105 protein-coding genes, 6 pseudogenes and 1 other annotated feature are annotated in these 115,343 nt (G+C 46.8%); of the genes and pseudogenes, 16 read left to right on the forward strand and 95 right to left on the reverse strand.

Annotated features, from left to right (window positions below; genetic code table 11):
* Positions 1 to 500: 500 nt before the first annotated feature.
* The 4 genes from NSB28_RS09445 to NSB28_RS09460 all read right to left on the reverse strand — a co-directional run bounded on the left by NSB28_RS09445 (position 501) and on the right by NSB28_RS09460 (position 3,266).
* Positions 501 to 1,370: a tyrosine-type recombinase/integrase gene (locus NSB28_RS09445; RefSeq protein WP_257497484.1), complete on the reverse strand. Its 870-nt coding sequence runs from the start codon at positions 1,368 to 1,370 to the stop codon at positions 501 to 503.
* Between the two features lie 180 nt (positions 1,371 to 1,550).
* Entirely contained in the window at positions 1,551 to 2,213 is a 663-nt protein-coding gene (locus tag NSB28_RS09450) for an HAD family hydrolase (RefSeq protein ID WP_109624990.1), read from the reverse strand.
* An 8-nt stretch (positions 2,214 to 2,221) separates the two neighbouring features.
* Positions 2,222 to 2,986 carry an EFR1 family ferrodoxin gene (locus NSB28_RS09455; RefSeq protein WP_109624991.1) on the reverse strand — a complete coding sequence of 255 codons (765 nt, stop codon included), beginning with the start codon at positions 2,984 to 2,986 and terminating at the stop codon, positions 2,222 to 2,224.
* A 109-nt stretch (positions 2,987 to 3,095) separates the two neighbouring features.
* Entirely contained in the window at positions 3,096 to 3,266 is a 171-nt protein-coding gene (locus NSB28_RS09460) for a hypothetical protein (protein WP_243134661.1), read from the reverse strand.
* A 359-nt stretch (positions 3,267 to 3,625) separates the two neighbouring features.
* On the opposite strand from NSB28_RS09460, the gene NSB28_RS09465 reads away from it, so the two are divergent.
* Positions 3,626 to 4,759, forward strand: coding sequence for a C45 family autoproteolytic acyltransferase/hydolase (locus NSB28_RS09465; RefSeq protein WP_109624992.1), 1,134 nt, complete (start codon positions 3,626 to 3,628; stop codon positions 4,757 to 4,759).
* Positions 4,756 to 5,634 (forward strand): AraC family transcriptional regulator, encoded by an 879-nt coding sequence (locus tag NSB28_RS09470; protein ID WP_109624993.1) that lies wholly within the window; start codon positions 4,756 to 4,758, stop codon positions 5,632 to 5,634. Before NSB28_RS09465 ends, NSB28_RS09470 begins: the two co-directional genes overlap by 4 nt.
* Before the next feature lie 11 nt (positions 5,635 to 5,645).
* Here the strand turns inward: NSB28_RS09470 and NSB28_RS09475 are convergent, their stop codons facing one another.
* The 30 genes and pseudogenes from NSB28_RS09475 to NSB28_RS09620 form a co-directional block, all read right to left on the reverse strand.
* Positions 5,646 to 6,311: a YoaK family protein gene (locus tag NSB28_RS09475; protein WP_109625273.1), complete on the reverse strand. Its 666-nt coding sequence runs from the start codon at positions 6,309 to 6,311 to the stop codon at positions 5,646 to 5,648.
* Positions 6,312 to 6,331: 20 nt separating this feature from the next.
* Positions 6,332 to 7,207 (reverse strand): GNAT family N-acetyltransferase, encoded by an 876-nt coding sequence (locus NSB28_RS09480; protein ID WP_109624994.1) that lies wholly within the window; start codon positions 7,205 to 7,207, stop codon positions 6,332 to 6,334.
* A gap of 9 nt (positions 7,208 to 7,216) precedes the next feature.
* Entirely contained in the window at positions 7,217 to 9,931 is a 2,715-nt protein-coding gene (locus tag NSB28_RS09485) for a translation factor GTPase family protein (RefSeq protein WP_109625274.1), read from the reverse strand.
* 134 nt (positions 9,932 to 10,065) lie between these two features.
* Complete coding sequence (locus tag NSB28_RS09490) at positions 10,066 to 12,441, reverse strand: valine--tRNA ligase (protein ID WP_109624995.1); 2,376 nt, start codon at positions 12,439 to 12,441, stop codon at positions 10,066 to 10,068.
* Positions 12,442 to 12,595: 154 nt separating this feature from the next.
* Positions 12,596 to 12,865 (reverse strand) — a binding site (T-box leader).
* A gap of 71 nt (positions 12,866 to 12,936) precedes the next feature.
* Positions 12,937 to 13,407 carry a peptide deformylase gene (def, locus tag NSB28_RS09495; protein ID WP_109624997.1) on the reverse strand — a complete coding sequence of 157 codons (471 nt, stop codon included), beginning with the start codon at positions 13,405 to 13,407 and terminating at the stop codon, positions 12,937 to 12,939.
* Positions 13,379 to 13,642 carry a helix-turn-helix transcriptional regulator gene (locus NSB28_RS09500; protein ID WP_109624998.1) on the reverse strand — a complete coding sequence of 88 codons (264 nt, stop codon included), beginning with the start codon at positions 13,640 to 13,642 and terminating at the stop codon, positions 13,379 to 13,381. The genes def and NSB28_RS09500 overlap by 29 nt, the downstream gene beginning before the upstream one ends.
* 196 nt (positions 13,643 to 13,838) lie before the next feature.
* Positions 13,839 to 14,141: pseudogene (locus NSB28_RS09505) on the reverse strand (NUDIX domain-containing protein); the annotation flags it as partial.
* Between the two features lie 15 nt (positions 14,142 to 14,156).
* Entirely contained in the window at positions 14,157 to 14,585 is a 429-nt protein-coding gene (locus NSB28_RS09510; RefSeq protein WP_257497486.1) for an NUDIX hydrolase, read from the reverse strand.
* Between the two features lie 225 nt (positions 14,586 to 14,810).
* Positions 14,811 to 15,677 carry a GNAT family N-acetyltransferase gene (locus tag NSB28_RS09515; protein WP_109624999.1) on the reverse strand — a complete coding sequence of 289 codons (867 nt, stop codon included), beginning with the start codon at positions 15,675 to 15,677 and terminating at the stop codon, positions 14,811 to 14,813.
* A gap of 68 nt (positions 15,678 to 15,745) precedes the next feature.
* Positions 15,746 to 16,186: a hypothetical protein gene (locus tag NSB28_RS09520; protein ID WP_109625000.1), complete on the reverse strand. Its 441-nt coding sequence runs from the start codon at positions 16,184 to 16,186 to the stop codon at positions 15,746 to 15,748.
* A gap of 511 nt (positions 16,187 to 16,697) precedes the next feature.
* A complete protein-coding gene (locus NSB28_RS09525; protein ID WP_109625001.1) occupies positions 16,698 to 16,925 on the reverse strand; it encodes a type II toxin-antitoxin system MqsA family antitoxin in 228 nt (75 codons plus the stop codon).
* 843 nt (positions 16,926 to 17,768) lie between these two features.
* A complete protein-coding gene (locus NSB28_RS09530; protein ID WP_109625003.1) occupies positions 17,769 to 18,980 on the reverse strand; it encodes a tyrosine-type recombinase/integrase in 1,212 nt (403 codons plus the stop codon).
* Between the two features lie 148 nt (positions 18,981 to 19,128).
* Positions 19,129 to 20,346 carry a tyrosine-type recombinase/integrase gene (locus NSB28_RS09535; RefSeq protein ID WP_109625004.1) on the reverse strand — a complete coding sequence of 406 codons (1,218 nt, stop codon included), beginning with the start codon at positions 20,344 to 20,346 and terminating at the stop codon, positions 19,129 to 19,131.
* Between the two features lie 84 nt (positions 20,347 to 20,430).
* Entirely contained in the window at positions 20,431 to 20,661 is a 231-nt protein-coding gene (locus NSB28_RS09540) for a helix-turn-helix domain-containing protein (protein WP_002571063.1), read from the reverse strand.
* Positions 20,662 to 21,213: 552 nt separating this feature from the next.
* Positions 21,214 to 21,627: a sigma factor-like helix-turn-helix DNA-binding protein gene (locus tag NSB28_RS09545; protein ID WP_109625005.1), complete on the reverse strand. Its 414-nt coding sequence runs from the start codon at positions 21,625 to 21,627 to the stop codon at positions 21,214 to 21,216.
* A 572-nt stretch (positions 21,628 to 22,199) separates the two neighbouring features.
* Complete coding sequence (locus NSB28_RS09550) at positions 22,200 to 24,167, reverse strand: ABC transporter permease (protein WP_109625006.1); 1,968 nt, start codon at positions 24,165 to 24,167, stop codon at positions 22,200 to 22,202.
* On the reverse strand, positions 24,154 to 24,921 hold the full coding sequence (locus NSB28_RS09555; protein ID WP_109625007.1) for an ABC transporter ATP-binding protein: 768 nt from the start codon (positions 24,919 to 24,921) through the stop codon (positions 24,154 to 24,156). Before NSB28_RS09555 ends, NSB28_RS09550 begins: the two co-directional genes overlap by 14 nt.
* A gap of 101 nt (positions 24,922 to 25,022) precedes the next feature.
* Positions 25,023 to 26,036 (reverse strand): sensor histidine kinase, encoded by a 1,014-nt coding sequence (locus NSB28_RS09560; RefSeq protein WP_109625008.1) that lies wholly within the window; start codon positions 26,034 to 26,036, stop codon positions 25,023 to 25,025.
* Positions 26,033 to 26,701, reverse strand: a complete 669-nt coding sequence (locus NSB28_RS09565) for a response regulator transcription factor (RefSeq protein ID WP_109625009.1) — start codon at positions 26,699 to 26,701, stop codon at positions 26,033 to 26,035. Before NSB28_RS09565 ends, NSB28_RS09560 begins: the two co-directional genes overlap by 4 nt.
* Before the next feature lie 131 nt (positions 26,702 to 26,832).
* Positions 26,833 to 27,249 (reverse strand): 2-thiouracil desulfurase family protein, encoded by a 417-nt coding sequence (locus NSB28_RS09570; protein WP_109625010.1) that lies wholly within the window; start codon positions 27,247 to 27,249, stop codon positions 26,833 to 26,835.
* 25 nt (positions 27,250 to 27,274) lie between these two features.
* Entirely contained in the window at positions 27,275 to 27,694 is a 420-nt protein-coding gene (locus NSB28_RS09575; RefSeq protein ID WP_109625011.1) for a nuclear transport factor 2 family protein, read from the reverse strand.
* 12 nt (positions 27,695 to 27,706) lie between these two features.
* Positions 27,707 to 28,294 carry a DUF2812 domain-containing protein gene (locus NSB28_RS09580; protein ID WP_109625012.1) on the reverse strand — a complete coding sequence of 196 codons (588 nt, stop codon included), beginning with the start codon at positions 28,292 to 28,294 and terminating at the stop codon, positions 27,707 to 27,709.
* A complete protein-coding gene (locus NSB28_RS09585; RefSeq protein ID WP_004841007.1) occupies positions 28,291 to 28,614 on the reverse strand; it encodes a PadR family transcriptional regulator in 324 nt (107 codons plus the stop codon). The genes NSB28_RS09580 and NSB28_RS09585 overlap by 4 nt, the downstream gene beginning before the upstream one ends.
* A gap of 133 nt (positions 28,615 to 28,747) precedes the next feature.
* Complete coding sequence (locus NSB28_RS09590; RefSeq protein WP_109625013.1) at positions 28,748 to 31,129, reverse strand: ABC transporter permease; 2,382 nt, start codon at positions 31,127 to 31,129, stop codon at positions 28,748 to 28,750.
* A gap of 79 nt (positions 31,130 to 31,208) precedes the next feature.
* Positions 31,209 to 33,593 carry an ABC transporter permease gene (locus NSB28_RS09595; protein WP_109625014.1) on the reverse strand — a complete coding sequence of 795 codons (2,385 nt, stop codon included), beginning with the start codon at positions 33,591 to 33,593 and terminating at the stop codon, positions 31,209 to 31,211.
* Between the two features lie 14 nt (positions 33,594 to 33,607).
* A complete protein-coding gene (locus NSB28_RS09600) occupies positions 33,608 to 34,273 on the reverse strand; it encodes an ABC transporter ATP-binding protein (RefSeq protein ID WP_109625015.1) in 666 nt (221 codons plus the stop codon).
* A gap of 129 nt (positions 34,274 to 34,402) precedes the next feature.
* Complete coding sequence (locus NSB28_RS09605; protein WP_109625016.1) at positions 34,403 to 37,060, reverse strand: ABC transporter permease; 2,658 nt, start codon at positions 37,058 to 37,060, stop codon at positions 34,403 to 34,405.
* A 101-nt stretch (positions 37,061 to 37,161) separates the two neighbouring features.
* Positions 37,162 to 37,422, reverse strand: coding sequence for a hypothetical protein (locus tag NSB28_RS09610; RefSeq protein ID WP_109625017.1), 261 nt, complete (start codon positions 37,420 to 37,422; stop codon positions 37,162 to 37,164).
* A gap of 128 nt (positions 37,423 to 37,550) precedes the next feature.
* Positions 37,551 to 38,582: a sensor histidine kinase gene (locus NSB28_RS09615; protein WP_109625018.1), complete on the reverse strand. Its 1,032-nt coding sequence runs from the start codon at positions 38,580 to 38,582 to the stop codon at positions 37,551 to 37,553.
* Positions 38,579 to 39,268 (reverse strand): response regulator transcription factor, encoded by a 690-nt coding sequence (locus NSB28_RS09620; protein WP_109625275.1) that lies wholly within the window; start codon positions 39,266 to 39,268, stop codon positions 38,579 to 38,581. The genes NSB28_RS09615 and NSB28_RS09620 overlap by 4 nt, the downstream gene beginning before the upstream one ends.
* Before the next feature lie 259 nt (positions 39,269 to 39,527).
* On the opposite strand from NSB28_RS09620, the gene NSB28_RS09625 reads away from it, so the two are divergent.
* The gene (locus tag NSB28_RS09625; RefSeq protein ID WP_109625019.1) at positions 39,528 to 39,884 is read left to right on the forward strand and encodes a helix-turn-helix domain-containing protein; all 357 of its coding nucleotides are present in this window, start codon (positions 39,528 to 39,530) and stop codon (positions 39,882 to 39,884) included.
* 223 nt (positions 39,885 to 40,107) lie between these two features.
* Here the strand turns inward: NSB28_RS09625 and NSB28_RS09630 are convergent, their stop codons facing one another.
* From NSB28_RS09630 to NSB28_RS09645, 4 genes are all read right to left on the reverse strand, one after another.
* Positions 40,108 to 41,520 carry a relaxase/mobilization nuclease domain-containing protein gene (locus tag NSB28_RS09630; protein ID WP_109625020.1) on the reverse strand — a complete coding sequence of 471 codons (1,413 nt, stop codon included), beginning with the start codon at positions 41,518 to 41,520 and terminating at the stop codon, positions 40,108 to 40,110.
* A 55-nt stretch (positions 41,521 to 41,575) separates the two neighbouring features.
* Positions 41,576 to 41,785, reverse strand: a complete 210-nt coding sequence (locus tag NSB28_RS09635; RefSeq protein ID WP_109625021.1) for a hypothetical protein — start codon at positions 41,783 to 41,785, stop codon at positions 41,576 to 41,578.
* Position 41,786: 1 nt separating this feature from the next.
* Positions 41,787 to 42,806, reverse strand: coding sequence for a PDDEXK nuclease domain-containing protein (locus NSB28_RS09640; protein WP_081678928.1), 1,020 nt, complete (start codon positions 42,804 to 42,806; stop codon positions 41,787 to 41,789).
* Between the two features lie 175 nt (positions 42,807 to 42,981).
* Positions 42,982 to 43,575: a type IV toxin-antitoxin system AbiEi family antitoxin domain-containing protein gene (locus NSB28_RS09645; protein ID WP_426759753.1), complete on the reverse strand. Its 594-nt coding sequence runs from the start codon at positions 43,573 to 43,575 to the stop codon at positions 42,982 to 42,984.
* Between the two features lie 467 nt (positions 43,576 to 44,042).
* Here NSB28_RS09645 and NSB28_RS24825 point away from each other — a divergent pair.
* A pseudogene (locus NSB28_RS24825) lies at positions 44,043 to 44,147 on the forward strand (Fic family protein); the annotation flags it as partial.
* A 70-nt stretch (positions 44,148 to 44,217) separates the two neighbouring features.
* Here NSB28_RS24825 and NSB28_RS09650 read toward each other — a convergent pair.
* From NSB28_RS09650 to NSB28_RS09675, 6 genes are all read right to left on the reverse strand, one after another.
* A complete protein-coding gene (locus tag NSB28_RS09650; protein WP_109625023.1) occupies positions 44,218 to 44,520 on the reverse strand; it encodes a CD1845 family protein in 303 nt (100 codons plus the stop codon).
* Positions 44,517 to 44,819 carry a hypothetical protein gene (locus tag NSB28_RS09655; RefSeq protein ID WP_008982510.1) on the reverse strand — a complete coding sequence of 101 codons (303 nt, stop codon included), beginning with the start codon at positions 44,817 to 44,819 and terminating at the stop codon, positions 44,517 to 44,519. The genes NSB28_RS09650 and NSB28_RS09655 overlap by 4 nt, the downstream gene beginning before the upstream one ends.
* Before the next feature lie 152 nt (positions 44,820 to 44,971).
* Positions 44,972 to 45,310: a plasmid mobilization protein gene (locus tag NSB28_RS09660; protein WP_008982512.1), complete on the reverse strand. Its 339-nt coding sequence runs from the start codon at positions 45,308 to 45,310 to the stop codon at positions 44,972 to 44,974.
* A gap of 2 nt (positions 45,311 to 45,312) precedes the next feature.
* On the reverse strand, positions 45,313 to 46,119 hold the full coding sequence (locus NSB28_RS09665) for a DUF3848 domain-containing protein (RefSeq protein WP_109625025.1): 807 nt from the start codon (positions 46,117 to 46,119) through the stop codon (positions 45,313 to 45,315).
* A 1-nt stretch (position 46,120) separates the two neighbouring features.
* The gene (locus NSB28_RS09670) at positions 46,121 to 52,999 is read right to left on the reverse strand and encodes an SNF2-related protein (protein ID WP_330665367.1); all 6,879 of its coding nucleotides are present in this window, start codon (positions 52,997 to 52,999) and stop codon (positions 46,121 to 46,123) included.
* Between the two features lie 776 nt (positions 53,000 to 53,775).
* The gene (locus tag NSB28_RS09675; RefSeq protein ID WP_430472407.1) at positions 53,776 to 54,120 is read right to left on the reverse strand and encodes a TnpV protein; all 345 of its coding nucleotides are present in this window, start codon (positions 54,118 to 54,120) and stop codon (positions 53,776 to 53,778) included.
* On the opposite strand from NSB28_RS09675, the gene NSB28_RS09680 reads away from it, so the two are divergent.
* Positions 54,119 to 54,886 (forward strand): hypothetical protein, encoded by a 768-nt coding sequence (locus NSB28_RS09680; protein WP_257359977.1) that lies wholly within the window; start codon positions 54,119 to 54,121, stop codon positions 54,884 to 54,886. The two genes, NSB28_RS09675 and NSB28_RS09680, sit on opposite strands and share 2 nt — an antisense overlap.
* A 95-nt stretch (positions 54,887 to 54,981) precedes the next feature.
* On the opposite strand, the gene NSB28_RS09685 is transcribed toward NSB28_RS09680, so the two are convergent.
* The 47 genes and pseudogenes from NSB28_RS09685 to NSB28_RS09920 form a co-directional block, all read right to left on the reverse strand.
* Entirely contained in the window at positions 54,982 to 55,197 is a 216-nt protein-coding gene (locus NSB28_RS09685) for a transposon-transfer assisting family protein (RefSeq protein WP_002570996.1), read from the reverse strand.
* A 1-nt stretch (position 55,198) separates the two neighbouring features.
* On the reverse strand, positions 55,199 to 58,252 hold the full coding sequence (locus NSB28_RS09690; protein WP_109625027.1) for an LPD28 domain-containing protein: 3,054 nt from the start codon (positions 58,250 to 58,252) through the stop codon (positions 55,199 to 55,201).
* A gap of 6 nt (positions 58,253 to 58,258) precedes the next feature.
* A complete protein-coding gene (locus tag NSB28_RS09695; RefSeq protein WP_006059586.1) occupies positions 58,259 to 58,537 on the reverse strand; it encodes a hypothetical protein in 279 nt (92 codons plus the stop codon).
* Entirely contained in the window at positions 58,534 to 60,642 is a 2,109-nt protein-coding gene (locus NSB28_RS09700; RefSeq protein ID WP_109625028.1) for a type IA DNA topoisomerase, read from the reverse strand. The genes NSB28_RS09695 and NSB28_RS09700 overlap by 4 nt, the downstream gene beginning before the upstream one ends.
* The gene (locus NSB28_RS09705) at positions 60,629 to 60,832 is read right to left on the reverse strand and encodes a hypothetical protein (RefSeq protein ID WP_081031155.1); all 204 of its coding nucleotides are present in this window, start codon (positions 60,830 to 60,832) and stop codon (positions 60,629 to 60,631) included. Before NSB28_RS09705 ends, NSB28_RS09700 begins: the two co-directional genes overlap by 14 nt.
* Positions 60,829 to 61,581: a DUF4366 domain-containing protein gene (locus NSB28_RS09710; protein WP_109625029.1), complete on the reverse strand. Its 753-nt coding sequence runs from the start codon at positions 61,579 to 61,581 to the stop codon at positions 60,829 to 60,831. The genes NSB28_RS09705 and NSB28_RS09710 overlap by 4 nt, the downstream gene beginning before the upstream one ends.
* Positions 61,571 to 61,822 carry a DUF4315 family protein gene (locus NSB28_RS09715; protein ID WP_109625030.1) on the reverse strand — a complete coding sequence of 84 codons (252 nt, stop codon included), beginning with the start codon at positions 61,820 to 61,822 and terminating at the stop codon, positions 61,571 to 61,573. The genes NSB28_RS09710 and NSB28_RS09715 overlap by 11 nt, the downstream gene beginning before the upstream one ends.
* A 29-nt stretch (positions 61,823 to 61,851) precedes the next feature.
* Positions 61,852 to 63,588, reverse strand: coding sequence for a C40 family peptidase (locus NSB28_RS09720; protein WP_109625031.1), 1,737 nt, complete (start codon positions 63,586 to 63,588; stop codon positions 61,852 to 61,854).
* Positions 63,581 to 63,961, reverse strand: a complete 381-nt coding sequence (locus NSB28_RS09725) for a DUF3851 domain-containing protein (protein WP_118720366.1) — start codon at positions 63,959 to 63,961, stop codon at positions 63,581 to 63,583. Before NSB28_RS09725 ends, NSB28_RS09720 begins: the two co-directional genes overlap by 8 nt.
* A pseudogene (locus NSB28_RS09730) lies at positions 63,961 to 64,251 on the reverse strand (hypothetical protein); the annotation flags it as partial. The pseudogene NSB28_RS09730 and the gene NSB28_RS09725, both read right to left, overlap by 1 nt.
* Before the next feature lie 339 nt (positions 64,252 to 64,590).
* Positions 64,591 to 66,699 (reverse strand): annotated as a pseudogene (locus NSB28_RS09735) (VirB4-like conjugal transfer ATPase, CD1110 family); the annotation flags it as partial.
* A complete protein-coding gene (locus NSB28_RS09740) occupies positions 66,656 to 67,111 on the reverse strand; it encodes a PrgI family protein (RefSeq protein WP_109625035.1) in 456 nt (151 codons plus the stop codon). The gene NSB28_RS09740 and the pseudogene NSB28_RS09735, both read right to left, overlap by 44 nt.
* Before the next feature lie 20 nt (positions 67,112 to 67,131).
* Positions 67,132 to 68,001: a VirB6/TrbL-like conjugal transfer protein, CD1112 family gene (locus NSB28_RS09745; protein ID WP_109625036.1), complete on the reverse strand. Its 870-nt coding sequence runs from the start codon at positions 67,999 to 68,001 to the stop codon at positions 67,132 to 67,134.
* 67 nt (positions 68,002 to 68,068) lie between these two features.
* A complete protein-coding gene (locus NSB28_RS09750) occupies positions 68,069 to 68,287 on the reverse strand; it encodes a Maff2 family mobile element protein (protein ID WP_003525154.1) in 219 nt (72 codons plus the stop codon).
* 219 nt (positions 68,288 to 68,506) lie between these two features.
* Positions 68,507 to 69,541, reverse strand: a pseudogene (locus NSB28_RS09755) (VirD4-like conjugal transfer protein, CD1115 family); the annotation flags it as partial.
* Between the two features lie 181 nt (positions 69,542 to 69,722).
* Entirely contained in the window at positions 69,723 to 71,630 is a 1,908-nt protein-coding gene (gene ltrA, locus NSB28_RS09760) for a group II intron reverse transcriptase/maturase (RefSeq protein ID WP_109625038.1), read from the reverse strand.
* 762 nt (positions 71,631 to 72,392) lie between these two features.
* Positions 72,393 to 73,190, reverse strand: a pseudogene (locus tag NSB28_RS09765) (type IV secretory system conjugative DNA transfer family protein); the annotation flags it as partial.
* A complete protein-coding gene (locus NSB28_RS09770) occupies positions 73,187 to 73,687 on the reverse strand; it encodes a PcfB family protein (protein WP_109625040.1) in 501 nt (166 codons plus the stop codon). The pseudogene NSB28_RS09765 and the gene NSB28_RS09770, both read right to left, overlap by 4 nt.
* 86 nt (positions 73,688 to 73,773) lie before the next feature.
* On the reverse strand, positions 73,774 to 74,193 hold the full coding sequence (locus tag NSB28_RS09775; RefSeq protein ID WP_109625041.1) for a DUF4313 domain-containing protein: 420 nt from the start codon (positions 74,191 to 74,193) through the stop codon (positions 73,774 to 73,776).
* A gap of 12 nt (positions 74,194 to 74,205) precedes the next feature.
* Positions 74,206 to 74,517 (reverse strand): DUF5720 family protein, encoded by a 312-nt coding sequence (locus NSB28_RS09780; protein ID WP_109625042.1) that lies wholly within the window; start codon positions 74,515 to 74,517, stop codon positions 74,206 to 74,208.
* A gap of 22 nt (positions 74,518 to 74,539) precedes the next feature.
* Positions 74,540 to 75,286 (reverse strand): BRO family protein, encoded by a 747-nt coding sequence (locus NSB28_RS09785; protein ID WP_109625043.1) that lies wholly within the window; start codon positions 75,284 to 75,286, stop codon positions 74,540 to 74,542.
* Positions 75,287 to 75,319: 33 nt separating this feature from the next.
* On the reverse strand, positions 75,320 to 76,198 hold the full coding sequence (locus NSB28_RS09790; RefSeq protein ID WP_109625044.1) for a DUF6017 domain-containing protein: 879 nt from the start codon (positions 76,196 to 76,198) through the stop codon (positions 75,320 to 75,322).
* 60 nt (positions 76,199 to 76,258) lie between these two features.
* Positions 76,259 to 76,762, reverse strand: a complete 504-nt coding sequence (locus tag NSB28_RS09795; protein WP_109625045.1) for a hypothetical protein — start codon at positions 76,760 to 76,762, stop codon at positions 76,259 to 76,261.
* 1 nt (position 76,763) lies between these two features.
* Positions 76,764 to 77,033, reverse strand: coding sequence for a DUF5720 family protein (locus NSB28_RS09800; RefSeq protein ID WP_109625046.1), 270 nt, complete (start codon positions 77,031 to 77,033; stop codon positions 76,764 to 76,766).
* A 12-nt stretch (positions 77,034 to 77,045) separates the two neighbouring features.
* Positions 77,046 to 77,981 (reverse strand): ParB/RepB/Spo0J family partition protein, encoded by a 936-nt coding sequence (locus NSB28_RS09805; RefSeq protein WP_109625047.1) that lies wholly within the window; start codon positions 77,979 to 77,981, stop codon positions 77,046 to 77,048.
* Positions 77,938 to 78,759 (reverse strand): ParA family protein, encoded by an 822-nt coding sequence (locus NSB28_RS09810; RefSeq protein WP_087168780.1) that lies wholly within the window; start codon positions 78,757 to 78,759, stop codon positions 77,938 to 77,940. The genes NSB28_RS09805 and NSB28_RS09810 overlap by 44 nt, the downstream gene beginning before the upstream one ends.
* Positions 78,760 to 79,237: 478 nt before the next feature.
* Positions 79,238 to 79,630: a 30S ribosomal protein S9 gene (gene rpsI / locus NSB28_RS09815; protein ID WP_109625048.1), complete on the reverse strand. Its 393-nt coding sequence runs from the start codon at positions 79,628 to 79,630 to the stop codon at positions 79,238 to 79,240.
* 16 nt (positions 79,631 to 79,646) lie between these two features.
* Complete coding sequence (rplM, locus tag NSB28_RS09820; RefSeq protein ID WP_109625049.1) at positions 79,647 to 80,075, reverse strand: 50S ribosomal protein L13; 429 nt, start codon at positions 80,073 to 80,075, stop codon at positions 79,647 to 79,649.
* Positions 80,076 to 80,265: 190 nt separating this feature from the next.
* On the reverse strand, positions 80,266 to 80,991 hold the full coding sequence (locus NSB28_RS24700; protein ID WP_109625050.1) for a DUF3887 domain-containing protein: 726 nt from the start codon (positions 80,989 to 80,991) through the stop codon (positions 80,266 to 80,268).
* A gap of 1 nt (position 80,992) precedes the next feature.
* On the reverse strand, positions 80,993 to 82,327 hold the full coding sequence (locus NSB28_RS09835; RefSeq protein WP_109625051.1) for a sensor histidine kinase: 1,335 nt from the start codon (positions 82,325 to 82,327) through the stop codon (positions 80,993 to 80,995).
* Between the two features lie 10 nt (positions 82,328 to 82,337).
* Positions 82,338 to 83,036 (reverse strand): LytR/AlgR family response regulator transcription factor, encoded by a 699-nt coding sequence (locus tag NSB28_RS09840; RefSeq protein WP_109625052.1) that lies wholly within the window; start codon positions 83,034 to 83,036, stop codon positions 82,338 to 82,340.
* 207 nt (positions 83,037 to 83,243) lie between these two features.
* On the reverse strand, positions 83,244 to 83,981 hold the full coding sequence (gene truA, locus NSB28_RS09845; protein WP_109625053.1) for a tRNA pseudouridine(38-40) synthase TruA: 738 nt from the start codon (positions 83,979 to 83,981) through the stop codon (positions 83,244 to 83,246).
* Between the two features lie 32 nt (positions 83,982 to 84,013).
* Complete coding sequence (locus NSB28_RS09850) at positions 84,014 to 84,820, reverse strand: energy-coupling factor transporter transmembrane component T family protein (protein WP_109625054.1); 807 nt, start codon at positions 84,818 to 84,820, stop codon at positions 84,014 to 84,016.
* A 6-nt stretch (positions 84,821 to 84,826) separates the two neighbouring features.
* Positions 84,827 to 85,675, reverse strand: a complete 849-nt coding sequence (locus NSB28_RS09855) for an energy-coupling factor transporter ATPase (RefSeq protein ID WP_109625055.1) — start codon at positions 85,673 to 85,675, stop codon at positions 84,827 to 84,829.
* Complete coding sequence (locus tag NSB28_RS09860; RefSeq protein WP_109625056.1) at positions 85,660 to 86,511, reverse strand: energy-coupling factor transporter ATPase; 852 nt, start codon at positions 86,509 to 86,511, stop codon at positions 85,660 to 85,662. The genes NSB28_RS09855 and NSB28_RS09860 overlap by 16 nt, the downstream gene beginning before the upstream one ends.
* Before the next feature lie 271 nt (positions 86,512 to 86,782).
* On the reverse strand, positions 86,783 to 87,814 hold the full coding sequence (locus tag NSB28_RS09865) for a LacI family DNA-binding transcriptional regulator (RefSeq protein WP_109625057.1): 1,032 nt from the start codon (positions 87,812 to 87,814) through the stop codon (positions 86,783 to 86,785).
* A 128-nt stretch (positions 87,815 to 87,942) separates the two neighbouring features.
* Positions 87,943 to 89,424 (reverse strand): 4-alpha-glucanotransferase, encoded by a 1,482-nt coding sequence (malQ, locus tag NSB28_RS09870; RefSeq protein WP_109625058.1) that lies wholly within the window; start codon positions 89,422 to 89,424, stop codon positions 87,943 to 87,945.
* Positions 89,425 to 89,446: 22 nt separating this feature from the next.
* The gene (locus NSB28_RS09875; protein WP_109625059.1) at positions 89,447 to 90,286 is read right to left on the reverse strand and encodes a carbohydrate ABC transporter permease; all 840 of its coding nucleotides are present in this window, start codon (positions 90,284 to 90,286) and stop codon (positions 89,447 to 89,449) included.
* Positions 90,286 to 91,125, reverse strand: a complete 840-nt coding sequence (locus NSB28_RS09880; RefSeq protein ID WP_109625060.1) for a carbohydrate ABC transporter permease — start codon at positions 91,123 to 91,125, stop codon at positions 90,286 to 90,288. Before NSB28_RS09880 ends, NSB28_RS09875 begins: the two co-directional genes overlap by 1 nt.
* A gap of 86 nt (positions 91,126 to 91,211) precedes the next feature.
* The gene (locus tag NSB28_RS09885) at positions 91,212 to 92,549 is read right to left on the reverse strand and encodes an extracellular solute-binding protein (RefSeq protein ID WP_109625061.1); all 1,338 of its coding nucleotides are present in this window, start codon (positions 92,547 to 92,549) and stop codon (positions 91,212 to 91,214) included.
* 210 nt (positions 92,550 to 92,759) lie between these two features.
* Positions 92,760 to 93,770, reverse strand: a complete 1,011-nt coding sequence (locus NSB28_RS09890) for a DMT family transporter (protein WP_257497489.1) — start codon at positions 93,768 to 93,770, stop codon at positions 92,760 to 92,762.
* A 153-nt stretch (positions 93,771 to 93,923) separates the two neighbouring features.
* Positions 93,924 to 95,078: a 1-propanol dehydrogenase PduQ gene (locus NSB28_RS09895; protein ID WP_109625062.1), complete on the reverse strand. Its 1,155-nt coding sequence runs from the start codon at positions 95,076 to 95,078 to the stop codon at positions 93,924 to 93,926.
* A gap of 112 nt (positions 95,079 to 95,190) precedes the next feature.
* The gene (locus NSB28_RS09900; RefSeq protein ID WP_109625063.1) at positions 95,191 to 95,799 is read right to left on the reverse strand and encodes a hypothetical protein; all 609 of its coding nucleotides are present in this window, start codon (positions 95,797 to 95,799) and stop codon (positions 95,191 to 95,193) included.
* On the reverse strand, positions 95,786 to 96,577 hold the full coding sequence (locus NSB28_RS09905) for a ParA family protein (RefSeq protein ID WP_109625064.1): 792 nt from the start codon (positions 96,575 to 96,577) through the stop codon (positions 95,786 to 95,788). The genes NSB28_RS09900 and NSB28_RS09905 overlap by 14 nt, the downstream gene beginning before the upstream one ends.
* A gap of 89 nt (positions 96,578 to 96,666) precedes the next feature.
* A complete protein-coding gene (locus NSB28_RS09910) occupies positions 96,667 to 97,881 on the reverse strand; it encodes an MFS transporter (RefSeq protein ID WP_109625065.1) in 1,215 nt (404 codons plus the stop codon).
* Positions 97,882 to 97,988: 107 nt separating this feature from the next.
* Positions 97,989 to 98,645: a TetR/AcrR family transcriptional regulator gene (locus tag NSB28_RS09915; RefSeq protein WP_109625066.1), complete on the reverse strand. Its 657-nt coding sequence runs from the start codon at positions 98,643 to 98,645 to the stop codon at positions 97,989 to 97,991.
* Between the two features lie 144 nt (positions 98,646 to 98,789).
* Positions 98,790 to 99,611, reverse strand: a complete 822-nt coding sequence (locus NSB28_RS09920) for a GNAT family N-acetyltransferase (RefSeq protein WP_109625067.1) — start codon at positions 99,609 to 99,611, stop codon at positions 98,790 to 98,792.
* A gap of 156 nt (positions 99,612 to 99,767) precedes the next feature.
* On the opposite strand from NSB28_RS09920, the gene NSB28_RS09925 reads away from it, so the two are divergent.
* The 6 genes from NSB28_RS09925 (at position 99,768) to NSB28_RS09950 (ending at position 106,997) form a co-directional block, all read left to right on the forward strand.
* Complete coding sequence (locus tag NSB28_RS09925; protein ID WP_109625068.1) at positions 99,768 to 100,289, forward strand: peptidylprolyl isomerase; 522 nt, start codon at positions 99,768 to 99,770, stop codon at positions 100,287 to 100,289.
* Between the two features lie 259 nt (positions 100,290 to 100,548).
* The gene (adhE, locus tag NSB28_RS09930) at positions 100,549 to 103,167 is read left to right on the forward strand and encodes a bifunctional acetaldehyde-CoA/alcohol dehydrogenase (protein WP_109625069.1); all 2,619 of its coding nucleotides are present in this window, start codon (positions 100,549 to 100,551) and stop codon (positions 103,165 to 103,167) included.
* Positions 103,157 to 103,936: a phosphotransferase family protein gene (locus tag NSB28_RS09935; RefSeq protein ID WP_109625070.1), complete on the forward strand. Its 780-nt coding sequence runs from the start codon at positions 103,157 to 103,159 to the stop codon at positions 103,934 to 103,936. The genes adhE and NSB28_RS09935 overlap by 11 nt, the downstream gene beginning before the upstream one ends.
* Before the next feature lie 164 nt (positions 103,937 to 104,100).
* A complete protein-coding gene (locus NSB28_RS09940) occupies positions 104,101 to 104,598 on the forward strand; it encodes a P-loop NTPase family protein (protein ID WP_109625071.1) in 498 nt (165 codons plus the stop codon).
* Positions 104,599 to 104,934: 336 nt separating this feature from the next.
* Complete coding sequence (locus NSB28_RS09945; protein WP_109625072.1) at positions 104,935 to 105,819, forward strand: helix-turn-helix transcriptional regulator; 885 nt, start codon at positions 104,935 to 104,937, stop codon at positions 105,817 to 105,819.
* Positions 105,820 to 105,935: 116 nt separating this feature from the next.
* Positions 105,936 to 106,997, forward strand: a complete 1,062-nt coding sequence (locus tag NSB28_RS09950; protein WP_257497490.1) for a Gfo/Idh/MocA family protein — start codon at positions 105,936 to 105,938, stop codon at positions 106,995 to 106,997.
* A 150-nt stretch (positions 106,998 to 107,147) separates the two neighbouring features.
* Here NSB28_RS09950 and NSB28_RS09955 read toward each other — a convergent pair whose 3' ends face one another.
* The 4 genes from NSB28_RS09955 to NSB28_RS09970 all read right to left on the reverse strand — a co-directional run bounded on the left by NSB28_RS09955 (position 107,148) and on the right by NSB28_RS09970 (position 110,051).
* Positions 107,148 to 107,909, reverse strand: coding sequence for a zf-HC2 domain-containing protein (locus NSB28_RS09955; RefSeq protein WP_109625074.1), 762 nt, complete (start codon positions 107,907 to 107,909; stop codon positions 107,148 to 107,150).
* Positions 107,894 to 108,397, reverse strand: coding sequence for an RNA polymerase sigma factor (locus tag NSB28_RS09960; RefSeq protein WP_109625075.1), 504 nt, complete (start codon positions 108,395 to 108,397; stop codon positions 107,894 to 107,896). Before NSB28_RS09960 ends, NSB28_RS09955 begins: the two co-directional genes overlap by 16 nt.
* A 558-nt stretch (positions 108,398 to 108,955) precedes the next feature.
* Positions 108,956 to 109,282 carry a nucleotidyltransferase family protein gene (locus NSB28_RS09965; protein ID WP_109625076.1) on the reverse strand — a complete coding sequence of 109 codons (327 nt, stop codon included), beginning with the start codon at positions 109,280 to 109,282 and terminating at the stop codon, positions 108,956 to 108,958.
* 589 nt (positions 109,283 to 109,871) lie between these two features.
* Positions 109,872 to 110,051 (reverse strand): hypothetical protein, encoded by a 180-nt coding sequence (locus NSB28_RS09970; RefSeq protein WP_109625077.1) that lies wholly within the window; start codon positions 110,049 to 110,051, stop codon positions 109,872 to 109,874.
* A gap of 290 nt (positions 110,052 to 110,341) precedes the next feature.
* Between NSB28_RS09970 and NSB28_RS09975 the strand changes: the two genes are divergently transcribed.
* The 5 genes from NSB28_RS09975 (at position 110,342) to NSB28_RS09995 (ending at position 115,137) form a co-directional block, all read left to right on the forward strand.
* Positions 110,342 to 111,646: a sensor histidine kinase gene (locus tag NSB28_RS09975; RefSeq protein ID WP_109625078.1), complete on the forward strand. Its 1,305-nt coding sequence runs from the start codon at positions 110,342 to 110,344 to the stop codon at positions 111,644 to 111,646.
* 42 nt (positions 111,647 to 111,688) lie between these two features.
* Positions 111,689 to 112,447, forward strand: a complete 759-nt coding sequence (locus NSB28_RS09980) for a LytR/AlgR family response regulator transcription factor (protein WP_109625079.1) — start codon at positions 111,689 to 111,691, stop codon at positions 112,445 to 112,447.
* Positions 112,448 to 112,770: 323 nt separating this feature from the next.
* The gene (locus NSB28_RS09985; RefSeq protein ID WP_109625080.1) at positions 112,771 to 113,532 is read left to right on the forward strand and encodes a hypothetical protein; all 762 of its coding nucleotides are present in this window, start codon (positions 112,771 to 112,773) and stop codon (positions 113,530 to 113,532) included.
* The gene (locus NSB28_RS09990) at positions 113,529 to 114,356 is read left to right on the forward strand and encodes a hypothetical protein (protein ID WP_109625081.1); all 828 of its coding nucleotides are present in this window, start codon (positions 113,529 to 113,531) and stop codon (positions 114,354 to 114,356) included. Before NSB28_RS09985 ends, NSB28_RS09990 begins: the two co-directional genes overlap by 4 nt.
* Before the next feature lie 112 nt (positions 114,357 to 114,468).
* Positions 114,469 to 115,137: a hypothetical protein gene (locus tag NSB28_RS09995; RefSeq protein ID WP_257497491.1), complete on the forward strand. Its 669-nt coding sequence runs from the start codon at positions 114,469 to 114,471 to the stop codon at positions 115,135 to 115,137.
* Positions 115,138 to 115,343: the final 206 nt, after the last annotated feature.

A 115,343-nucleotide genomic window follows, 5' to 3' on the forward strand; every position in this document is an offset into this window, starting at 1 on the left:
ATTACATAATAACAATTATGTTGTGGCTGATATTCTATATGCCAAAGTGAGGGTAATATCTATTAAAAAGATTAGATAGAAAATAGAATTTTGCAAAAATTCAAAAAGAATTGTCTGTACTTTCAATTTATATTTAAAAATTTATATCTGCACATTTTTTAAATTTGGTGCAACTAATGTTAAAAAACAAAAAAATTGACCTAAAACTACATGAGGGGGGAAATTTAGCCTTTTTCTATTGACATTTTTTTCCAGCAATAGTATTATACATTTAATGCAGATATGTTTTTGCAATGTAATACTACATAATTGTTATTATGTAATACAAGGCGAAAACACATAATTGTTATTATGTAATGCAAGGCGAAAACACATAATTGTTATTATGTAATGCAAGGCGAAAACACATAATTGTTATTATGTTGTACAGGTAGAGATACCTGTTTTTTTGTCCCTTTCTGCACTTCTCAATTCCTCCTTTCTGCATCAACATCCTTTACTCAGCAGGGCACCTGCCCCAAATCAGATATTAATCCCAGCCCGTTTATAATTGCCTGGAACTGTGCCATAGTGTCTGCCGTGTATATCCTGGTGACTTCCAGACTGCTGTGCCCCAGAATATCTGCCAGTGCTGTCAGATTTTTTGTGGCATGATAAAAGGTACGTGCAAATAGATGACGTAAATTATGAGGGAAAACTTTTTTAGCATCCACACCTGTATCTTCAGACAATGATTTCATTTCCGCCCATATATTGCTGCGGTTTTTAGGATTTCCCTGTTTTGTTACAAATACCGGGCCTGAGTCAATCCGTTCTTTACCTGCAAAATAAAGCAGTTTTTTTACAAGCACGTCCGGAAGCAGGATGATCCTTGCCTTTCCTTTATTATTCACTTCAATTCTGCGCTTTTTCAGGCTTTCTATTGTTATATAACGAAGCTCTGATATCCTGATCCCTGTGGCACAAATCGATTCCATTATCAGGGCCAGCTGATGTTTTCCCTTCTTTTGCGCTGAATCTACCAGATTCCTGTATTCCTTATTCGTCATCTCTTTCTCAAGAAACATTTTTTTCTGTATCTTAAAGCTTTTAATTTTCATAACCGAGAGGCCCTGGAATTCTAAAAAACTGTTGAGCGCCGCTATCATTGAATTTGCACTGCTGACTGCATATCTTTCTTTCAGCCATTCTTTGTAATCCAGAAGTTTCCTTCTGTCTGCATCTGAATCTTCTCCAATAAATTTTAGAAATGTATTCATGTCCGTGAGATACTTTGATATAGTAGCTTCTGCCCGTTCCTGTTCGCGCAGGTAAGAAACGAATGCTTTCAGTTCATTATGTCCTACCCTGCATATCATTTTTTCATACATGTATTATCCTCCTTTTCCTCTGTCAAATATTATATTAAGCATATTTATTAATTGCAATGAGCAAACCTGTCCTGGAATATATTTCCAGAAGCAAAGGCTGTTATAAACAGATTTCTGCAGAATAAAAATGGATGCTGTTAAACACAGCATCCACAGACATAAAACATTTACTTTATGATATTAACCTATTCTCAATTCCTTCACCACTTCCCGGAGACTGCCAAACCTTCTCACACCCTCTATTTCTTTCCTGCCGTCCCTGTCCACCAGCCATGGCGTGATGCCTGCTGACATGGCACCTTTTACATCACTTTCCAGGGAGTCTCCTATATGAACCACCTCTTCAGGCGCACAACCGCTTATCTTCAGGGCTTCCTGGAATATCCTCCTGTCAGGCTTATAGTACCCGGCCTTTTCACTTGTTATGATCCCGGCCGGATGGATCTTTAGCCGTTTTACAGCTTCCTCCAGATACTTGTCATCATTGTTGGATACAAGATAGATTGGAAGAGGACACTCCTCAAAGAATTCCTTTGTATCGTCAAATACAGGCGAATACTTCCAGTGCATCTCCAGGCCATGACAAAGTTCGTCCGCACTGTCTGTAAAGCCGTATTCCTCCATGATCCTTTCGAATGTCTCAACAGCAATGTCATGCTCCGGCTTGAAATCCCGGCCGCAATACTTTCCCAGAAGGCTGTCATGCAGCCTGAACCAGGCGGCCGCCACCTCTGACGGCGATTCAGTATGTGCCTGTTTATGGCATCTGTAGATCACTTCGTTTACGTACCTGCTCTCTTCTGAAACAATAGTTCCCATATAATCGATAAATACTGTTTTCATTCTCTCTCCTAAAAAAATTCATTCTTTTTATGTCCTGAACATGCCTTCTTCAGCGACTGGGATGCAGCCGCAAGCATGATCTTATTCAGGGACCTGGCATGCTGCGGGCAGATACTGATACATCTCATACACGAGATACACTTCTTTGTATCTGTTTCACTGGGGTTCCCGGCGGGAATGGCCTGTGCCGGGCACCTTGACGCACAGAGGCCGCACTCAGTACACTTTTTTCTGTCAGCGGAGGGCTTCAGAGGCACACCTTTATACTCCCGGTACTCTGTATTTCCGGGAACCTCCACACTGACTGGCACTTCCATCTGTTCCAGACGCCTTCTGATCTCAGAACCAAACTTCTTCAGTTCCTCCTGATCTGCCATATCCGGTCTGCCTGTCCCATACTGGTGCATGATAGAATGCTCAGTCACTGCCGCTGCTGCTGCCACGGCTATAAATCCCGCATCTTCCACTGTCTGCCTTAATTCCAGCAAAGTATCATCATATGCCCTGTTTCCATATGACACTATAAGAACAGCTGGTGTATGGCTGCCCCGCAGTTCTTTTATCCTCTGGACTGCCAGTTCCGGTACTCTTCCGCCATAGGAAGGCACTGCGAACATCACCAGTTCATCAGGCCCGAATTCTCTGCTGTGTGCCTCCACTGAAATATCTATCTCCTCTTTTTCCCATTCCAGGCCTTCCCCCAGTGCGTCAGCTGCCTTCTGTGTGCCTCCTGTCGGACTGAAAACTACCTTATTTAATTTTGTTATTTTCATATTTTCCTTCCTTTCTCATCTGCGGACCCCTCCGGGTTCTGCCTGCTCTGAAGCATCCTGCAGTTTTCCATGACTGTCTCCATCTTTTTAAACAGGGCTATCAATTCCTTCATTCTGACACTCCCTCCATCCAGATAGTAATAATTTTTCGTCCCGTCTTTTCTATCAATGTCAGGATAATGGACTGCCGTGTCTCGTCTCCTATGGCAGATAGCATATCACCGCAGCTCTTAAACTGCCCTGCAAATTTCTCCTTCTTTTCACAGTGCAAGCAATCCATTTCTGTTCCTCCGTCTTCTCCGGCCAGAGCCTTTCATCTGCCAGGGCGTGCTTGAAAAATGCTTTCCGTGTGATGAGCGTCACAGTTTGTGGGAATGATTTTTCAAACAGGCTCCAGTACAATTATCATGGAGCGCCGGCTTTTATGGTTTATATTTTTCGACCATTACTTTACCATTATATTACAGTTGTTCTGCTCCGTCTATATTGGGAAAGAAAATCGAGACATAAGATGTTACGGCTCACTCAGTAATCAGCAGCTGTGGGAATTCACTTTCAGCAGGAATTATCATGAATCTGTCTCCTGATCCTGCTAAACTGTAGTCAAAGACGCCGCACCGGCAGACAGGAGAGATGAAAATGCAGACAAATAAAACGATCCAGGCACACACTATTGAATTAAAAGGAAAAAGCTATGATATCGGATATGCCCAGGGAATGGCTATCTCAGCCATACCTGCCATGAAGGAAATCCATACCGCAGGCTTTAAAGGATTTGATTCTGAAGAAGTAAAGAGGGCACAGTCACTATTTGGACGCTTCTGCCCCGGACTCAATGAAGAGCTGGCCGGATTTGCAGATGCTCTGAAAGCTGCGCCGGAGCAGATTGTATATTTTGCCATGACCTTCCTGCGGCCAAACTGCAGCCACATGGTGATCCATCCACAGATGACAGAAAATGGGCATATCCTGCTGGCCAGGAACTATGAGTTCAGCAATGAAGCAGAAGACTTCATTCTTGCCAGGACAAGTGTTGACGGAAAATATACCCATATAGGGACAAGCGTGCTGAATTTCGGCAGGGAGGACGGCTTTAATGAAGCAGGCCTGGCCATCACTATGAGTTCCTGCGGTTTTCCCGTCGGCGCTCCTGAATATATGCGCCGGCCTGCAATAGAGGGGCTGCAGTACTGGGCTGTCATCCGCACCCTTCTTGAAAACTGCCGGAATATAGATGAAGCTCTTGATATGGTCCGGGACATGCCTGTTGCCTACAACCTGAACCTGATCGCCGCTGACAAATCAGGCAGTGCCATCCTTATAGAAACTCTGGACGGACGCCTGGCATTTCACAGGCTGGATCCGGAGACAGAGAGATATCTCCATGCCACAAACCACGCCGTGATCCCTGAGCTGGCTGCTCTGGAACCTGCTGTCATGGAACATTCCGCCGTCAGATATGACTATATTAAAAGGACGCTGGACGCTTCCGGAAAAATTTCTAAAGCTGCACTAAAGTCCATGCTTCTCTCAAATTATCCTGATGGTCTGTGCTGCCGCTATTATCAGGAATTTTTTGGAACTACAAAAAGCATGGTAATTGACCCTGTTGATGGTATAATAGACTTATGCTGGGGCGGCAGCGCCGGAAATGGCTGGAATTCATATTCCATGTCAGATCCTTTTGAGGAAGGCGTACACCCCGTAACTATCACGAATGAAAAGGCAGCTCCGTCTGTCTTTCAGTACATTACACACAGGAGTACATTGTGAATTATTTAAAAGCTCTGGAACATGCCATCATTTATATAGAAGACCACTTATCAGAACCCTTCAGTGTTGAGGAAGCCGCCCGCTATGCCGGCTACTCCTACTACCATCTCACCCGGCAGTTTTCGGCTGTCCTGGGTGAGAGCATAGGGAGCTATGTCCGGAAAAGGCGTCTTGCCAATGCTGCCAAAGATCTGATCTACTCAGATGAACGCATCCTGGACATCGCCCTGAAATGGGGGTTTGAATCAAGCGAAGCTTTCAGCAGGGCATTCAAATCCCTGTACATGATGAATCCTGCTGCTTACAGGCGAAACCGCCTTGACCTGTTTATCGGCAAAAAGCCCATGCTGGATGAGGAACGACTCAGCCATCTGGCCGAAAACCTGACTGTACAGCCTGTGCTTACCACTCTGCCTGATATAAAAGTAGCCGGCCTGAGGGGCCAGACTACGCTCAGGGATAATGTACTGCCCGGGCTATGGGCAGAATTCAACTCCATATCTCATAAAATACCTGATGCCATCCCGGGAGGCAGAGGTTTTGGTATCTGCGAGGCCTGCTCTGAAGGCAATACCCTACTAAATATGAATGAAGACGTGAATTTTTCCGAGATTGCAGGTATTGAAGTATCCAGCCTGGAACATATAAAACCCCCCTTTACAGGAAAAATCCTGAAAGGAGGGCGTTATGCCGTTTTTACCCATAAGGGCAGCCTCTCCAGACTTTCTGAGACATTTGAATATATCTGGGGAACCTGGTTTTTATCTGCTCAGGAGGAGCTTGACTTCAGGGAGGATTTTGAACTCTACGATGAACGCTTCCTGGGCTACGACCATCCTGAATCCAGGATAGATCTTTATATTCCTGTTAAATGATGGCATATGGCCTATTGGAGCTGTTCTCCACCTGAAACCTCTTCTTTTATAAACATCAGGGCAAATCCGCCCATCAGCGCGGCCGCTGCTATCCATATAGCACGCTCTCCCATGCCTGGTGTAACAAGCGCTCCTATCGCGGCGCCTGCTGCAAAAACAAGGATCACAAAATAGTAATGAAGGCTTTTCCGTTTCAGCTCCCTGTCTTTTGTAATATGGTATCTGCACAACAATTCTGTGGCATTCCTCATATTCCCTATACACATAGTCGTTGCACACGGAAGGCCCCTGAATTTCCTGAAGCTCTCCACCTGCATGGCACACGCAAATGACATCAGCACATTAGCAGCCATATTAAGGGACTGGGGCATAAAACCCACTGTGATAAGCAGAATAATCTCCGCCGCCAGCACGATCTGCCTCCAGTGTATCCTCTCGTATTCCCTGCAGCGGTGCCTGACCCAGCCTGTGACATAGACTCCCAGGAGGAACGCCAGAAGAGGCAACAGATAGTGGGCGGCATTCAGCAAGTTTCCCTGGGCCAGATTCTGTCCCAGCAGCACGATATTCCCTGTCTGCGCATTTGCAAACACATGCCCCCGGCAATTATAAGAATAAGCGTCCTGAAAACCTCCGGCCAGCGTGAGGAATACTGCTAGCAGCAGTGACTCAGACATCTGGCCATTCCATTTTTTCTTCAGCACTCCTGCCTTCCCTCCTCTGATCCCCGCTGTAATCTCTGTCTGAAATACCTCACCTCAAAAACAGGAGCAAATCCATACTTTCTGTACAAATTCAGCGCCGGCGGATTTTTACTGTCCACATCCAGCACAACCTTCTTTTTCTGCTCCTCTGCCATATTCAGAGCTGCCCGCACCGCCTGGCTGCCGTACCCCAGCCCCCGCATGGCCTTCTTTACTACAACGCCGCACAGATAGATATTCTCGCCATACTCCAGATTAAATATTGCCGCCGGCTCACTGCCGTCATAGAGAATATATCCCTCACGTGTCTCTGAAGCCAATATGGCTGCTGCTCCCCCTCCGTCACTGCCATATTCCTCCTCTGCTACAGACATAAAATCCGCAGTATTTTCTTCTGACAGCTGCTTCAGTATGATCCCCTCGCCAAGAGGGGCGTAAGAAGGCCCGCACTCCATGGTATATTCTGTATGGCTGTGTTCTGCCGTCCCCAGCCCCTGCAAGTACTTCATTCCTGCCGGGCTGGCCGGCTCAACCGCGAACAGAAAGTCCGGCACTCCGGCTGACCGCAGCACTTCCCCGGCCCGGTCCAGCAATGCCGTAAAATACCCTCTGCCGCGGCTGCCGGTCCTGGTAAAGCCTGTCACCTCTCCCTCCCGTTTATCCGGCATGAACAAATTCAGGAAAGATACAAGCAAGCCATCCTCATATCCCATAAAAAAACAGTCCAGTTTCCTGTCAAAATTCAGTTCTGATGACAGCCATATTCTGTTCTGAAGCACTTCCTCCCCATAGATCTGGTCTTCGAGAGCCTCTATCTCTGCTTTCTGCCTGTCATCCAGAACTGATAAAGTTCTAATCTCATACCCCATATATCTCTCTCACTCCTTGTCAAAATCTGTGTACCCCAGCCTCACATCTTCCATATGCCTGGCCATGTCTTCCGGCAGATTCTCAAATAAATAATTCTTGCTGCTCTTCTGCTTTTCCAGATATTCGCTGCGGATCTCTTTTCTGACCAGCTCTACCTCATCCTTCAGACCCTGGGCCGACATCCTGTCAGCGCCCTGTCCCAGTATGATGACCTGCTCTAAAGCATCAGAAGTAGCCACTGTAACATGATGCTTCCTTCCAATCTCGTGCACAGCCTTTTCGATGTACTGGTCAGCAGTCTCCGCCTCTTTCGTGTAGACAACAAATATATTGTGGTACTTCTGGACATCTCCCTTATTTCCCGGCACTTTGTAAGCATCAAACACCAGGATAAGGGTCATCTTCTTAAATCCCTGATAATTACAAAGGACATCCATAAGCTTATTTCTGGCGCCCTCAATATTCACTTCTGCCAGCTCCCGCAGATCTTCCCAGGCAAAAATAATATTATATCCGTCCACCAGAAGATATTCCTCTGATCTTTCTCTGGTTTTGGGTCTGTGGACAGCGCTGCTCTGGATATTCTCAGCCGCTCTTCTCCCCGCTGTCCCTCCCCGGTTAAACCGGTTGCGCTCCCTCTTTACAGGCCCGTATGTTCTCTCGAATATCTCTTCCAGCTCCTTTGGGTCTGCCCATCTGTCCTGATTCTCTGTATCCCTTCTTTCCCTGATCTGCTGCACCTCTTCTTCACGCTGTCTCATGATATCATTCTTTAAAACACTCTCAAGGTGCATATAATCACGCACCTTGTCCCAGCTGACTACAAACCCTGCCCCGCGGGCGCAGAATACAGACCCTGTAGGATTCTCCAGATCTTTCTCAGAATCGTAACCTGCCGCCTCTATTACCTCTTCTGCATTATGGCAGGGCTCATACCCCGCCAGAGAACAGGATAATCTTCCTCTGCCGCTCGTATATGCAGTGACCTCCCTCTGGTAGCCCTGCATTCTTTCTGCTGGCGCCCTGCCGGTGATGACAGTCATCTCCCCATCTATCTGAGGATTCTTAAAACTTCCGTACATCTTCTGGATGTCTGAAATTGCCCTCCCCATTTTGTCTGAAGGCACTTCCAGCCTGAATTCATACACTGGCTCCAGCAGGATGCACTTCCCCATCTTCAGTCCCTGACGCACCGCTCTGTAGGTAGCCTGACGGAAATCCCCGCCTTCAGTATGCTTCAGATGGGATCTGCCTGTCAGCAGAGTGATCCGCATATCTGTGATCTCCGCCCCTGTCAGCACCCCCGGATGGCGTTTCTCTTCCAGATGGGTGAGTACCAGCCTCTGCCAGTTCCCGTCCAGGATATCTTCACTGCAGGCAGTGGCAAACTGCAGGCCGCTGCCTGCCTCCAGAGGTTCCAGCAGCAGATGCACCTCCGCATAATGGCGCAGCGGTTCAAAATGTCCCACACCCTCCACCGGTTCCAGTATGGTCTCTTTATACACAATACTTCCTGAGCCAAATTCAACCTTTACCCCAAACCGCTCCTGTATCATGCTCTTGAGGATCTCTATCTGCACCTCCCCCATCACCTGGGCATGTATCTCCTGAAGCTGCTCATTCCACACAATATGGAGCTGCGGCTCTTCTTCCTCCAGCTGGCACAGCTTCAAAAACATACCATGTACATCACAGTCTTCAGGAAGCTGGATCTGATATGTCAGGACAGGCTCCAGGACGGGAAGCTCAGATGCCTCCTCAATTCCAATCCCCTCCCCTGAAAACGTACTATCCAGCCCCGTAACCGCACAGATCGTCCCCGCAGGAGCCTCTTTCACAGACCGGAATGAGGCGCCTGAATAAATACGTATCTGATCAGCCTTCTCCTCCCTGCTGCCTGAAAGCTGCATCTTTACCTTCAGGGCTCCCCCTGTTATCTTCATATGGGTAAGCCTGTTTCCCTGGGCATCCCTGGATATTTTATATATTTTTGCGCCAAATTCCTCCTGATACACACTGCTGCCTGTATACTTATCAAGCCCCTGAAGAAATTCTTCTACCCCCTCCACCTTCAGGGCAGAGCCAAAATAACACGGAAATACTTTCCTTGCGCGGATCAATTCCACTGTCTCTTCCCTGCTGATGCTGCCCTTTTCCAGATATGCCTCCAGCGCTTTCTCATCGCACATGGCCAGGTTTTCCATAAAGCTTTCATCTGAATCATCTGCTCCGAACTCCACGCATCTCTCGTCCAGCCGCACTTTCAATTCATCCAGCAGCTTTTCCCGGACACAGCCGGGCTGATCCATTTTATTAATAAATAAAAATACAGGGATGCTGTAACGCCGGAGCAGCCTCCACAGCGTTTCCACATGTCCCTGCACTCCATCTGCCCCGCTGATGACAAGCACTGCATAATCAAGGACCTGCAGTGTCCTTTCCATTTCGGCAGAAAAATCCACATGTCCCGGAGTATCCAGCAGGGTCACTGACTTCTCCCCCAGAACTGCCTCAGCCTGCTTTGAAAAAATAGTGATCCCTCTGGATCTCTCCAGCTCATATGTGTCCAGAAAGGCATTTCCATGATCTACCCTGCCCGGCTTCCTTATCTCTCCCCGCAGATAGAGGATACTCTCGGCCAGAGTAGTCTTCCCTGCGTCCACATGGGCCAGAATGCCTATTACTAATTTATTTGTATGGATTAATCTCTTTATCTGTGTCATTTTATCTGTAGTCCAATCATTCTTTTTATGCAACTGTGCACTGCCGCCGCAATTGCCGCTTCGCAATATAGTGTCTATCACATTATATCATTTCAGCAAATGCTTGACTATAGTGAAATTTTACATATGCCTTGTCACTGTACGGTATATATGATCTCCGTGGCTCCTGTACATGCTGACAGGTCCTGCTCTGTCTCCCTGTAATACCCTGTCATCCACTCCGGACATCTGATCTGCAGTCTGCCTATCTTGTCCTTCATTGACATCCCATGCTCTGTCTTATATCTCCTGACACTGCTGATCAGATCTTTCATATGCATACCAAACGCCAGGATATCTTCTTCCCTTCCCTCTGCTCTTTTCCACAGTTTCTGATGGATAGACAGTTCAGGTTCAAATTTTCTAAAAAACTCCTGATAAAGATATTCTGTAATATGGGGCACAAAGACTGAATACATCTTCATTATTTCCAACAGGCTGCTATATAGGGCATATTGTCCTGACCTGCGCCTGTCTGCCCCGTGTTTTCCTGGCTGATAAAGCCTTTCTTTTACAATTTCAATATAATAGTCACAGAAATCTTTCCAGAATAATTCATCCAGCTCATGCCTCGCCTGTCCAGCCTCGTATTCTTCCAGCAGCTTTCCCGTCTTTATAGACGTTTCATTCACTCTCTGCAGTATCCACCTGTCAACCGGAAGCAGGCAGGCCGCCGGATCTCCGGTCAATTCAAAATCCCCCAGCTGTGCCATTGAAAATTTAGCGGCATTGTATAGCTTGTTTATAAATCTTTTCGATGCTTTCAGCTCATCCTCACTGAAAAATGTATCTGTTCCCAGCCTGGCATTCGCCGCCCAGTACCTTATGGCGTCCGCTGAATGCATTTCTATCAGCTCCATCGGGGAACTCGAGGCATTATTCTTTGATTTGCTTATTTTCTCCCCAGGCTTTGCAAGCACAAATCCGCTGACCATAATGTCCTTCCATGGTATCTCCCCCGTATGGTAGAGACTCCTTACAATCGTATAGAAAGCCCAGGTGCGGATAATTTCGTGTGCCTGATGACGCATTCCCATAGGAAGTATCTGCCGGCTCCTGTCTCCCTCCTCCCCGTATCTGGCATTTATCAGCGGCGAGATGGAGGATGTGGCCCATGTATCAAAAACCGCTCTTTCCGGTATAACTTCCGTACAGCCGCAGCTGCATGAAGACAGAGGCCTGTCTTTCTCTGGATCCACAGGCAGCTGGCAGGGATCTGCTAAGATGGGCTTTTTACATTCTGCACAATACCATACAGGAAATGGAACTCCAAAATAGCGCTGTCTGGAAATACACCAGTCCCACTTTAAGTTCTGTACCCAGTCCAGATATCTGCTTTTCATCCGGGCCGGATGCCATCTGATCTCATCCGCAGCTTTTATAAAGCGTTCTTTCTCTGTCAGGATATCAATATACCACTGCCTGGACGGAATAATTTCTACATCTGTCCCGCACCGCTCATGCACTGCCACAGCATGTATCAGTTCTTCCTTTTTTATAATGAGCCCCCTGCTCTCCAGTTCCAGGGCAACGGCCCTTCTGGCCTGTGCAGTTTTCATCCCTCCTGTAAAGGGAATGTGCTCTGCTATTCTGCCATCCTTCGTGATTACCTCCTTATAAGGGAGGCTAAACTTTTCATACCACTCTGCATCTGTGGAATCCCCGAATGTGGCACACATAACAGCCCCTGTCCCCTTTTCCATACTAACTCCATCATCTTCAAGTACAGGTATCTCAAATCCATAAAGGGGTACCTTTACCTTCCTTCCCACATATTTTTTATATCTCTTATCTGCCGGGTGTACCAGTACACAGGCACAGCCGGGCAGCAATTCCGGCCTTGTAGTAGCCACAGGCAGTATTTTCTCCCCCGCATCAAATACCAGATAGTAAAAGCACGATTCACTCTCCTTAGTCTCCAGCTCCGCCTGTGCTATGGACGTCTGGCACTGCGTGCACCATAACACTGGGGACTCTTTCATATAGGCTTTTCCCTTCTTAACAAGCTCCAGAAACAATTTCTGTGAGATCTTCCGTGACTCTTCTGAAACCGTATGATATTCCAGATCCCAGTCAACAGAAAAGCCCAGACTCTTCCACATTTCCCTGAAATCCGCTTCATACCCTTCCACAGTCTCCATACACTGCCGCCTAAATTCTTTCCCCGGAATATCCCTGGCATGGATCTTTCTTTCCTTTTCAACCAGCCGCTCTGTAGGCAGACCGTTATCGTCAAAACCAAACGGATAAAAGACATCATACCCCTGCATTCGTTTAAAACGCGCTATCATTTCCGCCTGAGTATAGGAAAATACATGGCCTATATGCAGAGAACCGCTTACAGTGGGCGGCGGTGTATCTATTGAAAATATTTTCTTCTCCCTTCCATTCTGGAACTTATATATTTCATTTTCTTCCCAGAACTTTTGCATCTCCCTTTCTGTTCTTTTAAAATCATACTTCTGATTCATGTTCATACCTCCAATTGTATTATATTGAAATACAAAACAGACATAGCGAAAGTATATTTTTTGTTCCGCGTGCAGCCCTGCCTCCTCCCGGAGGGTTTTATTCTGTAGGAAACTTCGTTGCCTGTAGAATATAAAACGCCCTGAGCTAAATTTAGCTCAGGGCGGGCTGATTTGTCCGTGGTACCACCTGAATTCAGAATATTATTCTGCACTCATAACGATACGGGTACTATCATGTAAGAATAGTCCGATACCGCTTTCCTTGATAACGGTGGAAATCTCCGTTGGAGTCTACTTGAAGTCATTCTTCTTTCAATCCAAAGCTCAAAGGCTACTTCCATGTTCCCTTCACGAAGATTTTCACCAGTCATCTTCTCTCTGTGCATCCGGAATAACATGTACTCCTCCTCGTCTACGCTGTTGTCTGTGTTTGTTGAAGATCATTATACCAGACCCCTGGAGTATGTCAAGGCTTTTTTCCTCTTTATCCAGGACCTACTTTTCCTCCTTCAGAGGCAATTCAATCTCAACAGCATGATCCAGAAATACCACCCCATCCAGATGTTCCAGCTCATGGCAGAAGCACTTTGCCATAATCCCCTCCCTCGTTATGAGGACTTCTTCCCCCCTTTCGTTCAGCGCACTGACTGTGACCGTCTGGGGTCTGACTGTCTTTCCCATCTTTCCCGGAAAGCTTAAGCATGCCTCTATACACTCCTGCTCCCCGCTGCTTTCTACTATCCTGGGATTCACCAGTTTCAGGCAGTATTCCCCATAATCTACCACAACCAGCCGCTTTAATATCCCCACCTGATTAGCAGCCAATGCCGCCCCATTTTCAGTATCATGGAGAGTATCCATCATGTCATCCAGAAGTTCCAGGACATGGTCATCTATGGTTTCTACTTCCTTACATCTTTTCCTCAACATCTTATCGTCAAACAGACGAATCTTTCTTACTGCCATCTTTTTCCCTCCTGCTGCTGTCAGCCCTTGATTTTCTTTCACTTTCCTCAAATAAAAAAACTTCTTCAATGGTACATTCAAATATACGTGAAATATCATAGGCCAGCCAGATGGAAGGCTCACACTTCTCTGTCTCAATAGCATTTATGGCCTGCCTGGATGCTCCAACCAGCTCTCCAAGATTTTCCTGGGTCATCCCCCGTTTCTCTCTCAGTTCTCTGACTCTGTTCCTCATATTTCCCCCTTTGTAATGTTAACCTTACATATATTATATACTGTGGTGTGTGTAATGTCAACCTTACATTAAAATCAGTCCTTTACAAACTGCCCTGCAAAATGGTTATATGATATAAAAACCCTTGAAAACGTTGCATTTTCAAGGGTTTGGGTAATTCTCTTATAAAGTTTCTTATATTATGTATTATGAAATTTCAAAACATATGCTCTTCGATTGAGCCGTCTTCTTTTACATCCATGAAGCACTCTGAAAATTCATCACTATCCATAATCATTAAAACGCGATGCATTCCGACAGCTAGTTCCTTCTGTTCATATTCTTCTCGTGGAATCCAGTAAACTCTGCCCTCTTCCGAGCTTTTCAATTCTCCTTCAAATTGATCTGCCCGGTAAAGATATCCAACGTTATGGAATCCGTCCCGATACCAGTGATAGATTCCTTTCAACACAGGATTCTTGATGCGCAGGCCGGTCTCTTCCAATATTTCACGCACAACGGCATCATGAAATGTTTACCTAGTCTCTACATGTCCGCCTGGAAACGTTGTTCCGGTATAAGTGTTATTTACCTTATCCAGTGCAAGCACTTCGTTTCCACGGCAGACCATGCACATGTTCATGAAAATCACAGTATCTGGCGGATGCTTACGAAGAGTATCCTCCTTCTGAATTCGTTCGCAGATCTTCGCACGTTTGCCCTGGTATCTTGACGCAATCTCCCCATATGGTATCCAAATATCAGCGGCTTCAATATGATCATAAACTGCTGCAATCACAGCATCATCTGTCTTAGCAGTTGGAAATTCACCTGTCTGTTCGTGAAACTTTCTAGTCTCCTCATACATCCATTGTGCAATCTTATCTTTCTGCTTCTGTTTAAGCTGGTTATAACTCTTGGTAGTCTGGAGAAGCTTGCCTCCCACTTTTATATGATTTTTCATCTTTATATTATTCGCCGCTCCTTTTTTGCCATTCACATACAATCGGATTCCAATCACCTGAACGTTCCTTATTACCTACCCAAACATTCCAAAATAGGTAATCCTAAAACGATAGCCTTTTTAGTTGGTAATGCAGGTAGTAAGACCAAAGCCCATCTGAATTATGCCAAGCCTTTCCGTTCTACTGTGTGATTGTCAAAGGCGGTGCAGCCATTCAACCGAATGTTATTTAAATTCTAACATCAGCGAATCACAAACGGGCCTATATCCTATTTTTTTATAAATACTATTCGATATTGGATTTAATAAATCTGTGTATAATACGCACTTCGTAAATCCCTTATCTAAGGCAATTTGACTGATTTGAGCCACACATGAGGAGGCGTAACCCTTTCCACGATAATAAGGAGGAGTATATACAAATGCCACACCGATAGCTGTTTGCATTTCTCTTGTATATCCTGCCATAGAGACAGGTATCCCATTATCTTCGAGAACGTAGAGCTTTTGTCCCGATAATTGGTAGCGATAAGATTTTCCATCTTGCGGAATGGACATTTCTGTTTTTCCATAAATATTCGCTGCATTAAATGCTTCAACCCAATATGGGAAAAAGTACATATCTTTTTCATCCAGCAAACGTACAACACCAAATTGTTTAATATCCGGATTTACTGCTTTAAGCTCATATATTCGCTGACTCATGATTGTTTTAAAGGTCAATCCCTTTTGAGCAGTATATTTTTCTGCAAAATACTCCGCTAAGACTTTTTCGGTTGTCACGCCGGGAATTTCATGGTCTTTCAACCCATCTATCATACAGTCTATAGCGTCTGAATTAATAATATTATCTGTTGCATAAAGAGTAATATTATGTGGTGGTGTCATTACCGCGGTAAGCTGTATCCCGTTTACATCCGAAATAGTTGCCATGAGCCAATTAACAGGATCGCGCCAGCCTGTTTTGTCTTTCCCTTCATGTCCAATTATAATATTGCCGAGAGAAATCATATTCTGTGCCTCGTGACGCATTAATATACCATAAGTATCCCTGTAAAACTCATGCACATCTGTATACAACTTGAATCGCACTGTAACATCCTCCTTTTTTCACACCATAGAACTATCTTCGCGCCCTACTTTAAGTGTAGCCACACTTCCTATGCTTGCTCTTCTCTTGGAGCATATCTTAGTCTGTCAGGTTCATCACAAATCTCTTTCAATATATTTTCAATATTAAAAACCTCATATTCTTCTTGTTTAACTGTTGTTTTCCCTGTTTTCATTTCTGTATTTATTCTTATGCCATGCCGTGAAATAAAGGGAGCTTCTTTTATTGAAAATACCCCTTTTGAAACGTCATCTTGCATTATCGTAACTCTGCTTGAATACTTCCCGCCTTCACTTTTCACCTTCAAAGATTCTTCCAATAATTTTCTACTATATTCCATCTTCACTAATTCAGTAAATAATGGTTCATATACCTTTGCAAGAACTTCTGAATAAAATTCTCTATTCTTTTCTTTAAAATATTTGTATAACGCCCATGCGCCACCAATTACCACAGTGGCACATGTAATAATTGGTATGGCATATGACACTATATTCTACACCACTGGTAATAAATTATCCATTAAAATTACTCCTTTACAAACCGCCCCTTGAGTGGTATATTTTAAGTAGAAAGAGGAACAACCGCCCACAAGGGGTTGACCTGTGAAAGAAGTAGAAAATACCACCCTGACACCTGCCAAAGTTTCAAGGGTGGTTTTTCTATGCAAAACTAATGACTAATCAAATAAATGAATGTCAGTAGTGCAATCAAAAATAATCCGAACTGCATCAAGTCATTAAAATTGAATTTGTTCTTCATATGCACCACCCCCATTCTATGTAGAATGAAGGTCAAGCCACCCTGCAACACGATTGTTCCATAATCGCATTCTATCATATTATCTTTCTTCCTACAATTATTTATTTTCTTTTTCAAACAAACATTTTAAAACTATCAGATGCTGTCTTACATAAGACATAATGCAAAATTTTCTATTTGTCAGTTACGTGTTAGTTACCGATATTCTTTTATATATGCGCATACTGCAACATTATATATCATGCAACTTTGCTATAATCAATAATAGAAATTTCCTGCATTACTTTCTTTGCCTGTTCTACGATATTTTCCAACCGTTTCACTACATCTGCCGTGTAAATCACTTCATTGCATTCTGTGCATTTATAACAGGGGACATTTCTGACAATCACAAGGCAGCTTCCCAAGTCTGTCACATCTGTCGTGAATCCCTTCTCAGCTTTAGCGCCACACTCCATACATAACATATTATCGCTCCTTTCTAGTCTTTAAATCTGCTTCCCATTGTGTAATATCGGGATAGTACGCCGTTATCAAATAAAATCTTCATTTCTGCTAAGCGCTATATGCATGTATCTATTATCAGTACAACAACCAATATTGCTTCATTTCTCAATTTTCTGTTGAATTAAATAAATCATTATGATATATTATAGATAGAAAAGGAACAACCGCCCACAAGGTGGTTGACCGGTTAATGAGATAGCAAAGCCACCCGAACCGACCAAGTATTAGGGTGGTTTTTGCTATGTATAGTTACTTACAAAACGTAAAAACGAATGTAAGCAATGCCAAAATGAAAAGACCAAAGGTCATTAAATCCTTAAAATCAAAACGATTTCTCATAGGCATCACCCCCATTCTATTTGAATGAGGTCAACACACCCTGTAACACGATTGTTCCATAAATGAATTTTATCATATTATCCATATTCATACAATTCTTAATTTTCTTCATTGGATATCTTTTACCTCATACACTCTGTCATATATAAGACATAATATAAAATTTTCTATTTGTCAGTTACGTGTTTGTTACCTGTCAGTTACCCATATATTTCCACATTCTTTCAAGCTATTTTATAACTATTCAAAACATAAAGAAACCCTTGAAAACGTTGCATTTTCAAGGGTTTTGATAATTCTCTTATAAAGTTTCTTATTATCTCTTTGAGAACTGCGGAGCACGACGTGCAGCTTTGAGTCCGTATTGCGCGAGTTTTTGAGCTGTTTTCCCTTGATATTCCGGGCTTTTCCGGCTTTCTGCTTCTCAGTTATCCGGTGTGCGGACCATAAAAAACGGCCTTTTTTCATTCAGCGACAGGCTGATGAAACGCACCATTTACTACCCCAAACAGCTCCTCTGGTTTATTGTACTTCACTTTTGCATAGATGTCCATAGTTGTTTTGCTGTTTTCGTGTCCGGCAAGGTATTGTACTGTCTTTGGATCAACGCCCGCATAGAGAAGATTGGTGATATAAGTGTGCCGCAGCTGATGGGGTGTCACATCGAAGTCCAGCGTATATTTGATTTGGGGTTGATTCTTCTGGGTCATACCCAGCGTTGGAGTAACCGTATATTTGATACTCTCCCCATTTACATACTTATAATAGTTCCGGGGCTTGGTGGAACGAACAACTACATACTGCCATACTCTTTGAAACTGCGAAGCAGCCAGCGGCTCCCCTTTGCTGTCAGCAATCACATAATCTGATATGGAGTTTTCTTTCGCTTCTCTCAGACACTCTACCAGACACTTTGGTATCGGAATATCCCTTTTTGCCGCCGGAGTTTTTAGCACCGTAGAAATCACGGGTCTGTTATGCTCTGTACGCCATGCCCGCCTCACCGATAGATAAGGTGTATCCTCGTCCAGAAATACACAATCCCATTGCAGTGCAAGAATTTCTTCCCGGCGCAGACCGGAATACAAACCGAGCATAATAAACAAATATGGAGGAAGTCCCTTGACGGTATCCAGAAGCACGGCTACCTGCTGATCTGTCAATGCCTCCTTCTTTTTTGTCGGTTTTCCGCCTTTACCGGATATTCCTGCACAGGGGTTGTGTTCAAGGAGTTGGTTTCGCTCTGCCGCATAAAAAATGCACTTGAGCAGCATATTGACCTTATTGTATAAGCCTTCCGATTTCTTTGACAATGGAACAAGAGCCAGCCGAATATCGTCAGCGGTCACTTCTTCCATATACATCTCTCCCAGGGGTTTGATGATATAGTTTGTCATATCCCTCGTATAACCTCTGAGTGTAGACGCAGACACCTTTGCCGACTGCATCAGCAACCACTTCTCGCCATACTCGGCTACTGTCGGGTGCTGCCGGTGAAAGATAATTTCTTCCACCTGCTTCCGGGCCTCTAACTGCTTCTCATACAATTCTTCACAAGTAGTGGCATACAAACTCAACTCTTTGCCATCCGCATCCGTAATCCTGGTTCTGTAATACTGGATTCCTTTCAATGTAATGGTCCCATACTTCGGGATCTGTGCTTTCTTTTTTGCCATCTTTGATCGTCCTTTCTTGATAATGTGTAGTCTCCGTATCTACACTCTCTTTTTATCAGAAAGCCTCGATTTAATCAAAGATACGGCTGATGCAAAATAAAGAGCGAGACATCCTTGCCTCGCTCCTGCTTTACTTCCTATTTTATTATTACTGTGCTGTGTCCCAGCTTGCAAACGCACAGCTCATTGATCTGACCAGCTCATCCGGCCTGTTATACTTAACCTTTGCATAGATGTCCATGGTAATCTTGCTACTTTCATGGCCTGCCAGGTATTGAACCGTTTTGGGATCTACCGACGCATGAATAAGATTGGTGATGTAAGTATGCCGCAGCTGATGGGGTGTTACCTCAAAATCCAGACTGTAAACCACTTTTCCGTTATGAGCGGCCTTTTCTCCCAAGACAGGTGTGACAGTATGTTTTACTCTTTTTCCATCTTCATACCGATAATAGCTCCGCTCCTTGACCGTCCTCGTAACAATATACTGCCAAAGCCGCTTAAACTGCGTGTAGGACAGCGGTTCGCCATCCCGGTTTGAAACTACATATTCCGAAGTCGAAGTTTCCTTTGCTGCTTTCAAGCACTCGGCCAAACAAACAGGGAGGGGGATATTTCTCTCCGCAGCCTTGGTTTTCAATTCATCCGAAATCACCGGTCTGTTATGTTCGGTGTGCCATGCCCGTCTTACCGTCAGATATGGAGTATCTGTATCCAGATATACTGAATCCCATTGCAGAGCAAGAATTTCTTCCCGGCGTAGACCCGCGTACAAACCGATCATGACAAAGACATAAGGCGGCAAATCTCGGATAGCATCCAAAAGGCGCTCTGCCTGTTCATCTGTCAAAGCCTGACGATCCTCTTGTGGAACACCACCACCCTTTGTTGTCAGATAAATCGTTGGGTTATGGTCAATAATCCTGCTTTCCATCGCTGCGCGAAAGATAGACTTGTAAAGGATTACCACAGATTTATAAACCGATGTAGATTTCTTGGAAACTGGAACAAGGGCAAGCTGAATATCATCCAGGCTAACCTCGCCCATCCGTTTATCTCCCAATTCCGCTATAATATGTCGCCTGACCTTTGAAGTGTAATCCGTCAAGGTAGTGGCTCGTACATGAACCGACTGCATCAGCAGCCACTTTTCACAATACTCTGCAACTGTGGGCGTTTTCCGATGAAAAGTAGCATTCTCAATCTGTTCCAACGCAAGAGTTTCTTTGTTATATAGTTCTTCAGGTGTTTTTGCGTAGAGAGCTACGAGCTTTCCATTCGCATCTTTGATTCTGGTCCTATAATATAGGACACCTCTTTTCATAACTGTGCCATATTGGGGAAGCATTATTTTTCTATTTGCCAATTCCTCCACCTCCTAAAAAAGATCTCCAGCGCTGTACCTTTGTTTTATCAAACATCTCTGATTCCATCAAGGATACGGACTGGCTCACGATCTTCCGCTTCGAGGCTTACGGTAAGTTGTGCTTCTCTCAACAGGCTTTGCCCTGTGCGTACATTTTGCGATATACTCCTGGAGACCCGCCGCAGTAAAATACACACAGCCATTCTGAACATACTGCACATAAGAGATCAAGCCGTTGTTACGGGCGGCATCCAGCGTTGCGATGCTGATTCCTAAGATTTCAGCCGCTTCTTTTCGTGTAATGAGTTTTTCCATAGACCATATTCCCTCCAATCTGTCAAGGTTATCATCGTGCTTTCAAAATCACATGAATACGCTGGCAGCCGAAACTGCCAGCGCATGGTATCTGATTTTGAGTAGAAAACGACCAACAAAGAAAGTAATCGCTTCCTAATTTTAATATGATTCAATTCTCGTCACATTTGCCACGCAACCCTGACGCTGGGAACATAGCAGGTCTCCGCTGGCGCGGTTGTCATAACTCCGCAGCGTCGTTTTACTCGTGCGCCGCAGGGTTCCCCCCAAGTCTTTAGGAGGCCGTGAGGAAGTATCTTTAAGCCCCCGTGCGGTCCTCGCGCCGGATCTGCCACCATCCGTTTTGTGAAATCGTAGATCGCTCCGAAACAGCGTTGTTCATCACCTCCCTGGCTGCTCCATCTTCGCGGCGTTCCACACTCGCTCGTACACGGGTTATGTACCTGTTATGCTGTCTATGAAATTGTCAAAGTGCTGTTGAAGGGGGAAAACTTGTCCTTCTATTAACTCTGACAAAAAAAGCAAAAAACAGGCGCTTCAAACGAAATTTTATCAAAAATATTTTGCCAGCTGTTTCAAACCGCGCCGGATGCTGTCCCGGACACGGCTTGGGTCTACACCCTCTGCTGCGGCGATCTCTCCTACTCTCATACCCAGATAATACCGGGCATAAATCCGCTTGGCCTGTTTCTCCGGCAGAGCCATTACTGCGGTGTAGAGTTGTTCCCGCAGCTGTTTTTCCTCCAGGAACATTTCCGGCGTCTGGGGCTTCATCAGGACCGCATTTTCAATGCCGTTGTCGCTGTCCAGAGAGTAATGCGCCTTATAGCGATACATTCTCCGGTCATAGGCAGCTTCTGCACGCTCGGTGGCACGAATCGCCTCCAGCACATCTTCTGTTACTTCTACAAAGTGATCTGTTTTATAAACATCAGGATATAGATCCCGAAGATTGACTTTTTTCATTGTGTACCTCCATTTCGATTCACGGGTAGTTAACGGGTGAATCGAATGGAGGCGGAGACCGGCAGCGGTAACAAACCGCTCGTCTATCTAAAAAACGGCAAGCAAAAACGCCAGCTCCCCACAAAGGGATACTGGCGCGACAAGAAAACCTATGATTATACTGGTTTACACAGATTGATAATACCGATATAAAAACATAATGCCCCGGTGGCGGGGCAAGGCTTTTTTTAACTGATGTAACTCATGGGTATTGTGAACCACTAACACAGACATGACGGCATCCTCCTAAAATGCCGCCCCTGCTGATTGCACGAGGGTCGTCGGGTTTCTGCTTTTCGCAAAAAGAAACGGCGGCCTTGATCTACTCAAAACCGCCGCTCCATGAGCGCGTAGGAATGTGTCTACTGTACGACGGCTTTTTTTCTTTTGCCGTCATCCGGTAGATTTAATCACACTTTCTATCTTACTTGTAATTCTATAATAAAGACCAAATGTTGCAGAAATCTCCTAACCACTTTCTTTTTCGGCAAGAAAACAGGCTGAATTGCTTCATTTTTGTAGCAATTCAGTTTTTATCTCATTTCCGGTCGAAGAATAACCCGTTTGAATAAGAACATTGTTGCACCAAAATAGGTCAGGTAGATTGCACAGAATAGCAGGATCGTCACCAAACCATAAAGAGGCACAAGTCCCTGCTGCAAGATTGCCTCTCCGAAAAAGAACTGTGCCCCTGCTATCAGCAAAACCGTCAGCAAAAGAGGGAATAGCAGTGGGATCAAAAAGACTGTGGACAGTTCCCTGCGTATCAGGGAGGCTTGCCTGTGCCCCGGTACACCCAAACGGTCAATAACTGCATAATTCTTCTGGTTTTTATCTATGGCAGAAAGCTGCTCAAATGCAAGCACCGAGCAGGATAGAATGATAAAAATAATGCTTAAATACAATCCGCAGAACGAAATGGCTGTAAATCCAGTCAGCGAATTGGCAACACCCCACGCCTTTACTGTAACACCCATCGTTACTTTTTCCGGGAGCTGTTGACTGGACTGCAATTCCGGCTGCCATTTCCCACTGTTCAGGAATTGCTTCAAGTCACTTTTCAATTCCGGGTATCCGCCATCTTCCAGTTTCATAGCCAGACGACTTTTTTCTCCGACTAATTGTGAAGCTGCTTCATCCGGCAGAACAAGCACATATCCCTTCGTTCCAGCCATTTGATACTGCTCCATCGGCTCTGTCAGGATCGGTGTTTCTGCAACGGTCAATGTCCGACCATTTAATGTGATCTCCGGCTGTTGCTCCAAGCCTTGTCGGATTCCGTCCATATAGTTCCATGTATCACAATGAACCAAAAATTCGTTGTTGCCCATGACAACAGGAGAAAGCCCCAGGATTTCGCGCAGGTGGTTATAGTCGGACAAGGACAAGGCTTCAATCGGTTTTTCAGGAACCGCATACAAATAATAGCTCACAGAATCCTCGACTCCACAATGATCCTCTGTAAAGGAAACGATGGAATCCATGCTGGATTTTTCCAGAGGTGCATCAATCGCCACGCCTGCATCATAGGGATAATAGGCTTTCATATTGGCTTTGTAGCCGGCTCCCATTGTAAGCCCCACAAACATGGTTGCCAGAGATACGGTCAAAAGAATTGCCACCACAGCCATTGTCCGACCAGCAGAATGGATGCGCCGTCCAATCTGCCCCAAAAAGAACAGATTTTCTTCTTTGTACTTATGGCGCAGATTTTGTTTTGCAAATCGGTGCAGCAAAAGTGGAATCTGGCGATGCAGCTCGTAAACACCCGCCAGAATGAGCAAACAGGCTCCGCCAAGGTACAAAAATGCTTCATTGGTTTGTGTCTGAAGCATCCGCCCAAGCAAAATCACGCCTGCAACCATTGCGGCTATTGAAAGCAATACTACCAAAAGACTATGGCGGAATGATTTGAAACGGTATTCTTCATTCTTACGGTTATCATACAGAAGATCAATCACTTTCTGATGCCGGATAATCTTTGCTGCTCGGAGCGTCCCAAAACCATACATCAAGGCAAAAAATAAAAAGGTTACTGCCCACGCCCGGAGAGAAAAGGAAACCTGATAGGTATGCGGCACCTCAAAGATATTTTTTACCACTTGATTTAGCAAACCGGAAAGCCCTGTGCCAACCAAAGAACCAAGCAGAAAGGCTCCTATGCCGATAATGCTGTTTTCAGCAAGAAACAAATTTCGTACTATCTTTGCTTCCATGCCGATCAGTTCATAGGTTGCAAATTCCTTTTTCCGTCGTCCCAGCATAAAGCGAATCGCATAACCGATCACAAACGAGGACATAAAAGCAACCAGAGCTGACATAAGCAAAATTCCAGTAGTCAGCATCGACATATTCTCTGCCATAGCAAGAACATCTGATGAAAAGCCCAATGCCAAAAATGAGTACATCAATGCCGCAGTCAAGGTAAGCGTCACAAAGTAAATGATATAATCCCGCAGGCTTCTGCGGACATTACGAAGTGCCAGTTTAGCGTACATCATTCATTCCCCCTCCCATCATGGTGAGGACATCCAGGATTTTTTCAAAGAAAGTCCTACGGGAATCACCGCCCTTACGGATTTCCGTGAAGATTGTCCCATCCCTTAAAAAGAGAATACGATTGGCGTAACTTGCCGAAAAAGCGTCGTGTGTCACCATCAGGATTGTGGCTCCGAGATCTTCGTTGATACTCTGGATCGTAGAGAGCAGCATCTGGGACGAGTGACTGTCTAACGCACCGGTGGGTTCATCCGCCAAGATCAGCTTAGGCTGGTTGATAATGGCTCTGGCACAGGCGCACCGCTGCTTCTGACCACCAGACACCTGATAGGGGTACTTATCCAGAATATCCGTGATATTCAGCTTTCCGGCCATTTCCCGCACCCGTCCATCAATCTCGCCTGCTGGAACCTTGTTTATGGTCAGCGCCAGGGCTATGTTTTCCGAAATGGTCAGCGTGTCCAGCAGGTTAAAATCCTGGAAAACAAAGCCAAGATTTTCCCGACGAAACCGGGCAATCTGTTTTTCATTGATTTCCGTCACATCGATCCCATCCAGATAGATATGTCCCGCACTGACGGTATCAATTGTGGAAATACAGTTGAGCAGGGTGGTCTTGCCGGAGCCGGATGCTCCCATGATTCCGACAAATTCTCCCTCTTGAACGGAAAAGCTGATGTCCTGAATTGCTTTTGTAACATTCCCGCCATTTCCGTAATATTTTTGGATATGATCCAGTTTCAAAATTTCTTTCATTGTTATCACCTCTGATCTCTATTGTAGAATAAGAACGACTTCGTTTGTATCAAGTTTTCTTACAAAGTTCTAACAAAAATGTAAGAAGTGCAGAACGCTTTTCAGTCCTGCACTTCATGAATCAGACAGTTGATGTGAAAAGAAAGGGAAATGGCTGTGCCATGTTCCGACGACTCCGCCGTAATGCCAATACCCAGCTTTTCACAAAGCCGTTTGCATAGGTACAGACCAATTCCTGTGGATTGCTGTACCATACGACCATTCTGACCGGTAAATCCCTTTTCAAAGATGCGAGGCAGATCGGATGCAGCAATTCCGATTCCATTATCCTCCACGACAAGGACAACCTGATCCTGCCGTTTATGGGTAGAAATGCGGAGGATCGGCTGCTCAATACGATACTTGACCGCATTGGCAATCAGTTGGTTCAGAATAAAGCGCACCCACTTTTCATCTGAATAAACCGTATCCTGCATTTCCTCCACTTCCAGGTGCATACCACTTTGGAGCAATAGATATTTGTTATCTGCAATCGCCTGATGCACCACCTGAGACAACGCCATTTCCCGAACGGAATAATCTTTCTCTGTATGCTCGCTTCGAGCGTAGTAAAGAGCCTGTTCGGTAAAACGATTCGTCTTTTCCAGTTCCAGCAGGAGTTCCTTTGTCCAGTCCGTCCGATGATTTTCACATAGGAGTTTCATGGCAGTAATAGGGGTTTTGATCTCGTGAATCCATTGCTCAATGTATTCCTTGTACTCCAGGCGTTCCCGCTCGACCTCTCCAATCTGCTCCAACATGGATTTTCCAGCCATTTTCAAAAGCTGATAGTAAACCTGATCCTCAGCCTGTTCCGGCAACTCCATCACTTCGGAAATGAGGTATCGTTCTGAAAGCTGTTCCGCCATATCCAGAAGTTTTTTCATCTGCCGCTTCCGTTTCCAGTAAGTAAGGACAAGTCCAGCCAACAAAATCAATGCCCATACAATCAGGATCAATAATACTGCGGAAACCGAGTTGCCGCACACCAGTAGAAATACAGTGAGCGCAGCCATACAAACAAGGTTCGTCAGCAGAAATGGCAGTCTGTTTTTCCAATATCGTCTGCTGTTCATATCGTGTACCCCTGTCGATGCTTTGTCTTAATAAAATCTGTCAGACCAATGCCCGCCATTTTTTCCCGGATACGGTTGATATTAACGCTCAAAGCATTGTCATCCACATATAACTGATTGTCCCACAAATACTCAATCATATCTGCACGAGAACAGATTTTTCCTCCGTTCTTGAAAAGGTAATAGAGAATTTTCAATTCGTTCTTGGTAAGTTCTACGCTCTGTCCATTATAGTCTAAACTGCTGAATTCCATATGCAGCACTGCATCTCCATAGACGATCTGTTCCCGTTGCTGTGTGGGATAGGCTTTTTTCAACAGAGAAGCAATTTTCGCAAGCAGGATTGCTGTGTTATAGGGCTTCGTGATAAAAGCATCTCCACCCAGCATGATGCTGTTCAGTTCGTCCATATCCGTGTTGCAGCTTGTCACAAAGATGATTGGTACTTCGGAAAATGTGCGAACCTCGGTGCAGAGAGAAAAGCCGCTGATTCCCGGCAGCTTGATGTCCAGCAAAACCAAGTGTGGTTGTTCAGCTTTGATCCGGTCGATCACATCAGAAAAATCTTCCGGAGCCACCGTTTCATAGCCGTTACTTTGCATCAGCGTTTTCAATTCATTCCGTATCAACGGATCATCTTCTATTATCAATATTTTTTCTTTCATATCAGCCTCCGTGAAGAAAACTACTATATGTAGTTGCTCATGCTCCCATTGACATTTGCATCAGGCGAATATAAAAATGCAGCCTTAATGCGTTAGGAACCTTGTCCCTCAACAAATGAAAAATGGTAAACTTATATTTCTTCAACATCAATGACATTATATCCTCTTTGTTTTAATGCCTTTGCAAACAAGCCCATTCCGGGAATTAACTTCCCAGTGAAGCTACCATCATATATCTGATTAACACCACAGGTAGGACTTCTGGATTGTAATATAACTAAATCAATCTCTTCATTCTGAATTTTCGATAATGCAACTGCCACTGCTTTATCATATTCTAAACTAACATCATTTCCGTTTTCATCAACTACTCTCCCATCCACAATTTCTGCACAGGATCTGGGAATTTTCATACCTGCTAATACTTCTGGGCAGATAGAAATAACTTCTTTATCTTTCAAGAAATTGATAGCCGCTATATTTTCGTTGTTTTTCCCATTATATTTACAGTTCACTCCCATAATACAGGCACTAACCAATACCTTCATCCTTTTCGCCTCCCTAAGCTTTCAATCAAAACCAATTCACTTTTTCTGCTCTAAATTGAGGAGTATCGCCTTCCTGGTATGGATTATAGGTATTGCGATTACACCCAAATTCTTTCAACGACTTTATTCTATTATCCTCTGTCCATTCAACCAGCGAGATTCCATCAAATTCCTCTATACTTCCATTGTTCATTTCATTTTTGAAATACCACTCTACAATCGTTTGATCTCCCTTATGGAAGAATTGCTTGATTTTCCAAACAACTACCTTGCCACGGGTATTCCATTCCTGAAACCAATGCTTTACTGTTTTTCGGTTGTTATACTGGGGACTCCAACTTTCTGTATAAATCACATCTTCTGCAAATATATCATCAATCCCCATATCCTGCTGATTGAGCCACATATCAAACCATAGTCGGATTATTTTTTCTCGTTCATTCATGATATAAACACCTCACCATTCTTTTGTCTTACCTTCGCGTTTGTTCTGCATAACCTTGGTTTGATATACGAGAACAGGAATCAGAGAAACCAGGGCAAGCACACCAAAAACTACCGAGCGTTTTGCAACCGCAAATATTGCGAACATGAGCAGTATCAGCAACCACGGATTACGCAGATTTCTGTAATAGTTTTCCTTGTCCTCATAAGAAGTATGAAGTTCAAATGGCTTACCGTCATTATCCTTTTCTACAATCAACAGTTCCCGGTTAAAGGTGGTGGCATTTGTTGCTATGCGTCCTCCTCTTTCAGCCCATGGCCGTAGACGCACTTTACCAACAGAGTAGTTCAGGTTGATGTTTTTATAAAATACTTTGTAACCCATCCCCTCTAAAAACTCATGATAATCTGACGCATCGACCTTCGATTTTTGCCCGATAAACTCCACACAGTATTTTACCTGATCCGGTTTACACTCCTCAAATTCATACAACATTTTTTCCGCCCGAATCAGACGATAGCCCTTTTCAGACATTTTATTCAGCCAATGTTCCTGGGCAGTCAACAAACCGCCAAAGAAACGATAATACTTTTTGCTCATACTGCACCTCCAATAATTCCATTAGCCACGCCTACAAGTTCATTGAGCCTTATAAGTTCCTTTTCTGCAATTTCTTTTCCTTGCGTTGTAATGAGATATTCTTTTTTCCGTCCCGCACTATCTCCAAAAGGTGCAATCCAGCCTTTTTCCTGCAACGAGTTCAACGCACCATATAAAGTACCTGCCCCCAGCGTGAGCCGCCCTTTTGTACTATCTTCAATAAATTGCATGACAGCATATCCATGTTTCGGGGTATAGAGGGAGAGCAAAATAAAGAATGTCACCTCTGTGAGCGCACCACCTTTCGCATTGTCTCGCATAACACCTACCTCCTCATTACGGTTACTGTAATAAATATATCACTAACCGTAATAGAAGTCAATAATGAGCCAAAATATAACGACAAGCCTAAAAAGCGGGGCAGCACGCTGCCGCCCCGCCAATCCTATACGGTTATTCCATCGCTCGCATTTCTTCCACAAGAGATTGATTTTTCTGTCTGCGCATTGTCCAGAAGGACAGGATAACCTCCAGGCCAAACAGCACCAGAACGAACAGCCCCATTTGCAGGAAAGGGAACGAATATGGCATTGCTACATGGAAAGTCATTTCGCTGAATTTTCGGGCAGCTATCACTGCAATCGGGAGGCCGACTGCCAGAGTTGCCAGCGCAGCAGAAAACGCATAGCAAATTCCCTCATAGATGGTCATTTGACAGAGCTGCTTTCTGGTCAGACCGATGGCGCGAAAGACGCTGTTTTCCCTCTTTCTGGACATCTGATTGGAGAGTGTGGTATTGATGAGATTGACCACGCCAAAGAGGAATACCAACCACGACAGCGCCTGAAGCCCTCCGAAAACAACCCTGTTCTCCATTTCCTCATAATCCTTATGTATCCCAATGGTATCCAATTTAAGATCCGGATTGGAAGAAATGATTGCATTCAGGCTGTTTTCAATCTGCTCTGCCTTTTTAGGATCACCGACAATGCTCCAGGAATAATCAAAACAATCGATCATCGGCATTGCTTCCTGAAACAGCTCTTTGGTTGCAACCATGCAGGTGCTGTCCAATGCCAGAGGACCATGACCATTTTTAAGCCCATCGTTTATGAGCAGACCGGAAACAGTGACAGGAATCTCTTGATCCCCTATGGTAAGTTTGATAACTGACCCCACATCTACACCGACCATATCTTCCGCATATTCCATATCCAGTGCAATACTATGGGAATCTTGAGGCAAAGTCCCCGACACAAGCGCTGCTTCCATTTGATCTCTGTTTCGGTCACTCAACAGATCGCACATTCCACCGGAAGAACTTTCCTCATTCTCAAACCGCACATGAACCGCCTGACGATTTTCTATCACATCTGTTACGCCGTCTACGGCCAGCACTTCCTGCCGAAGCGTTTCATTCAACGGATTTCCTTCCGACATCACCTCATATTCTGATTCTTCGGAATTGATATAGATTTTATAATCCCCATCCGGGAAAAACTGTCTTGCGATACGCTCCGGCGAGCGGACCAAAAGAATAGATGCTGTCACCAAAAGAATCACGCCGCCCAGGCTCAGGGAAGCCACGATGCTGATCGTCTTTTTGCGGTCACGCCTAAAATTTGCAATTCCCATAGAGAGCGGATTTAACCGCATATTCTTCTTATGTGTGTGGGATTTACTGCTCTGACTGCCGGTAAAGCGGACTGCTTCAATCGGGGAGATACCTGCGGCAATCTTTACCGGTCTGCGGATCGCAATAGATACCATAAACCAGCCAAGCAGTGCCGTCAAAACAATCGCAGCTGCATAAAACGGCAGATGAAATCCACGGGAAAACAGGGCAAACCCGACTGCACACCCCAGAAAAATACCGATTCCAATGCCGGCCCATCCCAAGAAACGGCCTTCCTTTTTGACAATACGGCGGATCTGCTTGGGCGTTGTGCCGATGGTCCGCAGCTGTCCATAGCTTTGGATCTTGTCATTGATAGAGATCCGGAAGATACTTTGTATCACCACATATCCTCCGATGATGACCAGAACTGCGATGCCGGCAACCAGCGCCAGCATACTGACATTCACAGGCTGCTTATAGAATTTCATATAGCTGAGGTTCATGACCGGCATTTCCAGCTGATATTCCTTTGCAATCTCCCGGCTGCGGGCAGTCAGTTCTGTTTCATCCATTTGCTGCTCATTCTGAAAATGCACATAAGCGCGATAATCAGCGGGGTCATAGCCGCTCCATCCTTTCAAAGCTTCTTTGGAAAGAAGAATGGAACAGCCATTTACCTCTTTTTCCTTATAGCCTTCCAGAATGCCAGTCACCGTATATTCTCCGTGAAAGCTCTCGCTGCTTAGCATAACCTTTTCGCCAATCCCGGCGTCTGCACCATATTCGGAAAGGAAATAACGGCTGACCGCTACCTCATCCTCCTTTTGGGGCAGGCGGCCTTCCAAAAGCTTCATCTGGTCACGGGCAATATACATCGTTTCCTCATCACAATAAATATAGGAGGCGTTGTATCCCTGCTCCGCAGGTTCCACAGCCAGCATATAATACTCTCCTACCCTTGAGAAGTCATCCAGCCCCTTCAGGGTGGACACATCTTCCTCGGTAATCCTGGTATAGACTGCCTCATAGGTATCCTCCACATGATTTTTCTCTATCTGCCGGGTAGACAAAGCCATCACAATCGAAAAACAGATCAGACAGGATGCCAGCGCAACGGCGATCACCACCATCAGATTCCGGCGCTTCTCACTTTTCAAACTTTTTCTTGCCAGTTTCCTGACAATATTTCCTGTATCATTCTCAAATGGTACTGTCATTTTGATCATCTCCTTTAAGTCTTATATTTCTGCTGTCAGCAAAGCGGCGGCTTTCCGCCTCGGAAGCCGCCGCCTCTGGTTATTCCATGGTCTTAATCCGATCCACAAGGGAAAGCCGTTTGGAATAACGGACAGCAACCACAGAGAAGATTCCGGTCACAACCAAAAGTGCCAGAACAAAAACAACCGTTTCCATCAACGGGAACTGATAAGACAGTTCCCCGAAAATATTAAAACTGCTGATCACATAGTCCAAAATCCAGCCTAGGGTTCCGCCGATACCAACCGACAGTAACACCGTAACCCCTGCATACCACAGGCATTCTGCAATCAGCATACGGGAAACCTGCTTTCCTGTCATGCCCACAGACTGCAAAATCCCAATCTCCTGCTGCCTTGCCAGCAGATTGGTCATCAGGGTGTTGACCAGATTTACCATGGAGAACACAAACAGGAACGCCAGCAGCAGATAAACACCGCGGGTCATTGTCTTTAACTGCGATTCCAGGGATGCCGCATGGTCTGCCCTGGAAAATACCGTCAGCACCGGATTTTCCAGCAGGCTGAAAATAGACGCCCTGAGCGCATCAGAGTCCTCCGATGTATGAACATTCCAGACAGCCTCTCTGTTCTCAATATCCGGGTAAAGCTGGTCGGCCAATTCTTCTGTAAGGGTAAACAGCCCCCATGCGCCAGTTCCTGATGTCACTGACGGCTTCGCAATTCCCATGACCGTTACTTCTATGGCCTTGCCGTCCATGGATTCAAAGGTCAGCACATCCCCGATCGCAGGCGTATAGCCATAAAACATACTTAAAAGGTGATCTTCCGCGTCCGTCACGACCACACCGTTGTTTGCGGCAAGCTCCTCATAATCCGCACTGCCCTGTTCCAGATTTTCCTCCGGCAGCCATTGTTCCATCTGCTCCCTGTCAAACACCGGGAATTTTAATGCAACACTTTCCTGGGGGAATTTCACCGTTGCGGATGTCACTTCATGGCTGGTGATGGATTCCACTCCATCCAGGGCAAGCAGCTTTTGACGAAGTTCTTCTGTCAGCGGATTCTCCCGCGCAATATCAGGCAGTCCTTCCGCCCCTCCCGAATCCATCCAGCTGACCTCATAGTTACAGTGATCCCCCATGGCTTCCATCGCCATCTTTTCGGGACTGATGGAGTTCAGCACCGTAGCGGCCGTCACCAGAAATACACCCGTCAGTCCTAAAGAGGTCAGGGTGATGACTGTCTTTTTCCTGCTCCGCCTGAAATTCATCTGTGCCATGGAGAATGGCGTAATGCGGTGGTTTTTCTGATCTTTACGGTCTGTTGCCGTTTCATAACCGCTGGAGCGCACCGCTTCGATTGGGGATACCTTCGCCGCCATGCGGACCGGTGCATGGATGGACAGAAATACCGTCAGTGCGCAGGCTGCTGCGGTCGCAGCCAGATAAGGCAGATTGCCGAGCCAGCTCCAATGTGCTGGGTAAATTGCAAACCCGATCGTTCCCCCGACCAAAAGACCAAGGGTGATTCCCCAAAGGGATAACAACAATCCCTCCCGCCGCACCATCCGGCGGATCTGTTTCGGCGTGGTACCGATCACCTTCAGCCGTCCATATTCCCGCATTTTACCCTTTACGGAAATAAAGAAGATACTGTAAATGACCACGGCACAGGCAACCAGCAGAAGGATTGCCACCGGAATGTAATATTTCATCACGCCGGACTTAAAGCCCTGCATATCAAAATAGTTGGAACTGTAAAAAATCTGATCCTCTGCAACGCCGTTGGCAGAAAGGAATGCTGCAATATCCGCCTTGAGCTGTTCCAGCTCCATATCGTCCGCACCGGTATAACGAAGGCGGAATTCAAACAGCGGCTCTCCCTGTGCCATCTCCTCCACAAATGCTTCGGATACATAAAGCTGGAACATACGGGAGTCGTTCTCCACATCCATAATACCGCTGACGGTATAAGTCTGCTTCCCATTTCCCAGATCCACTTCTATGGTCTGCCCTACTTCTGCCGGGATTTCAAAATAATCAAGAAACGCCCGTTCTGCCAGAATTTCATTAGCAGCCTGCGGAAGCGTCCCGGTGAAAGAAGGTTTCTTCCCCAATTCCATCCAGTTGGCGTCCGCATACTCCAAGGTCAGAACGCTGTCACCATAGCGGGCGGAACCGTAATTCTGTGAAAGGCCCCAGCGTTCCACCTCCGGGCAGGCTTTTAATTTTTCAATCATGTCGCGGTCACAATTTACTACGACCGCCTGATACTGTCCCCGGATGTCCGCCTCCAGTTTTCTGTCGCTTCCCGCTCCTGCACAAAAAATCGCTGCCATCAAAGCGGCTGCCAGGGCAATCGTTATGATCACAAACAGGTTGCGCCGCTTATCTGTCTGAATGCTCCGTGCCGCCAATTTTTTAATGACCGGCCCTGTATCATTTTCAAAAGGCAATGTCATGTCTGCCACCCCCTTTATCCAACGATTCTGCCATCCTCGATCCGCACGATGCGGTCTGCAAGCTGGGCAATGGCATCGTTATGCGTGATCATCACCAGCGTCTGGTTAAATTCACGGCTCGTTCTCTGCAAAAGCCCAAGCACATCGGCGCTGGTCTTGCTGTCCAGGTTGCCGGTGGGTTCATCGGCCAGAACGATTGCGGGCTTTGACACCAGGGCGCGGGCGATTGCCACACGCTGCTGCTGGCCGCCGGAGAGGTTGTTTGGCATATTCTTCAGCTTATCCTCCAGTCCCAGCATGGACACCACATCCGCCATAAATTTCTGATCCACCGTATCCCCGTCCAACTCCACGGGCAGGACGATGTTCTCATACACATTCAGGATCGGCACCAGATTGTAGTTCTGGAAAATAAAGCCGATATTGCGGCGGCGAAAAATTGTAAGCTGCTCGTCGTTCATCTTCGCCAGCTCCTTATCCCGCACCATCACGCTGCCGGAGGTAGGGGTATCCAGACCGCCCATCATGTGAAGCAGGGTGGATTTACCGGAGCCGGAAGTGCCGACCACCGCTACAAATTCGCCCTCCTCCACAGAGAAGTTCACGCCATCCAGGGCGCGGGTAATGTTCGGCTCTGTGCCGTAGTATTTTTTAAGATCAGTTGTCTGCAAAATTTTCATAACAGTTACCTGCCTTTCTTAATTTGTTGAGTATAGGGTAAAGGACAAATGTTGCAGAATTGTCCTAAACGATATGAAAATCTATGGTGAATTGCTTCAATTTTAGGACAATTCGTTTTGCAGTGAGACTCACACATTTTCATCCTTTAAGACTTCTACAATAATATCCCTGCGGATTCTTCTGGAAGCCGCCCTGTAAATCCCACTGATGACCATTAGCACAAGGACAACATAAGCTATCAGTCCTAGTAACGGGAATACCTGAATGAACTCCATAAAAGTCACATCCTGCATCCACATCAGAACTGTGGCGATCAAAAACAGGATTGGTAATCCAATGACCAAAGGCTTTCCTCCAAGGAAGAACCCTTCTATATGGAGCAAACGGTCAAGACCTTTTCTATCCAGTCCCACAGAACGCAGCATGGCAAATTCCTTTCTTCTTTGATGCAGACTGTTCAGGATCGCCACTGCTGCCGATGAGATTCCAATGATGCCAAATAATGCGGTCAGACTGTAAACGATCAGCATGGTCGCATCGGTCAGTCGTTCTCTGTCCAAAGCACGCTGTGTCTTGCTGGAGGTATAGAAATCACTCGTTCCCAAATAAGTACCACAGATCTGCTCTGCCTGCTTCTGTACTTCGGCATCCAGCCCATCTTCCACAAGAAGATTCATGTAAGTCCTGTAATTGTAAACTGCACGATCCTCTCCAAAATTCTGGATAATCTCATAGTATTGATCCATCGGCACAAGAATGGGTAATGTATAAAAAGCCATATTGCGCCCAATCTCCGGCATTTCAGGAAGCACAGATGATACCGTCACATCAAAACGGTAATCCCCCTGAATGGAGTCTAAAAACTTCTCTGTTAGTTCTAAAGACTGACCTTTTTTGAGGTTTAGATATGGAATCGTATCTTTTTTGGCTTCATAACCTCTGGAGTCAGGATTTTTTACAACAGAATTGACAATGAGTGCAGCGCCCGGATCAGAATAAGGTACACCTGACTGCATGAGATAATCTTCATAGGCATTCTGTTCCAAACCGATCAATACGCATGGGATACGGTAGCGGCCATCACGCTTTGCTACATACTCACCAGCCGCTTTTGTTCCAAATCCTCCAGCGGAAAGAAATTCTTCCGATAACTCATTTTCTGAAACCCAGAGCGCACAGTTCGCCATCGTATAAGTGGCCTGTTCTTCTATGTGGGGCAGCTGCTTTAATTCCTCCATAAGTGCCGGCTCTATTTTCTGACCGGATTCCATTGTAATATTGACATTAAAGTGGCTGTCCTGTTCTGCTTTGGTATTGTTAATATCTGAAACGGAAAAAACAGCCAGAAAACTGAACATCAAAAGCATACACAGACTCAGCGTTACCGTACAGGTACGAAACAGCCTCTTATTAGCCGCCATGGAGTTTGCAGAAATATTTCCAAGGAATCCAAAGCACTTTTTCAGGATTGGATGCTTTGCTGATTTTTTCAAAGAAGGATTGCTCCAGCTTTCTTTGACCGCTTCAATCGGGCGAAGTTTTCCCATCTGCCGGGCAGGACCAGAAGCAGCCAGGCGAACCGTCAGGAACGAGAGAATCACGGAAACCACTGCGACCCACGGGGAAAAGGAAGCTGTTATCCGGCTCCCGGTCACTTCCTGCATCAGGTCAGAGTATGCTGCCAATACGCCATAGGAAAAAAGGTATCCAAGTCCCACAGAAACCAGAATGGGAAGCACAGACAGCCAGCGTGCCTCATATACGATCATCATGCGGATCTGCCTTGGCGTCATTCCAATGGATTTTAAGATTCCCAATTCCTTTACCTTGCGTTTCGCAGAAATAGAAAAAGCCCCCCGAATGATATAGGCAAATACCGCCATAGATGCTGCCATGACCAACCCCAACGCCAGTGTAAGTTTAGGAAGGTCACTGCTTAGGAAATGCCCCGGTGCATAAATCCCATACATCCCAAGCAGGGCTGTATGGTAACGGAAAGGATAGTCGCCAAATTCATCCGGCTGCAAGCCAATATCCTCCGCTATCTGCGGGATGATTTCATATACTTTTCGTGGCTGCGTTACTTGAAGATACGCAACGACACCTGTGTCCTCCGATAATGCGGCCGTGTCCAGCCATCCATACGCAGGGTAGCCGTTATATGCGCTGGAAACCGTCATATCAATCTCACCAACAATGGTGTACTGCACATTTTCTGTTTTCACAAATTCTTCCCCGCTTTGAATGGGGGAAAGAAAATCCACAGTTGTATTTCCGATCCTGCGTTCGCCCAAGTCCAGGTTCAGCTGATCTCCAATCTCAACAGATGGATTCTGCTCAAAAAAGCTTTTTCCAACGACAATTTCTCCCGGCGCCTGGGGAACCCGTCCCCGCAGGATCAGATTCTTTTCCCGCATACCGCCCCAATATGCCCCATCACAGTTTTGGATCAAAAGATAGGGCAGACCGGATGCAGCAGGTAATGAGGCGGTCTGATTATCTCCTTTTACCATGATGGTCTGGATATTTTCGTTATTCCGAATCAAATCCAGCTGACCAGCATGAATCTCCAAAAGCTGTGCATCCCAATCACCGTAGGCTTCAATCTCCTGCTGCACACTTTGATTCCAATAGCTTTGGACGAATGTGCATAGCGAACACAAAAAAGTTGATGCGATCAATATGGCCGCCATGATAGAAATGGATGTACGCCGGTTTGCTTTCATGTTCTGTTTTGCCAGCCGCTTTACAATCCGGCTGGTATCATTTTCAAATGGTAATGTCATAGCCATTCACTCCTTTCGCTGTCATCCTAACTCTCAAATGTTGCAGAAATATCCTAAAGGTCCATCAATTTAATGGGAAATTGCTTCAATTTTAGGACAATTCATTTTCGCGTGTCTTTTTTATAAAGCCGGATAGATATAAGCCAAACCGTTGCTAACTGAATTGCAACAAAAAACAGCGTCAGCCAAACGCTCTCATAATAAAAAATATCTGTCCAGAAGATCACCAGATCTACCAGAGCCACCACACCAGCCGACCATCTGATTTTTCTTGGAAAGAAGTGCCGGAGCAGCAGAACAACAACGACCGACGGGATCAGCAAGCAAGCTGCATTGATGAGCAATGTCTTTGTAATTTCCATAGAGCCACCTCCAATTTCAGGATGTTGCTATCAGCATAAATCCCAAATGTTGCAGAATTGTCCTAAAATCCATTGTCCTCTAAAAATTTTTCAAAAAAGGCAGCCTGCCAAAACAGACTGCCTCAGAATTATTTTATGGGCAGGAACACGGAAAAAGTTGATCCTTCCCCAACTTTAGACTCAACGGTAATATAGCCGCCCTGCATGGTAATAATTTCACGGGCAAGGTATAAGCCGATTCCAACCCCATCTATATCATGCACTGCTTCATCCCGATAGAAGCGTTTGAAGATCGTACCCTGAGAATGCTCCGGGATGCCTCTGCCTGTATCCGTCACATCTATCCTCAAATACATCTCCCAATCCCGTACCCTCACCTGGATGCTACCACCAGCAGAGGTGTACTTTACTGCATTATCCAGAATGTTAAACAATGCTTCGCAAGTCCAGCGGCTGTCATGGGATATTATCAGATCAGATGGGCAGTCCACCGAAAGGCTGATCTCTTTTTGTTCCATCGGAGCCAGAACACCATTGATGGCGTTCACCAGCGTATCCCCGATCACAGCATCCTGTTTCTCCAGCGTAATGACACCCGTTTCCAGACGGGAAGTTTTCACCATTCCCTGAATGAGAAAATCCAATTTATCCAGCTGCGTACCCGTGGCCTGCAAAAACTCCTTGCGCTTTTCTTCTGTCAATGGCCGTGTCAGCATGGTATCGTTGATCAGCTTCAGATTTGCGATAGGGGTTTTGGTCTGATGGGAAATATCCGATACCAGGGATTGCAGTTCTTCCTTTTCTTCCTCCGCCGTATGTCTGGTCTTTTGCATCACATTGTAGAGCCGTTCCAGACGGTGGCTGATCCGGGACAGCAGTGTTTCCGCTTCATAGTCTACCTTGGGCCGGTCTGTACTGTCCATCATGTGATCCAATGTCTGGCACAAACCATCGGTAAACAGAGAAAGCTTCTTTTGAAAGTAGTGCAGGAAAACCACGCCCCAAATGTAAAATGCAACTGTCAAAATAATGCCGCAGATGACAACCCGCACATCTTTCGTCATCAAGAAAAAAATCAACAGCAACAAAGCGGCAGTGAGCAGAGTCCCTGCCACAATTTTTCTCAAAAATGCCCTGACGGATAAATTTTGCAGCTTCATCGAGGCTCACCGCCGATCCACTGATAGCCCATTCCATAAGCTGTCTTAATATATTTCCTCTCCTCTGTTTCGATTTTTTTGCGGATACGGCTGATGATCGTCGTTAGAGTATGCTCATCCACAAAGTCTCCATCAATGTCCCACAGCTTCTCTAAAATCTGCCGCTTGGTCAGAATAATCCGGGGGTTCTTTACGAACAGGAACAGGGTTCGATATTCCTTCGGTGTAAAGTCCAGGGATTCTCCGGCAAGGGACGCACTCTGCTCCGAAAAGTCAATTTTCAAAAAACCATCGTCAAACAGATCATGCCGAGGTGTCCGCAGCTCCAGATTTGCAAAAACCGCCGCCACTTTTTTACAAAGCACTGTCACAGAAAAGGGCTTAGTCACATAATCCGCGCCGCCGACTTCATAACCCTTGAGCATATCGCTCTCCTTATCATTGGCTGTGATAAAAATAATATAGGTATGCTGACCGCGATTCCGGATTTCTTCACACAGATCCAGTCCGCTGCCATCCGGCAGGTTAATGTCCAGCAGCGCCACATCAAACTCATTTTCCCGTAGCTTTCTTACCGCGCTGTCAAAATTAAAAACCGAAATGACCTCATATCCATCAGAGGTCAGATTATATGCCAAGGTCCGATTCAAAAGCTGATCGTCCTCTACAATTAAAATCTTCTTCAAAGCCTTCACTTCCTTTCCCAATTTTCCAATCATACTGATATTCTAAACATCAAATGTTGCAGAAATGTCCTAAATCTAAAAATCAAAAACATTTTTTATTTTTCCTTACTATTGACATTGTAACATAGCTCATCAAGGATACAAATGCACTTTCTCTATCATTCTCACAAAATCAGTATAATCATATCTATAGATAGATATAATAAGGTTATTCCTTTGAGTAAATCGGCACGATACAATATATTTGAGGTGAACGATTATGCCGATTGATGATTTGACCGCGTTGGGACAAAGAATGCGGGAAGCCCGAAAGAAAAAAGACCTGACACAGCAGGAGCTTGCGGATCTAAGCCATGTATCTATCAAGCAAATCGCAAAAATAGAAAAAGGAAAAATAAATCCATCCTATTTGATTTTGAAGGCATTGGCAAAGGTTCTGCCGATCTCTCTGGACAATCTGATCAATCCAGATGTTTCTCCAGAAGATGAGGGAGCCAATCAGATGAAGATGCTTTATTGTAGCTGTCCGTCAGAAATGCGTGAAACCCTCTTGCATCATACGCAGGAGACCGCGAAAGAACTAACAGAACTATCCGAGAAATTTGAAACGAATTGAGCCGGTGAGTGAAATTTGATTGTTTCCTCACTGGCTTCTTTCATTTCCGGGTAAAAAGAGGCAAGCAATGCCGGTGTTAATACACACCGACCCGCAGAGCGCAAAATCCCTCCGTGATTTTCCTCTCCGCTTGCTTGTTGAGGGCAGCGCCCCCAAGCCCCTTTGAACACAGAATTTCATTCTGTGGCTGCGCGTTCTGCGAACGCTTTTGACCAGGACCAGCTTACCGCTGGCCGTGGTCTTTTTCTTTTTCAACATCCTGTTCTACCTCCATTTTCAGGACCCGATCCACATTGGCCTTTGCCGTTAAAAGCTCCCGCATTTCTTCACGGGAACGCCGGTACTCGGCATAAGTCTTTTTCTTTTCTTCCAACAATTTCGCGTACTCTGTCTGCAACTCTTTGACCTTGGGCAGCTTCTTGACGCCCATCTCATCAAAGGCATCCTTAGCAGCCTGGTGGAGCAGAATTTCTTCCTCATGTTCCTCCCGGAATTTCTTAGAGTAGCCCGCCTTGCGGTATGCCACATAGACCTCACGGGTCTTGGCATAATTTACGATGTGAGTACGCAGAACAGCAATCTCTGCCATGCGCTTTTCAGCCGCTTTGATCTGCGCCGAAAGCTCATTGTGATGTGCCGTGGCAGCCGCAGCCTTTTCTTCTAAAATCGCATACTCCAGCAGATTGTTCTCTGACAGGTAATTCATGGTCTGCGCCATTTGCTTCAGATTGAAAACTTTGGCCCAACGCGCATAGCCAGCACCTTTTCCTGCCTGCAATTTTGCCTGAATGTCCACCAGCAGATTGACCTTCGGCGGCTCTGCCTGTGTGACTGTTTTCTTTCGTGGGGTATGCGCTTTCTTCCCGGAGAGAACCGCCTGCAAATCATCTAATCCATATCCTTCGCCCAGACTGTCCATGCGGGCGGCTTTCTCCCAACCAGGGAGCTTCAAGCGATACGATTTCCCGCGCTTTGATACTTCACAGCCGGACTCTTGCAGCAGCTTCAACAGTTCCTCAAAATTAGCAGGACTTTGTGATAATGCGTTGTCAATCGCCACACGAAGCAGCTCTCGGTGGGATGGCTTTGCCTGATCGCCCAGCCATTTGTTATAGCTCTTTCCATGAGGGTTCGGATTCTCTACAATGGACAGTCCATTCTCAATGCAGATGGTATCACTTAACCGGCGAACCGCCTTAGTGCTGCCCCAAAAGTTTCGGAATTTCCGGTCATATTCTAAGCTGACCGATGACCAGATAATGTGATTATGAATGTGCGACTTATCTATGTGGGTGCAGACCACAAAGGCATGATTGCCCTTGGTAAATCGCTTGGCAAATTCTACGCCCAGCCGGTTAGCTTCTTCTGGGGTAATCTCGCCGGGGCGGAAGGACTGGCGCACATGATAGGCAATCACATCATCCGCGCCGCGCACTCGTCCTGTGGCGGCAATGTACTGCCGCTTTGCCAGAAGAAACTCTGCATCAGCAGTCCGGCTGTCACACGCATAGCCAGTAATGAGCCTGCCGTTATCTGTTTTCTTTGGATTGGCCACATAGTCGATGATGTCACTAATCGCCCGACTTTCTGTGCGGCCCTTGCCGACATGAAGCGGCATGATTCTTGTGGTTGCCATAGGTCAGACCTCCTTCCCGAAAAGAAAACGGCCTGCCGTAGCAGACCGTCTTGTGTTAATTATCTGTTTTGTATCTTATGACAGGAATCTGTTTTACTTTTTTGCCGATCGTTTGCCTTTCCAGGGCAAAGACCATGTTTGGTGTTCTTTCAAAAAAGCCTTCATCCTTTTTCCAACTCATACCGCATTTACAATGCTGCAAACCAATAAACTGCTGTTTCATTTTCCTACCACAATTCGGACAGATTTTGTTGTTAGCACCCATATCATTCTTCCAGCTTATAAAAATCGTCCAAATTTAATTCATGCTTCAATTCTTCTTCTGTCGGCAGATAAGTAAAATATTTTGATGCAAATATCTGGTGATTATCTTCCGGCAGCGTGTACTTTACAATGGAGTCGCCTTTGTCTGCACAAAGGACAATACCGATAGGCTGTGAATCTCCCTCATTCATCATTTCACGAGTATAATAGTTCACATACATCTGCATTTGTCCCAGATCTTGATGGGTCAGTTTTCCCATCTTCAAATCAATCAGAACAAAGCATTTCAAAATGTAATTGTAAAATACTAAGTCGATGAAAAAATCCTGTCCATCCAGCGTAAACCGCTTTTGCCGTGCTACAAAAGAAAATCCTCGTCCCAGTTCCAGAAGAAAATGCTGAAGGTGGTCAATCAATGCCTGTTCCAGTTCACCCTCATATACATGGGTATCTGGCTGAATCTGCAAAAATTCCATCACATAAGGATCTTTGATTATTTTTTCATATTCAGGTTTCGGTTCTGTTGTTTGAATTTCTTTTGAAACAGCTGCTTTGTCTTGGCTTGCTAAAATTCTCTGATAGTACATCGTGTTGATCTGCCGTTCTAACTGCCGGACGCTCCACGCAGACTTTACACATTCCTCCATATAAAAGGTTCGTGCCTGCTCATCTGGTACACGCATCAGAAGGCGGTAATGTGACCAACTTAATTCGCTCCACAGTGTGGAGCGATTTGGAAAGGTGCAATAAAATTGCCTCATATTACGCAGTCCTTGTACGCTAAATCCCTTCCCAAATTCTGCTGTTAGCTGTTCAGATAAATATTGAAGCAGCTTCTTTCCATATTCTGCTCTGTCATTTTCTCCGCACGCTTTATAAATCTGTTCCCCAATCTCCCAATAAGTTATTACCATTGTGGAGTTCACCGCAGCACTTAACCTATGCTGTGCTGATACAATAGACTGGCGAATGGAATGATAGGTCTGTTCTGCATTTTGATTTATTTGCAAATTGTTATCCATTTTGTACTCTCCTTACTGTGGATGCTATTAAAATATTATACCACGGAATCAATAAAAACTCTCAAATCAATATTTATGGATTGATTTTTGCATTTTTTCTGCAAAATCTTCAATTAAAATCTCTTTCGGTTCTTTTTCTGAGTGACAATGACTTCAATCTGTCTTTCTATTTTTATCATAAAAGCACCTCCAAATACTGCCGTAAAATCTTTTCCACCTTAAACATCCCAGCATATTGCATTAAAGCTCGCAGGTTCTTATCTTTTCTACGAGCATACGCTTTCAATGCCCCCTGAAAGGTTTGAATTTCAATTCTACTTCGGCTTCTGAGCAAATCACAGATCGTTCGCTCCATATCATAAACCGGTACGGTATGCCCAAAAGGTGTCTGGCCGCTGGACACCCCAACATCAAATAACTCTGGCTTAATGGTGTAAACAGATAGCCCTTCTGCTTTTAAGCGAGTGGTACTGTACCCCCTGCGCACTGTGATGGCGTATGGAGAGGGTTCTCGGTCTGTTAAGTCATGAAAAAATAATGCTGATTCATGGGAAAATACTGCTTGACCACACCGCAGATGCAAAAGAAACATCGCATCAATCCATGTATCCTCGGAGACATAAATACCATGGGCAACCTGTTCTAATTTTCGCTCTTTAATATATTCATAAAAAATAGGTTTTACAATTCCTCTGGCAACCGCCTGAGAAGTTTGTAGCATCCCGTCCTGCTCTGCCAGAAGACCATCTAGCTGTGCAAACCGTTCCAATTTTGTCATGCCATCACTTCCTTTCGTGCTACTATCATACATGAATGTGGCACAAAAGTAAATATACAAAAGAGAACATCTTTTTTGAAAAAATTAAACACTATTATATTAGAGTTCATCCATACACACTATCCTTTTTGAAAGATGTGAACTACAACTTAGTGGGTGACATCCACCAAGTTACCCACCAAGATTCTGCACCTTCAGCAGTATTTGAACAGATTTTGACTTTCTGCACAAAACACAAGTCAAAGAAAGAGCTTATAGCATTTTGCAGCTTCAAAGATCTAAGAAATTTTACGCTGAAGTATAAATGTGAATTACTATCTTAGTCAGAAAAACTTAGTCAGCAACCAAGATTGTGACCAAGTTAGTGAGCAAGATAAACCACAGGACATCCTACACGCAGTCTTGGATTTTTGTATAACAGAAAAAAGCAAACAAGAAATTTGCTCACTTATTTTACAAGAAAATATTTGAATCCTCTACTGGCAAGCGGCCAGCTTAAAATGACTATTCCAGATAAGCCAAACAGTCGAAAACAAAAATATATTACCGTCCATACCAAGTAAAATAAGAAGCAGGGCATTGGGTCTCATATCCCATTGTCCTGCTTCTTTTTCATTCCAGATTATATTCACATCATTTACCCATACACCTATCTTGGATCGCAAATTTCAAACTCTGTACCTTGCCCAGCAGCCAGATCGCAGCCAGCGGCAGCCCCATCGGGCTAATCAAAAATGCCATGACCAGCAGAATCACACCGTTCTGCGGAGAATAGGTAAGCAGCACAGCCACGCCAAGCAGAGCAATCACAGTGCTGAACAGACCAAGCACCAGACCAGATATGTAGATCAGCCCCGTGCAGAGCCAGACAAAAAGCGTCAGCACCAAAATAACCGGTGCGGTTACGATCATCAGCAGGCATTTCAAAATCTTCATTCCAGTTCCTCCTTCCAACGCTCCAGATACCGTTTGCACAGGGCATCCGCTTCTCTCTCATCATCTTCCGTCACTTCCCGTTTGCCTTTGGTCAGTTCAATCTCCAGATAAGTCCGGTAATCATCAGCTAAGAGGTCGAACAGTTCCTTGGGAGTATGGCACACCTCGCCGGTGCAATAGTGAAAGTTCTGGTCAAATTCAACCCTTACACATCCGTGACGGCTGATATAAACTTCGATGGTCTCGTCTGCGGCCAGGTAGTCCGCAAAAATCTCCAACACTTTTTCAAAGGTCAGCATCTGTTTTCCACTCCTTTGCTACGCTTCTTATTCTACTCATATTATCCGGTACAGACAGGCAAAAGACAAGGATACCGGCAAAAAGAAAAAGCGGAGGGAGGTGCGGCGAAGAAACGCCGTTCCTCCCTCCGCAAATGGAGCATCTATCCCTGTTATGAAAGTTTAGAAAGCTGGGTAAGGATTTCCTTCACACCCTCCCACAGTTGTTCCTGCCGCTGGGATATATCCTCCAAGTCAGCATCATAAACCCGCCCTGTCTCATGCACTTTTCGGGTCAGCTGATTCAAGTTGTTGCTGCTTCGGCGCATCAGGGATACCAGCTCCTTCAGTTCTGGCAGATCCAGCTTGACCACATACCCATCCAGCGCCATTTTCCGCAGATAGGCACTCAAATTCTCTGTTCCGTATTGCTGCATCTTTTGATGAATCAGCTCCAGTTCCTCTGCGGATACCCAAAACAGAACCGGAACATCCCGCTTTCGCTTTGCCATGGTTATCGCTCCGGCTCCCGTTTCTTCGGGGCGGCCGGCTTATGGGCAGACAACTCCTGCCTGAGCTTTTGCAGGACGGAGCCTTTTTCTTTCTCCTGGATAGTTTTTCGAGCCTGTCTTGTAAACAGATCCACCAGTCCCGGATTGACCCGATCCACTACCAGATCGGCACATTGCTGGGAAGTAGCACTATCCTCCGGCATTGGAATGGTCTTTGCCCATGCTTTGTTGTCACGAGAAATCCGCCCATCTGCATCCTTATGCTGAATCGTATTGGCGAGAATAAAGTTCATCCGCTCTACTCCAAATTCCTCCAAAATCTCTTGCACCGCGGAAGCAGTATCCAGCCTGCTATCCCTATAATGGGCACTGATTGCCTGCTCAATGGCAACTTTGCAAGAAAAATTTGCCTGGTCAGAAAGCCAGTATGCGTCTGTTTCTCCATGCTTGGACGCGTATGCGGCAGAATGAAGATAAACCAACAACGGATTGAGTTCCTCCGGCTCCCTGCATACCTCATTGGCCCGACTTTCAATGCTGTCCCTGATCACATCCATATAGCCGGTCTCCAGCTTGTCAAAATAGCGGTACACATCTTCTAGCGGCGAAGGAGATTCCAGAAGGGCCTGTGCCTGAGCATCGGTCAGCACCAGTTCCTCCATCGCCATCACAATGTCCTCGCGGATGGTGTACTCATAGGCATGGTTTAAGACTTCTTCCGGGGGCTGGCTTTTCAGCCAGTCCCGGAACTTGTCCTGTTCGGCAGCCATCTTTTCATAAAGGGCTGTATTCAGATCGTTGGTATTCATGTTATCGCACCTCCTCATGCTGTTTTGGTTTCTTGTCTGTACTGCGGGGCAGCACCGGGCGTTTCAGGCTGTCCAGCACCGAAGGCCGTGTGCTTTTGGCAACAACAGCTTCAGCGTGTGCCGGTCCCTTTCCGTCGATGTTGAGCAGGGTATCCAGCTCTACCAGACGGGCGTTTTTGCTTCTCAGTTCTTCTTCATAAAGGAATGGCTTTCCGACTTCCTCCTTTGCGGCAGCCTGCTGCTGACAGAGGTTATCCAGCTGTGCCTTTGCTGCCTCCAGACGCTGCGGCATCTGGGCGAGGGCATTGTCGATACGGGTAAGATTTCCGCGGGGGTCTGTACCAAGGGTTGCCCTGTGGGTCATCTGCCCTTTTAGCAGGAGCGTATATTCCTGTTTCCATGCGGAAAATTCCACGGACATGGCATAACCCCGATAGCTGCCGATCTGCACCGGATCAGAGGTTTTGACCTCCTTGCAGGCATCCAAAAGGGCTGCACCGGCGTTCTCCTTATCGGTCAGCAGGTCTCCACGGATCTCCATACCGGAAAAGCCGTCCTCCGGGTGCGGGTGAGCCGCCAAAACCTCTAGGTCAGATTCAAAGCCCTTGATAAAGCCCTTGTGCTTTTCAATCTCCTCCGGAAAGTATTTGAGCAGTTGGTCCTCCAGACGATACTGCTTGCTCTGGTGGTCGGCTTTCATCAGCTTCAGGCGGGATACCTCCACATCCAAATCCATACGCTCTTTGATACGGGGGTCTCCGGCACACAGAGCCTTGATCTCGGCAAAGGAAAGCGCTGTTTCATCCACATCTTCGCAGGAGCGCACCGGCGATTTAGAAGTCATGATCTGGGAAATGAATTTCTGCTTATTCTCCACCGTCTGCCAGAGGTATGCGTCAAAGGTTCCTTCGGTCACATAGCGGTACACATGGACAAGGGGATTCTGGTTGCCTTGGCGCTCGATACGGCCCTTGCGCTGGGCGAGGTCTCCGGGTCTCCACGGACAATCCAGATCATGAAGTGCCACCAGACGGTCCTGCACATTGGTGCCTGCGCCCATCTTGGCAGTGCTGCCCATAAGTACACGCACCTGACCGGTACGAACTTTGGAGAACAGCTCCTTTTTCCGCACTTCGGTATTGGCTTCATGGATAAAAGCGATCTGGTCGGCAGGCATCCCCTGGACAATGAGTTTCTGACGAATATCGTCATATACCGTAAATGCCGGTTCCTGCTCCGGCAGAGGCACAGCGCCTTCCAATGCGTGAAGCAGTGGATTATCCAGTGTTTTCGCCGCCTTGCTTGCAGGAGCTTTTGCCTGTGGTGTAGAAATGTCGCAAAACACCAGCTGGGTCAGCTTGTCAGCTTCGCCATCCCGCCAGATCTGCATGATGTTCTCTACGCATTGATTGACCTTTGTGCCGGGTTCGTCCGGCAGCATCTGGTTGACGATCCTCTGGTCCAGCCCCAGCTTGCGGCCATCCGAGGTAATCTTGAGCATATTGTCTTGAGACGGATCAACGGTTCCGCTGTGTACCAGCGATGCGCGCTCCGAAAGGGCCTTGACCATTTCCTGCTGATGTTCGGTAGGCTGCGCCACGATGTTGTGGTATTCCACCTCCGGGGTAGGCAGATTCAGCTGGTCGGCAGTCTTAATGTCAGCCACTTCTTTGAACAGGTTCATCAGCTCTGGGAGGTTGAAGAACTTACTGAATCTCGTTCTTGCCCGGTAGCCGGTGCCTTCCGGTGCCAGCTCCAATGCTGTGACGGTCTCCCCAAATCGGGAAGCCCAGCAGTCGAAGTGGGTCATGTTCAGTTCTTGCAGGCGTTCATACTGAAGGTAACGCTGCATGGTGTAAAGCTCGGTCATGGAGTTGCTGACCGGGGTGCCGGTGGCAAAAATCACGCCACGGTTTCCGGTGATCTCATCCATATAGCGGCACTTGGCAAACATATCGGAGGATTTCTGCGCGTCCGATGTGGAAAGACCAGCCACATTCCGCATTTTTGTGTATAGAAACAGGTTTTTATAGTTGTGGGCCTCGTCCACGAACAATCGGTCTACACCCAGCTGCTCGAAGGTTACCACATCGTCTTTTCGCCCCTCTGCTTGCAGCTTTTCCAGTCTGGCTTCCAGAGACTTTCTGGTACGCTCCAGCTGCTTGACGGTAAAACGCTCACCGCCGCTGGCCTGCACCTCTGCGATCCCCTCGGTGATCTCGTCGATCTGCTCATAGAGAAGCCTTTCCTGACGCTCCCGGCTGATGGGGATACGCTCAAACTGGCTGTGTCCCATGATGATGGCGTCGTAGTCCCCGGTAGCGATACGGGCGCAGAACTTTTTTCGGTTATGGGTTTCAAAGTCCTTTTTGGTGGTGACTAAGATGTTGGCAGAAGGATAGAGACGCAGAAACTCCGACGCCCACTGCTCGGTCAGGTGGTTTGGAACCACAAAAAGGGATTTCTGGCACAAACCCAGGCGTTTGGCTTCCATAGCAGCGGCCACCATCTCAAAGGTTTTGCCCGCGCCTACTTCGTGTGCCAGCAGAGTATTACCGCCATACAGCACATGGGCGATGGCGCTTTTCTGGTGTTCCCGCAGGGTAATGGCCGGGTTCATGCCGCCAAAAGTGATATGGCTGCCATCATACTCACGGGGACGGGTAGAGTTCATTTCTTCGTTGTACTGGCGCACCAAAGTCTGGCGGCGCTCCGGGTCTCTCCAGATCCAGTCCCTAAAGGCTTCCCTGATAGCTTGCTGTTTTTGAGCAGCCAGGGTGGTCTCCTTGGCGTTCAGCACGCGGCGCTCTTTTCCGTCTGCGTCCTCTATGGTGTCATAGATACGGACATCCCGCAGGTTTAAGGAATCCTCCAGAATCTTGTAGGCGTTGGCGCGGCTGGTCCCGTAGGTGGTGTAGGCTGCCACATCATTGTAAGATACGGAAGATTTCCCCTTGATCTGCCATTCAGCGGTAAAGGACGAATAGTTGACCTCGATACTGCGCTGGAGATAAAACGGAGTGTTGAAGGTCTCATACATAAACTGTTGGATATATTCCTTGTCGATCCAGGTAGCACCCAAACGCACCTCGATCTCCGACGCATCCAGGTCCTTGGGCTGGGCGGCGGTAAGAGCTTCCACATTGACTGCATAAACCGGGTCCTGCTGTGCCGCCCGCTGCGCCTGACGCAGTTTGCGGCGTACATTGCCGGAAAGGTATTCATCGGCGGTCACATAATGGGGCGATCCGTCCTGCTCCAGCTGTCCCGGTACACGGAAGATCACGCCTTGCAGTTCTCCGGCCAGTTCTTCTTTTGTTTTTCCGGTAAGCTGGCTCATATAGCCCATATCCACGCAGGCTTTTTCCGAGATGGACACCGCCAGCGCTTCACTTGCCGTATCCACCACAGCCACCGCCTGATGGGGCTTGATGGTCCGTTTGGTGAACATATCCGCCTTGCGCTCCAGCTTTCCGTCCTCGTCGATGACTTCCAGCGCACAGAGCAGGTAATAGGAAGAATCGTCTGCATATGCCAGACGGTTTGCACGGTCATTGATGAGACCGTATTTGGCAGAAAAGCTGTCATAGAGGCTGTTCAGTTCCGCCTGCTTCTCCCGAATGGTGCTGTCCGGAACCGCTGCATCCATCTGAAGGTCGATCAGTTCCTGCACACAATCACGCAGTCCCACAAGACCTTTCACGCGGGCTTCTGCGGTGGCGTTGAGGTCAGGGCGCACCATACGGCTGTTTTCCCGGTAGTACACCTGCCCGTCTACAATGGCATAGGAATAGTTCTTCACATTGGGGTCGGCAGGAATGGAGGTGTCAATAGCTTCGCCTTCGCCCAGCTCCGGCAGCTCTGCCTCCTGATAAGTGCCATGAATATACTTCACCGCATCATGCAGCTGGTCGGAAAGCTCCAGTCCCTCGATAGGGTTCACGGTGTAGTCCATACCATGAGCGGTGCTTACCGGCTCCTGTCTGCCCAGCACCATTTCCGGGTGGTCGATAAAATACCGGTTGATGGCAAACCCGTCCTCCGTCTGTCCGGTCTGGGTCCATTCCGGCACAATGTCCAGCGGGCGATCCCGCTTTTGGAGGAAGATGATGTCCGATACCACCTCGGCACCGGCATTCTTTTTGAACGCGTCATTAGGCAGACGGATAGCTCCCAGCAGCTCGGCACGCTGGGCAAGATAGCGGCGCACGGTAGAATCCTTGGCGTCCATGGTATAGCGGGAAGTCACAAAAGCCACCACACCGCCGGGACGCACCTGGTCCAGTGCTTTGGCGAAAAAGTAGTTGTGAATACTAAAGTTCAGCTTGTTGTAGGCTTTGTCGTTGACCTGATACTGACCGAAAGGTACATTGCCGATGGCAAGGTCAAAGAAGTCACGCCTGTCGGTGGTCTCAAAGCCGCCTACTGTGATGTCCGCCTTGGGATAGAGCTGCTTTGCGATGTGCCCGGAAACCGGGTCCAGCTCCACGCCGTACAGACGGCTGTTTCGCATTTCCTCCGGCAGCATACCGAAGAAATTGCCCACACCCATAGATGGCTCCAGAATATTTCCGGTCTCAAATCCCATACGGCCCACCGCTTCATAGATGGCCTGAATGACCGTAGGGCTGGTGTAATGGGCGTTGAGGGTGGAGCTTCTGGCGGCGACATATTCCTCCGGGGTCAGCAGCTCTTTCAGCTGGGCATACTCGGAAGCCCATGCCGGTTTCTCCGGGTCAAAGGCATCAGAAAGACCGCCCCAGCCCACATAGCGGGATAGGACTTCCTGTTGTTCCGGGCTTGCCTGCTGTCCGGCAGCTTCCAACTCTTTCAGCAAACGAATGGCATTGATATTTGCCTGGAACTTGGCTTTCGGACCGCCTTCGCCCAAATGCTCATCGGTAATACGGAAGTTTTGTGCATTGCGGCGCAGGTTGGCCTTGTATTCCTCATAGGAGGCTTCCTCGGCAGCTTTGGCATTGGGGAAGGTCTGCCACTGGCCATTGACCTGAATGGAAACCGGGTGTTCGTCCAGCACTTCCTCAAAGGTTTTCTCCGGCTCAGTCACAGGGGCTGGCGGCACCGGCTCCTCGATATGCAGCCGTTCCACCACCACATCATAAGGCAGATTGTTCTTGTCTCCCGGATAGACGGCCACGGTCTCGGAGTGGAAGACCGGGAATTTGACAGACGGTTGGGGCTGTTCCTGTCCAAAGCCATCCAGCTGACGGGCATACATCCCGCGCAGCAAAGGCGCAACTTCATCCCAACGGAAATACAGCACAGCCAGACGCTTTTCCTCTGCGTCCAGGACTTCCAGCTCCATGCCCTGTGCCGTGGTACGGTAATCGGCAATATCGCCGGTCTCCAGATTCAGGGTCTCGATCTCACCGGAATAGGCTCTGCTCAGCCAGTAGGCAATCTCACTGTTGCTCCTGCCGGATTGCAGCAGCGTGGAAACCTGTTTTTTATCTGCTTCATCCATCAGTCCATGGGACAATACATCCCGCAAGTCCTGATCTGCCTTGTCCGGGTCAATGGGAAGAAACTCGGTATAGTAAGCATTGCGGCGGTCTGCCCGAAGCAACTGCTCGAACTGTTCTTTACGCTCTGCCCGGTAGATGGGATATACCATACCGGCGGGCAGAAGCTGTACGGTGTCCTCCCGCAGCTCGGTGATCTGATAGGCGTCATCCTCGATATACACGGTATCGCCCACGGCATAAACCGGGGCGGCAGGGTCATAGGAAGTCCTTTGCGGAATTGGACTGCGAACGGCATCATATTCCTCATCGGAAATGGAAATCGCGGAAGTCTGCTCTGCCTCGGCAGCTGCGATCTGCTCTGCATCTGACATCACCTGTTGGATAAATGGGTCATTGTCCAGTTTTTCCGGGTCTGCCACCTGTCCGTTGACGATGCCCCTTTCCTCCAGGGCTTCCCGGATGGCGATGGGGTCGATGTTGTCAAAACGGTCCTGTTCTTCTTCGGTATAGAACCGGTCCTCCTGAATGAGCTGGGCGATCCGGCGCTGTACCTTCGTCCAGGGCAGCTGCGTTTCTTCCGGGCTTCCGGCACGGACAACGAACAGGCTGTTACTGCTGCCGTATTCCTGAGCCAACCATGCAGCGGTATCTTTTTCCCTTGCATGGTCTTTCATATAGCGGACGACGGCGTGTTTACTCTCAATATTGCCGTTCCATGCACAAAGGGCAGTATTAATATCTTCCTGAGAAAGAGGGCGCAGAAGCTCATGGAGCTTTGGATAGGTCTCGTCGATCACTTCCCGGTGCAGACGCTGGCGGAACTCCGGTATATCAGAATAAAGGCGGATCAGCTCCATATCCTTAGAACCAAGGACCGCACGGCGCACAGCGGCATTGCCCTCGATGACAGCATTTTCACGGTCAGAATGACCGCAGGCATTGCGGTATGCGGCATCCTCGGAAATGGCGGCAGTCACCACAGGCTTATACTGCTCAAACTGCTCCCGAAGGGTAGGCTTTGGCGTTTCTTCCTCCACCTCCGGCTGCTGGGCTTGGATGGCATCTTCTTCTGCCAGTTCCTTTTCAGTCTGGATCTTGTCATACTGCGCCTGTTCCTGTTCAGTAAGATAGCGGCCTTTCTGGACAAGAGAGGTAATGCGCTTGGCAACCTTTTCCCAGTTCAAGTGAACATCCGGGCAGTCCTGCTTTTTATAGTGCAGTCCTTTCCCGTCGTGATCTTCGCCGCTGTGTGTTGCGCCGGACAGGGCATGAGAGCGACCACCAATGCCATACTCGTCTTTGAGGAATCTCACTTTTTCCTTGTCCGTATGGTTTTCCATGAAGAACGCATAGATGCGGCCTTTTCCTCCGGCAAAACTGCTGCCGCCGGTCATGGCAGCGTCGATCTCATCCTCGGTAATGAAGTGCTGGACGGTTGGCACTTGGGAAAGGTCTGAAGAAAAAGTCCTGCGGGGCAGGTCAAGGTCCTTCAGGTTCTCCCAGATCTCCCTTGGTTTATGATAGTGGAAGCGCAGCAGGTCACGATCCTGCTGATAAGCGGTCCAGAAAGCGGCGTATTCTTCCTTGAGGGTCTGACGGAAGGCTGGGTCACTCAGCTGCTCCGTCAGGCGGCGGGTCTCCTCCGGGAACCCATTGCCCTTGATCTCTGACAGGCAGGACAAATATTCGGCTTCTCTGGCATCCTCGCTGAGATCGTGATATAAGTTCCAGAACTTTGTGGCAAGGAGGGAGCGTTCATAGCCTGCCGCTTCTGCAAGCTCCACATTGGAGGCAAACTGGCCGCTCTCCAAAAGTTCCCCGATACGCTCTGCGGCGCTCTCCCAGGAAATGACCTGGGCAGACCGGTCATAACGGACAGACTTCCCGTGGGAAAGATGGATACCGTCCTCGGCGTACCATGCGCTCACGCTGCCAAGACCATTGCCGCCGTGGTACAGCGTTTTCAGTATCTCGACAATCTCAGCGGTGGTTTTCTGCTTTTCAAAGGCTGCAACCACACGCTCCCTCTGGCGGTCTGTATTGCCGCCCAAACGCAGCACATGGTCGATGTCATTTTGGGCAAAAGAAAAAGCAGAGGATGTATGCGCTACATTCTCTGCTTCATCTATGGATTGGATCTGTTCCGCTTCGGAGAGGAACAGGTTTAGGGTCAGCTGTTGATAAGCTCCGCCATCAGGATCTCCTCGGCCTGGGCTTTGCAGGTGTTCATCAGCCCCACCCACTTCATGGGATCGCTGGCTTTCAGTTCCTCGGTGGCTCCCGCTTCCTTCGCCAGCTGGGGCATCATCTGCTCCAGTCTGTTCTGGGCGGTCTCGTCGATCTCCAGAAGGTGCGGGTACAGCTTCTCGCTCAGCAGCATCTGGTTGTAGAGGATGGGACGGTGTTCCTTCAGGTAGGTTTTCCTCATCCTGCCGTACTTGCCCAGGGGTTTCTCCGGCTGCTGGCTCAGCTTCAGGTCGGGAATCAGATAGTCTCCGTTCTGGATATAGGTCATGGGATTGTTCATCTTGTTTGCTCCTTTCTTGGTTGGCTTCGCGCTCTGCATTTCGGACGGTGACGCCGATCTGCCGCAGCACCTGCTGGTTAATCTGGCTGACCGCTGTTCCCAGCGCCCCGATGGTGGACGGGGTGTTGAAATCAAAGATCGCCATGAAATCTTCGTGGTCGAAGTAGCGTTCCGGCTCCAGTCCGCAGCGGGACATCAAAGCGTAAGTGATGCTGACGGTGGCGGCTGCCTTAAACTGCACTCCGATGTTATACTCATCATATTCCTCCAAAAAGGAACCGTCAACGATATAGAAAAAGTCCTGCTGATGCTCTGTCCAGTATTCCTCGGCCAGTTTTCCGGCTACCTCGGTAAGCTGTCCGGCAAGGTCATCACCGGAAACATCATAGGTGCGCTCCAGCATGGCCTGCACGGAATCCAGATGGCGCTCCTCCAGCTGCCACAGCCAGGGTGTGCGGGAATGTTCACGGGTTCCGGTGTCGGAAATGTCAAAGACATAGCGCAGGCGGGGTCTGTCCCCGGAATCATCCACCAGAGCGATCCCCTTGGAACCGCGCCTTACATATCGGCCCATCTTTTCATTCCACAAATCGTACTCTGCACAGGCAGTGGCGTCCGGTCGCTGGGCGTAGATCATCAGCTGTTCATGGAACGGATACTTGTAAAGACGGGAAGCAGTGGTGAGAAACCCTGCCCATTCCTGCCAGCTCCCCGTGAGCTGTGTTGCCACCTTGTCCGCCATCTGTGCATATAGTTCAGCTTTGGTTGGCATGGTGTTCTGTCCTCCTTTCGGTTTTGGGGTAAAAGGTGGAGCGGCAAATTGCCACCCCATCCCTGCGGTTATGCTGTTTACTGGTCAAAATCCGGGTACAACTCCAGCTGGGCAAAGTCCTCATCGGTCATCGCACAGAGCTTCGTAAGGGCACTGTCGGTCAGCTCCCTCAGTTCCGTTTCCTCCGGCGAAAGCTCGCCGCGCATTTCACGCAGGCTGTCGATCAGCCCGGTGCGGCTACCGGTATTGTAAATGCACATCAGGTTCATTTCCTCAAAAGTAAAGTTTCCCATATCAAATCTCCCTTTCCGCACTCTTTTTGGGTGCTGTCTTTTTGTGTTCTGCTTTGGGCTGGCTTTTCAGCTGATCCACAACGGATTTTTTCTTTTCCCGTTCCTCCCGATGAACGGCGTCAGCCAAGTCCATCAGGGAAATGGGCTGACCGCTTCGGGCCTGCTGTTCCAGCTCTGCCACCGTAGGCTCTTTTGCACCATTGTTGATGATGCCGTCGATCATGCCGTAATCGTCCTCTACGGCCATCTCTGCATTTTTCAGCGGATTTTCCGGCAGGAATCCGGGGATCTGGGTAAAACCAACGCTGTCGCAGTAATGACAGGATACCTTACCGTCCTGTTTGATCGCAACGATGTCGCTGACGCTCATGGAGGAACTGTGAAAGTCTACGGGTTTTTCCAGATTGAATTGCTGATAGAGTTTTTCCAGCTGCTCCGGCACAGTGCCAGACTCACTCAGCGGAGCGGTGTAGATGAGGTCATAATTGCTGCGGTCTACGGAAACATCATGGGACTCTAACCAGTCCAGATTCATAAAGCGCACATTCTGCGGATCGTCACGGCTCACCTGGTAGATGGCAAAGCAGTTTCTGTTCTGGGAGAGAAATGCCTGTTCTCGTTCCTGCTGATGTTCCTGACGCTCCATGACCTTTTCGTGGAACTGAGGGCTTTTCTCCCATTCCTCGCGGTCCACACCGAAAAGGCCTCCATGCTCCATGATCTCCTGTGGGTCAAACACCATGCTCTCCGTATTGTCCTCATGCAGCACATAGACAGTCAAACCGGCGGCATCCAGTTCCAGCGCCCGTTCTCTGGTAACAGGGAGCATCCCGTCATAAGAGTAGCCGTATTCTTGCATATCCGGTGTGGAGACCAGCTCATCCGGCGTTGGGTATTCATCCAGCGCCTGCTCCTGTGTCTCCGGCAGCTGGGAAGAAGCGGCCATCTGACTGGCCTCTGCCTGCATCTGCTGGTAGGCAGCTTCCTGCAAAGTCTCGATCATGGACAACGGTGCGTATTTTACAGAGTCTCTGCCCAAATCGTTGTCATCACAAATCTGGAGAACTGCCTTCATGCGGGAAAGCTCTGGCATATCCAGCTGACCACCATCCAGCTCTTTCATGGACGCGGCATCGTAAAGGGTGTAGTCCCAGCCACTGTCACAGGGCTGGATATGAAGATAGGTGGCATCGTCAATTAGAAACAAAGCCTCCTGCTGGTTTGCCTCCGCATCAAGAACCGCCATTTCCGGCTCTTTTTTTGCATTGGGGTCAATTCCACGCTCTTTGCAGATTTCCTTATAGTGGCGCTCAATGTCAGAGATCAAAGTGCCGGAGGTCTTATTGATGGTCTCCAAACTGGCTCTCAGCTCTTTCAGTTCCTTGCCCTGACTCCAGCTGGCAATATAGCCAAAACTGTTTTCTCCGGTCTCGATGCCAAAATATTTGCAGACTGCATAGGAGATGCTTTCAGCCTCTACTTCTTCCGTGTGACGGTCTTTCTTCTGTTCCTGCAAAAACTGGGCGAGAGTAGAAAAGCCGCCAACAAAATTCAGTCCTTCTTCCTCGGTCAGCATCAGGCGTCCATTTTCCGCCAGCTCCAGCGGATCTGTCAGCAGAACGGAACCTGCATGGTTTACAACCACTCGTTCTTCTACACAGACCGGCTCTCCGGGGTCGTAGTCAGAACCGCGCAGGTCATAGCAATAAACGCCCTCCGGCAGATTATCACGGACAATCCGCCCATTGGAGAACAGACCGGGTTTATCAAACAGCTCGATCTCCTGATATTGCTCGTCATTGGCAATCTGAATCTTTTTCTGATTGTGGAGCTTGCTGTGGGCAATCTCATGAACCGTGGCCGAAACCGTCTGCACCTCGCTCATGCCCTGGCGAATGGCAATTTTCTGATGATCGGCAGAAAAATAGCCGTCCGTATCGGCGGCCATTGCTTCAAAAGTGATTGGTACCGGCGCACTGCGGCGCAGAGCCTCCATGAATGCCTCATAATTTGGCACATTGCCGGAAAGGGAGGAAGCAAGCTCCGGCAAAGGTTTCCCGTCGGTCTGGCTCACATCAAAAACCTTGACCGGACGGAACATAGGGATCTCGATTTCTTTTTCCTCTGTGACGATCTTTCCGTCTTTATCCAGAATCGGAGCCTTGGTATCCGGGTCCAGCTTCTGCTCCTCGATTTTCTTCTTATACGGTGTGGGGGCGATGATGGTAATGCCATGCTCGCCCTTTTTCACATGACGCTCAAACTGGTCTTTCCACTTATTGTATCCGGCTACCAATGTAGCGTCCGGCTTCTGCATATAGATGAGCATGGTGTTGTTTACCGAATAGCGGTGGAAGCGGGACATGACGGACAGATAGCGCATATACTTTTCACTCTCAAACAGTTCCTTGATCCCCTGCTCGATGCCATCTGTGATTTCCCTTAGCCGCTCTCGGTTGGTGGGTTTGTTCTCAGCCATGATTTTCAATCTCCTTTCCAAGTGTGTGATTTCTGCTGTGTGTTCTGCAATCCATGCCTTTTGTTCTTCTTCACTTTCATAAAGAAAAAGGTCCAACAGGTACTCTACATAGGTTTTCTTCTGGATTGCTTCCACAAAACGGGGGTGCGGTTCTTCCTCCGGTGTCCGGGGAGAATGGTCGCTCTCCCATTTTTTCAGCAGATAGTAGTAATCGGACAGTATGCGATAACACCGCTGCCGATCCTCACGAAACTGCTGTGCCTCGGTTTTCTGCCGGACATACCTCCTGCGGGGAGGGGCCTGACTGTCATAGATCAGGCCAAAGTCCTGTGCCAGTTTCTCCGCCGCTTCTTTTGGGGAGAGGTCAAAGAGCTTTGCAGTAAAGTCGATCACATCGCCAGTAGCTCCGCAGCCGAAACAGTAGAAATATTCCTCGTTCAGCTTCATGCTGGGGTTCTTATCATCGTGAAAGGGACAGCAGGCCATGCCAGTTCGACTGACTTTTATCCCGTAAAACTCTGCCGCTTCTCTGGTGCTGACCGACTGCTTGACTGCTTCAAACACATTCTCTGCCATGTGCCATTAACTGCTGGACTTTCTCACAGGGGGCTGGTATCCGGCGGCTTTCGCACGCTCACTGGCGGCTTTGCGGCGTTCTGCGCTATATGGCTCCCTGACTGATACACACCGCTTGGGGACGGTAAAGTTATGGGCGTCCTTTCGGGTGATCTGGTCGGGGTGCTTTTTTGCCAGCAGTTCCAGCTTCTCCATCAGACGGGGATCATGGGTGTAGACCTCAGCCATTGGTTCTGCCTGGTTATAGAGGAGAATGGTTTCCCGTTCCGCTAAAGAGAGCTTCATCGGCTGCCTCCTTTCCGCTGGTCAAATTCCAGCATGAAGTTAGCGTACTGTCCATCATCCTCCAAAACCACAGTGGCATCGTAGGTCTTTCCGGTTTTCTCCGAATATAGGCCTGTCACACGGACACGGCCATCTTTCAGCAGTGCAGACACCACAGCCTTGGTCGGCTGTTTTTTCTTGGCAGCCCACCATTTGTTGTTTTTCCAGATTGCAAATTTGCAATCTTTGTTCTGACAGAAGAAGCCTTTTTGCAGTTCTGCAACTTCACCGCCGCAGCGGGGGCATTTGCCCACCACCTCACGGGGCGGAGTGAACAGGTACTCGGTTCCCTTGATGACCTGATAAGTTCCCACCAGATCTTTCAGCATGGTGCTGATCCCGTCCAGAAACTCCTCCGGGGCAAGCTGCCCGCGCTCGATCTCTCCCAGGCGGTACTCCCACTCGGCAGTCAGAAGCGGAGATTGCAGCTGTTCCGGCAAGACTGTGATCAGGGAGACTGCATCGCGGGAAGGGAGAAGCTGCACCGTTTTCCTGTTCTTTTTTCGTTCCAGAAAACCGGCAGATACCAGCTTTTCCAAAATACCGGCACGAGTGGCCGGTGTCCCCAGACCTTTTCGCTCGGCATCCTCCGGCATATCCTCTTTTCCGGCAGTCTCCATCGCGGACAATAGGGTGTCCTCCGTAAAGTGCTGAGGAGGACTGCTTTTGCCTTCTTTGACGATTGCAGCAGCAACCGAAAGGGTCTGTCCTTCGGTCAGCTCCGGCAGGGCTTTCTCTGCACCATCTTTTTCCGGCTCTGCATCCTTCATTTTGGCACGGTAAGCGTCCTCCAGTGCTTTCCATCCGGGGTTCTTCACCGTTTTTCCTTTGGCGGTAAACTCCCCACCGGCACACGCTGCAATCACAACGGTTTCCGAATAGATATGGGGCTGGGCTACGGCGCACAGCAGACGCAGGGCTACCAGCTCCAGCACCGCTTTTTCTCCCGCAGGAAGGGCAGAAAGGTCTGCATCCTTGAGATTTCTGGTAGGGATTACTGCGTGGTGGTCAGTTACTTTCTTATCGTTGATGACCGTCTGCGGATCACAGGTAATGGCGATCCCTTTGCGAAACGGCATAGCGCTGGCAACCAGATTCACCAGCACTGGCAGGCTGTCTGCCATATCACCGGTCAGATAGCGGCTGTCAGTACGGGGGTAAGTGCAGAGCTTTTTTTCATACAGGCTTTGCAGATAGTCCAGGGTCTGCTGGGCTGTAAATCCAAGCAGGCGGTTGGCATCTCTTTGCAGGGTAGTCAGGTCATAGAGGGCAGGCGGCTTTTCGGACTTTTCCTTGCACTCCACCTTTTTGATTGTGACAGCTGCACCCTGACAGGCTTCTTTCAGCTGCTCGGCAGCAGCCTTATCCGCCATGCGCTCCCCGGATACAGTAAGACCGGGCAGCTCCAGCGCCACGGTATAAAAGGGAACCGGCTGAAAGGTGTCGATCTCAGCTTCTCGCTGGACAATGAGCGCCAGCGTTGGGGACATAACGCGCCCGATGTTGAGGGTGCGGTGATACAGCACGGAAAAAAGCCTTGTGGCATTGATCCCCACCAGCCAGTCTGCCTTGGCACGGCAGAGGGCAGCATCCCGAAGTCCGTCATAATCTGCACCGGGACGCAGGTTTGCAAAGCCCTCCCTTATGGCGGCATCCTCCATTGAAGAAATCCAGAGCCTTTTCATAGGCTTTTGACAACCTGCCAGCTCATAGACGCTGCGGAAGATTAACTCGCCCTCGCGTCCGGCGTCGCAGGCATTCACTACCTCGGTTACATCCGGGGCATTCATCAGCTTTTTGAGAATATCAAACTGCTTTTTCTTATCCTTTCCCACCACCATCTGCCAATGTTCCGGCAGAATCGGTAGGTCATCATATCGCCATTTGGCGTACTTGGGGTCATAGCTGTCTGCATCCGCAAGACCGGCCAGATGGCCCACGCACCAGCTGACACGCCAGCCGTTTCCCTCCAGATACCCGTCCTTACGGGCAGATGCACCGATCACCGCAGCCAGACTCTGGGCAACGGATGGTTTTTCAGCAATCACTAATTTATACTGAGCCATGATGGTTCCTCCTCTCCTTGAGCCATCGGGACATTTCCCGGTGGCAGACACCTACGCAGGGGCTTCCATAATTTCCGCAGCCATAACAGGGGTGGCTTGGGGGTAAAGAAGGAGGACGGGAAGTTTTCTTCCCGCCCTCCGGCCTGCGTGTCATCATGCGTTCATAGGGACTGTCTGTGAAACGGGTCATTTCACGCTGTCCTCGTCATCTTCTGTGCTGCCCCCATCAGCATCCGGCTCGTCCGACTCCTCATCCTCGGTTTCCCATTCCTCGGAATCTTCCTCGCCATAATCATAATCGTCCAGACTGTCATTGCCCTTGGTCTTAGGCTTATTCTTAATGAGCTTCATGCAGGCAAATACGCCACCGCCGCCCAGCAGAGCCAGCAGAAGGATCAGGGCAGCTGGGTTCAGTCCGGCAGGCTTCTCCTTTTCCGGCTCCGGTGTTTCTGCCGGAGGTTCCGGTGCTTTGCCCGTACATTTACTCTTATCAGTTGCGCAGACCGGGCAGGCCGTATTGACTGCCCCTGCTTCACATTTTGTTGAACAGCTGCATACCGCAGGCGGCTCCTCTTTGGGTTTTCCATCTTCCATCAGCGCAGCAAGGTCTGCATCGTCCACCTGATTCAGAAAGTGAACGGCGGTCTTTTTGTCCTCATTGGCTCTGTCAATCAGGATGTAAAAATAATTGCCCGCCTTAGTAGTAACGGTGATGAGCTGCTTGTTACCCCCAAAATCATCCACCAGAGCGGCATTGCCCTCCGGGGTCAGCGGCGGTGCTTCTTCGGTTTCTTCCACCACCACATTGCTGTCATTGGTGGCATCCTCTGCCGGGGGCGGCGCTGCGCCCTGGGCAAAAGCGGGAACGGTAAAGCCCGATGCCAGAACCAGCGTCAGGCAAATGGCGGAAAGTGTTTGGAGCAATCGTTTATTCCTCATAGCCGTTTTCCTCCTGTTCGTTGTTGTCATCCCCCATACTGCCGGGAACTGTGCGGCCTGACAGCATGGCGCTCAGCTGGGTCGGGGTCATACGCAGGGCACGCACCATCTGGACGATCTCCAGATTTTCTGCCTCGGTTTTCTGTGCTTCCAGCGCTTTGAGCTTTTCCTGATACTCTGCGATCTTCTCGCGGACCTTTGTAATCTCCTGATCAATGCGTTCAATTTTGTTCTTTGCCATCGTCTATCACTCCTTCTTAAAAATCTCTGTTACCAGTTCATCAGTCCATAACCCTTGATACTCTGATAATTCAGGTCATAGCTTTTGATTTTGCAGGCATCACCGGAATTTCCTTCCACTGTATAAACCCGGCTTCCATCGGTTCCGATGACGATTCCCACATGGTCAGCAGTACCATCCAAATCCCAATCGAAGAAAATGGCGTCGCCAGGGGCGATGTTCTCATACCCCCTTGCACCCCATTGTCCGCGGGACTGGAACCAGGGAACCCCCTCCCACTCACAGCCTGCAAAACGCGGTTCGCTTTTTCCAGCCTGATTATAGCACCAGGATACGAAGCAGGCGCACCATTCCACCCGGCTGTTAAAACCGTACCAGCTCCAGTAGGGATAACCGCCCACATTGCCCACCTGACTTTTTGCCAGTTCTACCAGTTCAGGGTTGCCGGGGCGTGTGCCATTGATAAATTCTACGCCGGATAGGTCCTCGGAACCGCTGGTATCAGGGGAACCCCCGCCAAACAGCAGCGGCTTATTGCCCAGCGTCTGACGATAAACCTGATACATCTCCAACTGCTCTGCGGTCAGTAATTCCGACACCACAGCGGAAATGGGCTTACTGGTAAGTTTCACATTCAGAATGTAATACTCATAGGGTACTTCCTCCGAAGTGGTCTCGCCAGTCTCCGGGTCTGTGGAAGTCTCTGTACGGTATCGGATCTCCACTTCCTCGGTAAGTGTCAGCTGATACTGTGCCTCAAATATACGCTCCAGCTCTGCCTGGGCGCTTTGCCGGGTATAGCCCTGCAAGACGGCGGATAGAAATGCCGCTAGCTCATGAGGGTCATGGCCGATCATATCCAGGTCATACCGATACTCGTCATACCCTGGGTGACTGTTTTCAATATTGTCGATCTCTGCCTGCAACCCAGCTTCTTTCGCTGCATAGTCTGCTTCCACCGCCAGCATTTCCGGGTCATCCGATGGATAGGTAGTGCCGGAAAGAACGGAACCGATACTCTGTGCCATCATGGAACAGGAGGACATGGTATTCATCAGCAGACAAACGATGAGAAACAACGCCCCTGCGATCAGAAAACCTTTCTTGTGTCGCATAACGAATGCCCCTGCCTGCTGTGCCTTTTCTTTTACCGTTCTTGCGGCTTTTCCGGTTTTGGACGCAGCCTGGGCGGTATTTCCGGCAGTCTGACCGGTGCGCTTGGCAGCGGCATACTGCTTTTTAATGGCCTGCTTTTGCTGCCAGCGGGAAAGAGGATTGCTGGCAAACTGAGGATTTTCCTGCAAAGATTTCTGGTACAGGGCATTTACATTTGCCTTTTCCAGTTGGCGCTCTGCCTGGGCTGCTTTGCGGTACGGCTTCAGCTTGTGGCTGCGATAGCCCTCCCGCACCAGATAAGCGCTGGTCTCCACCGCCTCCTCGGACTTGTGGGCGCTTTCCACGCCCACATTGTCCTGTTCTGTTTCCCGGATCTCTTTGTGGAGCTTGCCCGCAACCAGATGGGCGGGAGCTTCCTTGACCCCTTGAGAAAGTTTGGAGGGTTGCTTTTTCTTGTCCTCAAAGGTCAGCTTCGAGGTCTTTTTCCCGGTATCCGGGTCAATGACCGTCTGCCTGACCTTTTTCTTTGGGATATTGGCCTGCGCCTTATCTGCTCTGGCCGCAGCTTTCTCCGCTTTGCGGATCGGCTTTTCCAGTGCAGGGTCAGAGCGTTCCTCATCGGTAAAGCGCAGGCGCGGTTCCTTATTCAAACCATTCTCCCAACATGAGGGAGGACATCATGTAGTGCAGCTCTGCATAAATGGCCATCCCCACAGGATCGTTGAACATACAGCCGGACAGGTAGGCATAAAACTGTGCCACCACATCGGACAAGATCTTCGCCTCTGTTCCTTCCAGAATCAGGCCGCCCATACCTTCCTTAGCACGAATGGCGCTCCAGACCTCTGCCAGACGGAGCAGACCCACCTGACCGGTCTCATTCAGTTCGGCTGCCTGATCTGCCGCCGTGCGGCACTCACTTACCGCATCAGCCATGACCGTAAGCAGCTGGCTGCGCTGGGCATTTACCGCCCTGTCAAAAAACATCAGCGGGTTTTGATTCAAAATATTGGGATTCATCATCATTCATCCTCCTTTTTCAGTTCTTGAGGTTTGGTGGTCATAATGCGGTAAAGCTCGGTATTCTTCGGGAAGTGATCCACAAAAGGCAGAATTGTGGAGCCATAGAACAGCAACCCCTCGCCCTCGCCGGAGTGTGTTACATAGCTAAGCTGGTGTGTGGAAATGCCCAGCTGCTTGGCAAGGATCTGACGGTCTCCACCTGCCTGGTTGAGCATATACACGAAGTCAGAGTTTTCAAAGATGTTCTCAACCTCGCGTGAAGAAAGCAGATCTTTCACATTTTGGGTAATCTGATTGTTATTAACAGATGGCTTTTTATCCATCTCTCTGGGGCTTTCGCCCATTTTCATCGGCGTGTCATTTCACGCCCAGCATAGCATATCTTTTTGCCACGGATCATACCGTACCGGCTGGTAATGCGGCCTCGTGGAGCTGTTATATTCTGCTCAAAGCAGGGTCAAGCTCTATGCGTTGCGTGTGACTGTCCTTTTACAGACAGCCTTCCACTCGGATTGGGGCGCTACCCCTTTCCCGATTTCTTCCGCATTGATAATTCTGACCTACTTGCCGGTTTCAGTCAGAACGGCGAAGTCTGCACTTTAAGCGGCTAACAAGTTGCAGACCCAATCACCAGTGGGAATGCCGCCCCATTTACGGAATCGCTTCCAAATTTCTACCGTGTAAGCGGCGGTCTGCTCCTCCTTCAAAAGCAGGTGCATCTCGTCGATGTAGTAACGGGTGGACTTGTGAGCGGCACGGTTGATGGTAACGCGGTTCCACACCTGATCTTGGACTACCAGCATACCGATTTTCTTGAGCTGCTTGCCCAGTTCCTTGATGTCATAGCAGACAATGCGGTTATTGATGTCCACATTGCTCTGGTGGTTGAACACATTGAGGGAGCCAGTTACATAGATTTCAAGGGCTGTAGCGATATACTGGGCTTCCTTTTCCTCCTGTTCTCGGAGCAGGTTATACAGATCCTCCAGAACCGGCATATTCTCCGGGCGCGGGTCATTCAGGTAAGTCTGATAAACCAGGCGCACACAGCGGTCGATGATGGTTTTTTGCACCGGCTGCAATCCGTCCTTACCGCCTACGATCAGCTCACACAAGCTGAGAATGAAGTCAGACTTGAGGGACAGCGGGCTTTCATCGTCCGAGTAATCCAGGTTCAGGTCCATCGGATTGATGTAGTTGGTTGAGGTAGGCGAGATCTTGATGACTTGCCCATGCAGACGCTCCACCAGAGGTGCGTACTCTGCTTCCGGGTCACAGATGATGACATCATCATTGGTAAGCAAAAAGCAGTTGGCAATTTCTCGTTTTGCGCTGAAGGACTTACCGGAACCCGGCGTACCCAAAATCAAGCCGTTGGGGTTTTTCAGCAGCTTTCTGTCTACCATGATGAGGTTGTTGGACAAGGCGTTGATGCCGTAGTACAGAGCTTCTTTGCCGTTCTGAAACAGTTCCTGTGTGGTGAACGGTACAAAGATAGCAGTAGAACTGGTGGTCAGCCCTCGCTGGATCTCAATCTGATTGAGCCCCAGGGGCAGACAGCTCATCAGCCCTTCTTCCTGCTGGAAGTCCAGTCTGGTCAGCTGGCAGTTATACTTCTGGGCAATAGAGCCTGCCTGAAAGATGTTGTTGCCAAGCTGACGGGGATTGTCCGCTGTGTTCAGCACCAAAAAGGAAACAAGGAACATTCTCTCGTTTCGGCTCTGCAAATCCTGCAACAGCTTTTTCGCCTCACTGCCGTAGGTGGCAAGGTCAGAGGGAATGATGTCCATGTCGTATCCTGCGCGGACTGCTTTTTTCTGTTCCTCGATCTTACTGCGGTCCAGGTCGGTAATCTTACGCTTTACCGTCTTAATGGCTTTCACCTGATCCACCGACTGAATGTGCATACTCACAATGAGCGAGCTTTCCATATCCAGAAAATCAGCCAGCAGACGGTCATTCAGCTCCGGTGCAAGGATCTGCAAAAAAGAAACAGCCCCGTATTTCTTGCCCATACGGAACTGCTTGCCGGTGCGGAACTCAAAGGAACTTGGTGCGATGAAGTCCTTGGTAGATAGGCCAGAAGGAGCCAGCCAGTCCCATTCAAACTGAAACGGGAGCTGTTCATCCATGTGGAATACCGCATGAAGCTGGGAAAGCCTTTCCTTACCGTCCAGTGTTCTGGCGGCTACGCCAAGACGCTTGAAGTTATTGAGTATATCGGTCTCAATACGCTCCAGACGGGGCTTGGCGGCTTTGATGCTGTCAGCGTCGATACCAAAGGTCAGATATTTGGTCTTGATGAGACCGTTGTTTCCTCTGGCCAGCTGATTTTGCAGCATCGTGGTATATTCCTCACGGATACTGTCAAAGGCATCCCCCTGGGGCGGGATGGAAATGGAATTGGCAAAGGTCTCCTCCGATGCCGCAAGGTTCAAAAAAGACAGCTGGAAGTGAATCGAGCTGTCGAAGTAATTGAGGAAATCACACCAGCCCTCAAAGATCGCGGTCTTATCTTCATTTTGGGAGAGCTGATAGTTGATGTCCTGAAACTGAATGGTCTTTGTGTAGTGGCTGTCCGATACGCGGCAGATCCCGTCCGGCCACATCCGTTCATAGGGGATACTGTCCTGTGCCGATTTTCCTTTTTTGTCCGTGCGATTGGCGCGGGCAATGGCCGCTTCGATCTGCTTCTTATCGGCGCGGGACAGCTTTTTCTTTGTCTTTACTGGCTGCACGGTCTTTTCTTCCGGTTTTCCCAGCAGACGGCGCAACCAGCTTTTCATTGCGGTGAACAATGTCATACACCTCCTTATCGAGCATTTCCTGCCGCTTTAATACGGCATAAAAGTTATTGGTCTGGTAGGGACGCTGCTTGGGACGGATCACAGCTACTTTTAGGATGTTGCCGACGATCTTTTCCAGGCCCTGTCCATGCTTTTCATACATTGCCAGCAGGAAGAAGGGCATCATGACCAACATCATACACATGGCGGCCATGCTGTTTCCCGCAGGCTCACGGAGCAAAAAGAACAGCGGTACGCCTACAAGCGCCCCAGCGGTAAAGCAGACCAGCTGCCTTCGGGTCAGATTGAACATGACCTTGGTTTTGACTTTGGTTAAATCTTTGGGTACGGGTACATAAGCCAATGTGGAAACCTCCTTCCGTTTTAATGCGCCTGAAAGACTGATTTTGCGAGACTGCCGGTTTTGAACAGCGTAAAGCACAGCAGTACGGTGTAGCCCACGCAGCTCCAGATTGCCATGATGATGTCATCTTCCAGAGCGATGTTCTGCACCAGCACAGCATAAATTGCCACGCAGACGATGATGAGAAACGCCTGAAAGCCCAGCGCCAGCAGGGAGCGGAGGTAGTTCTGTCCCATACCGCCCCATTCCTTGCCCATCATGGCAGCCATTGGAACGGGAGCCACCGAGGTCACAAGGTAAATCTCGATCATACGGCCATAAATGACGATAAAGATGCAGATATACAGCGCCCACATGGTAATGCCGATAAAGAGGGATTGGAACCAAAGCCCGAATAGCGGCCCCAGATCCATTTCCATCAGCCTCGGTTCCAAATCGGTCATAACTGAGGAAATGTCAATAGACGCATCCGAACCGATGATCCCTGCCGCCTGTGCCACCACGCTCTGCGCCATATCAAAGACGCCCATCACGATATTCCATGTGTTTGTGACAATGAGGATGGCAGTGGCTGATTTGAACACCCACTTGAAAATCATCCAAGTATCCACATCATGCAGGTTGTTCTTGTCTGCGATCATCTGGATCAGGTCTACGGTCATCACAATAGCCAGGATCACGCCTGCAATCGGCACCATGATGGAGTTGGACAGATTCTCAATCATACTGAAAATACTGCCATTCCATCCCTGTGGGGTCTGGCCTACCTGTACGGATATATCCGCGACCTGTTGGTTTACGCTGTCAAACATCCCCGAAAGGTTACTCATAATACCGCCCACCAGCATTTCTTTCAGCCAATTTGTCAGGGCTTCAAGTAAGAAATCCATACGGTGTCAACCTCCTTTCCGCCGCCCCCGCAAAGCTGCGGGAGCGGCAAGGATTTTGCGGGGACGATTAGACAGAGAACAGCCCGGAGAGCAGAGGTACAAGAACCATGCCGACTACGGCTACACCAGCGCCGGCCATGAGCTGCTTCATTCCCTGTGATTTTGCGCCCGGATTATCATTTCCGTAGCCCTCCAAGAGATTGATAACGCCCCAGATACCGAGACCGGCACCGAGCGCGATAACGAGGGTCTGAAGAACGGTAATTGCCTGTTCAAAAAATGCCATATAGTTTGTTAGCCGGAATCTGATTAAAAAATAGGTTTGTCATGTTTCATAGGCATACAAAAGCCGGAACAATCTGCCGCCCGGTTTCCGGGGGCGTGATTCCGGCTGTCCTCCTTTTTCATTATTTTTTCTTGCGATTGTCCGCTTTGTACGCCAATGGCCCGTAGAGGGCAGGTGCGGCGAATAGATAAGATCACTCCCTTCAAAAGCGGAACGAAGTTAAGCGCCCTTTGTGTCTACTTCATATACATCGCAGACCTCATTGGGCTTGAGTTTCAGCCTTGCGGACAGGAATGCTTCAATGTCAAAAGCGTTCTTGTCATCCGCGTCGGCAGTGTACTTGAAATTGGGGTGCTTGGTGATGTCGTACTTATCCGAAAGGAAAGGACGCACACCGCGCAGCTGGAGGATACACTTGCCGCCATCCATAACAGCAAGCTCATCCTGGCTCATCAGCTCTTTCCCCAATTTTTGATAGTTGAGAGAGTGGGAGGTTTCCCGGCCACGGCTCTCTCCGGTGTTGTAGGTGTCGATGGTTTCCTTGCCCAGCACGGCAGCCAGCTCCTTGAGGGTGGTCGGCTCCTTACCGCCCAGGAAGATGGAAGTATCCATGTTGCCGATGATGGTATCCGCATTATCCTTATAGATCGCCTTGAGCTGACTCTGCGCCTGCAACACCAGACAGGCGGAGATCTCACGGCTTCGGATGGTGGCCACCAGCTTTTCCAGACGAGGAATCTGCCCGATATTGGCGGCTTCATCAATGAGACAGCGCACATGGACTGGAAGCCTGCCGCCATACACATCGTCCGCCTTTTCGCAGAGCAGGTTGAAAAGCTGGGTATAACACATGGAGATCAGGAAGTTAAAGCTGTCATCTGTATCACTCATAATGAGGAACAGAGCAGTTTTCCGGTCTCCCAGAGTATCCAGCTCCAACTCGTCATAAGCTGTGACCTCACGCAGCTCTGCAATGTCGAATACGGCAAGGCGCGCACCACAAGAAATAAGAATCGACTTGGCTGTTTTTCCGGCGGCCAGCTTATATTTCTTATACTGGCGCACCGCAAAGTGGTTTGGCTTCTCGGCTTCTAATGCGTCAAACATCAGATCCACGGGGTTCTTGAACTCCTCGTCATCCTCCCGGACTTCCATGGCGTTGATGAACTCTATGAGGGTGGAAAAGTTCTGCTCCTCCACCGGAGCTTCATAGTGGATATACCCAATCAACGCGCAATACAGCAAGGTCTCTGCTTATGGTGATAGGTAAGCCTACAGGTTCTAATGTTTCCGGCTTTTCCCCCACCCCGCACCGTGCATGACGGCTTTCCCGTCACACGGCGCTCCATCAACAACAATTCGCACACGTTATCACAAGTTATTACCATGAACATTTTTTTTTTAAGTGGTCTGCACCTGTTTCTGCCGAAACCGATTAGGCAGAAACAGGCGGATTTCCCGCTTCTTTGCGGAGTTTATTGAGTTTTGCAAGTTGGCGTTTGTTGAGGCTCAATTCAGATAGACATTTTGCTATGGTCGATTCAGATGTAGCGTGGATTAAAATATGTACGCTTTCCCGGACAATAATCAGATTTTGGTAGTTATCCCTGCCACCCCTGTTCTTCGGTAACTTATGGTGGCAATGAATATCTCCCAAAGATTCAAACACTTGACCAGTAACCGCACACTTTCCATATTGCGCACAAAAGAGTGATAGACGGTTATCCGCATACGCGGCACTTTGCTCGTGGACTTCCTGCCGCAAAAGTGCCCTGAGCATCTTGGTATCAAAACCAAGGTTTTCATGGATTTCCGCTCTGCCTTCCGGCGTGTATTTCTGAATAGACCTTTTCTTGCACATTGGGGCCTTAGTACGAACATAGCTGATGGGAGCAACAGGAAGATTTTTGATGTAACGCATCAATTTAGAGCAACTATAGCGGTCTACGACAGCACCACCAATATTATCTTTTGGCTCCTTTTTCAATCTGTCGCCCAGACGCTTCATAGTCCGGGTAAGCTCGTAGCCTATGTCACGAAAATCAAGACTGACCCCTGTTGCCATCTGGTAGTAATTGTGTTCACCCATGACGAAAGCATTATAATTCAAAATCGCTCTTGCCTCCGTCATGCCCTTTGGCGGACGGGCTATATTCTTGATTTTCTGTTTGGCCTCGGTTTTAATCCGCTTAACGGCTTTTTCGCTAACGCGCGATTGAACCACCAGCTTGTTCTTTTTCTTCGTGAGCCTCATTTTGATACCAAGAAATTCGGAGTAATGCTTATTGAGATTTACCACCTGTGTCTTTTCCGGGGATACGTCCAGCCTCAGCCGTTCTTTCAGCCATTTGGTAACCGCAATCAGCGTCCGCTCTGCGCTGTCCTTATTCTGACAGAATATACGAAAATCATCGGCATATCGGACAATGTGCATTTCTTTTAAGCGGGTTGTACGCATAGCGCGGTATCCATGACTTTTGTCGAATACGGTGTTGCCGCCTAACTGCCTGTTTCTGCCCCGCGCCACAGCCACCGGGTTATCTGCCCATTGGCTTTCTACCCACCAATCCAGTTCGTTCAGCACGATATTTGCCAACAGGGGCGAGATAATACCGCCCTGAGGCGTACCCTTAACGGGGGCCGCCGTTGTGCCGTTCTCTAACTGGATAGGGGCTTTTAATATGCGCTTGACAATGTAAATCAGTCGTTTGTCCCGGATTCCCAGCGCCCACATCTGCTTAATCAGTTTCGAGTGGTCTACGTTATCGAAAAATCCCTTGATGTCAAACTCGACAACATAGTGCAAATGAGATTGCTGCATATGCCGGTAGGACGCGGCTATGGCTTGTTCACAGTCTCGGTTGGGCCGGAACCCGTAGCTATTCTCGCTGAATTTTGCCTCACAGATTGGCTCCAGAACTTGGAGAATACATTGCTGTATCAACCTGTCCCAGATACATGGAATACCCAGCGGACGGGTCTTGCTTGGGTCACTTTGCTTTGGAATTTCTTTTCTCCGTACAGCCCGTGGGCTGTAATTCTTGGTAATGTTTCGTACCTTCTGAACCAACGTTTCCGGGCTGCATTTCTCAATAGCCCGAATTGTCAGCCCATCCGTGCCGGGTGTCACGCTTCCGCCATTGCCCTTGATGTTCCGATAGGCAAGTAAGATGTTGTCTTTGCTGAATATCAAATCCATCAGACTATCAAATGTCTCGCCTTTTGCAGCTTTCGCATATAGCCCATCAAAAGTTTCCTGCATATCGTAATACTCGGCATAGCGCAGATTATTGACTTTTTTCGGTTTCTTAGTTGTACTTCTTCGTTTGTTCTCGGTAACCATATAGGCATCAACTCCTTTGAGGGAAGATTGACCTTTTGGTCGTACCCGAAATCCTACTGCTCACTTGTGATTAGTGTTTTGCCTTGCTGTTGACTCGTGGCTGTCACTCCATTCCCCATTACAGGGAACATCACCGCTATCGCCACTACTTTACCCACCGCTTCGACTGCTTATATGATTCGACAGCCTATATACCATGTTGGCCCATGATATACGCGATAGGCTTTCCCCACGTTCCGATACTGCTATCTTTCCATATGCCCTTAGGTTTCTACTATGGACCTGCCAGCTTGCCGCCGCCTGTAACGGCGCATGGAGTTTCATAGGGACAAATTTTTACTCTTCCACACTGGCTCCCTTGCGGGATAGGGGGATTAGCCCCACTCTTCTTTTAGACCCGTACTATCGCAGATTGGCCTGCCCTTTCGGACATTCTCGCCATAGGCATTTTATAGACCCCCGGCCTAACGCTCACAGCCACCTCTGGCTTGCTATGCACCTGCCGCTGTTTCCATTGTTTACCGCGCACAGAGCGAACGCAGTCAGCCGTCTTTAACGGGCTTCTGACCCTGGCCGTTTCCAGCCAACGCCAGCCGTAGTTTTCAGGTCAGGCGTTTCAGGGCGTTACTCCCTCATTCCACCTGTCGCAGTATCAGTTGTAGCTTCCGAATTATCTCGGAGGCTCCGCATTTTTAGCACTACTCGGTCTTAGCGCCCACAGAGCTTTGCTCCCTGTGGAATAGTGTTTGTATGCGAACGTGTCGCACTGACCCAGAAATCGTCCCCGGCCTTGCCTTCGCCTTTGGTGTTGGCAATCAGCGTCGTTACCAGCTTCAAGATGTCCTTTTCGCTATGGATATAGGCAAAAGGGTTATAGTGCATGGACTTCTTGAAATTGATGGTATTCAACATCCTAATCCGGTATGGCTCATAGATGACCTTTCCCTGCTTGTCCTTCATGGGCTTTCCGTCCTTCCCCAGCTTGGGTGCGCCCCTTTGGAGCATTTTTCCGCACTCGACCAAAATGGTTCCCTTGGGGTCCGTAATTACATAGGACGAGTGCATCTGCATGAGATTTGGCTTCAACCAAAAGCGGGTCTTACCGGAACCGGAGCCGCCGATCACCAGAACATTCTTGTTTCTGGCGGTCTTTGGGTCCTTGGGGCGGCTGTTCATGGTCAGGCTTTCGGTTTTCGTGAGAATGACATTGTTCTGGAACACCGGGTCGATGTAGGGAGCGATGTCCTCACGGGTCCCCCAACGGGCAGAGCCATACTCTAGCCCATGTCGGTACTTCTTCGCGTTTTTACTTTTGAGGTACACCGCCAGACGCAGACCGGCACCGCAGCACAGCCCCACCAGCAGATCCAATGGGTGCAGGCTGGGCCAGAAACTTTGCAGCGCTCCAGGCAGGACAGCAAACAGGGAAAGGAATTTCTCTGAAGCATTTGCCCCCTGAGCCAGCCGCCATGCTTCCCCGAAGTTAGTAGCAAACAGCCCCATCAGGAGATAGGGCAGGTTCAGCAAAACGAGCTTTTTGATGTCAAACTGCTTTTTCATCGTTCCAGCTCCTTTCGCTTGGTGCGGTCCACCACGGCATTTTTGACCATCTCTTTGAACTGACTGAGTTTTGCCAGCACAGACGGGCGTTCCGTTTTCTCGGCTTTCTTGACCTTTTTGCTGGTATACTCGGTAAATGCAGCGGTCAGCGCATCGGCGTCACGGCCTTTGAAAAAGATCAGGTACTTGGGCGGGGAGCTGCTGCGGTCTTTCTTCACCGCATAGTCCACACCATATTTCCGGGCGATCTTCTCAAATTCCTTGATGGAGGGGTCTGTAATCTCGATATTGGAGATCCCCTGGTTCTGGCCAATGAGCTGCTTGACGGTCTGTTTGCCGTGGGGTGTCACAGGAGCGTCACGACTTCTCTGCTTTTGCAGCTTCTTTTCCTTGCAGTGGGCAAGGTACTTGGTGATGGCGGCCTTAAACAGCCTGCCAGTGAACTTTGTTCCGCTGACAACCAGCGTTAAAGTCCTGTTTTCCACTTCTTCCTGCATTTTCAACGCCTCCTTTCCACAAAATGTGCAGGGATGGTGCATTTCTTTCTAAGGCGGGATCACCAGCCGCCGGAGAAGGTATTGCTTCATCGCTCCATCCCGCGGCTTTTTTTCTTTACCGGCTTCTTATCCGGCAGATTCCACTCTTTCCGAAACTCTGCCACACCTTTGGGGTCAAATGCTTTCAACTTCTCCAGATCAAAAGCAACAGCAGAATATTTCCCATAACCGGACTGTACCTGATAGGGAAGCACCTTCCCCAATTTGTTCTCTTTAATGAATCGCAGCAGGTCCTTACTGATGTCACCGGAAATAAACGCCTCTCCAGGTTCCAGGGAATACCCCGGAAGGTTTACCGTCATATCTGCAAATGGTTCCGCCCCATCTTCTGTGTGGGTAATCATGCCGATATAAAGCCGCTGATTATTCGCATACATCCCAAGTTGCAGCGATATGGTTTCTTCTCCAAACTCCCACTTGAATGGGACTTTCTTTTCCTCGTTCATATCGGATTCCTCCTATCGTATCTGTTCTTTGTGGTCATAGAACAACTCCCCATTTCTGACCTTTGCATGGCTGAGAATCTTGATGTGGCCTTTTTCTTGGTTTTCCAGACTTTTTTGGTATCCAGCCTCCGTCAAAAACAGACGGGTGCGTTCTCCTTTCCAGCCCACCGGAGAGTCGTTAGTCAGCACATCGAAGATAATCATGTGCCTGGTGTCCTCGGCAAATCGCTCCAAATCCATGTAGTCATGGCCGTGGTAGTTCTGCGCTCCGGCTTTCTGGCGCATTTCCTCCATCAGCTGACCGATTGTTTTGCCTTCTGGCATAAAATTCACTTCCTTTCCGTTCTTATGGAATCAACAAGATCATCTCCCGCAGCTGGGCAAAATAGATCTTTCCCTTGGGCGTAACCAGCGTGTAGGAACCGGTATGCCCGTGATTACAGTAGTCCTTCACACAGAACAACCCCGTAGTTTTAACATTGGCATAGGGCAGCACATTGCCGGATGCAGTGCGATACACAAACCGCTTTTCCAGAAGAAACCGGACAAACCGGCGCTCCGGCACATCCAGCTCTTTGGCAGTAGTCCTGAGATTGGTGCTGTGCTTTAAGTCGATGAACAGATCATAGAAAGCGGCTTTGCCCTCCAACTGTGCATTTTCTTTACGCAGAGAAACATTCGCTTCGCGCTCAGCCAGCAAATCCGAGCAGAGTTTCATCAAAGCCTCTGGTGAAGTGGCTACCTCCCACAATTTTTCTTTTGTGAGATAAGCTCCATGCTTGCGAATGGTAGGCAGGATCTCATCAAACACCCACTGTTCAAACCGCTCTGCCGATGGCAATTTGCTGTGAACGATCAGTCGGTACAAATCTCCTTCGGGGATAAAAGTCATACTGATTTTGCGGTCGGGGCTTTGTGGGTGAGGTGCGTCGCGTTTCACGACATACCTACAGTGGCGGATAATTGCATCGCGGGGATTGCTGTACCCCAGCGCAACGGCCACATCCGTTCCGCTGAACAAGTATTTGCTGTTTTCTTCAATGACTCGGATACTGCCAAACTCCGGGTTTTTGAAAATTTCCATCTGGTTCATGTCGTGCCTCCTTTGGCATAATAAAAGACGGCCTTACCAGCCGCCTGTGTGCATATCGTGGTTGACCAATGAAGTGTAATGATTGCTCATGGTGGTAGGCGCATTGAACAGCACCGCAAGCAGGTACTGCTTCATGTTGCGTACCTGGGTGGTGTTCTTTTGCAGGCAGTCCATGACAAACTCGATATGTGAGCTGCCCAGCTTCAAAAAGCGGGAACGCACGATCTCGTGGGGGAAGTCTGCCCCAGAGATCCGGGTGGTCTTTCTTCTGGCACAGACCGTTTCCACCATCAGCTCTACGATCTCATTCAGGTCATCCAAGTAGAGCGGATAACGCTGCTTCAGGCAGTCATACTCGATATTTTCCAAAATCAATTCCCGATAATTTTCTATCTCTGTGACAGACATCGCATCCCTTCCTTTCCGTTCCGGCGGTCTTGCCGCCGCTGTTTCCCGGAAGGGAATGGAATCGGTACTTGATCCATAAGTAATTGATTTTTCTGTATTTGATTTCTCTATATTTAATTCTGCGGGCTTTTCCATATCCGGTCTTACCATATCCGGGTTTTCCGTATCTGGTGAAACCACATCCGGCGGCAGCATATCCGGCTTCTTTGGCTGAGGCTGCTCATAAATGATGTACTCAGTATCAGTAATACGGCCATTTGCTCCGCGAAGCTGCCTGCGGACAATGTAGCCGGCTGTTTCCAGCTCTTTGAGCGCAGAGCCAATAGCGTCCACACCCTCCTTACAGATGGAAGCCAGCCCTCTGGTCGTGTAATTCCACTCCTCTGGAAGCGACAGGATCATGGAAAGCAGGCCCTTAGATTTTAAGGTCAGCCCTTTATCCTTCAGATGATAATTTGACATAACGGTGTAATCGCGTGTCCGTTGTACGCGGTAGACTGCCATTCACTTCACTCCTTCCTGTGGTCAGGGAATAACAAAAGCCGCTGTCAGTAAAGACGCGGCTCAAACTTCATAGAAAACTCCTGGTCTCCCATCAAAGGGATAGCGGCTGATGTCCTCAAAGGCGTCGGCAACCTCCTCCGCTGGATAGTCCTGCCAGTCCCGCTCCCTGACGATATGATGGATAGTGCGGTAACAGGTGGAAAACCTTTCATATGCTGAGCGGTATTTCGTATTCACGCAGGACACCTCCACAAACCGTCCGTCCTCCAAGAGCCATAGTTCCCGGATACATGAAGCCTCCACTTGTGTGGAATGACTTTGGATAGTTTTTTGGTAAATGCAAAATCCCCGCTGTGGAAGCAACTCCGGCCCATAGTAGTTCAGGGAACACTCATGATTTCCTGCGGTCTGGTAGGCAAGAACACTTTCCCCACGATAGCGGACAGACTGCACCACAAGTTCCATGTTCAATCTGGAAAGCGCCCTTTTCCGCTCCTTTTTGTCGGGGAAAAGATAAAGATACGCCGTCCTGATAGCATTGCAGATTTCTTTTTCTCTAAACATCTTATTTCCTCCGTTTTTTCTTTACATCCAGGACATGACCCTCAATTACACGGGCGCACCTTTTGATTTTGATCTCCCTGCGCTGCTGACTTTGCAGGGCGGCCTGATACCCGTCCTCTGTCAAAAACAGCCGCATTTCATCTCCGTGCCTTCCGTAAGTAGTGCCGGGACGCAGGATGGAAAACTCGATCATCCAGCGGGTGTTATCCCAAAATCTTTCTACGGCGAGAATGTTATGCCCTTTCAGCTCCCTGGCTGAAATATCCTTCATAGGCGGCTCCTTTCATCGTTCCTGGTCTCTCTGGCGTTTTTTCTGCCATTGTTCCAGCAGCTTGATAATGGTTTCCTGCATCCGGGCTGGCGTATAACTTTTGGGGAAATACTTCCGCAGAGTATCAGAAGTAAATGTCACACGATCCAGATCGCTTTTCTTTTCCTCACCCATAATAGCCCTCATCACATCAATAGAGAGATGCCCCTCCTGACTGAACTTCTTGAGCCGCTGGGCTTGGGAAAGGGAAGGTGTAGCCTGTTCACTGTCCATCGCGTCCAACAGGTCTACCTGTTCCTCCTTTTTGAGAAAGGACAGCTCATAGGCAGGGTTCAGGGCAATCTTCTTTTCATCCACCATATCCATCAATTCAGGAATCAGCTCTGTCAGACGGATATAGCGAAAAATCTGGTTTTTACTCTGACCTACTTGCTCTGCCAAAATCTCACTGGACTTCTTGCCCTCTAACTTGTTCCCAACTTGGGAACAAGTTAAATCAACTCGCTCCCCCTGATGTTTCATGGCATCCAGCTTCATCTTATAGGCAAAGGCCCTTTCGCTTGGAAGAAGGCTTTCTCGTTGCAAGTTGCTGTCAACCATAATAATTGTGGCGGCATCATCATCCAGATCACGGACAATGACCGGCATAGTCTCCTTTTCTGCCAGTTCACTGGCTCTGTGCCGCCTGTGTCCGGCTACCAGCTCATAACCGCCCTCCGGGTCCGGCCGGGCAATCGCCGGAACCAGAACACCATACTGCTTGATACTGTCAGCGGTCTCCATCATGGCTTCGTCATCCTTGACTTTGAATGGGTGATTCTTAAACGGATGCAGTTCAGACAATGGAATTTCCTGAATCTTTTCCAGCTTTGCATCCTGGCGACCTTCTTCGGTGGAGAACAGATCATCTACCGAGGCCAGCTCTATTTTTTTCGCGCTGCTTTTCAAGTTTCAACACCTCCTTCGTCAGATTTTTGTAGCCCTCTGCCACCTTGCCACCAGGATCATGGGCAAAAATGCTTTTTCCCTCGGCGCTGATTTCCTTAGCCCGGACAGAGTGGGGAATCTCTGTGCCGAACACCTTAATCTTGCTGCCGTAGGTCTCCCGCAGGAGTGCTGAGATCTCTTTTGCAAAGTTGGTCCGGCTGTCCACCATCGTCAGCAGGATACCGTCTATCTGGAGCTTGGGGTTGATCTGCCGCTTTACCTTGTTTACCGTGGAGAGCAGCTGTTCCAACCCTTTGGCGGGCAGATACTCCGCCTGAACGGGAATGATGATCCTGTTTGCAGCGGCCAGCGCATTGACTGTGAGCATTCCAAGGGAGGGCTGGCAGTCGATGAGGATATGGGAGTATTGCCCCTTCAGCGTGTCCAGATATTGCCGCAAGATAGTCTCACGGCTCATGGCATTTACCAGGGATACTTCCATACCGGATAACTGGATGTCCGCAGGCATCAGGTCTACGCCCTCTGAGTGGTGCAGGATACCCTCGCCGGGACGGAGCGGCTCATCCATCAGGATACGGCCCATTGCGTCTGACAGCGTAAAGGGCAACTTATCCGGCTGGGGATTGCCCAGGCTGATGGTTAGGCTCCCTTGCGGATCTCCGTCGATCAGCAGGACTTTCTTCCCGGCCTGTGCCAGCCCGATTCCCAAGTTGGCACAGGTTGTTGTCTTGCCAACGCCGCCTTTCTGGTTGGCGATGGCGATGATTTGCGTGTTCATTGACTTCACCTCATTTCTGATTATTGCTGTTGCTTCTGGAAATAGAAAAAGCCGCCACTTCAAAATAAAAAGTGAAGTGACGGCTCTTTCTATCGCCGGAATACGAGTTCCTGAAATGAAAAAAGCACCCAGTCATTTTATACTGAGTGCTACATCAAATTCATATTCAATTATTCAAATTAGGTCAAACTATGCCAAACTGCCACAGCCCAAAACAAGAGGAAGGCTGGCTGAAAAGTAGCCCCCAAAACACCTACAAAATCGGCTCTCGGTTAACCACTTTGGGCACCACTTGACCCTCTTTTTGCCCTCTTTTTGGCCGGTTAACCACTTGCGGACCACTAAAAATTGGGTGAAAACGGCTCTCGTTTTGCTAAATTTGGTCAAACTATATCAGCCCGTTTAGATATAGTAAAACCCCGGAAAACCTTGATTTTCCGGGGTTTTTGAACCATTTTGATACGGTTTGAACAGCAGATTATCTCTTGCTGAACTGAGGCGCGCGACGAGCTGCCTTGAGACCGTATTTCTTTCTTTCTTTCATTCTCGGGTCTCTTGTTAAGAAACCTGCTTTCTTCAGGATTGGTCTGTAATCGTTGTCTACCTGAAGCAGAGCTCTGGAAAGTCCGTGTCTGATGGCACCAGCCTGTCCTGTTGTTCCGCCGCCGTGTACGTTTACTAATACATCAAACTTATCAGTTGTCTCAGTAGCCGTTAATGGCTGGCGAACGATAACCTTTAATGTCTCAAGACCAAAATAGTCATCAATGTCTCTTTTATTTATAGTAATCTTACCTGTACCAGGTACTACATATACTCTTGCGATAGATTTTTTTCTTCTTCCTGTTCCGTAGAATTTTCCGTTAGCCAATGTTCTTTACCTCCTCTTAGAATGTTAATACTTCTGGCTTCTGAGCTGCATGATCATGCTCTGGTCCAGCGTATACATGAAGTTTTGTTATCATCTGTCTTCCTAATGGTCCCTTTGGAAGCATTCCCTTAACAGCCAGTTCGATAACTCTTTCAGGTTTCTTATCTAACATTTCCCTTAAGGTAGTTTCCTTCATTCCGCCTACATACTCAGAATGACGGTAATAAATCTTCTGGTCTAATTTCTTTCCGGTAACTTTGATATTTTCAGCATTAGTGATGATTACATAATCACCTGTATCGATGTGCGGTGTAAAGGTAGGTTTATTCTTACCTCTTAAGATCTTTGCTACTTCTGATGACAAACGACCTAATGTATATCCTGTAGCGTCTACTACATACCATTTTCTTTCAATTGTTGATGGACTAGCCATATAACTTTTCATTGGTTTACCTCCTTGGATAATTAATGGTAACATACTGTTACACTCTTGCTGCTTATAGTAAAACGCCATTACCGGGGCTTTGGTTCATGCGTTCACGTACTACGTCACATTGAGATATTATATTACACAAGTCCGTGTGTGTCAATAACTTTTTTTCATTTTTTTCCTTTATTTCCGGGCCTCTTCAGCCTCAGAGGAAGAACTGGATAAGCTTCATATCGTCTGTGAAACCAAGCCTGTACTGGATCTTTCCTTTCTCATACCTGGCCACGACAATTACTCCTGCATAGCTTGCCCCTGTCTCTTCGTCTGTCTGGCCCATGACAGCCCCCTTCTCGAACTTTTCAAACTCCCCCATCTTATCAGAATAACTTGTGATTTCTTCAAAAAGTTCTTCTGTAACATTATCCTTATACTGTTCTGAAAACATATCCCTGAATTTCTCATACTCACGCTGATTTACATATGTGACAGCCTGTTCTCCTGTCTTCTTCAGGGTATCCTCATCAAAACAGTCTGCAAGTCCCTTATCCACTTTGCAGCCTGCCACTGTCCCCAGGATAAGGACCATACATATTATTATCTGCTTCAAATATTTCGCAAATTCCTTATCCGCATCTAAATGTACTTCCCGGAAAAACATAATAAGCCAGACAGCACCTGCCGCCGCACCCATATATGCGGATACAAGAAGGGATAATACTGCCCCTGCCCCCATAATGGCCGCCCATATCAGGAACATGTTTCTCTGGTCGCGGCTCATCCTCTTCTTGTCATAGAGTTCCCTTTTTTCTTTTGGCATTGTATTAAAACCACTCACCAGCATAGCGCCTTTTTCTCCCATAACTGCAAATATGCCGGCCATTATTATAAAGAAGACCGCAAGCACTGCACAGAAGATAAATCCGATATTCATGTTAACCCCTCCCTGCCTCACTCTGCATCCTCTGATGCACGTCGTTTATAGGAATCGTTATATTGACCTGGAACTCTCCCCCATTTTGCTCAGTCTGCAGAGTCCCGTGATATTTTTCCAGTGTCTGCCTGACATTTACAAGTCCCAGACCCATATGGCCTTCCCGGTTTCTTTTCTGGCTGCATTCTATTTCATGGGGCTGGACTGCTGAATTCTGGATACTGACTACTATGAATTCATTGAATGTATCCATTTTGATCGTTATATCTGAATTTTTAACCTGTCTGGAAGCATACAGTGCATTATCCAGCAGATTTGCAAATATCGTAGTAATATCCAGATCTGACATGAAACTAAGATCTGCCTCCCCCATCATGGCCTTTGTCCTGACTCCGTCCCTCTCAGCCTGGGTGAACTTATCATTTAAGATGATATTTAACATTTTATTGTCTGAATAGTACTTCTCACCATAAGAATTTAAGAGATGGTACATTCCTTTTACGTATTTGCTGCCCCTTTCTGTCTCCCCTGACCCGTAGAGCTCCTCAACTGCCTGCAGATGGTTTTTCATATCGTGTATCATTTTTCTGGATTCCTGGTACTTTTTCTCCAGCTCCTCATAATACCGGAACTGAATCTCATTCTTCTCTCTGTATACCTTCAGATCCCTTTCCAGATTTCTGGCCTTGAAAACATAACCAAATAAATATATAAAATAAAGATTGACAATAATGAGCAGGATAGCATTCAGCACATACAGCCCGAATCCTTTCATCTGGAAATAAAGGACAGAGGACTCCCACATGGAAAGAAGAAAAATAATACTGAAGACAGGCAGGATCAGAATGCTGAACAGAAGCAGCTTAGGAAGGGATGCAAACTTTACTCTGTTCACCGCATATACAAAAAGCCGGGTGAGAAGTACGACTGTAACGATCTTGATCACAAGACTGACATCTGCAAAAAAGAGCACGCTTCCCAGCCCATTTTCCAATATTACCACCTCTGCCGCCATAATAACTGCTGTCTGGCACAGAAATACACCAATAATAAAAACAATATCATAAGCAACTCCCACCAGGCTTCTCTGAAAGAAAAAATATCCCAGCACAGAGATCAGTACTATACCTGTGACTGCGGAAATCCTGTCATCCCTGAAAAAAAGACTGCCTGCAGTGACAGCTATTATAAAAACCGCAAAACCTGCCACATAATATTTCTTTGGCAGATATACCCGCCTCTCCACATTGCTCATAAAATAATAGGCGCTGTAAACTAATGCAATCGGTTCGAAAACCAACCCTAAAATAAGATTTAAAATCTCCAGAATCCCCATACCCTATCCCCTATATCTGCCGAGCCAGAAAACTGCTGAGCTTTTCTCTGAATTCCACGGACTTTTTCTGTGAGAGAGGCACCACACTCCCATCCATCATGGTAATGTCATACCCCTTAAGGCTTTTTACCTGGTACAGATTTACCACAAAACTTTTGTGCGGCATACAAAAACCGTACTTTTCCATTTTTTCCGCCATCATAGTAATGCTGCCCTTCAGCCGGTAAATGCCTGCATCCGTCTTTATCTGTATTTTTCTGTCCAGATATTCAAAATAATAGATTTCTTTAATATCCAGGTCTTTGATACCCGACTCTGTCTCAAAGCGCACAGTCTGCACAGGCGCTTCCTGTTCTGTGTATGACACAGCCTCCCTCAGCTGCCTGTGTATCTGTTCCTGTTTTACAGGCTTTAAGAGATATCCGAATGCATGGACAGAAAAAGCTGAGCTGGCAAAATCATTGTAGCCTGTGACATAAATGATTTTCACCTTTTTATCAGACCTCCTGATCCGCCTTGCCGTCTCGATCCCATTGATCCCCTGCATATCTATATCCAGAAATATAATGTCATAATGCCTTCCCGACATCAGCAGCCCCTCTCCGCTGTGATATACATCCACAGAGGAGGGCACCTCAAATGCCTCCACGTATCTTTTTATCTGCTCAAGTATAATTTTTTCATCATCACAAACTGCGATCTTTAACATATCATTCTCCATCTTTCCGCCATTTTGTGCAACTTGTTTTGACACCCTAAGTATACGTTCTGCTTTATCTTCTTTCAAGCATATTTGTATAAAATACAGTTTTATATGTTCAGGAGAAGGGGGTATTCCTCATCCCCCCAAAAAAGAAACCGCCTGCATCAGCTGCAGACGGCCATTCCTGCCTTTATAACGTTTCCCACAAATATTTTATACATACTCGATCTTTACAAGCGTCAGTCCTTCCGGCCTCGCTGTCTCAGCTGCCCTTCTCCTGTCTCTTGCTTCTAATATCTCACTTATGTCCCCAGGCTCTATGCTGCCTCCGCCTACCCTGATAAGGGTGCCCGCGATGATCCTGACCATATTATAAAGAAAGCCGTTTCCGCGTATTCGTATGCAGATCATATCTCCCTCTTTCTCAATATCCAGGGAATACACTGTCCTGACCGTATTCTCCACCTCCGGCTTATGGGTACAGAAGCTCTTAAAGTCATGCTCCCCAACAAGATATGCCGCGGCTTCCCTCATCCTCTCCACATCCAGGGGATAATAATAGAAATAAGAATACAGGCGCCTGGTAGGATCAGGAAAACGTCTGTTAAGGATCCTGTACTCATAAGTCTTTACTGTATCCGCGAACCGGGGATGGAACTCCTCCGGTACTTCACAGGAATCCTGTATCCTTATATCCTCAGGAAGTCTTGTATTAAGCGCAAAGGAAATCTTGTCTGCCGGCATCCTGGCCTTCGTACAAAAAACCGCCACATTTCCCAGTGCATGTACGCCTGAATCAGTCCTGCTGGCTCCGACCACCTTTATCTCTTCCTTCAGAAGCTCACTTAAATGCCTGTTCAATACTTCCTCTATAGTTATTCCATTAGGCTGGTACTGCCAGCCGCAGTAATTCGTGCCGTCATAAGCTACGATAAGCTTGATCTTCCTCAAACTGCTCTCCTCACAATCGCTAAATCTCCCCATCAGACTGGTGACAACCGCCCTATGGCAATAGAGACCACCAGATAGGCCAGCAGGATCAGGTATGCTATCCTGTCCCTGTTCTGATAGATGAGGGGCTTCATTTTCGTCCTTCCTTCCCCTCCATGATACCCTCTGGCCTCCATGGCCATGGCCAGATCATTGGCACGGCGGAAAGCCGAGATAAACAACGGTACAAGAAGCGGCACAAGGCTCTTTGCCTTCTTGATCAGATTGCCGCTCTCAAAATCAGCGCCCCTGGCTATCTGGGCCTTCATGATCTTATCTGTTTCTTCCAATAATATGGGGATAAATCTCAGTGCGATCGACATCATCATAGCCACCTCGTGCACTGGCACACGCAGCTTACCCAGAGGACGGAGGCCTTTTTCCATGCCGTCTGTCAGGTTATTGGGCGTGGTAGTCAGCGTCATGACAGAGGACCCCACGATCAAAAATATCAGCCTGATCGTCATAAATGCAGCCTGACGAAGTCCTTCATAAGTGATAGTCAGCTTCCACAGCGTTACAAGAGGCCTGCCCGGTGTGAGAAACAGATTGAATACTGCCGTGATCAAAAGCAGGATGATAATAGCTTTCAGGCCTTTCAGCATAAACTTCAGGGGCACTTTGGACAATTTAATCACTATCCCCAGAAACAGGGCTGCTACTGCATATCCCGCAAAGGATTTAAAGAAAAAAAGTGATATGATAAACGCCAGCGTCCCCACAAGCTTTACCCTTGAGTCAAGCTTGTGGATTATAGAATTGACAGGATAATACTGTCCTAAAGTGATATCTCTTAACATGGGTCTCTACTTTCTGAGGGCTATGAGGATCGCATCCCTGGCTTCTTCCACCGTGGTGGCATCTGTTTTTATATCCCAGCCCTTCTCCTTTAAACTGTTCACTACATAAGTTACCTGCGGGGCAGCCAGTCCGATTTCTTCCAGCTCCCTGTAGTGTTTAAACACTTCCCTGGGCGCTCCGTCATACATGGCCTTTCCCCTGTTCATTACAATGATCCTCTGCACATATTTAGCCACATCTTCCATACTGTGTGAGACAAGGATCACCGTGATCTTTCTCTCTTTATGCAGCATGGCTATCTGGTCCAGTATCTCATCCCTCCCTTTGGGGTCAAGACCAGCTGTGGGTTCATCCAGAATGAGTACTTCGGGTTTCATGGCAAGAATCCCTGCTATGGCCACTCTGCGCTTCTGCCCGCCTGAAAGCTCAAACGGCGACTGTCTGTAGAATTCCTCACCAAGCCCAACCTGCTCCAGAGCTTCCCTGGCCCTCTCTTCTGTCTCTTCCTGTGACAGCCCCAGATTCTTCGGCCCAAAGCATACATCTGTAAAAACATCGATTTCAAAAAGCTGGTGCTCAGGATACTGAAATACCAGCCCTACCTTGCTGCGCAGTTCCTTCATATTATAATTATCCTGATAGATACTCTGGCCATTATAATAAATCTGGCCGGAGGTTGCCTTTATCAATCCGTTGAGATGCTGGATCAGAGTTGATTTGCCTGAGCCCGTATGTCCTATGATCCCAATAAACTGCCCGTCCGGAAGTTCCAGGCTGATATCATCAAGAGCTTTCTTTTCAAAAGCCGTACCTTCTCCATATACATAAGAAAGATGTTCTATTTTAATTGACATAATTCATCCACCAATTCCTTAACACTTAAGATGCACTCAGGCAGGGCGACACCTGCATTTCTCAGTTCATGGGCCAGCAGAGTGGCCTGAGGCACATCAAGCCTGTATTTTTTCAGCGTATCCACCTGGGAAAAGATTTCCCTTGGCGTTCCCTGCATGACGATTTTTCCCTCATCCATAACAATGATCTTATCCGCATAAATAACTTCTTCCATATAATGGGTGATCAAAATGACCGTGACTTCCTCCACGTCATTGAGAGCCCTGACTGTCCTGATCACTTCTTTCCGCCCGTTTGGGTCAAGCATGGCTGTGGGCTCATCCAGCACGATACATTTCGGATGCATGGCTACCACTCCTGCAATAGCCACCCTCTGCTTCTGGCCTCCCGAGAGCTTATTGGGGGAATTTGTCCTGTATTCCCACATTCCGACTGCCTTTAAGCTCTCTTCCACTCTCTCCCATATTTCTTTTGACGGTATCCCCATATTTTCAGGGCCAAATCCCACGTCCTCCTCCACAACACTTCCAATGATCTGGTTGTCCGGATTCTGGAATACCATGCCTGCTTCCTGGCGGATATCCCAGAGACTGCTTTCATCTCTTGTATCCTTCCCGTCTACATAGAGCGCTCCTTCTGTCGGCAGAAGAATAGCATTGATATGCTTGGCAAGTGTAGACTTTCCCGAACCGTTATGCCCAAGGATCGCAATAAAATCACCCTTCTTTACATCCAGGTCCACATTGTCCACCGCTCTGTTTACAGATTCAATATTCCCATCTTCTGTAAATTTTGTATATTCAAAACTCAGCTTTTCAGCTCTTATGATTCCCATAAACGCCACCTGTTCTTCTTGGCATCCCGCATGCCTGTTAAATTAATTCTCTCGCTCATTCTGTGCAGTAAATGCACAGACCTGCTGAATAGTTATCATTTTAATTCATTTACTTTGTCTTGTCAACGCAGTAAGTCAAATAACACAAAGCATACAGCCTTATTCTCTGCCGTTTTGCTGCCATATAAAAGACAAAGACGTGCCCAGCCGGCAGCTGATACACGTCTTTGTCTTTTATATGGCAGCCGTCTTAAGTACGCCCCGGCTGCAATTAATTCAATTTTCTCACTGACTCTCCCTGGATCAGCTCTCCCTCAAATATCCGGTGGTTCTCTGCCGGCTTCTTCTTGATAAGATCAAACAGGATCTTAATGGTTGCTTCTGCCATCTCCTTTACAGGCTGACGTATAGTCGTCAGGGAAGGATTGTAATAAGTACCCAGGTCCAGGCCGTCAAATCCTGCCACTGAATAATCCTGAGGAACCTTTTTTCCTGCATCTACTATTGCTCTGCAGGCTCCAATCGCCACACTGTCAGAAATAGCATAGATAACTGTAAATTCTTTGCCGGATTCCAGCAGTTCCTTCGTCACGGCATAACCATTTTCCATACTATAGCCGTCCAGTTCTTCCTTCATTGGACAGACGATTGATTCATCCAGCTCTATCCCATTATCATGAAGCGCCATCTTGTAGCCCTCCAGACGCAGCTTGCCGATACTCTCATCATCATTGTCCGCACAGATTATGGCTATCCGCTTATGACCGCTTTTAATCAGATAATCCGTCATCTTGTAGCTTTCTTTCACATCATCCACGGACACGGAGGCATACTCATCTTTATCAGCAGTGCCCACCAGCCCTATGGTGCTTAGTACAAAGGGAACAGGTATCTGCTTTAGCTTTTCCTCAGAATGCGAAAAGAAACCTCCCAGGAAGACAATTCCATTCAGTCTCTTTTCCTTTTCCAGTTCGATCGCCACATCCACCTCATCCTGCTTATTATCCACATGCTGAAGTACAAAAGAATACTTTTTCTTCTGTATCTCCTCCTCAAATACTTTGATCATCCTGGAAAAAAAAGGATTCGTGATACCTTTGATCAAAACTGCGATCGTCCTCGCGTCAGTACGTTTCAGGTTCCTGGCGCTGTTATTGGGCACATAATTGTAATCCCTGATCACCTGCATGATTTTTTCTTTTGTTTCCTGATTAATATCCGGATGATTATTCATTGCCCTGGAAACTGTGCTTACCCCCACCCCGCAAAGTCTGGCCACATCTTTGATTGTGATACTTTCCATCGCCTTACCTCTTTTCAGATCTGCTCAAAACTCTTTGCAGAACGCGAATCTGTTAATATTCTATCAATTAAAGGCGAAAAAAGCAAGGTATGATTATATGAGGCATAATTTTACATAATATTTCCGCCTCAAAGCCTTCCATATATTTTCGTCAGCTTCCTGATCTTTCCCGCCAGTTCATCCGTGAACTCTCCATCTCTGAGTCTCCAGGCCCAGTTCCCCCCAAGAATGGAAGGCCTGTTTATCCTGGCCTCCGCTCCCAGTCCCAGATAGTCCTGTATGGGAATAACTGCCAGATCCGCCACGCTTTCAAGTGCCAGTCTTATAAATTCCCAGTTATATTCTTCTCTGTCCCTGCCATACAGGTTCAGATAGTCCATGGCCAGCTCCCTGTCCTCCCCGGACAGCTCGCCAAACCATGCAGAGAGTGTCTGGTTATCATGGGTGCCCGTATAAACCACACAGTTTTTATCATAGTTGTGGGGGAGATAATCACTTTCCTCCCTTGAATCAAAGGCAAACTCCAGGACCTTCATACCAGGATAGCCCGAATCCTTCACAAGCTTTATGACGCTTGGCGTCAGATATCCCAGGTCTTCGGCTATGATAGGCATGTCACCAAGCTCCCTTTTCAGCACCTCAAACAGCTCTATCCCCGGCCCCTTCTTCCAGCAGCCGAACTCTGCAGTGGCATCACCATACGGTATAGAATAGTATTCATCAAAACCTCTGAAATGGTCCACCCTGACAGTATCATACAGCTTAAAGCTGTGGCGCATCCTTCTTATCCACCATGCATATCCCGTTCTTCTGTGATATTCCCAGTCATAGAGCGGGTTTCCCCACAGCTGCCCCGTAGCTGAGAATCCATCAGGCGGGCAGCCCGCCACAGCTGTCGGATGCAGGCTGCTGTCAAACTGGAACATTTCCGGAGCCGCCCACGTGTCCGCACTGTCGAATGCTACATAGATTGGAATATCCCCAATGATACTGATCCCATTTTCATTTGCATATGCCTTCAGCTTCAGCCACTGGTTTCTGAACAGGAACTGCATAAATGCGTAGAATCTTATCTCAGAGGAACACATCTCCCTGTACCTGTTCATGGCCTCAGGCTCTCTTCCTCTGATATCCTCGTCCCACTCGCTCCAGCTTACTCCCCTGAACCTGCGTTTCACAGCCATGTACAGGCAGTAATCATCCAGCCACTCTTTATTCTCATTCATAAATGTCTGGAAATCCTGGTTATTCTCTGACCTGCTCCTGAAAAAAGCTTCCTGCAGCAGCTTAAATCTTTCATTATATATCTTCTCATAGTCAACTCGTCCCGGATCATCCCCGAAATCACAAGCCTCACATTCTTCCTTTGTAAGCAGTCCTTCTTCTACCAATGCGTCCAGATCAATAAAATAAGGATTTCCTGCAAATGCCGAAAATGACTGATACGGAGAATCTCCATAGCTGGTTGGTCCCAGCGGGAGAATCTGCCAGTATTTCTGGCCTGCTGCCTTTAATTTATCTACAAACTCATAAGCACTTTTAGAAAAAGCGCCAATCCCGTATTTTGATGGAAGACTTGCAACCGGCAATAATATACCACTCGCTCTCATAAGCGCACCTCCCCGATTTTTCTCATCCCTTGACAGCGCCTGCCACAACGCCCTCAATAATATATTTCTGGCAGAACAGATAAAATACGATTATAGGTATAATTGCCAGAACAAGCACACCCATCATAGCTCCCATATCGATAGAGCCGTAACCGCCCTTCAGATATTGGACTGCGATCGGGATATTCATAAATTTTTTGATATCCAGCACAAGATATGGCAGCAGATAGTCATTCCAGATCCACATGGCCTGCAGGATGGCAACCGTCACACATGTAGGCTTCATGATCGGGAATACTACCCGAAAATACGTCTGAAGCGGATTGCAGCCGTCCATCATGGCCGCCTCCTCGATCTCCAGCGGGATCGACTTGACAAAACCGCAGAACATAAATACCGACAGTCCAGCGCCAAACCCGAGGTAGATGATGATCAGCCCCCAAGGTGTATTCAGATGAAGCATATTGGCTATCTTAGAGAGGGTGAACATAACCATCTGAAACGGTACGATCATTGCAAAAAGGCAAAGATAATAAATCGTTGAGCTCATAGCACCTTTAACCCTTGTAATATACCAAGCAGTCATGGACGTACACAGGATAATGACAAGTACTGAAAATACTGTAATGAATACATTCCATCCAAAGGCTTCCCAGAATTTTGTACGCTCTATACCTCTTGTATAATTCTCTATGCCCACAAACATCTTGCCTGTAGGAATAGAAAATGGATTCTTGCTGATATATGCTTTTTTCTTAAAGGAGTTTATAAGGACCAGCACGATTGGAAATACATATGCCAGTGAAATGACTGAAAATATTACAGTTAACAGCGTTCCATGTTTTGTTTTCCTTGCATTCATTATTGCTGAACCTCCTTCCTTCTCGTAAGGTAATTCTGGACGATCGCGATAACCGCCACCAGTATAAAGAAGATAACTGCTTTGGCCTGGCCTACGCCTTCATAACCCGGTCTGCTGTAAAATGTATTAAATATATTCAGCGCCAGCATCTCTGACATATTGGAGGGATCTCCGTTTGTCAGCGCCAGGTTCTGGTCAAAGAGCTTGAATGAATTCGTAAGTGTCAGAAATGTACAGATCGTGATTGAAGGCATGACCATTGGGATGGTCACATTCTTAAGTATCTGCCGCGGTGTGGCGCCGTCGATCTTTGCGGCTTCTATCAGGTCTCCCGGTATATTCTGGATACCAGCTATATAGATGATCATCATATAACCTATCTGCTGCCAGCACATCAGGATAACAAGCCCCCAGAATCCAAAGGTTGAAGAATACGTAAGTGTCCTTCCCACATTCTGGAGCACTCCGTTTAAAAGCAGCTGCCAGATATAACCCAGTATAATGCCGCCGATCAGGTTCGGCATAAAAAATACTGTACGGAATATATTAGTCCCCTTTATTTTCTTAGTCAAAAGCATTGCCACGGTAAATGCCAGCACATTGATAAAGAGTACAGATACAATTGTAAATGCCGCCGTATACCAAAGTGCATGAATGAAGATGGGATCAAATGACTTCTGATAATTAGAAAAACCGATGAATTTAGCGTCTGTCACAGTGGTGAACTTGCAGAAGGACAGGTAGATACCCATCACAAAAGGTGCCAGGAATCCAATGACAAATGCTATTAAAGTGGGCAATACAAAAATGGGAAAATATTTTTTCATCGCCTTTTGCATAAACTCTTTCCTCACTTTCTAAAAAGAGGGCGGGCGAAGCATCGCCCACCCTCATATTATTTTTGTAAATATACAGACCTGACAGCTTATTCAGCGTGTGTTGCCTGGTATTCTGATGCCCAGCCGTCTACGAAAGCAGTCTTAACTGCATCCCATTCGCCTGTGCCCTGAGCATACTCAAGAAGTGCATTTCCTACGCCGTTTTTCCATTCTTCGGAAGGCATTGTTGTAAAGCACCATGCTACAGGAGTCTTGCCTGCTGCAATATATTCATTAGCAGCCTTTAACAGCGGATTCTCCGGAAGATCTGCATCTGTAAATGTTGAGAACGGTGTTACAAACTGCATTTCTTTAGAGAAGGACTCTTTTCCTGTATCGCTGGAGATTACCCAGTAAACGAAATCAAGTGTTGCCTGAATGTCTTCTTCAGAAGCATTCTTGTTTACACACCAGTAGTTCTCACTGCCTGTGCAGAGGCCCTGGTTCTCTTCGCCTTCAGCGCCGATGTATATAGGAAGCATTCCCATATCTTCGTCTGCTACGTCATTTCCTGTAACATCATTGTAAGCCCATGTACCATTCTGGTAGAATACAGCTTCTCCTAAAGCAAATTCAGAAGCTGAATCTTCGCCTGTCTTGCTGGAGAGAAGGCTCGGCTCACATGTTGAATTGTTGATATACAGATCATAGATCTGTTTGTAGTTGTCAAGATAAGTTCCTTTAATTGCATCTGTAGACTCTATGCCATCTGCCTTGTATTCATAATAGATCGGAAGGTTTGCCAGATGTGTCTTAAATCTCCAGTCAGATGAGGAATCCATTCCTGCTGATGTGAATGCGCCTTCGATTCCCAGATCGTCCTTGTGTGCCTGAATATCTTCTGCAACTGCCTTAAGTGTGTCAAAGCTTGTGATCTCGTCAGCTGATTTGATAACAGCTCCGTCTAATGCACAATAGTCATTCAGAAGAGCTTTATTATAAAGGATCCCGTATGTCTCAATTACATAAGCCACACCAAGAATCTCATCATTCTCTCCCTTTAATGCAAAATCATCGCTCTTGAGAGCTTTGTAAAGCTCGCTGTCTTTTAAATCATAGCAGTAATCTTTCCAGGATGCGAGTCCTACAGGGCCGTTTACCTGGAACAGAGTAGGCGCGTCTGTCTTAGCCATCTCTGATTTTAAGGTAGACTCGTATGTTCCTGATGCCGCTGTCACGATATCAACCTGAACGCCTGTCTCCTCTGTGTACTTCTTTCCCAGTTCCACCCACTGGTCAGCCTGCTCCGGCTTAAAATTCAGATAATATACTTTTCCTGTTCCCGCAGCATCACCTTCTGCTGCCTGTGCCACAATACCGCCCGCCATTGATGCGACCATTGCTGCTGATAATGCCATTGCCGTTGCTTTGTTGAACTTTTTCATATCATGTTCCCTCTTTCTTATAAAATAAGATTTATGGTTTCTATGATTGGAACCGTTTTCAGTAACGTTCTCGGTACCGTTTCCAATCTATGATTGTATATTATCACAGCCTGTGTATTTTGGCAACAGTCTTTTTCTCTATCCGAACATTTTCATCATATTATCACAATTACACCATCTTGTTTTTGTGCACTTTTCATACTTCTAATTCTATCCAGTACATTTTCCGTCATTATTCTTTGTGCAATTCCATTTTCCGTCCCTGTTCACCACAATGATCCCTGCGCTCACCATCAGAAGTGCTGCCAGGTTCCTCATATTCCATGCACTTTCCCCCAGAAAAAGAGCTGACATGAACACTCCGAACACAGGCGTCATAAATCCATATATGGCTACCTTCCCTACAGGATTGTATTTCAGCAGAAGCGTCCATAATGAAAAAGCTGCTGAAGATATAAATGCCATATACAGAAACAGAACTGCTCCGCTCCATACAACCACATCAATATGCCCTCCAAAGGAAAAGCCCAGGATCATCAGGACAGCGCCCCCGAACAGAAGCTGAACTGCCGTTATGACAATGGGATCCTCTTTCTTCGCCAGCCCCTTTGACCAGATTGAGGCTGCTGCATAGGACAGTGCGGATATGATCAGAAATCCTTCTCCTTCTATACTAAAGCTGGCATCCAGGCCCTGGGCGGTAAAGCTTGCCAGCACTACCCCTGAAAATCCCAGGATGCATCCCAGTCCTTTTTTCATATCTATTTTCTCGCTCTTGATCAGAAAATGTGCCAGGAGTATAGTAAAAAAAGTGCTTGAGGCTCCTATGATAGACCCCTTCACCCCTGTGGTATTTGCAACGCCTATGTAAAAAAAGATATACTGCAGTGTTGTCTGAACAAGTCCCAGCCCTAAAGCGCCGGGAATATTCCCCCTCTTTACTGCCGGTACTCTTCCCGAGGATATCCAAGAAAAAATAAATGTCATGATCCCCGCAGCAAAAAACCTGTAGCCGGCAAAAAGTATCTTTGAGCTCACATCCTCCCCTGCTATCTGAAATAATTCATAACCGCTCTTTACGCACGGGTAAGCGCTGCCCCACAGTGCTGTACAGCAGACAGCCAGCAGCCCTGCCACCCAGGGGTTTGTCAGCATTCTGGCTGTCCTCTCTTTCTTCCCTGTCCCCTCTTTCTTCCCTGCCCTCTCTGGTTTCTCTTTCATCTTTGTTGTTCTCCCTTTCCGGTATTGTGAATAGTAAGTAATATTGTCCTGCGGATATTTTCTATAGGATCAGATAATAAGAAGCTGATTCCGGCAGCGTATGGCTGCTGCAGAACCAGCTTCTATAATATTATAATATAATGATTTCAGGGGTTAATTAACGTCCCAAAGCCTCTCATAAATCTCCATGATATCTTCTTTGACAGGAACCCTTGGATTTGTCGGTGTGCATGCATCTGCCATTGCGGCATCCGCCATATCAGGAATAGCTGCAAAATATTCTTCTTTTGTGCACTTTCCTGTCTGTGAAACACTGAGGGGGATATCCATTTCCTTCAGCATGAACTGGACCCACGCAACAAGCGCGCGCACAGTTGTGATCGTATTAAAGTTCTGCAGTCCCAGTATCCTGGCAATCGTCACATACTTTTCAACCTGCCTCGGATATTCCTTGCGGCTGCGGCTGTGTTTACTTATGTAACTGTTATATTCAATGATATATGGCAGCAGCATGGCGTTTGCACGTCCGTGCGGGATATGGAACCTGGCCCCCAGCTGATGTGCCATGCTGTGGTTTATCCCCAGGGATGCTGCATTAAATGCAAGTCCTGCCAGACAAGATGCAATATGCATCTTCTTGCGGGCATGTGTGTCATTGCCGTCCAGATAAGCACGCAGCAGGAAGGTCCCGCATATTTCGATCGCCTTCTCAGAGAGTGCTGCCGCAAACTCGGTGCTGTTTGTGCTGACATATGCTTCCAGAGCATGAGTAAATACATCCATGCCTGTATCTGCAGTGATTGAAGGCGGTACGCTTCTCGTAAGCTCTGCATCCAGAATTGCCTCTGTTGGCAGCAGATCATCGGAAACTAACGGATATTTAACTTTTTCCACAGGGTCTGTGATCACGGAAAACGCTGTGACTTCAGAACCTGTACCACTTGTTGTGGGTACTGCGATCAACGCCACATTGTGCAGTTCTCCTGCCTTGCCGGCAAATTCACGGATCGCTTTTGCAGAATCGATAGCCGATCCTCCGCCCACTGCAACTATGGCTTCCGGCATATAATCCAAAAGGGCCTTAACACCTGCCACTACCTTTTCAATAGGCGGATCAGGAACAACATCTTTAAAAATAGAGTATTGTTTTTTCCCCTTTTCAAGCCTTTTTGTAATCAGTTCGATCATACCGCTCTGTACGACAAACGGATCTGTTATAACCATAATCTTATTATAAGGTATCTCACTCAGACGGTCGAGTGCATTATCCCCATAATAGATCTTTGTACTAATGTCAAAACTATTCATGGCATGTGCTCCTCCTGCTCATTATGGCCAATATGTTTGTTGTAATCATACCACATTTGCGTTGATTTCGCAAGGTAAATCGCCAAAATCAACGCAAATCCACAATTCTATATTACAGAAGATACACAGGAAGGTCTTTGTTTACCGGATGTCTTTCCCGTCCCTGGTTTACGGCAGGTTCCTGTTTTGTCTCCGGCTTTTGTTCTGTCTTTGGCTCTGCCGCTTTTTTCTCAGCTGCTTTAGATGCAGCCGGCTTTCTGGCAGGTGTCTTTTTAACAGCAGGTTTCGCTGCCTTCTTCACAACTGCAGCCTTCGCGGCGGCTGCCTTTGCTGTGTCTGTCTTTGCAGCTGTTTTCTTTCCTGCCGGGCGTCCAGCTGTTTTTCTGGGTGCTGCAGCCTTCTTTTCCTCCGCAGGAGCCTCTTTAGCAGGCTCTGCTGCCGCATCCTGAACTGTTTTAGCATCCGCAGCTTTTACAGCCTCTTCTGCCGTGACATCCATCTTAACTTCCTTCTCTTCTGCCATCTTGCTACCTCCATTTTCCTTTTTGACATCTTTGGTTTCTTTGGTTTCTTTGTTTTCCTCTTTATCAATCTTTTCTTTGATCAGCTTCTCTGTCTGCTCATCCGGCGCAGCTATGAAATGCACTGTACTGCCGTTTTCTGCTTTTGACTGTGCACTGGCGCCTGCCGCCCTTAAGATACTGCCCTTACCTACTGCCAAGCTTCATTACCTCCTCTGCCAGCGCCATGTATTCCTTGGCGCTTCTGCTGTTCTTTTTATATGCGACCACCGGCGCGCTGTTGTCCTGCGCCCATTCGATTGAACTGTCCACTCTGATATATGACTCAAACAGATAGATCCCCTCCATCTCTTTTAGCGTCTCCAGAGTCTGCCTGAAATAATTCTTCCTGGTGTCTACTTTCGTTATTGCCACCCCCATGAGCCTGAGGTCCGGGGCTATCTGTTTTACTTCGTTCAAAAAATCAAACATATTGGCCAGGCCGAAAAGCCCCCAGGGTGTAGCCTCCACAGGAATGATCACCTCATCCGAGGCGCACAGGATATTCATCACCCAGCCTCCCAGCGTAGGCGGAGCATCTATAAGTATATAGTCGTACTCACCGGAATTTTTTATATTCTCCAGGCATTTCTTCAGGATCAGTTCCCTCTGCCATTTAGTAAACAGTTCATATTCAATGGAACTCATCAAAGTTGATGAGGGGATGAGATCCAGATTTTCATAAGGAGTGTTCACCACATATTCAGACAGGTCCTTCTGGGCCCTAACAGCTTGATACAGATTCTTCTCCCCCATGGCGAAGGCAAGCACTTCATCCTCCGAAAAGAAGGAAAGGGACAGATTAAGCTGCATATCTCCATCCACCATGAGCACCCTGCTGCCCGTCTGGGCCATGGCACAGCCCACATTTGAGCAGGTAGTGGACTTTCCGCTTCCGCCCTTATTATTTGCAAAGCAGATTACTTTCGTATTTTTCATCAGGCACCTCTTATCCTTCGTTTTTTGTCGAAATCACCTGAATAAATTATACGAGGTTTGAAGCTTCATTTCAACATCTAGTTTTATAACTAGGCTATTTTTGAAAAGATCCTTTTGGAAAATACAGAGATTACCCCGGAGATAACCGCTGCCGCAAAGATGATCCCCCAGGACTGGAACTTAAATTTTTCAAACAGTCCGCCGTACAGCGCCTGCCCCACAGGCTGTGCACACATGGAGAAGGTCATCACCCAAGCCACCACTTTTCCGATAAGATGAGCCGGCGTCTGGCCCTGTACAAAGGTCAGCATCTGAATGGTAAACATAGTTGACAAGACCATCATCAGGAAGCTGCAGACTGTGATAACAAGCCATGATAAAAACGGAGAACCTTCCATAAGAAGAACAGCGCCCATGGGAATAAGGAGGAGCGCCGCCCCAAACAGCAGCCTGTAGCAATTCTGTACTTTCATCTTTTTAGTCAGAGCGCCTGTCATGATCCCTCCCAAAAGGCCCCCCGCTGCCAATGCCCCCTGGGTATAACCGTACATCTGGTCCGACAGGCCCAGCACCTGCTTTATAATGACGGGCAGGCCGATCATTATCATTGAGCTTAAAAAAAGGTTAAAAATAGAAATGATCACAGTACCTTTAATGAGTACAGGCTTCTCTCTGACAATAAAATGAATACTTTCTTTTAGATCATGTGATGCTGCCGCAAGAATCCCCCCTCTGTCCGGAAGTTTTTTATGGGGGATCCTGATAAATATCTCCATGACTGCTGATAAAAAGAAGCACACGCCCCCAACAGCGAGTATGGGCACGATTCCGGCAAATCCATAAAGAATACCTCCGATCACAGGGCCCAGCAGACCTGACAGAGCGCTTACCTGGTTGATTATGGCATTTCCCACCATAAGCTTCTCACCTTCCATCAGAAGGGGGATACTGGCCTGCACAGCCGGCTGGTAGATACCCTGAATGCCATATAACAGCATCAGGAATGCAACAAGCAGTATAACAATGCTGATCCTGCCCATCAGAGCTGAAAAGATCAGGATCAGTCCCGCAGTGGTGAAATCCAGCGCCACCATTATATTTCTCTTATTAACTCTGTCCGCGATCAATCCTCCCACAGGTGTAAGCAGTATCAACGGGATAAACGAAAGCGCCGAAACCAGCCCAAACAGAGCAGCTGACCCGGTAGTATCCAGCAGATACAGCGGCAGTGCGAACCTCAGGATCGCATTTCCAAATAATGAGATTATCTGCCCCAAAACAATTAAAATAAAATCTTTCTTCATTTTTTCTCCTTCTCATAGATCATACATCTCAGTGTATGGTTTTATAAATACCGACGTTTGGTATGTATAACTTTAAAATATAAAGCACGCTCCTGCGTACTTTATGTTTATCCTTTAGACTGTGCGAGAATCTTTCTATAGTATTCTACTTTGTACAGCACCTCATTGCTGACAACGGGAATACCCATTCTCTCCATCATATCCTTTATAAAAAGAAATCTCCTCTGAAGCTCCTCCTCATCCATTGTAAAAACAACAGGATTCATCCATATATTGCAGAGAATGACAAGAACCTGGGCCAGTTCTTTAGGATATTCTGTCTTTATAGAGCCGTCCTCTATTCCCTGCCTGATGATCGGCTCCAGGATCTGAGGCGCCACATGATCCATGCTCTCCATCATCTGCATAGTAAAGACCTTAGGGTTGTGCATAATATCCGGAATAGCCCTCAGCACTCTCTCCTGTTCCGGATTATTCAGCAGGAGGAGAAATAACTTCTGAAGTTTTTCCAGGCCTGTCATTCCCTTATCATTTATGAGGTCCTCTACTTTTGATTCCTGATCCTCAAAAAGCCTGTTTATCACAGCGTCCACGATTTCTTCCTTTGAGCCAAAATGATGGTAGATAGCCCCTTTGCTGAGATTTCCCAGCTTGTTTATAATATCCTGGATCGTTGTCTTCTCATAGCCTTTTTCGAAAAACAGCTTCTGTGCCGTGTCTAATATACGGCTGACAGTCTCTTCTGGATGCTTATTCCGCGCCATATCCTTCCTCCTCATATTCTCTGAACGTTACTATTTGCGGCCCCGCTAAAAGCGCGGTTCGGCAAATAGTAACCTCTGAACAGCTTCAGATACTGCCTTTACATACCGTCGGTATGTATACTATAAATGATATCCTTTTGAATGTCAAGTTTTTACGTAAACAAAAAGCCCTTCTTTTTCTGATCTTTCCAGAAAAGCAAATGAGAGTTTTTCTGCCAGCCTCAGTGAAGCTGTATTCTCAGGGTCTATAAATGCATAGAGTTCTTCAATCCCTAAAACTTCTCTGGCATAGCTGATAATTGCCTGGCAGGCTTCATATCCCAGTCCTCTCCTCTGATAACCCCTGTCTATCATATATCCCAGTTCCACTATGCTTCTTCCCCGGTATTCTCTGTTCTCAAGGCCGGCCTGTCCTGCCAGGATGCCGGATTTCTTTTCAATCAGCGCCCATAGACCGTATTCATATATAGGATACATATTTTTAATATAAGCATCCAGCCTCTCCCTCTCCTTTTCCCTGTCAGGATCCAGGCCCGGCATATAAGAACAGGCTCCGGGCTGGCTGTAGAGGCCGTATATCCCATCCAGATCTGCCAGCGAAAGTTCCCTGATCACAAGACGCTCTGTCTGTGCGATCACAACAGGAATGCCCATACACCTGTTATACACGATTGCCAAAAAGTCCTTATCTATTTCTTCAAATCCTTGTATTACCACAGGCAGACCGGGAAAGCGGACTTCTTCATTATTTTCATACCCCAGACACGGAATCTTGTTCCTCATGCACCACTCTGCCGCTTCCCTGTTGTCAGTAATAAGAAGAGGCAGCTCCTCCCTGTCCATCCTCAATATGTCCTCTGCCCCGCTATAATCACCAATCTTGATTCTTATGCCTGCATTTCTGAGCTTTACTGCCAGCCCTCCCGCCTCATCAGGGTCTTTTAATAGAAAATGTACACTCTTCACTCTTGTACTGCCTCCTGTCCCAACATAAAAAAGTTACGCTCAATCTCTATTTTACTCCACTTTCTCCCAATTCCCAACAAAAATTTTTAACCTTGCTGTTTCATGCAACTCATATTATAATTAAAAAGGAATTTAAATAGAAAGGAAGTATTTTAAATGGCACAGAATCCTATCGTAACTATCACAATGGAAGACGGCGGCATCATCAAGGCAGAGCTTTATCCTGAAATAGCTCCTGTCAGCGTTAATAATTTTATCAGCCTGATCAAAAAGAATTTTTACAATGGTCTGATTTTTCACAGAGTCATCAATGGTTTCATGATACAGGGAGGATGTCCTGATGGAAACGGCATGGGGGGACCTGGCTACTCCATTAAAGGAGAATTCTCTCAGAACGGATTTCCAAATGCATTAAAACATGAACCTGGTGTTCTCTCCATGGCCCGCTCTATGGCCCCTGATTCAGCAGGTTCACAGTTCTTTATCATGCACAAGACATCTCCTCATCTGGACGGCTCCTATGCCGCTTTCGGAAAAGTGACAGAGGGTATGGACGTAGTCAATAAGATTGCCGAGACAGACACAGACTACAGCGACAGGCCGCTGGATCCTCAGCGCATCAAATCCATGACAGTTGAGACTTTTGGTGTGGAGTATCCTGAACCGGAAAAGTGCTGAGACATTTGATCAGATATTTTTTCTCCGCAGCTTTGGAAGATATCCATTGCTGCGGAGATTTTTTTATCCCGGGCGAAGTCTTATCTGCTTTCAGGATAAACACTGTCCGTTCTCTTTGTTTTGTGTGTTTTCTCTTCTGGTTAAATTTTTAACAAAAAAGTAATTGACAAAACTTTAACAATGAGTTATGATGGCATTGTTAAAAAATTATCAATTGTCTATTATTAATTAATTTCTTATAATAAGAGGAGGAACTACAATGGCAAAGAAAGAAACCACAGCAAATGTGCCGGCAATCATTGACAGCGTCGAAGCTCTGAACGCTAAACTGGCCGCAATGCGTGAAGCTCAGAAGGTATTCGCTACCTACACACAGGAGCAGGTAGATAAAATCTTCTTCGAGGCAGCCATGGCTGCCAACATGATGCGTATTCCGCTGGCTAAGCAGGCTGTTGCAGAGACAGGCATGGGCGTCATCGAAGATAAAGTTATTAAAAACCATTATGCTGCAGAGTATATTTACAATGCGTACAAGAGCACAAAAACCTGTGGCGTGATTGAAGAGGATCCGGCATTCGGCATCAAAAAGGTAGCTGAGCCGCTGGGACTGATCGCAGCTGTTATCCCTACAACTAATCCTACTTCTACCGCTATCTTTAAGACACTGATTTCCTTAAAGACAAGGAATGCCATTATCATAAGCCCGCATCCGCGCGCTAAAGACTGTACTATCGCCGCTGCAAAGGTGGTTCTGGACGCAGCTGTAAAAGCCGGCGCTCCGGAGGGAATTATCGGCTGGATCGATGTTCCTTCTCTTGAACTTACAAATGAAGTCATGAAAGCTGCCGACTGCATCCTGGCAACAGGCGGACCCGGAATGGTTAAAGCCGCATATTCCTCAGGAAAACCTGCACTTGGTGTTGGCGCCGGAAACACTCCTGTCATCATTGATGATACAGCTGATGTAAAACTGGCAGTCAACTCCATCATCCATTCCAAGACATTTGACAATGGTATGATCTGTGCTTCTGAACAGTCTGTAACTGTTGTAGGAAACCTTTATGATGAAGTAAAGAAAGAATTCCTTGCAAGAGGCTGCTATTTCTTAAAGGGCGAAGAACTGGATAAGGTCCGCAAGACCATTATCATAAACGGCGCCTTAAATGCAAAAATCGTAGGCCAGTCTGCTTATACCATCGCAAAACTCGCCGGAGTCAATGTGCCGGAAACGACAAAGATCCTGATCGGCGAAGTGGAATCTGTTGATATATCAGAAGAGTTCGCACACGAAAAGCTGTCCCCTGTACTTGCCATGTACAAGGCAAAAGATTTCGATGACGCTATTGCAAAGGCTGAACAGCTTGTAGCAGACGGAGGATACGGGCACACTTCATCCCTCTATATCCATCCGGCCCAGTCAGAGAAAATAGCAAAACACGCAGCAGCAATGAAAACCTGCCGTGTTCTGATCAACACTCCTGCAGCACAGGGCGGCATCGGCGATCTCTATAACTTTAAATTAGCTCCCTCACTGACTCTGGGCTGCGGCTCCTGGGGCGGCAATTCTGTCTCAGAAAATGTAGGAGTAAAGCACCTGATCAATATTAAGACCGTAGCGGAGAGGAGAGAGAATATGCTTTGGTTCAGGACACCTGAAAAAGTATACTTTAAGAAAGGCTGTATGCCTGTAGCATTAGATGAGCTGGGAACGATCATGAACAAGAAGAAAGCTTTCATCGTTACAGATACTTTCCTCTACAAAAACGGATATGTTCACCCTATCGAGGAGAAATTAGACCAGATGGGAATCCAGCATACATGCTTCTACGATGTCGCTCCGGACCCGACTCTGGGATGTGCAATGGAAGGCGCTAAAGCCATGAAGGACTTCGAGCCGGATACCATCATCGCTCTGGGCGGCGGTTCTGCAATGGATGCTGCAAAGATCATGTGGGTGCTCTATGAACATCCTGAAGCAGACTTCATGCGCATGGCAATGGACTTCATGGATATCAGGAAAAGGGTGTACACCTTCCCGAAAATGGGTGAGAAAGCTTACTTCGTTGCTATCCCTACTTCTTCCGGTACAGGTTCAGAGGTAACGCCTTTTGCCATCATCACTGATGAAAAGACAGGTGTAAAATATCCTCTTGCTGATTATGAGCTGATGCCAAATATGGCAATCGTAGATGCTGATAATATGATGAGCCAGCCAAAGGGTCTGACAAGTGCATCCGGAATCGATGTTATGACACATGCCCTGGAAGCTTATGTATCTATCATGGCTACTGACTATACAGACGGACTGGCATTAAAGGCGATCAAGAATGTATTCAAATACCTTCCGTCTGCCTATGAAAATGGAGCAGCTGACCCGATTGCCAGAGAAAAAATGGCAGATGCAGCCTGCATGGCCGGTATGGCATTCGCAAATGCTTTCCTTGGTCTGAACCATTCCATGGCGCATAAGCTGGGTGCTTTCCATCACCTGCCGCACGGTATTGCCAACGCAGTTATCCTGACGGAAGTTATCCGTTACAATGCCGCAGACGTTCCGACAAAGATGGGAACCTTCTCACAGTACCAGTATCCGCATGCAAAAGAACGCTATGTGGAAATAGCCAATTACATGGGTCTTTGCGGAAAAAATGACGATGAGACTTTAGAAATGCTCATCCAGGCTCTGGAAGATCTGAAAGCTAAAATCGGAATCAAGAAAACCATCAGGGATTACGGTGTTGATGAAAAATACTTCCTGGATACCCTGGACGATATGGTAGAACAGGCCTTCAATGACCAGTGTACAGGAGCCAACCCAAGATACCCGCTGATGAAGGAAATCAAAGAGCTTTACTTAAAAGCTTACTATGGCAAATAAGAAGGGGGAAACAAAAGTGGCAGAATTAAATGTAATTGCAAAAAGAGCAAACAAGACCATTTATCGTGACGGTGACAAGGCAGTCAAAGTGTTTGACGACACCTTCCCGAAATCCGATATTTTAAATGAGGCGCTGAACCAGGCACGTGTCGAGGAGACCGGCCTGAATATCCCTAAGCTTCTGGAAGTCTCTAAAAAGGATGGCCAGTGGGCTATCGTATCTGAGTTTGTAGAAGGAAAGACAATGGAACAGCTCATGGATGAAAATCCTGATAAACTGGAAGAGTACATGGAACAGTTTGTAGACCTTCAGTTAGAGATGCACTCCAAAAAATGCCCTCTTCTGAACAAGCTCAAGGATAAGATGAACCGCAAGATCAATATCACTTTCCCTGTACTTGACGCTACTGTACGTTATGACCTGCTCACCCGCCTGGACTCCATGCCAAAGCACACAAAACTGTGCCACGGAGATTTTAACCCCAGCAATATCATTGTGGGGGCAGACGGAACAATGTCCATCCTGGACTGGTCCCATGCCACACAGGGAAATGCCAGCGCAGACGCTGCAAGGACTTACCTTCTCTTCTCCTTAAAGGATGAGAAAAAAGCGGAATTATATTTAAACATGTTCTGCAAAAAAAGTGATACTGCAAAACAGTATGTACAGCAGTGGCTGCCCATCGTAGCAGCTTCCCAGCTGACTAAATCTGTTGAATCTGAGAAGGAATTCCTGCTCAAATGGATAGATGTGGTTGATTACCAATAGGTGTGTCATATGTCAATATAATATCTTCAAGGGCCAGCCGCCAGCACTAAAAATGCTGACGGCTGGTTTGTTACACAGGATCGCATTATGATTGAAATATTTATATATGAATGCTATGATATAAAACATAGAAATTTAGAAATTCAAATTAGGGGGACATTAAAATGCACAAACTGATCATACTCAGAGGAAATTCCGGCAGTGGAAAGACATCTGTTGCGAAAGCACTGCAGATCAAATTTGGACCTAATACTATGTTACTTTCACATGATATGATCCGTATGGATATGCTGCATGTATGGAGTACAGAGGGAATCATCAAATCTGAGCCATTGATGATAAATCTGCTCAAATATGGCAAAGCTAATTCAGAAATCACAATAATGGAAGGTATCCTTCCGGCAGACGCATATAATAGATTGTTTGAGACTGCTGTAGAAGAATATGGGCAGAATATTTTTGCTTATTACTATGATTTACCATTTGAAGAAACTTTGATAAGGCACAGCACAAAACCTAATCGAAATGACTTTGGAGAAGCCGACATGAGACGATGGTGGAGAGAAAAGGATTACTTGCCTATGATTTCAGAGAAAATAATATCCAATGATTTAAGTCTTGAAGATGCAGTGTCGATGATCTATAACCAGGTATGTAATTAAAAACAGGCGTTTCCTGCAAATTCAAAATATCAATATTATATTTTTCCAGAAATTCTTTTAATTCATACTTCTTTTGAAACCTCTTAATCCATTTATATTCCATGTCGCAAGTACCATCAGTGATTTCCTCCCTAATATAACTCAAGTATAGCAGAATCTCACAGTTCAGGCAATATTGTTACTCCTCACTCCGTGATCATTAACATGCTTAAAAATCCCTCCCGAAAAGGTGGCGTGTGAACCATAACTTATGTTATTATGATTCTGTTACTGAACGTCAGCTTAAGATTGCTGGTCCGTTTTATAAAAATAACAGTTGAACCATGAGGAAAATTTATGAGATATGAAGACACAGAGCTGCCTGTGGTGCTGGATGTCGGACAGATAATCAGCTTCCACTATTTCGAGTATGTGAAGGATTTCCAGGGTGTGGGGGAAAGCCATGATTTCTGGGAATTTGTATATGTGGATTACGGTGAGATATGGATACAGGCCGATGAAGAGCGTATCCTGCTCTGCAGCCAGGAAGGTTATCTGCACCGTCCCGGACAGTATCACAATATATATGCTGCAGGTGTGTTTGCCAGTGTTTTTATCTTCAGCTTCCGCAGCCGCAGCCATAGCCTCCGGCATTTGGAATGCCGCCGCCATCCCGTCTCCCGCTGGGGAAAAGATGCGCTGGCAGTACTTCTGCGCACTGGCAAAGAGTTTTTAGAAGAACCATATGATGATTTTGGGCAGGAAAAACTCCGTTGGAAACCTGATGTTCCGGAAACAGCCGGACAGCTGCTGAAGAACCGGATTGAAAACTTTCTCCTGCTTCTTCTCCAGGAGAGCCGGGAAGATGCACAGGATACTGCTGACAGGCATTATCAGGAACCCAGAGGCCGTGAAACCGTTGAAAAGGTAACCGGGATCCTTTCAGAAAATCTGTATGGCAGTATTGCTCTGGAACAGGTGGCCGGGCAGTCTGCCCTGTCTCAGAGCTATATAGAAAAAATATTTAAAAAGCATCTTGGCACTACAGTCATGGACTATTACCATCGCCTTAAGATTGCCCGTGCCAGGGAACTGATCAGTGAAGAAGAGCTGACATTCACTGAGATCGGCGATAAGTTAGGCTATGGATCCATTCACAATTTCTCGCGTGTATTTAAAAAATATACAGGGATGACCCCAAGCGGATATCAGAAGACAGTCCAAAGCAAGGGCCTGCTATAGATAGTATAGTTGTAAATTTGATAAATACTGTCGCATTTTTGATAAATACAAAACTACATATTCCATCTATACTGGACTTAAAATAATAGTGCGCTCAGCGCTGTAAGGAGGTAATTATGAAAGAACAGTTGAAGATGGCGGTTGTGGGATTAGGTACCTGGGGTGAAAACCATATACAGATCTATCAGGATGACCCTTTTGTGACAGTAACGGCAGTCTGTGACCAGAACCCTGAACGTGCCGCCGGGATTGCAGAAAAGTACGGGATCAGCCAGTACTATACGGATTATGAAGAGATGTTTGACAAAGCAGATATGGATGCCGTGGCAATTGTAACACCAGATTTTGCCCACAAAGATATTGCAGTATCGGCTGCCAGACACGGCAAACACATGCTGATTGAAAAGCCACTGGCCACTACGGCAGATGATGTCAGGGTCATGGTGGATGAAATCAACAGATGCGGGGTCAGGGCAATGGTGGATCTGCATAACCGCTTCAGTCCGCCCTTCCATGCGGCCTGGCAGTCTATCCGGAACGGAAACCTGGGTGAGGCCTACAGCGGGTATTTCCGTCTGAATGATATAAAATGGGTAGCCACAGACCTGCTCCCATGGGCTGCCGGTTCCTCTATCCTGTGGTTTCTGGGAAGCCACAGCCTGGATACTCTCCGATGGCTGTTTCAGGATGATGTCGTTCGTGTATACAGCGTCAGCCGTTCCGGAATCCTAAAAGGGATGGGTGTGGATACCGTGGATGAATACATGACCACCCTGGAATTTTCCAGAGGAGCCATTGTACAGATGGAAAACGGGTGGATCACCCCTAATGCCAACCCATGCGTCAATGATATAAAATGCAATATTATGGGAACTAAAGGCATGATCAGCATTGATGCCAGCAATCACACGATGATTCAGGAATATACAGAAAATTCTGTGCGGGTACCTGATGTGATCGTAAGCAATAAAATATTCGGACGTCCAAAAGGCTTCGCCTATGACAGCATCCGGGCATTTACAGACTGTCTGATAAATAACAGAGAATTCCCTGTAAGCATCAGTGACGCTGCCAACACTACCCTGACGCTCCTGGCCATTATGGAGTCAGCCGGCACAAGGATGCCTGTAGAAGTACATGGCCTCTACCCGGTAAACTGGAAGTCAGGTACCCCATAGCAAGCCACAGATACTTGACCCTGGCGGCAAAGCGGCAGGCATTAGACGATCGGGAACAAATATCAAAATCCCCCTGTTCTTCACTAATGATATGATACCGCTCAGTCAGACGAGCTGCATAACATTATGAAAAGCAGGGGGCAAAGCATATTATTTATTTTTTTTCTTTCTCTGAAGCCGGATTCCTATAATAAGGAATATAACTGCAATTACAAGAGTACCCAGGCCATTTCCAACAAAAGTGATCATAAAATCAGCTCCGTTTGAATAACCGCCTGCTAAAACATTTGTCAGGATATTTGCCGGTATCACTAAAAACAGGACCACTGCAATCACAAGGACTATATTTGCGCTTGTAAACATTTTGCATGCGACTCCGATCCAGAGGACAGCAGTCCACATCAATGCGATAGGAAGACCCGGCGTCCAGAACCACATATCTCCTATTCCCATCAGTCCATACAACACTCCCTGTATAAGTCCCAACAGCAGTATGCTGCACAGATTTAGTACAGCTAATCCCTTGACTATTCTATGGTTTCCCGCACCCATGGCTATATAGACAGGGATACATGCAGTTGCGATCCCGCCGGTCACGATCAGAGACCAGGTAAGCCCATGGTCCACTGCCAGATTTACAATAATACAAGTCAGCACAGCTATAGCACCCAGGATATACAGGATATCTGCTGCAAACCGGGTCTTTGATTTTTTCAGGAATTTTTTAAAATCCTTAACCTCAGGAGCAGTCTCAACCTCTACCTTCTGGCTCATCTGCCTGTAGACCTCACGGCATTCACTGCATTCTTCCAAATGTTCCCGTATTGCCTGGTCTGATGCCTCACTCGTCATTCTTTCAATATAGACAGGGAGCAGATCCCTTATCATACCGCACTCTAATTTTTGTCCCATTCTTCTCTTCCTTTCACTAATTTTTGTTTTCCGCGATAAAACGTCACCCTGGCCCAGGTTTCCGTTTTTCCCATAATGTTTCCGATCTCCGCAAAGCTGAGTTCTCCTGTCAGCCTTAAATACATCACTTCCCTGGATGCTGCATCAAAATTATGCAGCGCTTTGAACAGTTCCACCTTTTCCCAATTCAGCAGGTAATCATTCTCTATATTTTCAAATGACTGCACTTCTGTTGTCATTTCCTCCAGAGGAATCATATCCATCTTCTGCCTCTTCAGTTCTTTGTACCAGAGACGCTTTCCTATCTGGCAGAGCCATACGGATATCTTACACTCTCCGCGAAACCTGTCCAGGCCTTTTGCTGCCTGATAAAAGGTCTCCTGTGTCAGCTCCTCTGCCAGATCCGCACTATGGGTTAAGCAGAATAGATATTTATATACAGCTTTCACATTCTCTTCATACAGCTTTTCCATATCCTGCTTATCCAACTTTTCACCCCCTCAATATATAGGTGCGTTTACCTTGCATTTCGTTACAAGCTTTTTTAACAATTATAAAATTTCTTATTATACAATATCATTAATCAGGCAGTATGTCATTTTATCATTCAGGAAAATACCAAGGATATTGGCTTCCATTGCAGTGACTGAAGACAGATTTCATTGGGGCTTTTACATCAACAGTACCCGGAGAACACAAAGGACACAAACCACACAAAGGAGCAGAAAAGGTCACTCCTATATGAGAGCAGGGTGCCAACAGACCTAGCTCTCCAATGGTTCAGTTTTGCAGCAAAAAAGCACTACCACCGACCAGCGATAATGCTTTGATACTCTAAATGGGCAAGGATTATTCCTCCCATTTTTCCCTAAGATAATACCCTATCACTTTTATGATCTTCTCTGCGTTTTCGATATCACGGCAAAATCGTCATAATCTGCCTTTTCACGCAGACGGAACGCGGTGTCATTTTCCATCCCGCAACAGCATACCCGCAGAATCCAGATCATCCTTTGCACTCTCAAAACGGTATTTTGACAGATCCTTTACGCTGCCTTCCACAATACAACCCCCTCCCTCGTTACGTTCTGATAGAATGGCGTTACTTTCTGCCACCTGCAGAAGGTATCATAATCTATGTCTATTACTGAAAATACCTTATCGTACTCAAGGTTCATGTCAACAATAAAATCGGACAACTTATCTTCGGTCTCTTCATCCAGATTTCCCTGCATCAGTATTGCCACGTCCACATCGGACTCTTCCGTATTTGTTCCTCTGGCTGCGGAACCATATAAAATAATGCTGATCACTTTGTTTTCTATGACTCCAAGGATTCCCTTTACTAATTCCATCAAAATCTTTTCATCCATAAGCATCCTCCTTCCTACAAATTCATTATACTAATGGAAAGAATCTGCGTCAACGCTGTATCTGCTATTTATCAACTGGCTTTCACATAGGCTGATTGCCAGCTTACTTTTCTCAACGGTCCCTTTTATGGATAATCAAAATTCTTATGAGTTTCTAAAACAAAAACCAAGGCCAAAACAGCATCCTGTAAACAGTTCTGCTATTCTGGCCTTATCATATACACATGCCTGCACCTAATAGCCTGATCTTTAGGATAGACCCGCTTTGCGCGGTAAGCTACAGGTTCTGTGCTAAAGCAAATGTATTAATATTGATTACCTTTTCGGTTCCGGTTCCTATCGGCTGATTCTTTCCACACTTTCTGACTGCGTCAGCTATATTCCACACTCACTTTGCTCCACATCTTTAAAAGTTAACTCACACCATTATTCATAAAACAAGCCGATAATAAGAAACCGAATATGTAATCTCTGAAAATTTGCATTTATCTCCATCAGTACGGATAACAGCCTGTATCCCACATTAACAGGCATATATACCGGGATGTATTCTTCTGATGTCAGACTTCTGCAATATTTTCTGCGTCTGTTAGTCTTTATATATTGCTACTGTATCTTCTTCTCTCAGCCATTTCAGGACTTCATCAGGTGTGTCCAGTTCATGCATTCCCCAAGGCATGCTTTTTCCAACAGTTCCTTTTACAACTCCTTCTGCTTTTTCCTGCAGCATTGAAGAAAATTTCTTCTTTAACTCTTCTCTGTTTAACATCACTATTTAATCTCTCCTTCACTCACAATTTAATAGTATGTTCTGATTCTAGCACAGATTGGAATTTTTGAGTGAATCTGTCATAAAATAGCCTTTTTCTGTCATTTGCGCATGATCCTGCTTCATTCTGCTGCTCTTTTCCCCGAAAACGCCCTTATATTTTTATTCCCAACGCATCCTTATAGTTTAAAATTGCAATCTCTATGCCGTTTACATTCCTATCACCAAATGCTATAATCTTAGCACTGATAAAAGTGGAACTTTTGTTAATTACATAAGAAGGGGATTTTATGGATCTTTATAATGCACTGTACATTATTTTGAATATTTTTATACTTTTTGTGCCTTTCGTCTTAATCCTGCCCCAGCGCTTAAAATGGACGCAGTACATAACTATATGGGGCTACATCGCTGTCTGCCGTTTTCTTTTCGAGAGGTACGGGCAGATAACAACTTTTACAATCATTATCGGCTGTGTCCTCTTAGTAGCTGCTTTCTCACGAAATAAGATGCTCAGCGTGCTCTGTTCACTCATCGGCTATATCAGCAATGTATTTCTAAACTATGCATATACTTTTTTAATATACATAATTACAGGAAAGACTATGGAAGATATCGATACCATGCTTTTGGGCAGTTTTTTATTTTTAATTATTTTTCTGCTTCTTCAGATTGTCCTCCTGCTTTTGCTGCACAAGCTTCTGTTTAGTAAACTGCACTTAATGGATATCTCTATTTCACCGAAAAATCTCCGCTATATACTGGCCGACGCTGCACTCTGCGCCGCCATCTTCGTTATTAACTTTGCTTTCGGAGAGACTCTTGGATATCCTCTTTCCTTTATCGCCATTAACTGTCTTCTGTTTGGAATTTATTTTGTATTTACAGTATTTCTGCTGCTGTCCATTGCCAGGACAACACGGCAGGAAGCAAATATGAAGTTTCTTAAGGACCAGTATAATACCCTGCAGGAATACACAGCCCGTGTGGAGGAAACTTACCAGGAGGTCCGCACATTCCGCCATGATTATATTAATATACTTTCAACCCTGTATGGGTTTATCCATGACAAGGACTATCAGCAGCTGGAACAATATTTTGAAGAACAGGTGCTGGATACCAGCAGGCAGTTTGATGCCTCCCAGGCAGAGCTTGGCAAGCTTTCACACATAAGGATAACTGAACTGAAGGGGCTTCTCATGACCAAGTCGATCCGTGCCCTGAATCTTGGCCTAAACCTGCATCTGGAAATCAATTTTGATTTAGATACGTCAAAAATGGAAAGTATGGACCTGGTACGGCTTTTAGGTATTTATTTTGATAATGCTATTGAGGCTGCTGTCTCATCCGCTGATAAAAAAATAATATTTTCCCTTACACAGACAAATAATTTTACTTCAATTATGCTGGCTAATTCCTGTGAAACAGATAATCTTTCACTAGACTCACTGAGTACGGCCGGATATTCTACAAAAGGGGAGGAACGCGGTATAGGCCTCTACAATGCGGCAGATATTCTTTCTAAATATCCTGAGGTCTTTCCAAAAACCTCATTTAAGGATCATCTGTTTATACAAACACTGGAAAATATTTAAAAACTGCCACAAAAGACCGCTTTTGAAAAATAAGGAGAAATCATGCTCTCAATATATATCTGTGATGACATTATAGAAATCACCAGCCAGTTTGAAAAATACATAAAAAAATACCTGCTGTGCCGTGATGACGACATGGAACTGGTATGTGCAGCCACAACTCCTGGTGAAGTCCTTGATATCCTTTCCATGAAAGGGCAGTGTAATACCGGCCTGTATTTTCTGGATGTGGATCTGAAATCTTCCATGGACGGTTTCCAGCTGGCTGCCAGGATCCGGGAAAAAGACCCAAATGGCTTTATTGTATTTATAACAGACCATGGCGAGCGCAGCTGCGACACTTTCAAGTACCATCTGGAGGCACTGGATTATATCTGCAAGGCAGATATAAATAATATAGAAGAACGGATCCGGGATTGTATAGATCTGGCCTACAGGCGATATCAGACTATCTCTTCTGACCCTGAAAAATATTATACGGGCCATGCAGGCAGCAGAAAGTACTTTCTTCCTCTGAAGGATATTCTGTATTTTACTACATCTAACACACCTCATCAGCTGAAAGTGCATCTCACATCAGACATCTACTCTGTGCGCGGCGACATAAAAAATATGGAAGCCCAGTTAGATGAACGTTTTTTCCGTTGTGAGAAATCCTGCCTGGTAAACCTGGAACATGTCAGATATGTGGAAAGGAATACTCGTCTGATAACCCTTGATAATCAAACCCAGATCCCCATCTCACAGAGCGGGTTAAAACTCTTCCTGAGGAACTATCCTGACTTGATCAGCAAGCCGTAATTTAATGCAAAATAATAAATAATTCAGAGGGCGATGCATAACAAATGTATCGCCCGTTTTATTTAACATGGTATATCAGGAAATATTTCTTATTTATAATTGTTCAATACCTTCACAATTACGTGCAAAAATCCATTTAAACTTATCAAATGACAGAAATACATAGGTTAATGACAGATTCACATGCCATTATTACTCTGTGATAGTATAACTATATCCTGGCTAAATACCATTACACGAACCAATGTGGATATATAACTATTACAATTTCACAGGCCAGCGGTATATAACTACCTCTGGCCTGTGCACGAAAGGGAGCTAAAATGATTAAGAAGATACTGGCAGGTGTTATCTTGGTTTTTATGGCTGGAATCGGAATCTTCGGATTAGTGAAATTTCAATTTCAAACTGCGGAAATTCAAAGTATTCCTGATAATAATACGGATCTTATAAAAGAGGACGAAATGCCCCAGACGTCACCGTCCGCAGGCAATGCTGTACTAGATAACAGAATAATATCTAACCCCGAAAAATATCCGGATCAAAGAGAAATAACACCCAGTGACAGCAATGTATATCAAACAGGCGATACAATTGATACAAGTAAATTGATCTTTACTGTAAACAGTTATCATATAACTAAGACCAAGGGAGCTTTTGATATATCAGATATTAAAGAAACCCCCTTAGATGTGGTTCTCGATAATGAGGATAATATTTCAAACAATTACTCCTATGTAATTATTGATATGACCATTAAAAATAAACAATCTAAAGAAGTAGAATTCTACCTGAACAATTTATGGCTTCGATTCATTAATAAAGACTCAGAGTACTCAGGAAACAATATATATTATGCCGGGCAGCTTAGAGGGTATAAGGACGGACAACCGGCAGATAACGGAAAAGCTTATTTCCGGCGGATTTTAAAAATGAACGAAGAAAGGCCGCTTACTCTGACATATGTGATCAGCGATGAAGAGCTTGACGGTGCCGCCCTGTTACTGAAGATTTGGCCTTCAGGAGCTATAAATTATGAAGATGACAGCAGATTTGTCAGTTTGGTACAGGAGAATAAAGAATGAAAATACTATTACATATAGAGATCCAAAGAGCATTTAAAAATAAAGGAACAGCAATTGCATTAGGAACAGGGATTTTAATAGCATTGGCACATCTTATACATAATATGCCGCCAGCTTTAGAAGCTACTAAAACGATGATGAATTACTTTAACTCTGACAAGGGGCTGCTTTATCCCAGAAATGTATTTACATCATGGATAGGCGGCGAGGGTTACAGTGTAGAAAGTTTCCTTTTTTATTTAGCATTGCCGTTAATAGCGGCCATACCTTACAGTGGCAGTCTTTTAGAAGACTTATCTTCAGGATTTGCCAAAAATATATGTATTCGTGTAAGAAAACAGGACTACCTGACAGCCAAATATATAGCTGTATTCATAGTTTCAGGGACAGTTGCCGTCATACCGCTCTTTCTCAACCTGCTTCTTTCAGCTATGATACTGCCTTCCATATTGCCCCAGGTAGCAGATGGAACATTTATAACGGCGAGTAAAGTACTCTATCATTTATACGGAACTCATCCTTATCTGTATATAGCCATTTACCTTATCATAGATTTTATTGCCGCCGGTTTTCTTGGTACCGTGGGGCTGGTTATGAGTTTTTACACATCAAACAAGTTTATTGCTGTTTCCGTCCCGTTTATAGGCTGTCTTTTTTTATACTCCGTCTCAAATTTATATGGATTGGGTGGATATTCATTGACATATTGCCTGCAGCCAAGTTACGGAATGGATAATTGGATCATATCAATGATTTACCTGTTCATATTCCTGCTGTTCGGGTTTCTTTATATTAGAAGAGGCAGAAAGCTGGAGGTATTTTAGTAAAATGCATGTACTGAGGTCAGGCTATGAAAATATAAAGAGAAACTGGTGCCTTTTTACTATAGCTGCATTATTGCAATATATATATCTTATGTGGAGGACAGAAAAGGAATTGAATCTGGCGAAAGCTTTTGGGATAAACAGCTGCATTGCAGATATATTTGTTCTGGAAAACGGCGTATCTTTTTTAGGTATTTTTTCTATTCCGCTGATTCTTGTTCTTATATACCGTTGTGAAAAGTACTCTTTAAACTATAACCAGGCAATGCGTTATAAAAGCCATTTTGAAATATGGAAAATCCAGACCGGAAGACTGGTTATATATCTGTTATGGTTTTCAGTCAGCTTATTATTGTTTGCTGTTTTGGCCGGCAGATTATATCACTTGCCACTGATTAACTGGAGCGAAACAAACAGCAGGTGTTTTATTGAGACGGGTAATATCTCTCAAGTAAGTTTTGCAGTTGTCCTATTACTTAGTATCTTTTTCATGATGCTGAAATTTATTATTCTGGGCCTGGCAGTTCTGCTTATTAAATGGCTGAAATTAAGAGAAATATTTGGATATATTATAACTGCCGTCCTTGCAGCATCAGAGTATATACTCGAAAATAAACTGGGATTCTACAGTTTATTTTCTATGGATTATAATAAAGCTGTTTATATAGAACTACTATTTATGACCCTTCTGGTTGGCATTTCTATTTCTGGAATATTGTATGGGGCAGGTATTTTATATGCGAAACGAAAAGAATTTATCAATGAAGAATCGTGTCATTAGTTATTTAAGACAGGCAATATACGACTGCAAAAGAGGATTTTGGTTTTGTTGGAAAAGATTTCTTATACTTTTTATAATAATCATCTTTTTTGATTTTTATATTACGAAACGAGTCATTGATTATGAACACATAAATAGAATAAAGTTAAGTATAGGTTTTTGGGATTACTTATTCCAAATCTTTCAGGGAATGCCAGCAAACATAG

This window comes from Murimonas intestini (assembly GCF_024622195.1).
Taxonomy (GTDB): domain Bacteria; phylum Bacillota; class Clostridia; order Lachnospirales; family Lachnospiraceae; genus Murimonas; species Murimonas intestini.

Excerpts from the sequence above, each read along its gene's own strand:
- NSB28_RS09445 (WP_257497484.1), bottom strand. The coding sequence starts at position 1,370 with ATGTATGAAAAAATGATATGCAGGGTAGGACATAATGAACTGAAAGCA.
- NSB28_RS09450 (WP_109624990.1), bottom strand. The coding sequence starts at position 2,213 with ATGAAAACAGTATTTATCGATTATATGGGAACTATTGTTTCAGAAGAG.
- NSB28_RS09455 (WP_109624991.1), bottom strand. The coding sequence starts at position 2,986 with ATGAAAATAACAAAATTAAATAAGGTAGTTTTCAGTCCGACAGGAGGC.
- NSB28_RS09460 (WP_243134661.1), bottom strand. The coding sequence starts at position 3,266 with ATGGATTGCTTGCACTGTGAAAAGAAGGAGAAATTTGCAGGGCAGTTT.
- NSB28_RS09465 (WP_109624992.1), top strand. The coding sequence starts at position 3,626 with ATGCAGACAAATAAAACGATCCAGGCACACACTATTGAATTAAAAGGA.
- NSB28_RS09475 (WP_109625273.1), bottom strand. The coding sequence starts at position 6,311 with ATGTCTGAGTCACTGCTGCTAGCAGTATTCCTCACGCTGGCCGGAGGT.
- NSB28_RS09480 (WP_109624994.1), bottom strand. The coding sequence starts at position 7,207 with ATGGGGTATGAGATTAGAACTTTATCAGTTCTGGATGACAGGCAGAAA.
- NSB28_RS09485 (WP_109625274.1), bottom strand. The coding sequence starts at position 9,931 with ATGACACAGATAAAGAGATTAATCCATACAAATAAATTAGTAATAGGC.
- NSB28_RS09490 (WP_109624995.1), bottom strand. The coding sequence starts at position 12,441 with ATGAATCAGAAGTATGATTTTAAAAGAACAGAAAGGGAGATGCAAAAG.
- def (WP_109624997.1), bottom strand. The coding sequence starts at position 13,407 with ATGGCAGTAAGAAAGATTCGTCTGTTTGACGATAAGATGTTGAGGAAA.
- NSB28_RS09500 (WP_109624998.1), bottom strand. The coding sequence starts at position 13,642 with ATGAGGAACAGAGTCAGAGAACTGAGAGAGAAACGGGGGATGACCCAG.
- NSB28_RS09510 (WP_257497486.1), bottom strand. The coding sequence starts at position 14,585 with ATGAAAAATCATATAAAAGTGGGAGGCAAGCTTCTCCAGACTACCAAG.
- NSB28_RS09525 (WP_109625001.1), bottom strand. The coding sequence starts at position 16,925 with ATGTTATGTATGGAGTGTGGCGCTAAAGCTGAGAAGGGATTCACGACA.
- NSB28_RS09530 (WP_109625003.1), bottom strand. The coding sequence starts at position 18,980 with ATGGCAAAAAAGAAAGCACAGATCCCGAAGTATGGGACCATTACATTG.
- NSB28_RS09540 (WP_002571063.1), bottom strand. The coding sequence starts at position 20,661 with ATGGAAAAACTCATTACACGAAAAGAAGCGGCTGAAATCTTAGGAATC.
- NSB28_RS09545 (WP_109625005.1), bottom strand. The coding sequence starts at position 21,627 with ATGAAAAAAGTCAATCTTCGGGATCTATATCCTGATGTTTATAAAACA.
- NSB28_RS09550 (WP_109625006.1), bottom strand. The coding sequence starts at position 24,167 with ATGATGTACGCTAAACTGGCACTTCGTAATGTCCGCAGAAGCCTGCGG.
- NSB28_RS09555 (WP_109625007.1), bottom strand. The coding sequence starts at position 24,921 with ATGAAAGAAATTTTGAAACTGGATCATATCCAAAAATATTACGGAAAT.
- NSB28_RS09560 (WP_109625008.1), bottom strand. The coding sequence starts at position 26,036 with ATGAACAGCAGACGATATTGGAAAAACAGACTGCCATTTCTGCTGACG.
- NSB28_RS09565 (WP_109625009.1), bottom strand. The coding sequence starts at position 26,701 with ATGAAAGAAAAAATATTGATAATAGAAGATGATCCGTTGATACGGAAT.
- NSB28_RS09570 (WP_109625010.1), bottom strand. The coding sequence starts at position 27,249 with ATGAAGGTATTGGTTAGTGCCTGTATTATGGGAGTGAACTGTAAATAT.
- NSB28_RS09575 (WP_109625011.1), bottom strand. The coding sequence starts at position 27,694 with ATGAATGAACGAGAAAAAATAATCCGACTATGGTTTGATATGTGGCTC.
- NSB28_RS09580 (WP_109625012.1), bottom strand. The coding sequence starts at position 28,294 with ATGAGCAAAAAGTATTATCGTTTCTTTGGCGGTTTGTTGACTGCCCAG.
- NSB28_RS09585 (WP_004841007.1), bottom strand. The coding sequence starts at position 28,614 with ATGCGAGACAATGCGAAAGGTGGTGCGCTCACAGAGGTGACATTCTTT.
- NSB28_RS09590 (WP_109625013.1), bottom strand. The coding sequence starts at position 31,129 with ATGACAGTACCATTTGAGAATGATACAGGAAATATTGTCAGGAAACTG.
- NSB28_RS09595 (WP_109625014.1), bottom strand. The coding sequence starts at position 33,593 with ATGACATTGCCTTTTGAAAATGATACAGGGCCGGTCATTAAAAAATTG.
- NSB28_RS09600 (WP_109625015.1), bottom strand. The coding sequence starts at position 34,273 with ATGAAAATTTTGCAGACAACTGATCTTAAAAAATACTACGGCACAGAG.
- NSB28_RS09605 (WP_109625016.1), bottom strand. The coding sequence starts at position 37,060 with ATGACATTACCATTTGAAAATGATACCAGCCGGATTGTAAAGCGGCTG.
- NSB28_RS09610 (WP_109625017.1), bottom strand. The coding sequence starts at position 37,422 with ATGGAAATTACAAAGACATTGCTCATCAATGCAGCTTGCTTGCTGATC.
- NSB28_RS09615 (WP_109625018.1), bottom strand. The coding sequence starts at position 38,582 with ATGAAGCTGCAAAATTTATCCGTCAGGGCATTTTTGAGAAAAATTGTG.
- NSB28_RS09625 (WP_109625019.1), top strand. The coding sequence starts at position 39,528 with ATGCCGATTGATGATTTGACCGCGTTGGGACAAAGAATGCGGGAAGCC.
- NSB28_RS09630 (WP_109625020.1), bottom strand. The coding sequence starts at position 41,520 with ATGGCAACCACAAGAATCATGCCGCTTCATGTCGGCAAGGGCCGCACA.
- NSB28_RS09635 (WP_109625021.1), bottom strand. The coding sequence starts at position 41,785 with ATGGGTGCTAACAACAAAATCTGTCCGAATTGTGGTAGGAAAATGAAA.
- NSB28_RS09640 (WP_081678928.1), bottom strand. The coding sequence starts at position 42,806 with ATGGATAACAATTTGCAAATAAATCAAAATGCAGAACAGACCTATCAT.
- NSB28_RS09650 (WP_109625023.1), bottom strand. The coding sequence starts at position 44,520 with ATGAAGATTTTGAAATGCCTGCTGATGATCGTAACCGCACCGGTTATT.
- NSB28_RS09655 (WP_008982510.1), bottom strand. The coding sequence starts at position 44,819 with ATGCTGACCTTTGAAAAAGTGTTGGAGATTTTTGCGGACTACCTGGCC.
- NSB28_RS09660 (WP_008982512.1), bottom strand. The coding sequence starts at position 45,310 with ATGGCAAAGCGAAAGCGGGATGTTCCGGTTCTGTTTTGGGTATCCGCA.
- NSB28_RS09665 (WP_109625025.1), bottom strand. The coding sequence starts at position 46,119 with ATGAATACCAACGATCTGAATACAGCCCTTTATGAAAAGATGGCTGCC.
- NSB28_RS09670 (WP_330665367.1), bottom strand. The coding sequence starts at position 52,999 with ATGACCGGCGGCAGCAGTTTTGCCGGAGGAAAAGGCCGCATCTATGCG.
- NSB28_RS09680 (WP_257359977.1), top strand. The coding sequence starts at position 54,119 with ATGGGATTGTTCATCTTGTTTGCTCCTTTCTTGGTTGGCTTCGCGCTC.
- NSB28_RS09675 (WP_430472407.1), bottom strand. The coding sequence starts at position 54,120 with ATGACCTATATCCAGAACGGAGACTATCTGATTCCCGACCTGAAGCTG.
- NSB28_RS09685 (WP_002570996.1), bottom strand. The coding sequence starts at position 55,197 with ATGGGAAACTTTACTTTTGAGGAAATGAACCTGATGTGCATTTACAAT.
- NSB28_RS09690 (WP_109625027.1), bottom strand. The coding sequence starts at position 58,252 with ATGGCAGAGAATGTGTTTGAAGCAGTCAAGCAGTCGGTCAGCACCAGA.
- NSB28_RS09695 (WP_006059586.1), bottom strand. The coding sequence starts at position 58,537 with ATGAAGCTCTCTTTAGCGGAACGGGAAACCATTCTCCTCTATAACCAG.
- NSB28_RS09700 (WP_109625028.1), bottom strand. The coding sequence starts at position 60,642 with ATGGCTCAGTATAAATTAGTGATTGCTGAAAAACCATCCGTTGCCCAG.
- NSB28_RS09705 (WP_081031155.1), bottom strand. The coding sequence starts at position 60,832 with ATGACCCGTTTCACAGACAGTCCCTATGAACGCATGATGACACGCAGG.
- NSB28_RS09710 (WP_109625029.1), bottom strand. The coding sequence starts at position 61,581 with ATGAGGAATAAACGATTGCTCCAAACACTTTCCGCCATTTGCCTGACG.
- NSB28_RS09715 (WP_109625030.1), bottom strand. The coding sequence starts at position 61,822 with ATGGCAAAGAACAAAATTGAACGCATTGATCAGGAGATTACAAAGGTC.
- NSB28_RS09725 (WP_118720366.1), bottom strand. The coding sequence starts at position 63,961 with ATGATGAATCCCAATATTTTGAATCAAAACCCGCTGATGTTTTTTGAC.
- NSB28_RS09745 (WP_109625036.1), bottom strand. The coding sequence starts at position 68,001 with ATGGATTTCTTACTTGAAGCCCTGACAAATTGGCTGAAAGAAATGCTG.
- NSB28_RS09750 (WP_003525154.1), bottom strand. The coding sequence starts at position 68,287 with ATGGCATTTTTTGAACAGGCAATTACCGTTCTTCAGACCCTCGTTATC.
- ltrA (WP_109625038.1), bottom strand. The coding sequence starts at position 71,630 with ATGGTTACCGAGAACAAACGAAGAAGTACAACTAAGAAACCGAAAAAA.
- NSB28_RS09770 (WP_109625040.1), bottom strand. The coding sequence starts at position 73,687 with ATGCAGGAAGAAGTGGAAAACAGGACTTTAACGCTGGTTGTCAGCGGA.
- NSB28_RS09775 (WP_109625041.1), bottom strand. The coding sequence starts at position 74,193 with ATGAACGAGGAAAAGAAAGTCCCATTCAAGTGGGAGTTTGGAGAAGAA.
- NSB28_RS09780 (WP_109625042.1), bottom strand. The coding sequence starts at position 74,517 with ATGCCAGAAGGCAAAACAATCGGTCAGCTGATGGAGGAAATGCGCCAG.
- NSB28_RS09785 (WP_109625043.1), bottom strand. The coding sequence starts at position 75,286 with ATGAACCAGATGGAAATTTTCAAAAACCCGGAGTTTGGCAGTATCCGA.
- NSB28_RS09790 (WP_109625044.1), bottom strand. The coding sequence starts at position 76,198 with ATGGCAGTCTACCGCGTACAACGGACACGCGATTACACCGTTATGTCA.
- NSB28_RS09795 (WP_109625045.1), bottom strand. The coding sequence starts at position 76,762 with ATGTTTAGAGAAAAAGAAATCTGCAATGCTATCAGGACGGCGTATCTT.
- NSB28_RS09800 (WP_109625046.1), bottom strand. The coding sequence starts at position 77,033 with ATGAAGGATATTTCAGCCAGGGAGCTGAAAGGGCATAACATTCTCGCC.
- NSB28_RS09810 (WP_087168780.1), bottom strand. The coding sequence starts at position 78,759 with ATGAACACGCAAATCATCGCCATCGCCAACCAGAAAGGCGGCGTTGGC.
- rplM (WP_109625049.1), bottom strand. The coding sequence starts at position 80,075 with ATGAAAAGTTATATGGCTAGTCCATCAACAATTGAAAGAAAATGGTAT.
- NSB28_RS24700 (WP_109625050.1), bottom strand. The coding sequence starts at position 80,991 with ATGAATATCGGATTTATCTTCTGTGCAGTGCTTGCGGTCTTCTTTATA.
- NSB28_RS09835 (WP_109625051.1), bottom strand. The coding sequence starts at position 82,327 with ATGGGGATTCTGGAGATTTTAAATCTTATTTTAGGGTTGGTTTTCGAA.
- NSB28_RS09840 (WP_109625052.1), bottom strand. The coding sequence starts at position 83,036 with ATGTTAAAGATCGCAGTTTGTGATGATGAAAAAATTATACTTGAGCAG.
- NSB28_RS09850 (WP_109625054.1), bottom strand. The coding sequence starts at position 84,820 with ATGTTAAGAGATATCACTTTAGGACAGTATTATCCTGTCAATTCTATA.
- NSB28_RS09855 (WP_109625055.1), bottom strand. The coding sequence starts at position 85,675 with ATGTCAATTAAAATAGAACATCTTTCTTATGTATATGGAGAAGGTACG.
- NSB28_RS09860 (WP_109625056.1), bottom strand. The coding sequence starts at position 86,511 with ATGGGAATCATAAGAGCTGAAAAGCTGAGTTTTGAATATACAAAATTT.
- NSB28_RS09865 (WP_109625057.1), bottom strand. The coding sequence starts at position 87,814 with ATGGAAAGTATCACAATCAAAGATGTGGCCAGACTTTGCGGGGTGGGG.
- malQ (WP_109625058.1), bottom strand. The coding sequence starts at position 89,424 with ATGAGAGCGAGTGGTATATTATTGCCGGTTGCAAGTCTTCCATCAAAA.
- NSB28_RS09875 (WP_109625059.1), bottom strand. The coding sequence starts at position 90,286 with ATGAATGCAAGGAAAACAAAACATGGAACGCTGTTAACTGTAATATTT.
- NSB28_RS09880 (WP_109625060.1), bottom strand. The coding sequence starts at position 91,125 with ATGCAAAAGGCGATGAAAAAATATTTTCCCATTTTTGTATTGCCCACT.
- NSB28_RS09885 (WP_109625061.1), bottom strand. The coding sequence starts at position 92,549 with ATGAAAAAGTTCAACAAAGCAACGGCAATGGCATTATCAGCAGCAATG.
- NSB28_RS09890 (WP_257497489.1), bottom strand. The coding sequence starts at position 93,770 with ATGAAAGAGAAACCAGAGAGGGCAGGGAAGAAAGAGGGGACAGGGAAG.
- NSB28_RS09895 (WP_109625062.1), bottom strand. The coding sequence starts at position 95,078 with ATGAATAGTTTTGACATTAGTACAAAGATCTATTATGGGGATAATGCA.
- NSB28_RS09905 (WP_109625064.1), bottom strand. The coding sequence starts at position 96,577 with ATGAAAAATACGAAAGTAATCTGCTTTGCAAATAATAAGGGCGGAAGC.
- NSB28_RS09910 (WP_109625065.1), bottom strand. The coding sequence starts at position 97,881 with ATGAAGAAAGATTTTATTTTAATTGTTTTGGGGCAGATAATCTCATTA.
- NSB28_RS09915 (WP_109625066.1), bottom strand. The coding sequence starts at position 98,645 with ATGGCGCGGAATAAGCATCCAGAAGAGACTGTCAGCCGTATATTAGAC.
- NSB28_RS09925 (WP_109625068.1), top strand. The coding sequence starts at position 99,768 with ATGGCACAGAATCCTATCGTAACTATCACAATGGAAGACGGCGGCATC.
- adhE (WP_109625069.1), top strand. The coding sequence starts at position 100,549 with ATGGCAAAGAAAGAAACCACAGCAAATGTGCCGGCAATCATTGACAGC.
- NSB28_RS09935 (WP_109625070.1), top strand. The coding sequence starts at position 103,157 with ATGGCAAATAAGAAGGGGGAAACAAAAGTGGCAGAATTAAATGTAATT.
- NSB28_RS09940 (WP_109625071.1), top strand. The coding sequence starts at position 104,101 with ATGCACAAACTGATCATACTCAGAGGAAATTCCGGCAGTGGAAAGACA.
- NSB28_RS09945 (WP_109625072.1), top strand. The coding sequence starts at position 104,935 with ATGAGATATGAAGACACAGAGCTGCCTGTGGTGCTGGATGTCGGACAG.
- NSB28_RS09950 (WP_257497490.1), top strand. The coding sequence starts at position 105,936 with ATGAAAGAACAGTTGAAGATGGCGGTTGTGGGATTAGGTACCTGGGGT.
- NSB28_RS09955 (WP_109625074.1), bottom strand. The coding sequence starts at position 107,909 with ATGGGACAAAAATTAGAGTGCGGTATGATAAGGGATCTGCTCCCTGTC.
- NSB28_RS09965 (WP_109625076.1), bottom strand. The coding sequence starts at position 109,282 with ATGGATGAAAAGATTTTGATGGAATTAGTAAAGGGAATCCTTGGAGTC.
- NSB28_RS09970 (WP_109625077.1), bottom strand. The coding sequence starts at position 110,051 with ATGTTAAACAGAGAAGAGTTAAAGAAGAAATTTTCTTCAATGCTGCAG.
- NSB28_RS09975 (WP_109625078.1), top strand. The coding sequence starts at position 110,342 with ATGGATCTTTATAATGCACTGTACATTATTTTGAATATTTTTATACTT.
- NSB28_RS09980 (WP_109625079.1), top strand. The coding sequence starts at position 111,689 with ATGCTCTCAATATATATCTGTGATGACATTATAGAAATCACCAGCCAG.
- NSB28_RS09985 (WP_109625080.1), top strand. The coding sequence starts at position 112,771 with ATGATTAAGAAGATACTGGCAGGTGTTATCTTGGTTTTTATGGCTGGA.
- NSB28_RS09990 (WP_109625081.1), top strand. The coding sequence starts at position 113,529 with ATGAAAATACTATTACATATAGAGATCCAAAGAGCATTTAAAAATAAA.